The following is a 114526-nucleotide window of genomic DNA, read 5'->3' as shown; positions in this document are numbered from 1 at the left end:
GCTGCTATTTTTGCCGCCGGGCAGGCGATGGAAACTGTAGGAGTTCATGTACCCTTGATGCTCTCTGTGACTGTTTCTGATATTGGAGGGCGTACTCTGTCGGGACAAACTTTGGATGCTTTTCTCGCCTCCGTGCAACATGCCGATATTTTTTCAGTTGGGTTGAACTGCTCCTTTGGCGCCCGCCAGCTGAAACCTTTCCTGGAGCAGCTTGCTGCCCGTGCACCTTATTATATCAGTGCTTATCCCAACGCCGGACTGCCCAACAGTTTGGGCACATACGACCAGACTCCTGCCGATATGGCACATGAAGTAAAAGAGTATATCCATGAGGGATTGGTGAATATTATCGGTGGTTGTTGCGGAACGACAGATGCCTACATTGCCGAGTACTCCTCGCTGATTGCCGGTGCAACGCCCCATCAGCCGGTTCCCAGACCGGAAAATCTTTGTCTCTCCGGGCTTGAACTTCTGGAAGTGAAGCCGGAAAATAACTTCGTGAATGTGGGTGAACGCTGTAATGTTGCGGGTTCGCGCAAATTCTTGCGTCTGATTAATGAAAAGAAATATGACGAGGCGCTCAGCATTGCCCGCCAGCAGGTGGAAGACGGTGCGCAGGTCATCGATATAAATATGGACGACGGACTGCTGGATGCTCAAGTGGAGATGACGACTTTCCTCCATCTGATAGCTTCGGAACCGGAGATTGCCCGTGTTCCCGTCATGATAGACTCCTCTAAGTGGGAAGTGATTGTGGCCGGATTGAAATGCTTGCAAGGCAAGTCCATCGTCAACTCCATCTCCTTGAAGGAGGGGGAAGATAAATTCCTGGAGCATGCGCGTACCATAAAGCAATATGGTGCGGCAGCCGTGGTGATGGCTTTTGATGAAAAAGGGCAGGCAGACACGTACGAACGTAAGATTGAGGTCTGCGAACGGGCATACCGTCTTTTGGTGGACAAGATAGGTTTCAATCCCCATGATATAATTTTCGACCCGAATGTACTTGCCGTGGCAACCGGTATGGACGAGCACAACAATTATGCTGTAGACTTTATCCGTGCCGCCGGATGGATACGGAAGAATCTGCCCGGTGCGCATGTCAGTGGAGGAGTGAGTAACCTTTCCTTCTCTTTCCGCGGCAATAATTACATTCGCGAGGCGATGCATGCCGTATTCCTTTACTATGCCATCCGCGAGGGCATGGATATGGGTATCGTCAATCCGGCTGCCTCCGTTCTTTACACCGATATTCCCGCTGATATATTGGAGCGCATAGAGGATGTGGTCTTGAACCGTCGTCCCGATGCTGCCGAGCGCCTGATAGAAACTGCCGAACGCTTGAAAGCGGAAGCAGAGGCGGCAAAAACTTCTGGAGGAGAGCGGCAGGCTGCCGCCCATTCCCAACTTGCCTGGAGAGAGGGGACTCCTGTGGAAGAACGGTTGAAGTACGCCTTGACAAAGGGTATCGGCGATTATCTGGAAGAAGACCTTGCCGAAGCGCTGAAGCTGTATCCCAAGGCTGTTTCCATCATTGAAGGTCCGTTGATGGCAGGCATGAATCATGTCGGCGACTTGTTTGGGGCAGGCAAGATGTTCCTGCCGCAAGTAGTGAAGACGGCGCGCACCATGAAGAGGGCGGTTGCCATCCTCCAGCCCGTAATCGAGTCGGAGAAAGAAGAAGGTGCGACTGCTGCCGGGAAGGTACTGCTGGCTACAGTGAAAGGTGATGTGCACGACATTGGCAAAAATATAGTCTCGGTAGTAATGGCCTGCAACGGGTACGATATAGTGGACCTTGGCGTCATGGTGCCTGCCGAAACCATTGTACAGCATGCCATAGAGGAAAAGGTAGACATGATAGGATTGAGTGGCTTGATAACCCCTTCGCTGGATGAAATGGTGCATGTAGCCATTGAGCTGGAAAAGGCAGGTCTGGACGTTCCTCTGCTGATAGGTGGTGCCACGACTTCACCGCTTCACACAGCTCTGAAAATTGCTCCGGTCTATCATGCTCCCGTAATCCATCTGAAGGACGCTTCACAGAATGCTACAGTAGCAGCCAAGCTGATGAATCCTAAGACAAAGGAGGAGCTGGAAGAAGAACTGCATGAGAAGTATCGGCAGTTGTGCGAAAAGAACCGGGAGAAACAAGTGACAACCGTTTCCCTGGAAGAAGCGAGAAAGAACAAACTGAATCTGTTTTAAATAGGAAGGAAAATAAGGATTAGGGATTAATCCTTAATCCCTATTTTTTTATCTTCTTCTTGTATTGCTCGAAGCGTGACGTAATATCCCTTACGAAGTTATAAGTTTCAATGCCACGGAAATAGCCGTTTTTGCAGACGGGGTCGGTGAAGTATTCCTCATTGCTTTTTAGCAGAATGAAGTTTTCTACATTATCACGCCAGACATATTTGTTTTTGCCGTATTTTTCGGCCAGTGCCATGGCATCCAGCACATGGCCGATACCGGAATTATAAGATGCCAGCACAAAGTTGATGCGTTCTTCCTGGGGTATCTTGGAAAAACTTTTGGCTGTGGCGCCTATGTATTTCACGGCAGCCTTTATGCTCTCTTCAGGGTTCTGTTCCTTTCCTTCGGGTAGCCCCATAGCCCTGGCTGTGGCAGGCATCAGTTGCATCAGCCCCCTGGCACCCGCCCAAGATACGGCAGTGGAGTCGAAGTTGGATTCTGTATACGCCAGAGACGCCAGCAGACGCCAGTCCCAGTCTATTTCGGGAGCATATTTCTTGAACAAATCATCGTAATGGGAAATTTTTCCTTCGCGCAGGGAGAGGATAGGAGAGTGGGGAATGGCCTTGCCGATTTCAAAATATCGTTTCATACTTGCCGTATAGGCAGGTGAAGTCATATTCTCCTCGTGCCATTTGTTGGCGGCGGCTGCCAGTTGCGGACAGTCTTTCCGGACTGCCCACGATGCACGCTGGTCAAAGCTGATGGAGAGTCCGATATTTAGGTTGGGGTAATAGGTGGTATTAAGCTGTGCCACATCATTGTCTGCTACGGTATAGGGGATTTTTCCTTGTGCCACCTGGGTGATGAGGTCTTCTGCACTGATACTGTCGTTGGTCACTTTATGGATGTGGATACCTCCTCCGAGCTCTTCGTCCAGATTGACCAGCCGTTCATAATATTTTCCGGGCTTCACATATACATCTTTCCCGATGAGTTCCGTCACGTCTTTCAGTGGTTTGGTGCGTCCGCCGTTACGTTGCACGATGACTTGGTGCGTGATGACCTCCTCACCGCAATATATCAGGCTGTCTTTCCATTCTTTAGTGATAGGCAGGTTGTAGGCAATGAGGTCTCCCTTGCCTGCCAATAACTTCTCTATGAGTTCGTGCACGTTCCGGGCTACCTCTATTCTTAGCTTTACTCCCAGGCTCTTGGCAAACTGTTCGCTTAGCTCATACTGGAATCCCATGTCCTGGCCACGGTAGATGAAGTAGGAAGTGGAACTGTACAGTGTCAATACGACCAGTTCTCCGCTGTCCTTTATCTGTTGCAGGTCATCCGCTTCTTCTTTTTCGGCAGGATGTCCTCCACGGCATCCTGCGATGCAGCACAACAACAACAGCAAGATAATTGGGACGGGAGAATTGATAATGGATGATTTATGTCTGGCGAAAGAAAACAGGCTGTTCATATCTCATAGGGTTTAGTGCGTTCTTAATCCTCCATTATCAATTCTCCATTACAAATTAACTCCCCAAGTGCTTCTTGATGTACATGGTCAATATATCAATGGCCACCTGGTTGTTTCCGCCTTCCGGCACAATGAGGTCGGCGTATCGTTTGCAGGGCTCTATGAATTGCTGGTGCATGGGTTTCAGTATACGTGTATAGCGTTCCATAACGGCTTCGGCCGTACGTCCGCGTTCCACTACATCGCGCTGGATTACACGAATTAGGCGTTCGTCGGGGTCAGCGTCTACAAATATCTTGAGGTCCATCATGCTTCGCAGTTTCTTGTCGCACAAGGCAAGGATACCTTCTATGATGATGACTTCCCGGGGCTCGATATGGATGGTTTCGGGCTGCCGGGTACACGTCAGGTATGAGTAGGTGGGCTGTTCTATGCTTCTTCCTTCGCGCAGCATGGCGACATGCCTGGAAAGAAGGCTCCACTCGAAAGCGTCGGGGTGGTCGAAGTTGATGTTCTGCCGTTCTTCCACGGGCACATGGCTGCTGTCCTTGTAGTAAGAGTCTTGTGGCAACAATACCACTTCACCAGCCGGTAGGCTTTCGATAATTTTACGTACGACGGTGGTCTTTCCCGAGCCGGTTCCGCCTGCAATTCCTATTATTAACATCCGTTTAAGTGTATATTTGAAACAAAACCAGTATTTTTGCAGTTGTTAAAACAGCCGCTTAGGCTGACAAATATAGTGATAAATCATTTAAATGGCAAAGTTATGGTAAAGCACATTGTATTATTTAAGTTAAAAGATGAGGCACCGGCTGACGAAAAGTTGGCTGCGATGAACAGTTTCAAGGCAGCTATCGAAGCGCTTCCGGCTAAAATATCCGTTATCCGCAAGATTGAAGTCGGATTGAACATCAATCCTGCCGAGGCTTGGAACATCGCTCTTTACAGTGAGTTCGATACGTTGGATGACGTGAAATACTATGCTACCCATCCCGACCATGTAGCTGCCGGCAAGCTTATCGCTGCTGTGAAAGAGAGCCGTGCCTGCGTGGACTACGAGATAATTGAAAATTAAAAATTAAATCAGAGAACATGAAGAAATTATTGTTCCCTCTATTTCTGTTGCTTTTCACGGTGGCGATGCGGGCACAGATACAAGATCCCGTCAAGTTCAAGTCCGAACTGAAGACTGTGGCTGCTGATGAAGCGGAGGTCGTTTTTACGGCTGCTATTGACAAGGGCTGGCATGTCTATTCCACTGACCTGGACGATGGCGGTCCTATCTCGGCGACTTTCAATGTGGAGAAAATATCCGGAGCGGAAGTGGTTGGTAAACTGAAGCCCGTAGGCAAGGAAATCTCTACTTTCGACAAGTTGTTCGAAATGAAGGTGCGCTATTTTGAAAATACGGCTCAATTTGTGCAGAAGCTGAAATTGACGGGTGGTGCCTATCAGTTGGAAGGGTATCTGGAATATGGTGCTTGCAACGATGAAAATTGTCTGCCGCCCACACAAGTGCCTTTCCAATTCTCCGGTAAGGCAGAAGGGGCTGCAAAAGAAACTACTGCCGCTACGGCTGAAACGAAAGCCGAAGAGCAGCCGGCAAAGCAGGAGGCTGTCTCCGGCACGGCTCCCGTGGCTGCCATCGGCGGTGCGGACGGGCCGACGGAAATCAATGTGGCGGACAAGGCGGACCTCTGGAAACCGGTCATCAGTGAACTGCAATCTTTGGGCGAAACCACTTCGCAGGAAGACATGTCCTGGATTTATATCTTCATTACGGGATTTGCCGGCGGACTGCTGGCACTCTTCACCCCCTGTGTATGGCCCATCATCCCGATGACGGTCAGCTTCTTCCTGAAACGCAGCAAGGACAAGAAGAAGGGCATCCGCGATGCGTGGACGTATGGCGCTTCCATCGTGGTGATTTATGTGACGCTCGGACTGGCAATCACGCTTGTTTTCGGAGCCAGCGCACTGAACGCACTCTCTACGAATGCAGTATTCAATATCCTTTTCTGCCTGATGCTGGTGGTGTTTGCGGCTTCCTTCTTCGGAGCGTTCGAGATAACGTTGCCCTCCAAGTGGAGTACGGCTGTAGACAGCAAGGCCGAGGCGACAAGCGGTTTGCTCAGCATCTTCCTGATGGCGTTTACCTTGTCGCTGGTATCTTTCTCCTGCACGGGACCCATTATCGGATTCCTGTTGGTGCAGGTTTCCACGACGGGCAGCGTGGTGGCTCCTGCCATCGGCATGCTGGGCTTTGCCATAGCCTTGGCATTGCCTTTCACGCTGTTTGCCCTGTTCCCGTCCTGGCTGAAGTCCATGCCCAAGTCCGGCGGATGGATGAACATCATCAAGGTGACGCTCGGCTTCCTGGAGCTGGCCTTTGCCCTGAAATTCCTTTCGGTGGCCGATTTGGCTTACGGCTGGCGCATCCTCGACCGTGAGACGTTCCTCGCCTTGTGGATTGTGCTTTTTGCGCTGCTGGGCTTCTACCTGCTGGGCAAAATCAAGTTCCCGCACGATGATGACGATACGAAGGTCAGCGTGCCCCGTTTCTTCATGGCGTTGGCCTCGCTGGCGTTTGCGGTGTATATGGTTCCCGGTTTGTGGGGAGCGCCGTTGAAGGCGGTCAGTGCCTTTGCGCCGCCCATGCAGACGCAGGATTTCAACCTTTACAATAATGAGGTGCATGCCAGGTTCGACGATTACGACCTCGGTATGGAGTATGCCCGCCAGCATGGCAAGCCCGTGATGCTCGACTTCACCGGCTACGGCTGCGTGAACTGCCGTAAGATGGAGCTTGCCGTATGGACCAACCCGAAGGTGAGTGACATTATCAACAACGACTATGTACTTATCACGCTCTACGTCGACAACAAGACGCCGCTTCCTTCTCCCGTGAAGATTGTGGAGAACGGTACGGAACGTACGCTGCGTACCGTAGGCGACAAGTGGAGTTATCTGCAGCGCGTCAAGTTCGGCGCCAATGCGCAGCCCTTCTATGTGCTGATTGACAACGAAGGCAAGCCGCTCAACAAGTCCTACTCCTACGACGAGGATATACCTAAGTATATCGAGTTCCTGCAGACAGGACTGGAGAATTATAAGAAAGAGAAATAAATAGAATTGGAAAAAGGATGCTTGTAAAAAGGCATCCTTTTTTCACTAAATCCCCTTTTTGTATGAAACACATTATAGACATTGATGCTTGGGAACGCCGGGATAACTACGGCTTTTTCCGCAATTTTGTAAATTCCTGGTATTCCGTCACCACAGAGATTGACTGCACGGAAGCCAGTGCTGCAGCCCGGGCTGCAAAGCGCTCCTTTTTCCTTTATTATCTGTATGCTGTGGTGCGTTCGGCCAATGAAGTCGATGAACTCCGTTACCGTACCGACAAGGAAGGCCGGGTTGTTTTTCACGACCGGGTGGACATCATTTCTCCGATAGCCGTTCCTGGGAAAACATTCTATACCATGCGCATTCCCTATTACGAAGACTTTGAACGTTTCTATGCCGAAGCCTACGCCTTGATAACAAACATGCCCGAGGACGGTGACCCTTATGGAGCCGAAAAGATTCTTGCCGAGCAAGGCGATTACGATGTGGTCCATCTGAGTGCGGTTCCCAAAATGTATTTCACCTCGATAACCTATACACTTGCCGAAGCAGGCAACGGTTGCAGTTATCCGTTGATGACTGCCGGCAAGGCCGTATCTCGTGAAGGCCGTCTGGTATTTCCTCTTTCCATTTATGTGAACCATGCTTTTGTCGACGGTTCTCATTTGACCTCCTTCTTCGGAAAGGTGGAGGAGTATTTGAAAGAGATTTCACATAAATGAATCACCCCAAATAAATAATCTATGAAACGCTTATAAGGGTGTTTTTTCATGCTACAAATATATATATATGATGCCATACATATATGGCAACTTTGAGTTGTTTTTTGTATCTCGGTTTCTGTTTTTTAAGTATCATTGAAAAATCGGAAATGTGCAGACAAGATTTGTAGTATTACAGAATTGTTACAGAATTTATCCTTACCTTTGACACTTTAACAGAATAAGCGTATGGTAAGTAATATATCTTCATGCACGAAAGTACTTGTTTTGCCGATAGTTCTATGGGTTGTTTCGTCTTTTTCCCTGCGGGCGCAGGAGAAGGATTTTGCCACTTGGGCGAATGCCGGTTTCGAATATAAGTTGAAGCCGGCATTTACTGTTTCCGGTGGGCTGGAGTGGCGTACAAAGGATGATTTGGGAAAGACAGACCGGTGGGGGCTGAAGGTGGGGGGAAGCTATAAGCTGTTGCCTTTCCTGAAGCTTGGAGCTGGGTATGAGACGCATTACCGCAATCGGGGGGCAGATGGCTGGAAGTTCCGGCACCGCTACCGTTTGGAAGGCACTCTGTCTGCCCGTGTGCAAAGGGTGAAACTGTCCTTGCGTGAGCGCTTTCAGCATACGTTCGATGGGCATAGAGATGAGTTCCGCTTGCGCTCGCGTGCGAAGTTTGCCTATGACATTCCGAAGTGCAAGCTGGAACCGTATGCTTCGGCCGAGATGTATAATGGTTTGAATAAGACAGAGCACTTCGGAGTAAAGCGGATGCGCTATCGTGGGGGTATTACGTTGCCCTTGTCCGAGCGCTGGGAGGCGGACATCTTCTATTGCAGGCAATGGGAGAAGGATAAGCGGAAGGATATAGTAGGGGTGGAGTGTGTTTATAGCTTTTGAGGGGAGATGAGGGCTGAAAGCCTTTTTTTACTTTTTGTTCTTCCGGTACTCCTTTTTCAGATAAAAGTTGAATCCGGCATATATTTGGAGGGTGCCGAACCCGTTGTTCAGGGAGAAACTGTTTTTGTAGTAGTCGTATGTCCGTCCTACGAATGAGGTACCCACGAAGTATTTGCTGTTGTTGTATACCACACCTGCACGCAGAATGAAGTCGATATTGAAATTCTTGTACCAGTCGTCCGCTTCCCGCTCTTCTGTCTTCTCTATGCGTGATGTCTTGTAGGCGACAGCCGGATTGAACGACAGGCATGCGAGGCAGTTGCGGGCAAACACCCAATTGTAGGCATAGCCGGCGTTGAGGCTGATGTTCGTGTATTTGATATGTTTCACCTTCATACCCGGGTTCATGGTTTCCTGAATGATTTCGGGCAGCTTGGTATAGTCGAAGTTCAGATTGTGGGTGGATACGGAGAATCCGGCAATGAAAGAACCTGCATTGCAGCGCTGGTTGGTGGACTGGCTGAAGGCGGCTGGATAGGAGAAACGTCGATTGTTGAAAATGTAATACAGATTTAATCCCTTCATCTTTACTTTCAATCCGTTGAAATCTTCGGAATAATTGGAGGGAATCTCGTCGGAAAAGCCGGATACCTTGTGTATCTTATAGTCGTTTCCGGTGCTGCGATAGAAAATGTCGACTCCCAGTTTGGAACTGTAAAGACTGAGATCAAACTCCGTACCGCGCTTTTTCTTGCTTTTCTTTCCGTAGAGCCAGTCCGTATCGACAGCCCATCCCAGGAATATCCAACGCCATCCGAAGTAAGCGCCTATCTTGTTGTGAGGGTTAGGCGAGAAACGGAGCCGCTGGTCGTTATTGCCCACGGAGTAATACTCGTAATTGGTGAAATGGTCGAGCATCAGGGCGTAGTTGTATCGGTTGGGACTGATATAGGTAGTGTCGAAGTCGCTGAAGTTGAGGAATTTCTTCAATGCTTTTCTGAAGGTATTTTTATATACGATGCTGTCGCATGCGACAGAACCGTTCTCCTTGTTTTGCGCAAACAATGAGAATGTAAATAATATCCATAAGCAGAAAAAGGCCCCTCTTTGCATCTTGTTGTTCTCTCTCATTTATACAAAGCTAAATAAAATAACCGGTTTTTGAACAGTATCCCGCTAATTTTTCTCTGAAAAAGGCATCAATAATTTGTAGTTCTCAATCGGAATGACTAATATTGAACGTCTTATTGAGAGACTTTATGAATCAAAACCAGATAAAGAAGAATACGATATGAAGAAGATTATCAATCCGTGGAAAGATATGGAGGGCTACAACTGTTTCGGTTGCTCTCCTGACAATGAAGCCGGTGTGAGAATGGAGTTTTATGAGGACGGTGACGAGGTGGTGAGCATCTGGAAGCCGCGTCCGGAGTATCAAGGGTGGCTGAATACGTTGCATGGAGGCATCCAGTCCGTATTGCTGGATGAAATCTGCGGCTGGGTCGTGTTCCGCAAGCTGCAGACCGGCGGGGTGACATCGAAAATGGAAACCCGCTTCCGCAAATCCATATCGACCAACGACACGCATGTGGTGCTGCGGGCTTCGCTTCGCGAGCAGAAGCGGAATATTGCTATCATAGAAGCACGCCTGTATAATAGCATGGGCGAACTTTGCACAGAAGCCACTTGCACCTACTTTACCTTTCCGAAGGAGAAGGCGGAAGCGGAAATGCATTTCCATAGCTGCGAAGTAGAGCAGGAGGAAATATTGCCGTTGATTTAATTGTTTCACCACAGATTACACAGATTTGCATAGATTGGAATAAAAATAATCTGTGCAAATCTGTGTAATTTGTGGTGAACTAAGATGAATTTGAAAGAAAAAATAAACTTTTTGTGATAAATCTTTTGGAGTTTCAAACTTTTAGTTTACTTTTGTCGCATTAAAATCCAAAAAATATGAAGAATATCGTTGCACATCATCACCATCATCATCCTAACGAATAACTCGGTGGGCGTATGAGTGTATATGTACAACAGATGACATAACAGACGAGGCTTGCCGAATATTGGTAAGCCTCGTTTTGTTTTCTGTCATCTCATTCAAAATAGTAAATAGTAAATCGTAAAATAGTAAATAACCTTATGTTAAGAATTGCAGTACAAGCTAAGGGTCGTCTGTATGACGAGACCATGTCGTTTTTGGGAGAATCGGATATAAAGTTGAGTGCCATGAAGCGCTCGTTGTTGGTGCAGTCGTCAAACTTTCCTCTTGAAGTGTTGTTTCTGAGGGATGACGACATTCCGCAGTCTGTGGCTACCGGAGTGGCTGATATAGGAATTGTGGGTGAGAATGAATTTGTTGAGAAGAATGAGGATGCAGAGATAATCAAGCGTCTGGGATTCAGCAAATGCCGTCTGTCTCTTGCCATGCCGAAGGATATTGAGTATCCGGGGGTGAAGTGGTTTCACGGAAAGAAGATTGCGACATCTTATCCGGGTATCCTTTCCGGCTTTTTGAAAGAGAATGGGGTGAATGCGGAGATACACGTCATTACGGGGTCGGTAGAAGTGGCGCCGGGCATCGGTCTGGCAGATGCCATTTTCGATATTGTAAGTTCCGGTTCTACGCTGGTGAGCAACCGCCTGAAGGAAGTGGAGGTTGTGATGAAGTCCGAAGCCCTGCTGATTGGTAACAGGAACCTGAGCGAGGAAAAGCAAGGGATATTGAGGGAGCTGTTGTTCCGTATGGATGCTGTGAAGACAGCCGAAGATAAGAAGTATGTGCTGATGAATGCCCCGAAAGAGAAACTGGATGAGATTGTCTCTGTACTTCCGGGCATGAAGAGCCCCACGGTGATGCCTTTGGCACAAGAAGGCTGGTGCTCAGTACATACCGTACTCGACGAGAAGTGTTTCTGGGAGATTATCGGAAAGTTGAAGGCATTGGGGGCGGAAGGCATTCTGGTGCTGCCGATTGAGAAAATGATAATTTAAAGCCTCGAGGATGTGTCAAAAGTATATAAACGCTTTCTTTATGTTACGACATTAGGTGCGAATTACGCGAAATAGCGCGGATTCGGTAAAATAAATCCGTGAAATCCGCGTAATCAGCGCCTAAAAGAAAGTCTTCAGAGAGTTTTGACACACCTCCAATAATATCATGGTTTATGCATAAATCTTTAAAAACATGTCATTATGATATTGATTAGTAATCCCGATAAATCCCAGTGGCAAGAGATTCTGAAACGTCCGGTGATGAATACGGAGAATCTGTTTGATACGGTGCGGAGTGTTATTGACCGTGTGAAGGAGGAGGGAGACCGTGCTGTGCTGGATTATGAAGAAAAATTTGATAAAGTGGTGTTGGCCTCGCTGGCAGTGTCGGAAGAGGAACAGCAGGAAGCGGAAAACCTGGTGAGTGAAGACTTGAAAGCAGCTATTCGCCTGGCAAAGCAGAACATCGAGACTTTCCACGCCGCACAACGCTTTGAGGGCAAGAAAGTGCAGACTCAGCCGGGGGTGACCTGCTGGCAGAAAGCGGTTGCCATAGAAAAGGTGGGATTGTATATCCCCGGAGGAACGGCTCCGCTGTTTTCTACGGTACTGATGCTGGCCGTTCCCGCCAGGATTGCCGGATGCAAGGAGATTGTTCTCTGCACCCCTCCGGGACGTGACGGAAAGGTACATCCCGCTGTGTTGTTTGCCGCAAAAGTGGCAGGTGTCAACCGGATTTTCAAAGCTGGCGGCATACAAGCCATTGCCGCTATGGCATACGGAACGGAAAGTGTGCCTAAGGTTTACAAGATATTCGGTCCGGGAAATCAGTATGTCACGGCTGCCAAACAGCTTGTGAGCTTGCGTGATGTGGCGATAGATATGCCGGCAGGACCTTCGGAAGTAGAAGTTTTGGCTGACGAAACAGCTAATCCGATTTTTGTCGCCGCCGACTTGTTGAGCCAGGCAGAACACGGAGTGGACAGTCAGGCTATATTAATTACGACCTCTGTCGAATTGCAACAAGCTGTAAAGGTGGAAGTGGAACGCCAACTGGCCTTACTGCCACGTAAAGAGATTGCCGAAAAGTCTCTTGCCAATAGCAAACTGATTGTAGTGGACAGCATGACAGAAGCCATTGAATTGACCAACGCGTATGCTCCCGAACATCTTATCATAGAAACCGAGGATTATCTTTCCGTGGCAGAACGTATCGTGAATGCCGGTTCCGTATTCCTGGGTTCTCTTACTCCGGAGAGTGCGGGAGATTATGCTTCGGGCACAAACCATACCCTGCCGACAAACGGCTATGCCAAAGCATACAGCGGTGTCAGCCTCGACAGCTTTATCCGCAAGATAACTTTTCAGGAGATAAAGCCGGAAGGATTAAATATCATCGGCCCTGCCATCGAGCTGATGGCTGCCAATGAACAGCTGGATGCGCATAAGAATGCCGTGAGTGTGAGACTGGGGCAGTTGGAGAATGAAAATTGAAAGTTGAAAATTGAGAGCTGATGGCTTAAAGTAATTTTAATCGTAAATTGTCAAATCATAAATAACATGGTGAAAACATTACAAGAACTTACCCGTCCGAATATCTGGCGTCTGAAGCCTTATTCTTCAGCACGTGATGAATATAATGGTGCTGCGGCATCCGTTTTTCTCGATGCAAACGAGAATCCTTATAACATGCCCCACAACCGTTATCCCGACCCCATGCAGCGGGAGCTAAAGACAGAATTGTCTAGAATTAAAAAGGTGAGTCCCGATTCCATCTTCTTAGGGAATGGCAGTGACGAAGCTATCGATTTGGTGTTCCGTGCTTTTTGTGAACCCCGTGTGGACAATGTAGTGGCTATCGACCCTACCTACGGCATGTATCAAGTCTGTGCCGACGTTAATGATGTGGAGTACCGCAAGGTGCTGCTCGATGAGGATTTCCAGTTCTCTGCCGACAAGCTTTTGGCTGCTGCGGATGAGCATACCAAACTGATTTTTATCTGCTCTCCCAACAATCCTACCGGCAATGACCTGCTCCGTAGCGAGATTGAAACGCTGATTCGCCAGTTTGATGGGTTGGTGATACTGGATGAGGCATACAATGACTTCTCCGAAGCACCTTCCTTCCTCGAAAATTTGAATCGGTATCCGAATCTCATTGTACTGCAAACCTTCTCCAAAGCATGGGGATGTGCTGCCATCCGTCTGGGCATGGCATTTGCCTCACCGGAGATTATCGGCATCCTCAGTAAGATAAAATATCCCTATAACGTGAACCAGCTGACACAGAAGCAGGCAGTGGAAATGCTTCACCGCTATTATGAAATAGAACGTTGGGTGAAGACCTTGAAAGAAGAACGGGAGAATCTGGAAGCCGAGTTCGCCGCACTGCCATGTACGGTGAAGATGTTCCCTTCCCATGCCAATTTCTTCCTGGCCCGTGTGACGGATGCCGTGAAGATTTACAATTATCTGGTAGGCAAGGGTATCATTGTCCGCAACCGTAACTCCGTGTCACTCTGCGGAAATTGCCTGCGGGTGACGGTGGGAACGAGAGGAGAGAATGAAAAATTGATTGAAGCGCTGAAGGAATATATGTAGAAGGAGTTAAAGGGAGTAAAAGGGGGGTAAAGGGATTAAAAGGGAGTTAAAGGCCGATACTGCTGTTCTATACAAGTAATGCTTATGCAAGCAGAACTACTGGCCTCTAACTCCTCTAACTCCTTCTACCTCCTTCTAACTCCCGATAACTCCCTTTATTCCCTCAAAAAAAATATCCTTTAAAATGAAGAAACTACTTTTTATAGACCGTGACGGGACTTTAGTCATTGAGCCGCCCATTGATTATCAGCTGGACTCCCTGGAGAAGCTGGAGTTCTATCCGAAAGTGATGCGCAATCTTGGCTTCATCCGCAGCAAGCTGGATTTTGATTTTGTAATGGTGACCAATCAGGACGGTCTCGGCACCGCCTCCTTTCCGGAAGAGACCTTCTGGCCGGCACACAACCTGATGATGAAGACATTGGAAGGCGAAGGCATCACCTTCGACGACATCTGCATAGACCGCAGCATGCCCGACGACAATGCACCGACCCGCAAGCCGCGTACCGGAATGCTTGCCAAATACCTCGATAACCCGGACTACGATTTGTCCCACAGTTTCGTCATTGGCGACCGGCCTACGGATGTGGAACTGGCAAAGAATCTGGGCTGCCGTGCCATTCTTCTGCAAGATGACACGGCATTATTGAAACCCGTTTCCGAAGGTGGCGGTGCCGCTTGTGACGGACTTGAAGATTACTGCGCCCTCGCCACCAGGGATTGGGATAAGGTTGCCGAATTCCTCTTTGCCGGTGAGCGTACGGCGGAAGTACGTCGTACTACCAAGGAGACAGATATATACGTATCCTTGAATCTGGATGGTAACGGGCATTGTGACATCGCGACCGGACTGGGCTTCTTCGACCACATGCTGGAGCAGATAGGCAAGCACGGCGGCATGGACCTCACCATCCGTGTGAAAGGCGACCTCGAAGTGGACGAGCACCACACCATCGAGGATACCGCTCTTGCTCTGGGCGACTGCCTTTATCAGGCCTTAGGAAGCAAGCGCGGCATCGAACGCTACGGCTATGCCCTTCCTATGGACGATTGTCTCTGCCAGGTGTGCCTCGACTTCGGCGGTCGCCCGTGGTTGGTATGGGATGCCGGGTTCAAGCGCGAGAAGATAGGCGACATGCCTACGGAAATGTTCCTGCACTTCTTCAAGTCCTTGAGTGATGCCGCCCGGATGAATCTTAATGTAAAAGCCGAAGGGCAGAACGAACATCATAAGATAGAAGGCATCTTCAAGGCGCTGGCACGTGCGCTGAAGATGGCGGTGAAAAGGGATATTTATCACTTTGAACTGCCAAGCTCGAAAGGAGTGTTGTAGAATCGTACAGACAACTGCTGCAAAGTTACTGCATACCTTTTGCAGAGCCACTGCAGATGTATTGCAGAGCTACTGCAGATGTATTGCAGAGTTTTGCAGTTGTATATCTCTGATTAATAGATAAGTAGTGTTATGTCACATTTAGCCCCTTTGATAGCTGATTTAGCTCTGATATTGATTTGTGCGGGGATTATGACCCTGCTTTTTAAGAAATTGAAGCAACCGCTGGTGTTAGGATATGTAGTTGCAGGATTCCTTGCCAGCCCTCACATGGCCTATACACCGTCGGTGATGGACACGGCTAATATACAGACCTGGGCGGATATAGGCGTTATCTTCCTGCTGTTTGCACTGGGATTGGAATTCAGCTTCAAGAAGATTGTGAAGGTGGGAGGCGTGGCGATTATTGCTGCGTGTACCATCATCTTTTGTATGATATTGTTGGGAGTGGCGGTAGGTACCGGGTTCGGCTGGCAACGGATGGACTGTATCTTCCTGGGCGGTATGATTGCCATGTCGTCCACTACCATTATCTATAAGGCGTTTGATGATTTGGGGATGCGCAAGAAACAGTTCACGGGGCTGGTGCTCAGTGTGCTTATCCTGGAGGATATTCTTGCCATCGTATTGATGGTGATGCTCTCCACGATGGCAGTCAGCCATAACTTCGAGGGTACGGAGATGCTGGGGAGCATTGCCAAACTGCTGTTCTTCCTGATACTTTGGTTCGTCGTAGGGATATACCTCATCCCCGGATTGCTGAAGCGGTGCCGGAAGCTGATGAGCGAGGAAACCTTGCTGATAGTCTCTCTCGGACTCTGTTTCGGTATGGTGGTGATGGCCGCGCACACGGGTTTCTCGGCTGCTTTCGGCGCGTTCATCATGGGCTCCATTCTTGCCGAGACGGTAGAGGCGGAGAGCATAGAGCGCCTGGTGAAGCCGGTCAAGGACTTGTTCGGCGCCATCTTCTTCGTATCGGTCGGCATGATGGTAGACCCGGCCATGATTGTGGAGTATGCGGGACCTATTGTCGTGATTACTCTGGCGGTCATCCTCGGGCAATCCCTCTTCGGGACGCTGGGTGTGCTGCTGGCAGGGCAACCGCTGAAGACGGCTATGCAATGCGGTTTCAGTCTGACGCAAATCGGTGAGTTTGCCTTTATTATAGCTTCGCTGGGCGTGTCACTGCATGTCACCAGCCATTTCTTGTATCCTATTGTGGTGGCGGTGTCTGTCATCACCACTTTCCTCACTCCTTATATGATTCGTTTGGCAGAACCGGCTTCCAATCTTGTGGATACGCATTTGCCGGAAAAATGGAGAAAGTTCTTGACCCGCTATGCTTCAGGTTCGCAGACCATGAACCACGAGAGTCTGTGGAAGAAACTGATATTTGCGCTGGTCAGGATTACGGTGGTGTATTCCATCATTTGCGTGGCGGTGATAGCTTTGGCGTTCCGTTTTCTGGTGCCTTTCGTGCACGACAGTCTGCCCGGGGTATGGGGCTCTCTGTTGGCTGCCTTTATCATCATTCTGTGTATAGCTCCGTTCCTGCGTGCCATCATGATTAAAAAGAACCACTCGGAAGAGTTCGTGACTTTATGGAAGGATAACCGTGGAAACCGGGCACCGTTGGTGGCCACCATTGTACTGCGTCTGCTGCTGGGCGTTTCGTTCGTCATGTTCGTAATAGCCGGTTTGTTCAAGATGTCCGTCGGTCTGGTGTTTGGAGTGGCGGTGCTGCTGGTGACCCTGATGATACTCTCCCGCCAGTTGAAGAAGCAGTCCATCATGATAGAGAGGACATTCTTCCAGAATCTGCGGTACCGCGACATGCGTGCCGAGTATATGGGAGAGAAGAAACCGGAGTATGCGGGACGTCTGCTGTCGCGCGACCTGCACCTGACGGATTTTGAAATCCCCGGCGAGTCGGCATGGGTGGGCAGGACATTGGCGGAGCTGAATTTTGGAAAGAAATACGGTATCCATGTGGTCTCTATCCTTCGGGGCAAGAAACGGATTAATATTCCCGGAGCGTCTGTCCGCCTTTTCCCGCAGGACAAGATACAAGTAATTGCCACGGATGAGGAATTGAACATCTTCGGCCAGGAGATGGATAAGGTGTCTGCCATGAATGCGGATGTGATAGAGAAGAGTGAGATGATTCTACGCCAGTTCTGTGTGGACGGGCAGTCCCCTTTCCTGAACAAGACCCTGAAAGAAGCAGGGATACGCGAGAAATATCACTGCCTGATTGCCGGTGTGGAGCGGGGAGGGGAGACCTTGCATGCTCCCGACCCGCATGAACCTTTTGTGGAGGGAGATGTGGTATGGATTGTAGGCGAGAGTGCCGATGTGTACAAGCTGGTCGGCTGGAAATGTGAAGGTTTCGACATGGGGTAAGGTCTACCCCATGAACGCTAATCAGAGCTTGTTCAGTATTTTGTCCATCACCCAGTTTGTGAGAGTGGCGCTTTCGCCGTCACAGCTGCAGACGGACTTGCCCAGCAGGTGGTCTACCACTGCCTGTATAAGCGGTTGCTGGACGTAGGTGGGGTTTTCGACGATGATTTCTTCACGTCCTCTTTCCGTATGCAGCGCAATGGGGTCATAGGTGAATACGGAGAAACAAATCATGCCTTTGTCTCCAATGATTTCTATACGGTCTTCGCGGGCGGATTCGTGGGCAACAAAGCACCAGGAGCCGCTGCCCACCAGTCCGCTGTCAAACTGGAAACATGCGCTTAGAGTGTCCTCGGCAGGATATAGTCCGCCACGGTTGCTCTTGTAGCCGCTGGCTTCGAGGATACATCCGAAGATTTCCTGCAGCAAGTCTATCTGGTGGGGCGCAAGGTCATAGAAGTATCCTCCGCCGGCAATGTCCGGTTGCACGCGCCACGGCAGGTTTTCCTTGTTATGGTCGAGGTCGCGGGGAGGCTGGGCGAAGCGGATTTGAATGTTGATGACATTGCCAATATGTCCCTCCTCTACCAGTGACTTTACCTTCAGGAAGTAGGGCAGATAGCGGCGGTAATACGCGACAAAACATGGAACACCCGTTTCCTTGGAAATCCGGTTGATGCGGCAGCACTCTTCGTAGGTAACGGCCATCGGCTTCTCTATGTAGACCGGTTTGCCTGCCTTCATGGACATGATGGCGTATGTAGCATGTGAAGAAGGAGGAGTGGCAATGTACACGGCGTTCACCTCTTCGTCGTCAATCAGTTCCTGGGCATCGTCGTACCATTTGGGAATCCCTCTTTCCTTGGCGTAGGTCTTAGCCTTGTCGCCATTTCGGCTCATGACGGCCACTACTTCGGAGTTCTCTATTTTCTGAAATGCCGGTCCGCTTTTGTATTTGGTCACTTCTCCGCAACCGATGAATCCCCATTTAATTATTCTCTCGCTCATAATCTTTCCCTTATTTTACTCTTCCTCAAAATCGAATTCAAAGTCGAAATCATCCAGAAATTCCGGTTCTGTAAATTCTTCCAGACTCCGGCGGTCTTTTTTCGTCGGCCGTCCGGTACCCTTGGCACGGTTGACGAAACCGCTGACACGGCTCATCTCCAGCAGTTCATACTGTTCCGGAGTCGTTACATTCTCCATCATTTCGGCAACAAGCTTTGCGCCGACACGCTTTTCGATGGTTTGCAGCACTTTGAAGGAATAGGTGACGGGAGGCTTGCGCACCTGTATGACATCTCCCGGCTTCACCGTACGGGCAGCCTTTGCCAGTGCGCCATTGATGCTGATGCGTCCTTTTTTGCAGGCTTCGGCGGCTATGGTACGTGTCTTGAAGATGCGTACGGCCCACATCCATTTGTCAATTCTGGCTTCGTTCATTTCTTGTTATATTGATTCATGGTGATATCTATTCCCGCCAGACAGAAACTTTTGATGATTTCTCCGGCTGTTTCCAATCTCTCGCCCATTGTTTTCCAATCTTCATCGGTAAAATGTCCCAGCACATAGTCAATCTGCCCACCACGGGGAAAGTCATTACCGATGCCGAAACGCAGGCGTGCATAATTCTGGGTGCCCAGCGTTGATGCAATATGCTTAAGGCCGTTATGTCCCGCATCGCTTCCCTTACCTTTCAGGCGCAGTGTGCCGAAAGGCAGTGCCAGGTCATCTACCACTACCAACACATTCTCCAATGGAATGTTTTCCTTTTGCATCCAGTAGCGTACGGCGTTGCCGCTGAGGTTCATAAAGGTGGAAGGCTTCAGCAGTAACAGTTGGCGTCCCTTGACTGACAGTGTTGTGGTGAAACCATAACGTCCGTCGGTAAAAGTGGCACCCGCTGCTTTGGCCAGAGCATCTACTGCCATGAATCCGATGTTATGGCGGGTTTCGTGATATTCGGGGCCGATATTGCCCAATCCTACAATTAAATATTTCATAGTCAGTGCTTCCTGTTTATGAGGGTGTTAAAACTAGTATTCACCACAGATTACACAGATTAACACAGAATGAATTTAATGTACCGATAATCAAAGATGTCTATCTGTGCAAATCTGTGTAATCTGTGGTGAATTATACACTCTCGTGAGCCGTAAAAAGAACGCGGATTATCGCAACTTTCCGCGGAAATCAGTATGAAATCTGCGTTGGCTGCGTTAATCCGCGTTCCCGAATATTTAGTCTTTCTTGAAAAGAATCGATTAGTTGCCTGCAGCAGCAGCGGCACCTCTTGCAGCACGAGTCAGCTTAACGGCGCATACAACAGCTTCTTTGGCATTCAGCAATTCCAATCCTTCATATTGCAATTCGCCAACTTTAACAGTCTTACCAAGTCCCAAGTGGGCAACGTTGATAATCAGTCTTTCAGGAATTACGTTATACAAAGCTCTTACTTTCAGCTTACGCATCTGGAGTACCAGCTTACCACCGGCCTTAACACCTTCTGCCAAACCTTCCATCTGTACCGGAACTTCCATAACGATAGGCTTAGCCTCGTCAATTTGATAGAAGTCAACGTGCAGGATAGTATCCTTTACGGGGTGGAATTGGATATCTTTCATGATAGCGTTTACTTTCTTGCCATCAATCACCAAGTCAACTACGTAGATGTGCGGAGTGTAAACCAAGTTACGCAGACCCTCTGCAGGTACAGTGAAGTGAACATTTTCACCTGCACCATAAAGTACGCAAGGTACACCGTTGTTTTTACGAATAGCTTTCAAAGCTCTTGCTTGTTCCGAAGAACGTTCTGCAATAGTTCTTGCAGTTCCTTTTACTTCAATTGATTTCATTTTAAAAATTTTTGTGTTACTCTAAATTAAGTAAATTTTTTGCTTAATTCACCATCACACGATGTGGCTTGCCACACGATGTTGCAAAAAAGCGGTGCAAAAGTACAGCTTCTTTTTGAATTATCAAAAGGTTATAACTTAAAATTCAATGTCTATCTTGATTTCTCCTTCCAATGAAGACGCTTTTTCCTCTTTCGGCAGTTCTTCTTTTCCCGTTTCGGGACTTTCAGCCTCTTCGTCAGTGGTATGTCTTGTATAGCAGCCTTGCTGTTCCTGGATGAAGCCGATGGCTTGCTGAAGTCCGTTCATGAACTTTTCAAAATCCTCTTTGTATAGAAAGATTTTGTGCTTTTCGAAACTTACCTGCGAGTCGTCTCCTTCGCCCATCACAATCTTCTTGCTTTCCGTGATGGCGAGAAACATTTCGTCTTTTCTGTTTTTCTTGACGTCTAAATAGTAGATGCGCTTACCTGCTTTGATGGATTGGGAGAATACAATCTCCTTGTCATTCATGTCCGCTGCGTTTTTCTTCTTAAAGTCTTCCATATTATAATAGGTCTCAATTTTGATATTATCACCTTAAAACTTGTATCTCGTAGCTTTTAGCTCTTTATCGGGCTCAAAATTGACGATTTTTTTTAAACTGTCAAAAGAAAAAGACCGGATAATCAATATCTGCATTAAAAAATGTGATTTATTTATGTAAACTCATTAAAAATGCCTACTTTTGCGCCTTGTTAAAACACTAGTATTTACTTTAGAATTATGATCAACAGAGTTCTTATTCGTCTTAAGATTATACAGATTGTATATGCTTATTATCAGAATGGCAGTAAAAATTTAGACTCAGCGGAGAAAGAATTGTTCTTTAGCCTTTCAAAGGCATACGACCTCTACAACTACCTGCTGATGCTGATGATAGCTTTGACGAACTACGCACAAAAACGTATTGATGCGGCAAAAGCTAAGCTGGCTCCCACTGCCGAGGAGCTGTATCCCAACATGAAATTTGTGGAAAACAAGTTCATAGCCCAGTTGGAAGTGAACAAACAATTGACGGAATTCATTGCCAACCAAAAGCGCACGTGGGCCAATGATGAAGACTTTGTCAAGGGATTGTATGAGAAAATTGTGGAATCAGATATATATAAGGAATATATGGCTTCTTCGGACAATTCTTACGAATACGACCGTGAATTGTGGAGAAAGCTGTATAAGACTTTTGTCTTCAACAACGAAGCCTTGGACAATGTGCTCGAAGACCAGAGCCTCTACTGGAATGACGACAAGGAGATTGTGGATACTTTCGTACTGAAAACCATCAAGCGCTTTGAAGAGAAGAATGGTGCCAATCAGGAACTTCTACCAGAGTTCAAGGATGAGGAAGACCAGGAATTTGCACGCCGTTTGTTCCGCCGTGCCATCTTGAACTGTGACTATTACCGTCACCTCATCAGCGAGAATACGCGTAATTGGGACTTGGACCGTGTAGCCTTTATGGACGTTGTTATCATGCAGTGTGCCTTGGCCGAAATATTAAGTTTCCCGAACATTCCGGTGAGTGTTTCGTTGAACGAATATGTCGATATTGCCAAAGTTTACAGCACGGCCAAAAGTGGCAGCTTCGTGAACGGTACATTGGATGGAATAGTTAATCAATTAAAAAAAGAAGGTAAGTTAACGAAAAACTAATACCTTTGTTTAATAATAGAAACCAAAACTGAGTATTTATGAACTTAATGACTGTATTCTTCCTGCAGGCTCCCGCTGCAGGCCCTGCCGGTGGTGGTAGCATGATGTGGATTATGCTGATAGCCATGTTCGTTATTATGTATTTCTTTATGATTCGTCCTCAAAACAAGAAGCAAAAGGAAATAGCAAACTTCCGTAAATCGCTTCAAGTGAATCAGAAAGTAATCACAGCTGGTGGTATCCATGGTGTTATCAAGGAAATCAACGACAATGATGTGGTGCTTGAAATCGCTTCTAACGTTAAGATTCGTATAGACAAGAATTCTATTTTTGCTGCAGCTGCTGATGCGAACAGCAGTCAGGCATCTAAATAATAGAAATGTGAGCCTATGTTTGAACGTAGGAACATACAACGTACATATCTGAAGATATCAAGAGAAGTGAAGGACTTTCTGCTTAGCGATAAAAGCAGGGAGTTCTTCATTTTTTTGTTTTTTTTCTTTGTAGCCGGTGGCTTCTGGCTCTTGCAGACCTTGAACAACGACTATGAGGCGGACTTTTCTATACCGGTGCGGCTGAAGGGAGTGCCCAATAATGTGGTGATTACCTCTGAACCTGCTTCAGAACTCCGTATCAAGGTAAAGGATAAGGGAACGGTACTGCTCAACTATATGTTGGGAAAGAGCTTTTATCCCGTTATTCTCGATTATGCCGATTATAAGGGCGTGGATAATCAAGTAAGGATATATCCCTCGCAGTTTGAAAAGAAAGTGCTGAACCAGCTGAATGCCTCTACCCGCCTGCTTTCCATGAAGCCGGATACATTGGAGTACATCTATTCGACGGGAGCCTCCAAACTGGTGCCGGTGAAGCTGCGCGGCACGCTGAGTGCCGGACGTGAGTATTATCTTTCGGATACGATATTCAGTCCCGATTCCGTATTGGTGTATGCGCCGCAAGGCGTGCTGGATACGATTGCTGTTGCCTATACGCAACCGGTGAAGCTGGAAGATATATCGGATACCTTGAGGCAGCAAGTCCCCCTGCGTATCCAGAAAGGTGTGAAGTTTGTGCCTTCTTCCATTGAGATGATGCTTCCGGTGGATATTTATACGGAAAAGACAGTGGAGGTGCCGTTGCGTGGCGTTAACTTTCCTGCCGACAAGGTGCTGCGCGCTTTCCCTTCCAAGGTGCAGGTCACGTTTCAGGTTGGTCTGAGTCATTTCAGGCAGATTAACGCTGATGATTTTCATATTTACGTGTCCTATGAGGAACTGCTCCGTCTGGGTTCCGACAAGTATACGGTAAAGATTAAGAATCTGCCGAAAGGGGTGAGCCAGGTACGCTTCAATCCGGCACAAGTGGATTTTCTGATAGAGCAAGTTTCTCCTGATTATGGCGATTAAGATAGGTATAACCGGTGGTATCGGTAGCGGAAAGAGTATGGTATCCCGGCTGTTGGAAGTGCTGGGTGTTCCCGTCTATATCTCGGACTTGGAAACGAAAAGGCTGATGGCATCCGATTCATTGATCCGCGAGGAATTGTCAGCTTTGCTTGGTGCGGAAGTGTATGCCGGTGGCACGCTGAACAAGCCTTTGTTGGCGTCTTATCTTTTCGGTAGTCCGGAGCATGCCAAAGAAATCAACTGTATTGTGCATCCTCGTGTAAAGGAGGATTTCAGGCGGTGGACACAATGCCGCACCGCTTTTCCCATTGTCGGTATAGAATCGGCCATTCTGGTCGAAGCGGGGTTTGCGGGTGAAGTGGATGCTATTGTTATGGTCTATGCGCCCGAAGAGGTGCGCATTTTACGTGCCGTCCGGCGGGATGCTTCCTCGCGCGAATTGATAGAAAAGCGTATCCGTAGCCAGATGAATGACGAAGAAAAGCGTAAATATGCAGATTTTGTCATTGTAAATGATGGCGAAACCCCATTGATTCCGCAAGTTTTAGAGCTAATCGGTTCGCTATCTGAAAAAATGCACTATCTGTTACGCAAATAGGCATCTCCTTAACAATAAAAATAAGCAAGCTTATTTTGTATTGTCTTCGGCTTACATTATCTTTGCCCCCCGAAAAAAATAACTACTAATCATCAAAACAGAATATATTATGTTGAAGACTATTTTGTCCATTTCCGGTAAACCGGGATTGTATAAGCTTGTTTCTCAGGGAAAAAATATGTTGATTGTAGAGTCGCTTGCAGACAAGAAGCGTTTCCCTGCCTATGGTAATGAGAAGATTATTTCTTTGGGCGATATCGCCATGTATACAGATACGGAAGATGTTCCTTTGAAGGAAGTGTTTCTTTCCATGAAGAAAAAGGAAAATGGTGCTGCCGTAGTGTTGGATTTGAAGAAAGCTACTGCTGATGACTTGCGTGCTTACCTGGCAGAGGTATTGCCTACCTTCGATCGCGACCGCGTATATCCGTCCGACATCAAGAAATTGATTGTTTGGTATAATTTGCTGGTGGCAAGCGGTATGACGGATTTTGAAGAAACTCCTGCGGCAGAAACGAAGGAGGAAAGCAAGGCCGAGTAATCGGAGAAGGATTGAAATACAAAATAAAAGAGGCGATTCTCAATAGTCGGGAATCGCCTCTTTTATTGGGGGATACGGATTGCTTTTAATTTCTGAAAACCAGTCCGTCGTCAGTGGTACTGGCATCCACTGTAATAGGCTTGCTGCGGTCTACTTCTTGGGACAGCAGCTTCTTCGACAAGTCGTTCAGCAAATAGTGCTGTATGGCACGTTTCACCGGACGGGCGCCGAATTCAGGGTCATAACCTGCATTGGCAAGGAAGTCTATGGCAGCATTTGTCAGAACAAGTTCCACGCCGTTACCGGAAAGCATCTTCTGCACACTCTTGATTTGGAGCACCACAATCTGCTTGATTTCGGGCTCTGTCAGCGGCAGGAACATGATGGTCTCGTCGATACGGTTCAGGAATTCCGGACGGATGGTCTTTTTCAGCATATTCATCACTTCCTTCTTGGTTTCCTCTACGATTTGCTCCTTATTGCTACTGTTTAGTTTCTCCATCTGGCTTTGGATATAGCCACTGCCCATGTTGGAGGTCATGATGATAATCGTATTCTTGAAGTTGACCGTACGCCCTTTGTTGTCCGTCAGACGTCCGTCATCCAGCACTTGCAGCAAGATGTTGAATACGTCCGGATGCGCTTTCTCGATTTCGTCGAACAGGACGACAGAATACGGTTTCCGCCTTACGGCTTCTGTCAGTTGTCCACCTTCATCGTAGCCCACATATCCCGGAGGCGCTCCAACCAGACGGGAAACGCTGTGTTTCTCCTGATACTCGCTCATGTCGATACGGGTCATCATTGTCTCGTCGTCAAAGAGGAACTCTGCCAGTGCCTTTGCCAATTCCGTCTTACCTACACCGGTGGTTCCCAGGAAAAGGAATGAGCCGATAGGACGTTTCGGGTCTTGCAGTCCGGCACGGCTGCGTCGTACGGCATCGGATACGGCCTCGATGGCTTCGTCCTGCCCGATAACCCGCTGGTGCAGTTCCGCCTCCAGATGCAACAGTTTGTCCTTTTCGCTTTGCAGCATCTTGCTTACCGGTATGCCGGTCCAGCGGGATACTACGTCGGCGATGTCTTCAGCGTCCACTTCCTCTTTAATCATGGCCTTGTCACCCTGCATTTCGTGCAGTTTTTGCTGCGTTTCTTCAATCTCCTGGTTCAGCGCTTGCAGTTTGCCGTAACGGATTTCGGCCACCCGGCCATAGTCGCCTTCCCGTTCTGCTTTGTCGGCCTCGAACTTCAGGTTCTCTATTTCCACCTTATTCTGCTGGATTTTGTTGACAAGGGTCTTTTCACTTTGCCATTTCGCTTTGTACGAGTTTTCCTGCTCCTTCAGCTCGGCAAGTTCTTTGCCGATTTGTTCCAGTTTGGGCTTGTCGTTTTCGCGCTTGATGGCTTCGCGTTCAATCTCCAGCTGCTTTATCTTACGCGAGATTTCGTCCAGTTCTTCCGGAACGGAATCGACTTCCATACGTAGCTTGGCAGCGGCTTCGTCCATCAGGTCGATAGCCTTGTCCGGCAAGAAACGGTCGGTGATGTAGCGGTTGCTCAACTCTACGGCGGCGATGATGGCATCGTCCTTAATCCGTACGTGGTGATGGTTCTCATAACGTTCCTTCAGACCACGCAGAATGGAGATGGTGCTCAGTGTATCCGGTTCGTTCACCATGACAATCTGGAAGCGGCGTTCCAACGCTTTGTCCTTTTCGAAATACTTCTGATATTCATCGAGGGTAGTGGCCCCGATGCTCCTCAGTTCACCGCGTGCCAGGGCGGGTTTCAGGATGTTGGCGGCATCCATGGCGCCTTCCCCCTTGCCGGCACCCACCAGGGTATGGATTTCATCAATGAAGAGGATAATGTCTCCTTCCGACTTCTTAACTTCGTTGATAACGGCCTTCAGACGTTCTTCAAATTCGCCTTTGTACTTGGCGCCGGCCACCAGTGCACCCATATCCAGGGAGTAGACTTGTTTGTTCTTCAAGTTCTCGGGGACGTCTCCACGCAAGATACGGTGGGCAAGTCCCTCTACGATAGCTGTTTTACCGGTACCCGGTTCACCGATAAGAATCGGGTTGTTCTTGGTACGTCGGCTCAGAATCTGCAGGACACGCCGTATCTCTTCGTCACGGCCGATGACGGGGTCCAGTTTGCCGCTGCGGGCTGCTTCGTTCAGATTGATGGCATACTTTTCCAATGACTGGTAAGTGTCTTCGCTGGATTGTGAAGTTACTTTTTCTCCTTTTCGCAGTTCGTTGATGGCTTCCCGCAGTTCGCGTTCCGTCATCCCGGCATCTTTCAGAATGGTGGATGCAGTGCTTTTCACATTCAGCAAAGCCAGCAGTACCGGTTCCAGGGAGACGAATTCATCACCCATTTCCTTGGAATATTGGGTGGCCTTCTGGAACACTTCGTTCGTTTCACGGCTCAGGTATGGCTCTCCGCCGGATACCTTGGGCAGAGAATCAATTTGCTTGTCCAGTACAAGTGCTATCTGCTGACCGTTCATGCCCAGCTTCTGGAAGATGAAGTTGGTGACATTTTCACCTACTTTCATCACGCTTTGAAGTACATGCACGGGCTCGATGGCCTGCTGTCCACGGCTTTGTACCAGGTTCACAGCCTCCTGCACTGCTTCTTGCGCTTTAATGGTAAAGTTGTTAAAGTTCATATTTTGTTCTCCTTTCTATTTTATCAGTTTCATAACACTTGGGGAGGCGCAAAAGATTTGCCATTGGCACATTTCGGACAAATTGTCTGCATATAAAATATGTAAAATGACAAATTGTCTGTAAATCAGTCGTTTTGTTTCTTTCTACTTCTTTAGATAAGAAGTTGGAGCAAAGTTCCTTTTCGTATTAAACTCTATTGGTTAAAGAGAAGGGCAAATAAGGATGTCATGCATGAGATGTGCATCTCATGTAGTACGAGGTGTACATCTCATGTAGTACGAGATGCACATCTCATGTAGTGAGGGCCTATATGTTTTAGTAGCTAAGTCTTCGTGTTCCAGCTCCAAGGTTCCCGTGTTGCGGAGGAAGGATATTCTCTTTCCGCTTCGGAGATATAGATTAATTGTTTGGGATGATACAAGTTATTGATAAATTTGTCGTACTTTTACTGCTTCAAAGTTTTGTGCTTTCTGTGTGGTAGGTTTTCGGAGCTCCGCTTGCAGAGGAGCATTATGTATAATCACGTATTAAAATAGAAGATAATGGAGGATAAGATAAAGTTTCCGGCAAATGTGATATTGATAGATGTTGCATTTCTGAATGAAGTGGTATATGGTGCAAAGAACTTTTTGGAAGGTAAGTTGGGACGGAAGCTACCCGATGTTGACCTGCCGGCATGGTTGAGCTATCTGGCATTGGACGCCGGCTTGAGAGAACAAGAAAATGAGGTGGAAGTGTTGCTGGTGCATACTCCGGCAGCGGACGTGCTGAAGTGTTGTGAACCATCCGATGTGAATAAACTGAATCACCAGGCATGCCGTACGCCGCTGGGCGAATTTGCATTTTCTTCCGTCACCTCTTCCGGTTTAGTCTCTACCGAAGAGTTGTTTCTTGACCTGATGAACCTGGCGCTTGATTCTGCGGATGTGAAGTGTTTGATGCTGTTGCCTTTCCATCAGGTATATGGTAATGGAGTGGAGGAGAAGCTGGCGGGTTTCTTCAAAGACAAGAGTGAAGAAGAACGGGGCAAAGTTGTGTACTTCATCACGGAGGAACCTCTGAGCCCGGTGTATTGCCGCCTGGAGCCGGTGTTTTATTCTTTGGCGCATGCATTCGGCATCAAGTCTGACGAGTTATAAGATATAAGAAGTATATGAGTGATTTCCGTTTAAAAGTGTTTCAGTCTGTTGCCAAGAACTTGAGTTTTACAAAGGCTTCGCAAGAGTTGTTTGTAAGTCAGCCGGCTATAACCAAGCATATCCAGGAGCTGGAGGCCACTTACCAGACGAGGCTTTTCGACCGGCAGGGAAGTAAAATCAGTTTGACCGAGTCGGGCCGGCTGCTTTTGGAGCATTGCGAACGGATATTGGAGGACTATAAACGGCTGGAATATGAAATGCACTTGTTACATAACGAATATATTGGCGAACTCAAGTTGGGAGCCAGCACTACCATTGCGCAGTATGTGCTTCCTCCGTTGCTGGGCAGTTTTATCGGCAAGTTTCCGCAGGTCAACTTGTCCTTGCTCAATGGAAATTCCCGGGAAATAGAAGCCGCTTTGCAGGAACACCGCATTGACTTGGGATTGGTGGAAGGGGTTTTCCGCCTTCCCAATCTGAAGTACACTACTTTTCTTGAGGATGAACTGGTAGCGGTAGTCCATTCCAAAAGCCGTTTACAATTGCCCGAAGAGATTACTCCCCAGGATTTGCTCGCTATTCCTTTAGTGCTTCGTGAGCGTGGTTCTGGTACGTTGGATGTGATAGAACGCTCGCTCCAGAAGCACGGCGTCAAGCTTGCCTCACTCCATGTACTGATGTACCTGGGTAGTACCGAAAGCATCAAGCTCTTTCTTGAAAACTCCGATTGCATGGGAATCGTGTCTATCCGTTCCATCTGCAAGGAACTGGCTGCAGGCACTTTCCGCGTGGTCGAGATAAAGGATATGCCCATGCTTCGCGACTTCTGCTTTGTCCAGTTGCAAGGGCAGGAAGGAGGATTGTCACAAGCCTTTATGAACTATATGTTTATGTCCCGATAACAATAAGTTATAGTCTATAAGTAGAAACGATTGGCGGGTGTACTAAAATAGAACTACCTTTGCACCCGGAAAATTAAGGAATAAACATTAGTAATATAGTAAAGTAAACAGTATGGTTTCAAATCGAGTTTTGGCTAAAAGCATTAATATGCCTTTTCTTCAAAGTAATAATAAATTTATTTATGTATCTCTTCTGGTTGTCCTCTCCTTCTTTCTGCTGCTGGATTATGTGCCCGGTATGCATGCCTATTCGGCATGGGTCACTCCGCCGTTGGCGTTGTTCTTGGGGTTGGCCTTTGCGTTGCTGTGTGGGCAGGCACATCCGAAGTTCAATAAGAAGACTTCAAAGTACCTGTTGCAATACTCTGTTGTAGGGTTAGGATTTGGAATGAATCTGCAGGCTTCCCTGGCTTCGGGCAAGGAGGGAATGGAGTTCACGATTATTTCTGTAGTGGGGACATTGCTCATAGGCTGGCTCATAGGACGTAAGTTCCTGAAAGTGGACCGTGACACTTCTTATCTTATCAGCTCCGGTACGGCTATCTGCGGAGGCAGTGCCATTGCGGCTGTGGGTCCGGTATTGAAGGCAAAGGACAGTGAGATGTCTGTGGCATTGGGCACCATCTTTATATTGAATGCCATTGCATTGTTTGTTTTTCCGATGATAGGCCACGCTTTGAACATGAGCCAGCATGAGTTCGGCACATGGGCGGCCATTGCCATACATGATACGAGTTCGGTAGTGGGAGCAGGTGCCGCATATGGCGAGGAGGCCCTGAAGGTGGCAACGACTATAAAGCTGACACGTGCCTTATGGATTATTCCTTTGGCTCTGGTAACTTCGTTCATCTTTAAGAGTAAGGGACAGAAAATCAGTATTCCCTGGTTCATCTTCTTCTTTGTGCTGGCTATGATTTTCAATACTTATGTGCTGGGGACTACCGAAACGGGTGCCATGATTGGGGAGGGAATCAATTCTTTGGCCCGCAAGACGCTGACTATCACTCTGTTCTTTATCGGTGCCTCTCTGTCACGTGATGTACTGAAGGCAGTAGGCATCAAGCCCTTGATACAAGGCACCTTGTTGTGGATAGTGATTAGTGTGAGCACGTTGGCATATATCTACTTGTTCTGATTGCATCGGTCCGGCAGTTCTTGAAGTATAACTTCCGGTTGAAGAAGTCGGTAGGATTTTTGCAACGTATTTCTTTCCTCATTGGATATATAGACGAATACACATCTCGGGATAACCGGGGTGTGTATTTCTTTTAATATCCTTCCCCATTGACGCCGGACCGGAGCAAGTGGAAGCCAAGTTATGATACCTTTTGCTTCCAGCATTGCTTTTGTCCTCGGTTCGGCGTGCTGACCAGTTAATACAATGTTCCAGAAATGTGGTTCTTTCAGCTGTTTTTTTATATCTTGAGAAGTCATAGTTAGTTCACTTTTTTGATGATAAAGTCGAAAGAGGTGAAGAATTGAGGGTGCTTACCGATAGATATGGGAAGGATAATGGTAATGGAGGAATTCCTTCCTTTCCGAATATCTTTCTTGTTGTATATTTGAGAGTTATTTGCCGTATAAGTTGTCACACCAATCTTTTGGCTTGTTTCTGCCTGGCTTTTTATTATTGCAAAGGGAGTTTCCGCTTCTGCCAGTATGGGGTATTTGACTTCTGAGGTTCTTCCGTCCACAATGAATTGCATATTTTCCCAGTTTATTCGGATATCTTCTGAAGAGTTGTTGCGAATTATAATTTCCCATTGGGAGTCGTTTGGAATAAACTTATAAGTAACCCCATCTTTTGTATACTCTAATTTCCCTTTTTGGTTCTCCAGCCATTTAAAGGATACTTGGCATCCCGCATCAACGTATTGTGCAGATAAAGTGGTTGGAAATAGGAGAAACAGCAAAATGGCCAGCTTATTTTTCTTCTTATATTTCCGGTAGTCATTGTATATCCATAGCATAATAAAAATAATGCCGATAGGGATGGCTATGAGAATACATGTCAGTAAATTCATGATAGCAGATATTATTTGTTTGTTTATATGAATATGTTGCAAAAGTATCATAAAATATTTGATAAAACAAACGAATTATGAATAAAAAGAACGATACATACAGACAAATTGGTATTGGTGTTCCTTATAATATGAATGATTAATTTGTACCTTCATATAAATGGAAAAAAGTAATATATACATCGGAGAGATAATCAAGAACGTGATGCTTGAACAGCAGGTTACCAAGGCGGAACTTGCACGAAGACTGAAAGTTAAGCCTCAAAGTGTAGACTATATGCTTACGAGAAAAAGTGTTGATACGGATACGTTGTATAATGTCTCACGTGCCTTGAACTACGATTTTGCTTTGTTGTATTCCATTCATAAGGAACAGATAAATTATGATACGTTAGAGCAGGAATACAGACTCTCCACAGCGAAGGTGTTGGTGGAGCTTGAGCTGAAGCCTGAAGACATTGCAAAATTGAATCTTAAAAAGCGGATTGCTGATGTCTTGAAATAAACGCACTCTTGGGCTGGTGCTATTGGTGTTTTCATTTTTTTTCCATTTTTTCTTCCTGGTCGTGTAACAAAATCCTTTCCCCCTACGTCTGAAGGGTATAAACAGGAATCTACTATTGATAAATAGCCCATGGACGCTGAAAGTTTTAAAAAAGAGTTTCTGCCATATCATCGCAAATTGTACTGCATAGCTTATAGGCTGTTGGAGAATGCTGCCGATGCTGAAGATTTGGTGCAGGAAGCTTATCTGAAGTTGTGGGACAAGCGGGAAGGACTGGCCATTATCAGTAATCCGGAAGCATTCAGCGTTACTCTGGTGAAAAATATGTGCTTTGATTTGCTTCGTTCGGGAAAGTATACTTTGAGCAGACAGAGTGTGGAGTTGGCCGAAGTGCATAATATGTCTCAAGCAGATAACTTTGAAGTGAGGGATGAAGTGCAGCAGGTAAGGCACATCATTGCCCATCTGCCGGTGCAACAGCAGAAAATAGTAACGTTGCGTGATGTCAAGGGATGTTCTTATGAAGAGATAGAGCAGGTCACGGGATTGAATGCTACCAATGTCCGTGTACTGTTGTCCCGGGCAAGAAAAAAGATACGTGAGGAATTTAATAAATGGAGTAACTATGAAAGTCGAGGAAATTGAAAGGCTGCTCGCCGAATTTTATGAAGGGAATACCAACGAGCAGGAAGAAGAGTTGTTGAAGGAAGCTTTCAGAACCGAAGAAGTGCCCGAGCACTTGCAGAAGGACAAGAAACTCTTTCTCAGCTTTTTTCCCGGGGAAGTGGTGGATAATGTTCCCGCCGGATTGGAGGATAAACTGAGCCGGATGATTGATGAAAAGGCTGAAGAGGAACAACGTTTTTTCCACCGGAACAAGGCCAAACGTAATTGGCGCTGGATAGGAGGTATTGCTGCCACCATTCTGGTTCTTGTAGGTGTAGGTTATGGCATTACGAACATGGGAGAGGATATGCGTCCTCCTACACCTCAGGACACTTTCTCTGATCCGGAAGCTGCTTATAAGGCATTGCAGGCCACTTTAATCGAGGTGTCTGCGAATCTGAACAAGGGAATTGAACAGATAGAGGAAACGCGGATAGACGTAACGAAGGTGAACCAGGAAGTAAGAAAAGAAATTCAACAATAATCTGATATGAAAACAATGAAAATGATTTTGGCAGGTGTACTGCTGATGTTGCCTTTGCTTTGCCAGGCACAGAAGAACCTATTCAACAAGTATGGAGATATGAAAGGCGTGTCGTCCGTCTACATATCCAAGGCAATGATAGAAACGAATCCCAACTTGTTTACTAAAGATGTTTATATTGGGAAAGTGTCCGGACAGTTGAACTCTGTGCAGGTACTTTCTACAATGGATAATAATGTAAAGAAAGAAATGCGTAAGGATCTTCGTTCTTTGGTGCAGTCTTCCAGATATGAATTGCTGATGAAGCAGAAGGGAACAGTCTCCAGTTCTGAATTCTACATGAGCCGTAAAGGGGAAAAGGTGAAGGAGCTGATTATGATTGTAGATGGTGCAGCCACTCTGAAATTTGTTTATTTGGAAGGTGATATGACTTTGAAGGATATACAGAATATCATGATGTATCAGAATACCAGCTGGAATGGTAACAATGTGAATATACAGCTTCCGGATATAAACTGGGCTGAGATAGAGAAGCTGAAGAACCGCGATTGGCTTGGAGAATTGAAGCATTCGCAAGAACTGGCATTGAAAGGGCTGGAAAATGTAGCTAAACTGAAAGACAACAAGTATCTGAAAGAACAAATGGATACCGATACATGGAAACGTTTTGAAAAAAGCATGGAGACTTTGGAAGAACGTTTGGAAAAGATGGAATAGGAAGCGGTAACCTTTTAGGGAAACTTGCCAATAGAATGTTTTGTTTTTCTATTGGCAAGTTTTTTTGTTATTTGTCTTTTCTCAATTCTGCAAAGATAAGCCCTTCAAGCTCTTCTGCCAGTTCCGGATTGTCAAGGATGACCTGCTTGGCGGCGTCGCGTCCCTGGGCAATTTTCGTCTCGTTATAGCTGAACCATGAGCCGCTTTTCTTGATGATGCCAAGCTCTGCACCCAAGTCAATGATTTCGCCTGCACGGGAGATGCCTTCACCGAACATGATGTCGAATTCCGCTCTACGGAAAGGAGGAGCTACCTTGTTCTTCACAACTTTCACTTTGGTCTGCTTGCCGATTACTTCATCGCCGTTCTTGATGGCTTGGCTTCCACGGATGTCAAGACGTACGGAGGCATAGAACTTCAGTGCATTACCGCCGGTAGTTGTTTCGGGATTGCCGAACATGACACCGATTTTTTCGCGCAACTGGTTGATGAAGATGCAGGTGGTGCGTGTTTTGCTGACAGCTGCCGTCAGTTTACGCAAGGCTTGTGACATGAGCCGGGCTTGCAGACCTACTTTGTTGTCACCCATATCGCCTTCAATTTCAGCTTTCGGGGTTAAGGCAGCCACAGAGTCCACTACAATGATGTCAATAGCGGAGGAACGGATCAGTTGCTCTGCGATTTCCAGTGCTTGTTCGCCATTGTCCGGCTGTGATATCAGCAGATTGTCCACATCCACACCCAGTTTTGCTGCATAGAAGCGGTCGAAAGCATGTTCTGCATCAATGAATGCGGCAATGCCTCCTGCCTTTTGCGCTTCGGCGATGGCATGAATGGCAAGGGTTGTCTTACCGGAAGATTCCGGGCCGTAAATCTCGATGATACGTCCGCGGGGATATCCTCCCACACCAAGAGCCACATTGAGGCCGATGGAACCTGTGGGAATAACTTCTACTTGTTCGACGCTTTCGTCGCCCATTTTCATGATAGAGCCTTTACCAAAGCTCTTTTCTATCTTGTCCATGGCAGCCTGCAAGGCTTTCAGTTTTTCGCCCGATGCCAGATTGCTGCCATTTTCAAAATTCAGTTCGTCTTTTTTTGCCACGTTGTTAATGTTTAATGATTATAAAATTTGTGCCGCATGGTCTTTGGTCTTCACTTCTTTCGGAGTGATGATGCGCTCTACAATACCTTCTTCATTAATGATGAAAGTTGTGCGGAACGTTCCCATATATTTGCGGCCATACATGCTTTTTTCGCCCCATACTCCGAATTGTTCTACCAGCTTCTTGTCGGTGTCTGCAATCAGGGTAAAAGGCAGATTGTTTTTCTCAATAAATTTCTGGTGTGACTTTTCGCTGTCCACACTGACGCCGATGACTTCATAACCGGCTTTGCGCAGGTCGGCATAATTATCCCGCAGGTTGCAGGCTTGTGCCGTGCAGCCGGATGTCATGTCTTTGGGGTAGAAGTAAAGTACAATCTTCTTTCCCTTATAGTCGCTCAAGCGGATTTCTTCACCTTTTTCGTTGATACCCAATACTTCGGGTGCTTTATCTCCTATATTCACTTTATTAATGTTTAATGATTAGTGGATAATGATTAATGTTTAATCATTAATTTCAAACTTCCAAGTCTCCGTCGATAATCTCATGCCAAGGCAGGCCTTGTTTGTTGAGCTGTTCCATGAACGGGTCCGGATTGAATTCTTCAACATTCCATACACCCGGTTTTTTCCACAATCCCTTGAGGAACATCATGGCACCAATCATGGCGGGCACACCGGTGGTATAGCTTACGCCCTGCATACCGGTTTCCTTGTAGGCCTCCTGGTGGCTACAGTTGTTATATACATAGTAGGTACGCTCTTTGCCATCCTTTAGTCCGCGGATGCGGCAACCGATGGATGTTTCGCCTTCGTAGTTTTCGCCCAGGTCTTGCGGGTTGGGGAGGACGGCTTTCAGGAATTGCAGCGGAACAATCTTCATGCCGTTATATTCCACTTCGTCTATGCGTGCCATGCCGATGTTCTGGATAACGCGCAGGTGGGTTAGATACTCTTGTCCAAACGTCATCCAGAAGCGTGCACGCTTGATGGTGGGGAAATTCTTCACCAGAGACTCCAGTTCTTCGTGATAAAGCAGGTAGGAGTCGCGCGGACCGATGTTCGGATAAGTCAGGTCTTTGTGGATTTCCAGCGGCTTGGTTGTCACCCATTCTCCGTTTTCATAATAGCGGCCGTTCTGTGTAATCTCACGGATATTGATTTCCGGATTGAAGTTGGTGGCGAATGCTTTATGATGATTTCCGGCATTGCAGTCTACGATGTCCAGATATTGTATTTCGTCAAAATGATGTTTGGCGGCGTATGCAGTATAGATGCCGCTCACTCCCGGGTCGAAACCGCAACCGAGGATGGCGGTCAGTCCGGCATCTTCGAAGCGTTTCTTATAGGCCCATTGCCAACTGTATTCAAAGTGGGCAACATCTTTCGGCTCATAATTGGCGGTATCCAGATAGTTGACTCCACTTTGCAGACAAGCCTCCATGATGGTGAGGTCTTGGTAGGGGAGGGCTACGTTGATGACGATTTCGGGTTTGAAACTATTGAAGAGTGCTACCAGTTCGTCCACGCTGTCGGCATCTACCTGGGCGGTTTTGATGTTCGGGTTACCGATTGCCTTGACAACAGCGTCACATTTGGACTTGGTGCGGCTGGCTATCATGATTTCTGTAAACACATCAGGATTTTGAGCCACTTTGTGCGCAACAACGGTACCTACACCGCCTGCACCGATAATAAGAACTTTACCCATTTCTTTGTACTATATTATTATATTAGGTTTATAAAAAATACGGAGAGCAAATATAAGGGTTAATTCTTAGATAAACATTAAAATCCTGCTAAATACTTTGAGGTAAATGCTTCAAATATTAAACAAATTACTTGCATTTGGGTTATTTTCTATATATTTGCCCCTTGAATAAATTAACTTAAACAACGAATAACAATGAAAAAAGTATTTGTTTCCCTATGCATGGCAAGCGTGTTGATGGGCTTGTCTTCTTGTGCATCAACCAAAAATGCCGCAACTCTTTCTTCCATCAGCGGTGAGTGGAATATTATTGAAGTGAATGGTACTGCCGTAGTCCCTGCTCCGGGTCAGGAATTTCCCTATATCGGTTTTGACACAAAGACTGGAAAAGTATTTGGCAACAGTGGTTGCAACCGTATGATGGGTTCGTTTGACGTGAATGCCAAACCCGGCACGATTGACCTTGGCGCTTTGGCAAGTACCCGTATGGCTTGTCCGGATATGACTGTAGAAAATAATGTGTTGTCGGCTTTGAACAAAGTGAAAAAGTATAAGAAGCTGGGAAAGGAAAATATAGCTTTATGCGGTGCTTCCAATCGTCCCATAGTCGTGTTGCAGAAGAAAGAGTCCGTTTCCAAGTTGTCTGATTTGGAAGGTAAGTGGATGATTAGTGAGGCTGCGGGCGAGGCTATTCCCGACGGAATGGAGAAGCAGCCGTTCATTGAATTTAATATTGCAGAAAAGCGCTTGCACGGCAATGCGGGTTGCAATCTGATTAACGGCGCTTTCCAGGTTGATGATGAAAATCCGTCGGCAATCTCTTTCCCGCAAGTTATCAGTACCATGATGGCATGCCCTGATATGGAGGTGGAAAGCCGTGTGCTGAAAGCCTTGAATTCCGTTCAGTCTTTTGGCAAGCTGGCAGGCGGAGGCATCGGGCTGTACGATGCTGACAATAACCTGGTGATGGTGTTGGTGAAGAACTGACAAGATAGGTTGAAATAATAAAGGCTCTTACAGAAATAATCTGCTAAGAGCCTTTTTTGCATCTTGACATAAAAAGGTCTTTTACTTTTTCTTTAATCCTGCGCGTATCCGGCTCAGGGATTGCGGAGTGATGTAGAGATAAGAAGCCAGATACTTGAGCGGTACATCCTGCAGCAGTTCCGGATTCTCTTCCATCAGTGTCATGTACCTTTCTTTGGCAGTGGGAGGGGTGCCGTAGGCTACTGTGGAACTGTCTACCGACAGAATTTCCCGTTCAAAGATTCTTCTGCCGAGGTTGGCCATGTCTATGGAATGCGAAAAAAGGGCTTCCAGCTCAGGCTTACTGATACAATAGGCGATGCTTTCATTCACTGATTCGATGTTGATGAGGGAAACCTCGCTGTCCACATATCCCCACGATGAGAAAGCTGTGTCGCCCGGTGCGGCGAACCAAAGGGAGTTTTCCGTGCCGTCTGTCAGGTAGTAGGCGCGCCAGATGCCTTTCTTCAAAAGATAGAAGTTGCTGTTCCTTTCCCCTTCGCTGATAATGAGTTCTCCCTTGCTGAAACGAACTTCTGCCATGTGTGACAGAAGTTCGTGCAAAGTGTTTTCCGGTAGTTTATACTTCTTGCAGAATTTCTTTATCATAGTTTCCATGCTGCAAAGATAGTGTAAACCGAAGACAGGACTTTTATGCTTGCATGAAAAAGTTATGTTGGGGTGCAGCCCATCTTGTCTAAAGATACGGATTTTTCTTTATGTTCCTTTTTCCCGGATATGTAAATCACGAGGATAAATAGGGTTGTCAGCATTTCTGCAAGAGGAGTGGCAAGCCAGATTCCCCGGTCTCCCAATAGCAGGGGCAGTCCGAAAAAGCAGGCTGTCAGCAGGATAAAACCACGCAGCAGGGTGATAACTGTGGCATACTTGGCACGCTCCACACTCTGGAAATAGCCGATGGATACGATGTTGACGGCAAAGAACACGAAGCCGGTGGCATACAAAGGCAACCCTTTTACCGCTATGTCATAAGCCGGATAACTGCGGTCTATGAACATGCCGACAATTTCAGGGCTGCAGAATATTGTGGCCAGGGCAAAACATACCCCGCAGCCTATGGCCGTTTTCAGTGCCAGCAAGTAGGCGCGGCGGACACGTTGGCTCTCGTTCAGGCCGTAGTTATAACTGATAATCGGCTGCGCCGACTGCGCAATGGCATTATATACCATAAATATAATAGGAAAGAAATAGCAGGCAATGCTGAATGCCGCCACTCCGTCTTCCTTCAAATAATGGATGAACACCTGGTTGCCGACAAACATCATGCAGGCAATCGCCACCTCGCACAAGAAGGCGGAGGAACCCAATCGGCACATATAGCCAATGTTGCGGCGCATCAGTTGCATGCTTTTCCGGCTCATCTTAATGGGGTGGAAGCGCAGTGCGCACCGGCGGCGCATCAGATAGAATACTATCATCAATGCACCTACCGTGGTACCTATGGCACTTGCCAGTGCGGCACCGAACATTCCCCAGCCAAAGGGGAAGATGAACAGATAATCCAATAGGATGTTCAGAACGGCAGCCGCCACATTGCACATCATGGCGAAGTTGGGCGAACCGTCCAGCCTCAGAAAAAACATACCCGAATTGAGCAATGCCGTGAACAGAGAGAAAGGCACAAACCAAAGCATGTATTCCACAGCCAATGGCGTGAGCCGTTCAGACCCTCCGAGCAGCTTTACCACCTGCGGGGCAAATGAACAGAATAGGGTGGAGGTGCACATCAGCAACAAGGAAGATATGACTACCGACTGCGTGATATTGATGCGTGCCACCTTGACCTTTCCGTGTGACAGATGAATGGAGGCTACCACAGAGGCGCCGACGCCGAACATAAGTCCCACACCCGTAGAAAACAACCATAGCGGTGCCACAATGTTGACCGCCGCCAAAGCATCACTGCCGATTCCTTTTCCGACAAAGATGCCGTCGGTGATAACGAATAGTGCGGAGAAAATCATCCCCAGTACAGTAGGGAGCAATAGTTTGCGGAACAATGTCTTGATGTCCGTGTTCTTGAAGTCGATACTGTCTCTCATTTTTTCCATACTCATCTTATTTATTTCTTTAATATGTGAAAACCAATCATTTCCGTTGCTACGATTAAGCCCAATGTTAACTAATCCTTAATCGTTCCACCATGGTGGAACGATATTTCCCTCGTGGTGGAATGATATTTTCTCCACGGTGGAACAATATTTTCTCCATGGAGGAACGGTTAAAGGTATGCAAGGGAAATGATTAATGTTGTTCATGTTTTATCATCTCTGATTCGGGCGACAAAAGTAGAGCTTTTGAATGGAATGGAAATTAACAAATGGTAATTTCCGACAGAAAAAATGATTTTAATTCTGCCAAACTGACAGACAAACTGCCACAAGTATAAATCTGCGGCTGCTCTGAACAATTTGGCACAACGTTTGTCTTTTTATTGGCGTCTGCCACTGAGGCGGACGTCGAAACAGAATAATAACAAATAAAAAAATAACGATCATGGGAAAAATTATTGGTATTGACTTAGGAACAACAAACTCTTGCGTTGCAGTATTCGAAGGTAACGAACCTGTAGTAATTGCAAACAGTGAAGGCAAGCGCACCACTCCTTCAGTAGTAGCATTTGTTGATGGTGGCGAACGTAAAATCGGTGATCCTGCCAAGCGTCAGGCTATCACGAACCCCACCCGTACGGTTTTCTCCATCAAACGTTTCATGGGCGAAAACTGGGACCAGGTACAGAAAGAAATCGGCCGTATGCCTTATAAAGTAGTAAAGGGTGACAACAATACTCCGCGTGTAGACATCGACGGACGTCTCTATACCCCGCAGGAAATCTCTGCAATGATTCTGCAGAAGATGAAAAAGACTGCCGAGGATTATCTGGGACAAGAAGTGACAGAAGCTGTAATTACCGTCCCCGCATACTTCTCAGACTCCCAACGCCAGGCTACGAAGGAAGCCGGTCAGATTGCAGGTCTTGAAGTGAAGCGTATTGTGAACGAGCCGACTGCCGCAGCTCTTGCTTACGGTATTGACAAGTCTCACAAGGACATGAAGGTTGCCGTATTCGACCTTGGTGGTGGTACATTCGATATCTCTATCCTCGAATTCGGTGGCGGTGTGTTCGAAGTATTGTCAACCAACGGTGACACTCACCTGGGTGGTGATGATTTCGACCAGGTAATCATCGACTGGCTGGTTCAGGAGTTCAAGAACGACGAAGGTGCCGACCTGACTCAAGACCCGATGGCTATGCAACGTCTGAAGGAAGCTGCTGAAAAGGCTAAGATTGAACTGTCCTCTTCTACAAGCACTGAAATCAACTTGCCGTACATCATGCCGGTAGGCGGTGTGCCCAAGCACTTGGTGAAGACGTTGACCCGTGCCAAGTTCGAGGCTCTGGCTCACAACTTGATTCAAGCTTGTTTGGAACCTTGTAAGAAGGCTATGAGCGATGCTGGTCTGAACAATGCGGACATCGATGAAGTAATCCTTGTAGGTGGTTCTTCACGTATCCCGGCTGTACAGAAGTTGGTAGAAGACTTCTTCGGTAAAGTTCCTTCCAAGGGTGTGAATCCGGATGAGGTAGTAGCCGTAGGTGCTGCCGTGCAGGGTGCCGTTTTGACGGACGAAATTAAGGGCGTTGTGTTGCTGGATGTTACTCCGCTGTCTATGGGTATCGAGACTATGGGTGGTGTGATGACGAAGCTGATTGATGCCAACACTACCATCCCCTGCAAGAAGAGCGAGACATTCTCTACTGCTGCCGACAACCAGACGGAGGTTACCATCCATGTATTGCAGGGTGAGCGTCCGATGGCTGCACAGAACAAGTCAATCGGCCAGTTCAACCTGACAGGTATTGCTCCGGCACGTCGCGGTATTCCTCAGATTGAGGTGACATTCGATATCGACGCCAACGGTATCTTGAAGGTGTCTGCCAAAGATAAGGCTACCGGTAAGGAACAGGCTATCCGTATCGAAGCTTCCAGCGGTTTGAGCAAGGAAGAAATCGAAAAGATGAAAGCCGAAGCCGAAGCCAATGCCGAAGCAGATAAGAAAGAGCGTGAGAAAGTAGACAAGTTGAACCAGGCCGACTCTATGATTTTCCAAACCGAAAATCAGTTGAAGGAACTCGGCGACAAGCTCCCTGCCGACAAGAAGGCTCCGATTGAAGCTGCTTTGCAGAAGCTGAAAGATGCCCATAAGGCTCAAGACCTGGCTACCGTAGATTCTGCCATGGCCGAACTGAATACGGCATTCCAGGCTGCAAGTGCTGAAATGTATGCCCAGAGCGGTGCTCAGGGTGGTGCACAGGCTGGTCCTGATATGAATGCAGGTCAACAAGGCGGTGCTCAGGATAATACAAAGCATGGCGATAATGTGCAGGATGCTGATTTTGAGGAAGTCAAATGATTCCGATAAGGATACAGATAATAAACAATAAGCAAAAGCGTGCAGCTCAATGAGTTGCACGCTTTTTGCGTTTATGGAGTTCATGGTTGCTATGTGTTTTCTATGGGCTTTTTTATCTCTTATTTGCGACATGTTTGCGACAAGACAAAAAAGTAGATAATGTGGTACTTAATCACACTTATACATACTAATACATACTTAAAAGTAGATAACATGCCAACAATCGGATTTGAAATCAAACGGAAGTGTAAGGTCTGCGGCAAAGTGTTTGTCGCAAAAACACTTGACAGTCACTATTGTTCCCCTAAATGTGGTAAAGTGGCTTGGAAACGCAAAAAGGATGCAAAGGATAGAAACGCGAAGTTAGAAGCCATTGCTAAACAAGTATCAGACATCAGAGAGTACATTTCTGTAAAGGAAGCCGTCGCTATGTTCGGGGTGGAACGTAGCACTCTGTATCGCCTGATTAAATTGGGACGTATTCCAACTATCAATATGGGTACAAGGCTCACACGTATCAAACGCTCTGAAATGGAATGGCTTTTTCTAAACAGACCGGAAAGTATTGCGGAGAAAGAAAAGCCTGTTCCTAAAACATACAGCTTAGAGCCGGAGGATTGCTATACCATTACTGAGATTTGTGAGAAGTACCATATTAATGACAGTTCAGTATGGGCGCACGTTAGAAAATACTCTATTCCCTCAAGACAAATAGGAAACTATGTGTATGTACCCAAGCAAGAAATTGATAATCTATATAAATCAGAAGTAAAATGAAGAAAGCATTACCTAATACCAAAGTGACCGTCAAACTCAGAAGGTCGAACTACAAAGAAGAGTGGTATCTGATTATAGAGTCGTACCCAGTGTACAAACGAGGTTCAACCCGTGCAAGCCGTGTGGTGGAATCCATTAACCGGACTATATCCACGCCTGTTTGGGACAAATCGTCCATTGCACGCATCCTGCCGGATGGAACATTCAACTATAAGCCTAAACGTGATTTGAATGGGATTATCCAATGCCGTTCAACGATAGACCAAGAGGCTTGTATCTATGCCGACAATGTGCGGAAGTTACGCCAACACGAATACGATAGTGCCATCCTTTACACTGATAAGGAAAACGAAATAGCTGCACAGAATGAACGGAGCGAACAGGATTTTATCAAGTATTTCAATCGTATTATAAGCACACGTCATCCCAATAGTTCCGATTCGATTATAGTCAACTGGAGGCGTGTAGGCGAATTATTGAAAATGTATTCACAAGGGCAGCCAATTCCATTCAAGACGATTTCCGTTAAACTGCTTGAAGATATAAAGATGTTCCTTCTCCGTGCTCCAATGGGAGGGAATAAGAAAGGTACTATCTCACAAAACACGGCATCGACTTATTTCTCTATACTCAAAGCCGGATTGAAACAGGCATTCATTGATGAATATCTGACCGTTGATATAAGCGCGAAAGTAAAGGGGATAACAAACATAGAGAAACCTCGTGTTGCGCTTACCATGAATGAAGTACAGATGTTGGTTGATACTCCTTGCAAGGATGATGTTTTGAAACGTGCGTTCTTGTTCTCTATTCTCACTGGATTGCGGCATAGCGATATTCAAACTTTGAGATGGAAACAAATTCAGCAAACAAGCAAGGGTACATGGCAAGCAGTCGTAATTCAGCAAAAGACAAAAAGACCCGATTACAAGCCAGTCATTCAACAGGCACTTCAACTATGCGGCATACGTCCAGACGATGATGAAGCACTTGTTTTTGAAGGGTTGACTGATGCCTCTTGGATTTCTCGCCCGTTGAAAGTCTGGATAGAAGCATCCGGTATCAAGAAGCACATCACCTTCCATTGTGGCCGTCATAGCTATGCTTCATTGTTGCTGGAAAATGGCGTTGACATATACACTATCAAGTCTTTGATGGGACATACTAACGTCAAAACCACGCAGATTTATACGCACATCGTAAATGAACAAAAAGAGAAAGCCGCCAATACACTACATATAGAGAATTTGGATTTATAGGTTGTGGTGGTTTTATCCACCATTGAGCACCAATGACTTATGTAATACCAATCATATACTTACCACCGTTTACCCCTCATGAAGCATCGGCTTTTTGAGGGGTATTTTGTAGATTGAAGCTTTCGATAAGGAATGTGTTAGTCCCAATAGTGGTTTATTCCCCTTTTATTATGTCTTCCAATAAATTCTCGTATTAATGAAACTTAAATCTGTCAGTGGTAAATGAGCGGTTGATTGGTGGCGGTCAAGCACCTATTTAGCACCTATAAGCATCCCTATACTTTTGCGGCATAAACTTTAATACGAAGAAAAAATGGCCTATAAAGTAAATTCATTGGAGGAAATGCCGAATGCGTTGTCCTACCTGATTGAGTCCGTAGAAGTACTGCAATCCAAAGTAAATGCCTTGCAACATAAGCAGGCAAGTAACTCACCTAAGTGGATGGATATAGACGAACTTTGCGCTTATCTTCCATCACATCCAGCCAAACAAACGGTTTATGGATGGGTATCAACCAAACAGATTCCCGTACATAAAATAAATAAAGCGTTGGCTTTCCTGCAATCAGAGATTGATGATTGGTTGAAGAACAAATCACATAAGACACAAGATGACTTAATGGAAGAAGCCAGACGATTTGTCGAATCTAAAAAGATTATCAGATGATGGAAACGACAGACTATTGTTTTTCATTCTTTCGCAAGCCCATTCAAAACATCGAACCGATAAGGGCGGTAGGTATTGTGGATGTGTATCGTTATATCATCGGGCATTATGCCCAACCACAAACCGAAGCCCTGCGTTTGATGCTATCTTCTTCCGAAGCCAAAAGATACAAAGCCACTCATTTTGACTATTGTACTTTTTCGGGATTATTTCGCAAGCGTAATGAGAAGGAACTGATTATGCACTCAGGATTGATGTGTTTGGATTTCGATCATGTGGATAACATAGGGGAGTTAAAACAGCAACTGCTCAACCATGAGTATTTTGATACGGAACTGTTATTTGTCAGTCCATCTGGTAATGGATTGAAGTGGATAATACCTGTTGACTTGAAAGGCTGGGAACATTCCCGGTACTTTAAGGCTGTTGCCAACTGCATCAAAGCAACAGGTTTGCCATTAGTGGATATGTCCGGCAGTGATGTGGCTCGTTCATGCTTCTTATCCTACGACCCACAAGCATATATTAACCATAAATACAAAGATGATGTCGAAGAAAATATTTTCCGCCCAAGATTGGGAGAATGTCCCTTCTGAAATACAACAGGCACATACACCAAGTATTGTCCCTATATATAATAAGGTGGAGGAAGATGTGGAAAGTGTTGTTCGGGAGATAGAACAACGTTCCATTGATATAGCCCCTAATTATAAAGATTGGGTGGAGTTGGGCTTTGCGCTTGTGGATGGATTGGGAGAGAATGGACGGGAGTATTATCACCGTATCAGCAGGTTTTACCCTATCTATCAAAGGGAAGAAACGGATCAACAATATACGCATTGCCTGCACTCTAAAGGGCAAGGCATTACTATCCGTTCTTTCTTCCATTTGGCAAATCAAGCCGGAATCCCATTGGCTCCGTTCAGTAAAGAGCATTTATCCATTTTACCAAATATCCAAAATGGTAAAACGGGTAAATGGATAAAATCAGAAGAAGAACTTCCTGTATTTCCTGAATGTGTGTTTGAGCATCTTCCTCCTTTTCTAAATGAGGTTGTCAATAATTCCATTTCAGTAGATGACCGTGATACGATACTGATTGGGGCTATTGTGTGTTTGTCGGTCTGCTTTCATAATGTTTGTGGTGTTTACGATGAGCGCATTGTTTATCCGAATCTCTATCTGTTCGTTGTGGCAGATGCAGGTATGGGAAAAGGAGCATTGACCTTATGCCGGGAATTGGTAGCTCCCATCAATCGTAATTTGCATGAACTTTCCAAACGATTAGAGCAGGAATACAAAGAAGCGATGAGCGCTTATATCAAAGGTAAGAAAACTGATGAAATGACTATGCCAACAGAACCGCCCATGCGTATGCTCGTCATTCCTGCCAATAGTAGCGCAAGTTCTTTCTTGAAGATATTGGGGGATAATGACGGAATCGGGCTGTTGTTTGAATCGGAAGGAGACACATTAAGCCAGACTTTGAAGTCTGACTATGGTAACTATTCCGATGTGTTACGAAAGGCATTTCACCATGAGTTGGTAAGTTTGAGTCGGCGCAAGGACAGGGAGTATTGCGAAGTAGCTAATCCGAGAGTTTCGGTAGCTTTGGCTGGAACTCCAGAGCAAGTAAGAAAATTGATACCTGATGCGGAAAATGGATTGATGAGTCGCTTTTGTTTCTATATTATCCGCTTCAAACGAGGTATAAGAAATGTGTTTGCCACAAGCGACATTTCTCAATCCAAGAATGCCATGTTCAAACTGTTGGGAGATAAATTCTGTCATCTGCATAAAGAATTTGTGAGGCGGGGTAATTATTCCTTTTCTCTTCCCTCTGATTTGCAGGAACAGTTTATTGAATATCTCAGTCGTGTGAATGAGGAATGTTGTGACGAAGTGGATAACAAGATGCAAGGAGTAGTCAGACGGATGGGACTAATTGCTTATCGTATAATGATGATGTTAACCGCTGTCCGACATTTGGATAATGTGATTCACAAATCTTCTTCTGACGAGACTGTACAATTGGTTTGCCATGAGTTTGACTATTCCATAGCCATGAGTATTTGCGACACCCTGCTTTATCATGCCGTATTCATTTATCAGAATTTGTCAGGAAATCAGTCTAAACGATTCAATACCGTTTCGCAAGAGACAGGCGTTTATGCACGAAGGAACACCCTTTATAATATGTTGCCTGACACTTTCACAAAGAAAGATTATGATGCGGTGGTTTTAACTTTGGGCGAGAATGGAAGTACAGCAAATAAGTGGATAGAAGCCTTTATTAAAGATGGCAAGCTATGCCGGATAGAGCAGGGGAAATATAGGAAGATTTTTTGAGTGGCAAGTTTGTGTTTTAGTGTCACTAAAACCTATGCGGCAAGCGATAGAACTGCCACTCTCAAAAAAATAATTTATCAATATCGAGAATCAATATGAGTATAAAGGAAAAGAAACTTGGTGGTCGCCCAAAGTTGGCGAGCTATCAGAAACGTACCAAATGTTTTCGGGTAATGTTTACCGAGAACGACTACATTTATATCCAATCCAAAGCGGAACAGGCAGGATTGTCAGTCAATGAATTTTGCCATCAGGCAGCAATGGATTGTCAGGTCTGTCAACGTATCAGTCCGGAAATAGTATCGGCAATTCGTGACCTTTCCGGTATCGCCAATAACGTCAATCAGATTGCCCATCAGATGCACATCTATGGATTGGAAACAGTCAAACAACAGTGTTTTTCGATTATCTCGGAAGTTAGTAGAATTATCACCCAAGTAAAGAATACCTGTCATGATAGCGAAGATTAAAACAAGAGTTGATTTCGGAGGTATTGTAAACTATGCCAACGACCAAAAGAGCAAGAAGAAATGCGCTACACTTTTGGCGCACGAAGGAGTATGTGCCATTAGCAATAAGTTGATTGCCGATTCTTTTTACCTTCAAGCATCCATGCGCCCGAAAGTAAAGAGTCCTGTGAAGCACGTATCACTTGCTTTCTCTTTGCAAGATATTAGCCGTTTTCCAGATAATGAAGAAGGGGATGCGCTTATGGTGGAAATTGCCAAGAAATGGATGGAGCAAATGGGGATTCGCAATACTCAATATATCATAGCCCGGCATCACGACACGAAACATCCTCATTGTCATTTGGTATTCAATCGGATAAACAATGAAGGCAATCTCATTTCTGACAGTAATGAAAGAATACGCAATGCAAAAGTTTGTCGCGTTTTAACTAAAGTGTATGGACTTTACTTTGCCCCTAAAAATAGTAAAGCCAGAAATAAGAGTCGTTTGCGTCCTCATCAACTACGGAAGTATAATCTTCGTTCCTCTGTGCTTGACGCACGAGCAAATTCCCGTTCTTGGAATAGCTTTTTTAGTATTCTCAAAGGTTTGGGTATAGATATGCGTTTTAATCACGCTGAGAACTCGGATAAAATTTGTGGTATATCCTTCTGTCAGGATGAATATAGCATGGCTGGTTCTAAACTTGACCGTGATTTGAGTTTTAACAGTCTTTGTGCTACATTGGGTAATGTGGCAGCGGAACTGATTATTCAACCCCATCAAGCCATAATTCCCAGTGGAGGAGGTGGAGGAACCAACAATGAACAAGGATGGCGAAACGATAAAGATAAGGATAACCAAAGAAACGAACCTTTTTATAAAACCTCAAAACGTAGAAGATAATGAAAGAAGATGTAGTAGCTGCAAATCTTGCGAATTTGCGCCAAAGTATCAACGAGCTAAAAGAGTGTATTGAAAAACAGAATACTACAGTTCCTAAACCAGAACAATCTGTAAAAGTGGACTTTGACGAAAAGACCATTTATGATGGAATCGCCAAAAGTTTCTGTTCCTGTTGGAATGATGCGTTATCAGTGGTGAAGAAACATATCTGGAAGCAGCAACCTGATACATTGCCGTTTTCGCTATGGTTCCCGAAGCTTATTGAACTATTCAAACAGAAGTCTAAATTTCTAGAATATCTTTATAGACACGTTTGCGATTACAATCTCAATCGTATGACTATTGAAGCAAATACCGATTGCATATTAAAGCGGCAGGACGAGATACTTGTGAGAATCAATGAATTGAAAAGCCCTGTAACCATTATTCCACCAAATATCAATGGGATGTTTATACGGGGGCATCATATCAAACTTCGATATGTCGTAGTGTTTGTTATCATTATAGTTACATGGGCTGTTGCTGCATCAGTTAGTAGCATGAGGCATAGAGAAGAAGCCTTTGCGTATTATTCGATGTATCGGGTGGTGAATGAGCAGCATAAGAACTTGATAAAAAAGCAGATAGCAATAAAAAGGAAAAATTAGTATATGTTTTTACGTATATACTGTTTACTCCAATTTATCCTTTTACATCTCAATTAATTGTGAAGGGATTTTTTATATTGGTGTGTGTTAATATAAATTTTAGCGTTATGATTTACGGATACATTAGAGTAAGCAGTGATAAACAAACTGTAGAGAATCAGCGTTTTGAAATTAATAATTTCTGTGAGCGCAATAAACTAGTGATAGATGGTTGGATAGAGGAAACCATCAGTGGTACAAAATCTTATAGTAAGCGAGAACTTGGTAAACTTTTGAAACGTGTAAACAAGGATGACCTTATTATATGTGCCGAGTTGTCACGGCTTGGTAGGAATCTGTTCATGATCATGGAAATATTGAATATTTGCATGACTAAGGAATGTAAGGTTTGGACAATAAAAGACAACTATCGCTTAGGCGAAGACATCCAAAGTAAGGTGTTAGCTTTCGCCTTCGGTTTATCTGCGGAGATTGAGCGGAATCTTATTAGCCAGCGCACAAAAGAAGCCTTAGCAAGATTAAAGTCTGAGGGAAAGCCAATAGGGCGTGCTACTGGGCGTAGAAACAATCGCCCAAATTCGAAATGCGAAGCTAAACATCTCTTTATTGTAAAGCAGTTATCAGAAGGAGTAAGTATTCCAATAATAGCCAAAAAAATAAAAGTTGCGAGAGGAACTCTATATCGGTATTTGGCATATACTGGTATTCGTTTACCTACTAAATCTGTTAATGGCAGATGGGAAAGAGGAATCTATTAATATCGTCCAGTTTTTGAAGACAAATTCAGGAAAGAAAGGTGAAGGAATGCCAGTTGTCCGCAATCCTCAATTCTACTTTAGGGAGGGATTTTGTTGGATAGATGTAAATTCTACTTATCTTAAAGCAAGACTGAAAGGTAATGGCGTATTTGATGTTTTAAGTATGAGTTTATTCTCTATGAACCAAATACCTGATTGGTATTACGTTAGCCTTATTAATTCGGAGCTTATTAGTCTCTATGTAGATAATTTTGTGAACAATACATCTCATTTCCAAATAAATGATGCGAGGCAGTTACCAATCGTAATACCAAATTTAAAAATTTTGAATAAAATAGAACAGTTATGTAAAGAGGCGATTTGTTTAAAGAAAGATAGTTTTTCTTCCTTGGTTGATAGAACAACTGCGGAAGAAAAACTATTAGCATTGCAACGAGATTTGGATTATTATGTACAAGCAGAACTATATGGAATATAAGCATGCTATTAAATTGTCATTTTCCTCTTCTATTATTTCCAACTCTGATTGAATTGATATGTCTGTTGTTATACCTTTAGCAACAGACTTTTTTAACTCAAAAGCACTGGTAAATAATCTGTTACACGATTTTAATATCTCATTATCTGGAATTAATACAGGAATTAATTTAGCATCTCCTGTTGTACAATGAGAAGTCGAATTAATAAAATTATCAACGTATATAGCTGCAAATCTAGAGTTCATTAAAGAAATCAGATAGAACTCTGGAACCTGGTTGACACAAGAAAAGAAACTCATGCTTTCTGTGCTTTGTACAGTCTTTTCTTTCTTTTTGCATTTCATATATGTTGTCAAAACATTATTCCAACAAAATCCCTCTGTGTTTAGAGATTATAAATTTTCTCAACATAAGAATCCACTTCTTTCTGGATGACATCAAGAGCATTGTTCGTTGTGTGTCCTTTCTTTATTTTAATTGCATTTGAGACAAATGATTTTGCCTGCTCATCATCTGTCGATGTAGGAATGATGATGGGTAACTGACGTGCATCATTAATCTGAAATGTCTGAGTATTATTGACGAAGTTGTCAACATAATGACTAATCAAGGTTGAGTTTATCATTGTGATGATGTAGTCTTCTGAAAGCAAATTAGAAACTCCAAAAATGCTCATACTTTTGACGTCATGTATGCTTTTTTCTTTCTTACGGCACTTCAGAAACATTGTGTTTATATCACTCCAACACAATCCCTCCCTAAAGTAGAACGTATAACCTTGGTATCGCGCCCTTGGATCTGTCTTCAAAAACTGGACGTTCTCCTTAGACCAAGCAATGGCAAATGGGGTTTCAAGATACCAGCGATTACCGTCTTTGTCTCCCTTGTCGTAAGGCACATAGAAGTTTTTTGAGGTATCAATGCCGTTCTCCTTCTCATCTTTGGTCAGCTCATCAACGTTTGCCAGTTCACTATCATCAATGATTTTATAGATATAGCCCTGTCCGAAAATGTCACGGCCATACTTCTCTTTGAGATTGTCGAAGAGGTTTGCTATTTCTTTTTCCGAGAGGGATGCCAAGAATTCCTTTTCGTTGGCATAGGCGTCCAATCCTTCCACCTTAATTTTCTTTTTCTTAATGGCTTCTACCAGTTTCTTGGGTCGTGACTCTATGATATTCTTCGCCCATTTTGTGGAACGGCGCACAGCAATGTACTTACCGTTGTTGGCCGTTGCAAGTCCTTGTCCTCCCTCTGTAAGACAGCCCAATAAAGCAATATCGCCTGGTTTTAGGCTGGCACGATAGGCTTCCAACTCCTTATGGTTTTGAGAAATCTTCTTTGATGTCTCAATCTTGCTCCACCATTTGTCATATAGTTCTTTCACTTTCTTCCCATAGAGTTCATAGATGCGCAAATTCAGTGGCGTAGGTTTGAATATTACGGAGTTCTGCGCATTTATGAACATGCTTTGTTGAATAGGAGTGAACACAATGGGATGAGACAAATCTGCAGTACCATCATAGAAATCAACAATGTGCTCATCTACCATCGGCTGCTTAACAGTCTGTGTGATGCAGGTGTCAACCATTGCTGCTTCAAAAGGATTGGCTGTATCAAAAATATAGCGAATGGTATTTGACAACAATAAATCTCTCATATTGCGCTTGGTCTGTGTCGTCCAAAACGTCTTTGGTGTGATATAAGTTAGTGTTCCACCATCTTTACAGAGAGCCAATCCTTTGAATGTAAAAAGATTGTATGTGTCATCAGAAAAGCCAAACTCCTTTTCATACTTCACTTTGTCTTCTTCCTTTACTCCTTTAGTAGAAATATATGGCGGATTACCAATCACTATGTCAAACTTCTCTTTAAGACAGAACATCCATTCGGGGTCAAAGAAGGAAGACACTGAATTTTGGTCATATGGATTCCATTCCGTTATCTGCTTGACTGCGGCTTCAAATCCTGTGATTTCGCCTTTGTTCTGCTCTTTGGCAATTTCTGCTTTTGTCGCTTTTATGCGTACTGTCAGTTCCTTGCGCTTCTTCTTGTTGATGTCCTCACGAAACAAAGAGTCAGGATGCTCTACTACACCGAACAGTGTTTGCTCTACGGGATGAGTTTTGTCTACCCACACTTCATCCTTGTACAATTCCCATTCATCAGAGAGTTGCTGCAAGAGTCGTTCATGTGCTGCAATTTTTTCAAGGTCAGGCTTTTGGGCATGGCTGACTATATAGTCGAGCAGCTGTTGGCGGGTGGCATTGTCTTGACGCTCACTTCGTTTCTTGGCTACACGACCTTTCGCAAGGAAGTGGTCGTTGCGGATACAGAGCAGTTTTTCTTTCATGCTATCCAGTTTCTCGTCGTTCGTCCAATCGTCCTCGTAGTTGCGTATATTGGCACTGATGAGCGTGTTGGCTGCAACGAACTTTGTTTCCAGGTTAGGAAGAGTGTTGATGCCAAAGTTCGTTTCGGGAGAACTAAAGTCGATGTCATTCTGCTCGCAGATAAGCGAGATGAAGAAACGCAGTTTACATATAAGCATGGCGATTGGCTGGATATCAACGCCATAGACACAATTCTCAATGATAGTGAGTTTGAGTTGGTAGCGGTCGACCGTATCTCCCTTGAGCAACTCTATGATGTCAACAATACGCAAGAGACACCCCATGGGGAACGCTCCCGAGCCGCAGGCTGGGTCGAGTATCTTGACTTGTTTGAGCGCGTTGGCGATAGCATCCTTGTTGCTATCTGTCCAATCTGTAGAAACGGTTCTCTCTTTAAATAGTGCATTCAATTTTTCTTCGCTTATTCGGTCGAGTCGTTTGCCAAGGAGATAACTCTTTATGGCCTCGTCCACCATATAGTCGACGATGGGACGCGGCGTATAGAATGAGCCAGTGGATTTGCGTGCCGATTCCTGTGTTTCGGGATTGTATGCCGCTAAAAGGTTCTCGAACACACGACCGAGCAATTCGGGGTCAAGCGATATGACGGCATCCGTAGGCGAGTTCTCTTCGATGGTGAAGTTGTATTGCTTCAACAAATTAATGAGTCCAGGTTGGTCTTCATCATCATTAAAGAAAAGAATGTTGGGAACAAACGCCCGATACTTGAAGTTACCATTAGATGATTTGGTAGCATTGCGGCTAAAGCCGTCATAAAAAATGTCATATTCTTGGTTGAGATACAAATCTTTGGGTTTGTCGAGACACTCAAAGAGTCCACCGTTCAGAAACGGAACGTGGGCAAAGAGAGTCAGTATCTCCTCTTCTTTCTGTTGGAACATTTCCTTGTAGCGGTAAAGGTTCCGTGTATCACGTCCAGACTTGGAGGCAGCAAAACAGCGAGGATTGCCCTCCTCATCGATAATGGCACAGTTGAGCGTGGCAAAAAAGAGGTTTTGCAGGATGGCATTATAGTAGTTGCCATCAATGTGCGATGTTTCATCAAAGTCAACAAGAATGGACTTTAACTGTTTCGGGTTAAAGATACTGTCAGGCACCAGTCCTTTCTGTTTAATGAACCACACGAAGAGCAGACGTGTTATCATGCGTATCAACTTGACATTGATGTTCTCTCGGTCATCCTTCTCGGTGTTGGGATTGTTGGGGAAGGTGACGTTTATATCCTCAGACAAAGCCCACAAATACCAATTGTAGAGCTTGTTATAAAAATCTTTCGATAGTGCTTCCACGGAGAACGCTTCCTTGATGTTGGTAAAAGAAAGACCTTTCTGTTGCAAGTCGATGAAACGGGCTACTGGTGTGTTATAATGACTTCCTTTGTCACCCAGTACAAAAGTGTAACGTTTAGGCGATGTTGCCTCACCATTAATATCACAAATGAATGACAAACGCCAATGGTCGCCACTATCAAATACCACCAATGCCGCATCAAATTCGCCCCAAGTAGGGTTGATAAATGATTTTACGAGATTGCGAAGTCCTACACGTTTATTTGCGACAGAGCCTTGACGGATATTATAATGAAACAAACCTATACGGTAACTATCAGTAGTATTTATGTTACCTAAATAGTAGCCTTCATCCGAAGTGTTCTCAATAATTCTTTCAGGCTTCTCTTTCAATTCACTTGCATTGAAAAAGTGTTGCGAAAAGCTATACCATTGTGTCAAGTTGAATGACGATTGGAATATGTTTCTTAAACTATCTGAGGTATATATAGTTGCCATAGTAATATTGGTTTATAGTGAGTGATTTATTTGAAACTCTCTGAAATAATGATTTGTGGATTGGAAATATCTTGGGCATCGTGGCGTTGCTCCTTGTTCATCGTCTGATACTCGCTAAGTAGTTCCGAAATTTTGTTTTGTAAACTATACTCGTTTTGTTTCATCTTTGCACGGTCGTTCTTGTATTCACGAGACAAAGTTTTCAAGTAACGAGGTAGTTGGGCATAGATACCTTCATTGATATATCCCATCAACACATCGCATTGTGATTTCAATTCATTATCGGTTGTTATCTGCTTGATAGTACGCAAGAACTTGTTGGCTTCAAGCGAAGTCTTGTCAAGGTCAGTGCGGTTGATGGATGATGTATCGGCAGCCTCCACATATTCGGTCGTATATTGAGCTAATGCACTATTTACATGTTTGTAGTGTTGCTCTTCTTTAGAAAATGGCACAGGCTGTTCTTCTGGCTTCGCTTTGAGATATTTTACTGCTTCAAGGAAGTCAATAACCTCCACACTAGTTGCTGATGCCAAATAGAACTCTGTTTTAACATTGGAAGAAACAAATATTATAGACTTACCGCTATGCTTTCCTGTATCACGCATTACACGGCTCTTCATTGGCAGTGCCTTGATTTTGTGATACAGTTTGCGGTCGCTATTATAGAGTTCACGTACCTCACGCAATAGGGCAATTTTCTTGTCAATGCTATCCTTTACATTGCTATCGAACATCTGGAACTCCTTTACAATCTCCTCTTTGGAGTAGATTTGTGCATCTTCGCCAAATGCCGAATGGAAACCTTGCAACTTGACAAGGGCATTCTTATATAACTGAATTTCTTTATCTCCCTGTTGAGATGGGTAGAACATATAGTTGTAGATGTTGGTAGCAACTGATCCGATACGGTTTACACGACCGATGCGCTGCATCAATCGGGTAGCGTTCCAAGGTGAATCATAATTGACAATCACATTAGAACGATGCAAGTTCACACCTTCCGCTAACACATCAGAGGTAATGATAATGTTGTACCTCATAGAATCGCTGTCAAAGTTTGCATCAAAATTTTCCTTGATGGTCTGCCCCAAACGATTGCGGTTGGCTGCTGTAACCATTAAGACATCGGAACGACCAATTTCCTTTGTAAGTCTATCGTACAAATAGTTCAGTGTATCTACACTTTCGGAGAACAATACCAATTTGCCCGATGGATTTCTCTCTTTATCGAAGAAGTTATGAGTAAGGTTTTCTTGGAACTTATCGAATTTTGGGTCATCATTTTCTTTCTCCCAATCTGCATTGAGTTGTTCCAATATCTCACGGTCGTGATGGAGCATTTCAACAAAGTCGGAACTGAAAGCATCTGCGGTAAAGAGTATATCTTCTGTGGCATATCCTTTTGTAATAGCATACTCTATAATCTCGTCAAGTTCCATATTCTTTGCTTGAAGATCTTTTACTTTCAAGTCAGGAGCAATGATAACCTTGTCCTCTTCAAACATCTTAATCATATCGGTTGTGATACGAAGAAGTGTGCGGAGCGACTTCTTGAAAGCATAGAAACTACTCTCCAATCGCTTTACCATATGGACACGATAGATAGCTGCCAATGTCTGACCGATATGTACAGCATTCTTGTACTTGTTACGATATTCAGGCTTCAAAAACTCTACTGCACGATAACGAGCATAAGTTAGTCCCTTGCCCTCTGGATTCTCATCTGTTTTCCCATCGGTTAATTGTTTCAATGTTTCGTAGAAACGATTACTTGTGTCGGAGTCCATCACGTACTCCAATTCGTTAGGTGGCAGAATATTGGGGAATATGATGCCCTGAGACTTGATGTCTGCTCTATAATCAGGGTCATTTAGAATGTTGTTGCGTGTACGACGAACTGTTACTTTGTCGATAACCTTACTACGGATTTGCTCATATATTTTATCCACTTCGGATGTAACATCACGCTGGTCACGTTCACGCATCAATCGCTTGTAGTCCAATATGTATTCTGAGAAGAAACCTTTGAGGTTTGGAACTCCATCAATGGTACAACTCTGACTGTTTTGGAACAGCAATAATTGATTCTGCAAATCATCGGGACGGTTGTTGAGCGGAGTTGCTGAAAGAAGCATCACTTTCTTCTGTGAACTCTTCAATAAGCCCATATTTATGCAAGGAGACTTGCATATCTTCTGCAACTCGTCATACTTGCCCGAACTATCGCTACGGAAACCGTGTGCTTCATCGACAATGATTAGATCAAACTCCTCTTTATCCTTGTAGTTGTCTTTACCGTCAAGAACTTTGGATAGGCTACCATTAGTGATAAACTGAGCTTTTTTGTAGATGCCGAACAACTTGAATGTATTTCTCCAGTTGTCTTCCAGAGCAGGAGGATAAACAACAAGGATATTGGTGTTTTTACCGTTAGCCTCTACAAATCGCTTGGCTATCATTGTAGCAATCATAGTCTTTCCCAAACCTACAACATCAGCAAGAAACAAGCCGTTATGCTGCATCAGCATCTGATAGCCTTGAATAACGGCATCTTTCTGATATTTCAAATCCTTGACACCATCGGGCAACTGAATAGAAAAATCATCTTCCACTTGGTCGCCAAAAGTATCGATAAGCACTTTTATGTATAGTTCGTATGGCGTTGGCTGATAACCCAAATATGTTTTCTTCTTGTACTCTTCAATATCTTCTACAGTCAATGGCACAGCTTCATTCCACAAAGCCCAAAACTCATCAGAGCAATACTTCACATCGTCAAAGTCTTTCATCGCTACATTAAGTTCGTATTGTGGTGGTTGCTTAATGCCTAAACCCGAATCAGAGATATTTGACGATCCCATAATAACCCAACCATCGCTATGTTCGCTATGATTTTGTGGCAAACAGAGATAGAATTTAGCGTGCAAGTTTTTAGTAGCGTGGATACGCATTTGTAAGCGTCCTGAAACAAGGTCTTCACACATCTGTAAAATACCCTCTTCTACTTCAGGAGAATATTGGGCATTAATAATGTCCTCTTTGAAGCCGTTGTGATAGATTTCTTTCGCTTTATCTTCGTCTGCTAACATCAATAGAGCTTTATTGTGTTTGCGAAAAATATCATCAATATTAATACCTACCAATATTTTAATTTCTGATACATTACCCAACTCTTTTCGTAATTTAAAATAACCAGATGAGCGAAAAAATCCAACAACTGCTAAAAAACTATCGAAATTTATCATATCAGCAGCAATACCTTTGAATTTATCAAACAAGGTGTTTCCTGTGCTGTTTGTGAAAAATTTTGTACTCATTATTATTCGTATTAAAATTTAATTAGAAATAAGTGACGCTAATAATACTAATTGTTATTGAGCATTTTCTTTTTCTCTCCTTTCCTTAACTTTCTCCAATCCCGGCATCTTTTTAGCCAATGCACTTTCTCCAGCAGGAAAATAGAGAGGAAAAACTTTATATAAGAAACCCACAACTTCACTACGGCTTTTATCCATATTGTAAAAAGCAGAGCAGACAAAGTACATTAGTTCTTGCTGACTACATGTTTCTTTGGGCTGTATGCTTATTGAGGGAGCAACTATCAAGTCATGTTCAGCAAATGATAGAGCACTGGCAAGAATAGCTTCCTGTTCTTCTTCGGTAAACATCTTTATTTTCCCAGCTAACCATTCAAGCTCTCTTTGCCGGAGTGCTTGTTGTTTTTCGTTTTGATGCTCCAATAGGATTGCTACATTTTCTTGTTGCTTTTCTGTCAAGGCGTTTTCTAATGCTTGGTTCTTTCGTTTAAGAACGTTGAATTTTAGCAAAGCAGCAATGTACATACAGAAATATCCTACTGCAATATCGAATATTAGGACAAGCAGATAATTGTTACTTGAGTTTTGTATGCCACCAGCCATATATTCACTAATAGGGATAACAGCTAATAGCATGATAATGGCTATTGCATAAAGCACTCGGTATCGCGTTTTATGGTTTACCTGTGGCAAAGAGGCAAACAAAAAGGCGATAATCAAAACGGCTATGATTGCAAAGAATGGTATGAAAGAGGTCTCCATAGGTTTGTTGTTCTGTTTATGGTTTAACAATAATGCGCCAATAACCAGCCTTGTCTGAACCTTCGTGAACCAAAATTCCCATACCCCTAAGGCTCTTGATATTTTTCTCTATAGCGCGTTTAGTTACACCAATCTTGTTGGCCATATTATCAGCTGTGATTGAAGGATCTGAAATAACGAGGTCGATTATCTTTTGTGCAGTTTTACTGACTTTCTTCTGTGTTTCCGATGTATCTCCGAACTTATCCGCATTTACACCGAACTTTTCGACCGAACTTTCTTCATTTACACCGAACTCTTTTGTGTTTACACCGAACTTTTCGACCGAACTTTCTTCGTTTACCGGGTACTTTTCGAGGGTACTATTTACTCTGTTGGCTACTTCTTCAACAGGCATTCTTCCGTTGTCACCCCAGTTCAAATTATAGAATGTGGTGTAGAAAGAAGTCGCTTCCGTTTGATATTGCGGCTCTTTACCTTGCAGGAAATTGGGTAGCTTCTCTGTAAGCTCTCGCATTTTGCGTAAGCCGGAACCACGTTTTTCCATATAATCCAACTGTGTGAACACATCCGCAATGACGGGGTTGCGGCGCATGGACGGCACTTTGTATATGTCACGGTCTTGAATCTGTGTTCCGTCAAGCATTGCGCCCGGTGATACCAGTTCTACACGGTCATCGTAAATATCGATATGTACTTCACCGCCCATCACGGTATAATCCCGATGGATAAGATGGTTTACCAATCCTTCGAAGATAGCACGGTCGGAATAGTCGGGGAGGTTAAGGCGATAGTTTGGCATCTTCACCCAGCCGCTCATGGTATAGTTTTTGATGAAATCCATACCATATTTTAAGAGCAGCACAAGGTTAGCCCGATGTTCTACGGAACTGATGGCATCATCCTTATAGAGTCCAGTCCAACGGGTGCAGAAAATACGCGATTGAAATACCGTGCAATTATCCACAAACAGCAATCCTGCATTGGTCAGTTTGCCGTCAGGAGTTACCAGCCCGAATGATTCCAGATACTTATCGTTCCATTCCTGATGGGTTTGCTCACGGAAAGTATTGGCAAGGATGATGAAAGAATGTTTGCTGGCATCCACTTGGGTAGGCAGTGAATCCCAAGTCATGTGCGTGCCTTTTAATACCAACGAAAGTAATTGTTGGGAGTTGCATTCTACACTTTCATTCCCAACTCGTACATATGCGGTACGTGTCCCATCCTGATAATAGTAATAAGGTGTAAGCGTTCCTGCCTTTACTTTCACTTCAAGCAGGGTATGTCCTTCATGTTCTATCGGAATAAGTTGAACTTCCGGTACAGGGTCAAGTCGTGCCTTTATCATTTCACTGATAAAATCAGCATCGGCTTGTGGATTCTCCAACCCTACAATTACGCCGTCATCATTCACTCCATAGAACAAACTGCCACCGTCCGTATTGGCAAATGCCGACACGGATTTAAGCCATGACTTTACTTTCTTACGCTCCAACATTTCCTTGAAATCGTAAGCCGAGCATTCCGCTATCAATGTATTGTTATGTATCTGCATCGTTTTCTTATTGTTGTTTGGGTATAACATCCCAATATCATACACAAAGGTAAGGATAAAACCGAAGAATCTGTTAAAAACATCGCTTTCTTTTGATTTTTATGCGTTTACATCTCTTTATTTATGAATAAAAATCGTAATTTTGCAAGCAAGAGCTGTGGTTGCTTATGGATGCTTATTTTCGGGTTTGCGTTATATTTGCAACACATGTACGCAAGTCGCTGATAGATATATCACGTTGATTTTGAGGAAGTGAAGTAAGTTGCAATAGGTGATTTTATAGAAAAAAGAGGCGTGTAATCCATTAAGTTGCACGCCTCTTGTGTTTTTGAATTTCAAGTCAATCTTATATACTTATTTTTCAGTTTGAGGATTAATGACAATGCGCCAATAGCCACCAAAGTCCGCACCTTCACGAGATAAGATACCCATAGACCGCAATTTTGCAATTTGTTTTTCTACGGCACGAGAACTTATACCAATCTTGTAAGCCATAGTTTCGGCTGACATAGGAGGATCGGAAATGACGAAATCGATAATCTTCTGTGCTGTCTTTCCTATGTTTTTAGGGGCATCTGTGCTCTCTCCGAACCTTGTCTCCGAACTTTTGTCGTTTACACCGAACATTTTCGCATTTACACCGAACTTTTCGACCGAACTTTCTTCGTTTGCAGGATACTTTTTGAGGGGACTGTTTACCCTTTCGGCCACTTCTTCTACGGGTATTCTTTCGTTCTTTCCCCAATTCAGATTATAGAATGTAGTGAAGAAAGAAGATGCTTCCGTATTGGCAAAAGCCGACACGGATTTAAGCCATGACTTCACTTTCTTACGTTCCAACATTTCCTTGAAATCATAAGCTGAACATTCCGTTATCAATGTATTGTTGCGTATCTGCATCGTTTTCTTTTTGTTGTTCGGGATAACTCTCTAATATAGTTTACAAAAGTAAGGATAAAACCGAGGAATTGGTTAACCCCCTCGTTCCCTTTTGATTTTCATGCATTTACATTACGTAGTTTATAACAGTTATTTTATCTTTTCTTTATAACACTATTCACTACCCGTATAGAGGAAACCAGTTTATTGGTGGAAGTAAATACGTCCACATTCCACACATGGGATGAACGCCCTTTATGAACGATGGTTGCCACTGCCCTTACGGTATCTCCTTCGTGTGCAGAAGAAATATGATTTCCGCTGACTTGCATTCCCACGACAATCTCATCAGGTTCGCAGATAATCATGGAGCCGAGCCCGGCAACGGTTTCTGCCAAGGCAAGGGTGGCACCGCCATGCAGAATGCCGAAGGGTTGGCGGGTACGGTAGTCGACCGGCATGGTTGCTTCTACGCGCTCATCCGAAGCGTATGTGTATTGAATGCCCAAGTTTCCCATCAATGCGTGTCGTGCCCGTTCGTTCAGTAAATCAAGAGGCACCTCTGCTGCACGCACTTCTGCCAATATTAGTTTTTCTACGGCCAGGGCCACTCCATCTTCTTCATTCGATGCGGTCACATAGTCTGCACAGACCTTTACAGAATCTTGTGAATGTCCCATAGCTACCCCCATGCCGGCCAATTGGAGCATGGTCACATCGCATACGCCATCTCCAACGGCAATGACTTCTTCCCGTGTTACTCCCAAATGCTCTAATAGGGCGCCTAACGTATTCGCTTTATTGACTCCGCAGGGCACCACCTCTAAAAAGTAAGGCTCGGAACGGAAAGCATCCAGAGTACCTGCCAGGCGTTTTTCCCAATGTTGTTCCAGCCCTATCAGAGCTTTTTCCTTGTCACTCACCAGCATGCACTTGCAAGGTGCGAAGTCTATGGCAGTAGAGAATTCATCTTCCTTGATTATCTTCAAATTGTTTAGCAGGGCTTCATTCTTTATATATTCATTGTCCGGACTATCCGTAATGAGGGTATCATCGTGGTAGGTGAAGATGGCAAAGCCGTTCTTGCGGGCTTTCTTTTCCAGATAAGGCAGCATTTCCGGATTGATGCGTCGTTCAAACAATATTTCTCCGTTCTGTGCTTTTATTATCTGGCAACCGTTATAGGAGAGAACAAACCCTCCATAATTGCCGAGTTCGAGGGTTTTGGCCAGTGGCATCAATCCATAAGTCGGCCTACCGGATGCCAAAACTATGCGCACTCCCATTTGCTGGACCTTTAGCAGAGCAGCTAATGTCCTTTTACTAATTTCTCTTTCATCATTGAGTAGCGTTCCATCTACATCAAGAACCAATAACTTATATTTCATGGCAACTCGATTTTGGGGTTATTATGTTACAAAGTTAAAAAAATGACTGTTAAAACGGTAATATTCGTTTTATTGTTTACTGAAACTTCTTTTATTTATCCTATCTTTGTCCACGTTTTGTTCCGCGTTCTCTATCCGGAGAAGCGGATGAAAAGGGAATCGGGTGAAAGTCCCGAACAGTCCCGCTGCTGTGAGTTCCATGCTCGGTGTATCATACTTGTGCCACTGTTCTTCGGGAAGAACGGGAAGGCGATGTACCGGGAACGAGTCAGAAGACCTGCAAAACAAAGTCGAAAAATTGTCCATTCGAGGAAAGTGGGCAGTGCGCAAATGGTTTAAGATAATCTTCATTTATTCTATGTCAGGAAGGACTAAGGTATTACTGGTCTGTGCTGTTTCATTGGGTGCAAGTATACTCCGGCTCTCTGCCCAGGAGGTGGGGGGAGATACGATTACGGGGAAAGTGCATCAGATAGAGAAAGTGACAGTGACAGCACGCAGGTCGCCCAATAAAGTGACTTCTGCCGTACCCATACAGACGATGTCACGGCAGGATATCAGCCAGCTGGGAATACAGAATATGGCAGATGCTGTACGCCGTTTTGCCGGAGCCAATGTAAAGGACTATGGAGGCATTGGAGGACTGAAAACGGTTTCCATACGCAATATGGGAGCAGCCCATACAGCTGTCAGTTATGACGGGGTGGCGGTGAGTAATTGTCAGGCAGGGCAGATAGATATCGGGCGTTTTTCGCTGGACAATGTTTCCATGCTTTCGCTCGCCATCGGGCAGTCGGAGGACTTGTTGCAGTCCGCCCGCTTGTATGCGTCGGCCGGTGTGCTGGGCATAGAGACGGAAAAACCTCATTTTGATGACGGGCGCAATGCCGCTTTTCAGGCACGGGTGCGCGGAGGGTCGTTCGGCATGGTCAGCCCCTCGCTGCGCTGGTGGCAGAAACTGGGCTGCCGTACACGCGTGGCGGTAGATGCCGGTTATATGAGGGCAGACGGTAATTACCCTTTCACGCTGGTCAATGGGAAATACGTGACGGAAGAGAAACGTAACAACTCCGGCATCTATTCCTGGCAGGGCGAAGCTACCTTTTATCATACTTTCAAGGATGACAGCGAACTGGATGTGAAGGGTTATTACTTCTATTCCCGCCGGGGACTTCCAGGGGCGGTTACGCTCTATAATCCCCTTTCCGATGAAACGCTTTGGGATGAGAATACTTTTGTGCAGGCACGTTATAGGAAGCATTTTTCGCCCCGGTGGAGTTTGCAGGCACAGGCAAAGTATAATCATGGCTGGAACCAATATAAGGATGAGGGCAAGGAATATGCCGACGGATATTATCGGGAAAATCACCGGCAAGACGAATATTATATTTCCGCGACCGTTCTCTACCGTCCTTTGGAAGCTTTGACCCTTTCGTTGGCGCAGGATGGGGTGATAAACAAGTTGCGCAACAGTTTGCCGGAATGTCCTTTCCCTACAAGATATACTTCCATCAGTGCCTTCAATGCACGCTACCGGCAAGGATGGCTCACGGCCACGGCTTCGCTGGTGCATACTGCCACTTCGGAGCATGCCGAGAAAGGTACGGTCCCCGATGACTTCCATCGCTTTGCCCCCTCTTTATCAGTCAGTATGCAGCCTTGGCAGGACGAGTCGCTGTATTTCCGGTTGATGTATAAGAGTACGTTCCGTCTGCCCACTTTCAACGACCTCTATTACTACCGGCTGGGCAACCGTAATCTGCGACCCGAGAAGGCAGACGAATATAATGTCGGTATCACATGGAGCAAATCCGGATTGTCTGTGTTCGACTATATCTCCGTTACGCTCGACGGTTACTATAATGATGTGACGGATAAGATTGTGGCTTTTCCCACCACCTATGCGTGGAAGATGGCGAACTACGGCAAGGTGCATGCCGCAGGTGTGGATGCCACTTTGGCGGCAACCGTTCCATTGACGGAGAAAATAAGACTGATTATGTCGGGCGGATATACATGGCAAAAGGCCATTGACCTGACCGATTCCGACGCGAAGAACTATAAGGACCAATTGCCTTATACTCCTCTTCATAGCGGAAACGCGTCCGCCATTGTAGAAACGCCGTGGGTGAATGTGGGCTACTCGGCGGTAGGAGTGGGAAAGCGTTACTATTTGTCGCAGAACATTCCGGAGAATGAGATTGAGGGCTATCTGGAGCATACGATGAGCCTCTCTCATGAGTTTGCTTTGGGCGGTTGCCGGCTTCTGTTGCAGGCCGAGATTATAAATCTGACCGATGAACAGTATGACGTGATAAAATATTATCCTATGCCGGGTCGTTCGTGGCGGTTGACGGGTACTTTCAAGTTTTGAATAATCTATTTATGAACAACAAAAACTAATTATAAACAATAACAACTGTGATTATGAAAGTAAGAAGTTTATTATTCGGTATGCTCTGCATGCTTGCTTTGGGTGCCTCTTTGGCATCTTGTAGTGACGACGATGACGATTCTCTGGATGACGGCGGGTCGAAGGTGACACTGCCGCAGACGCGTGTTTATATTCTGAATGAGGGTGGTTGGGGAGCTAATAACGCAAGACTTGCCTTTTATGCACCCAATAAGGATGCGGATTTCATCAGTGATATTTACCAGACTCAAAACAACGCCAAGTTGGGTGACCTTGGTCAGAGTATGATTGAGTATGAAGATGAAATATATATAGCTGTAAGTGGTTCCAATTATCTGACTAAGCTGAATGCTGCGGGTGTGGAGTTGAAACGTGTTTCGTTTGTAGACGACAACGACCTCAGTGCAGGCATTCGTTATATCGATGCTGAGGATGGATATATCTATGCTTCCTTCTACGGAGGAGCTGTAGCTAAAATCAATGCGAAAACGTTGGAGGTAGTGGATAAATTGACCGGACTTGGCGACAATCTGGAAGGTGTGGCAATCTGCGAGGATATGCTTTATGTGGCGAATAGCTGTACTGCTGATTGGAGCACTTATCACAATGACGTAAAGGTGATAGATTTGCGTACTTTCAAGTTGAAAGAGACGTTGACGGTAGGTTTGAACCCCAATGCTTTGGTTGAAGAGGATGATAAGGTTTTTTTGATTTCATGGGGTAATTATGTTGATATTGGCTATTCATTACAGATGATAGACCCTGCTGCCAACAATAAGGTGACGGAATTAGGCAGTGCCACCCGTATGTGTGCTACTGATGATATTCTCTATTTGACTTATTCAAATTACACCAATCCTACCGCTTCTTTTTTTACTTATAATATAAAGACTGGAAAGATGGATGAAGCTTCTTTCTTGAAGGATATACCGGAAAAGTTGAAAACTTCTACGATTTATATGTTGGAAGTAAATGATAATAACGGTGATTTCTATATTGGTACTTCTGAATATACCACGAACGGCACCATTTATCGTTTCAAGAAAGACGGTACCTTTATAGAGCAGTTCGATGCAGGAGGTATGAATCCTAATTCTGCTATCTTCTTCAATTAATATCAATGAAAAGAAATAGTTTACTTATCTGTCTGTTCGCAGTCCTGTTTCTTTCCTCCTGCGGGGGAAGGAGCAAGACTGCCTCTGCTTTGGCCAACGGTGACACCATTCCCTTACGTTATGCAGAGAATCTTACCTTAATGTCCTATCCCGGCTATACCCTTGCCACCTTGCGCAATCCTTGGGATACGTTGCACACGCTACATACCTATATACTGGTCCCGAAAGACCGCGAACTCCCGGCACATCTTCCGGCAGGTACTGTGGTACGTACCCCACTCTCCAAATCAGTCATCTACTCTTCCGTCCACTGCGGACTGATGGATAATCTGGGTGTGTTTGGTAGCATCGGCGGTGTCTGTGACTTGAAGTACATCAAACTACCCGCCGTGCACGAAGCCTGCCGCCGGGGTGCCATCGCCGATTGTGGCGACGGTATGAATCCCGATATGGAGCGCATCATCGACCTGCATCCCGATGCCATCCTTCTGTCTCCGTTCGAGAACAGTGGCGGTTATGGCCGTATCGAGAAACTGGATATTCCCATCATCGAATGTGCCGACTACATGGAAACCTCCGCTTTGGGACGTGCCGAGTGGATGCGTTTCTACGGACTGCTCTTCGGGGTTGCGCCACAAGCCGACAGCCTTTTTGCTGAAGTGGACAGTTGTTACCAACGCCTCAAGATGCGTGCGCAACTTTCATCCACCTCGTTCTCCGTTGTCAGTGAGTTGAAAAGTGGCTCGGCATGGTACGTACCGGGAGGGCGTAGCACCATAGGAAGGCTTTTTCAGGATGCTTGCGGGCGTTACGCCTTTGCCGACGATACCCACAGCGGCTCTGTTCCTCTGGCTTTCGAGACCGTTTTCGACAAGGCGGGCGATGCCGACGTCTGGCTGGTGAAGTTCAACCGCGACCGCGACATGAGCTATGCTGATTTGGAGGCGGATTATATCGGCTACACCGGTTTTAAGGCTTTCAAGGCCCGGAATGTCTATGGTTGTAATACGGCAAAAGTTCCTTTCTATGAGGAGACTCCGTTCCGTCCCGATTATTTGTTATCCGATCTGATACAGATTCTGCATCCCGAAATAGGAGATTTGGGAGGCTTGCGCTATTTTTGCAGACTGAAAGAGTGATGAACACAGAGATACGGAACTTTTGTGAAAGTAATAGAAAACTCTGTGCCTCCGTGTCTCTGTGTGCTAAATAATGTAACTATGAGTAAAGGCTGGAAATATGGTATCGGGTTGGGAGTAGTAATCTTATTGCTTTTTGCGGGCAATCTGCTGGTGGGGTCGGTTTCGATTCCGCCTGCCGATGTTTTCCGTATCCTGCTCGGTGGAGAGGGGGAGAAGGCAGGCTGGAGCTTCATTCTTTGGGAATCCCGTTTGCCCCAAGCGCTGACGGCGCTGCTTTGCGGTGGCGCATTGGCTGTCTGCGGACTGATGTTGCAGACGGCTTTCAAGAATCCGCTGGCAGGACCATCCATTCTGGGCATCAACGCCGGGGCAAGTCTGGGAGTGGCCTTCGTCATGCTGCTGTTTGGCGGCAGCATCACGGCAGGGGCGTTCAGTCTGTCCGGCTTCTTCTCCGTACTGCTTGGCGCATTTATCGGAGCCATGCTGATTATGGCACTTATCCTTTTCTTTTCCACGCTGATAAAGAGCAATATCATGCTGCTGATAACGGGTATCATGATAGGCTACATCGCTTCTTCGGCCATTGCCCTGCTGAACTTCTTTGCTACGGCAGAGGGGGTGCAGTCCTATATGATATGGGGGCTGGGCAACTTCGGTGGAGTTTCCCTACAGCAGATGCCGGCCTTTGCGCTGGTCACCATTGTGGGACTGTTCGGCTCATTATTGTTGATAAAGCCCCTGAACGCCTTGTTGCTGGGAGAGCGCTATGCCGAAAATCTAGGTGTAAATATCTGCCGTGTGCGCAACTGGCTTTTGATTATCACCGGGCTCTTGACGGCTGTCACCACCGCCTTCTGTGGCCCAGTCGCTTTTATCGGTCTGGCCGTGCCGCATGTGGCCCGCATGATATTGGGGACAGCCAATCACAATTCCCTATTGCCGGTCACCATCCTGAGTGGCGGTGCAGTGGCACTGCTTTGCAACCTGATTTGCGTCATGCCCGGCGAAGCGGGTATTATCCCCTTGAATGCCGTCACGCCCATTATCGGTGCGCCGGTCATCATCTACGTTATTCTGAGCCAGCGGAAGCCTCAGCAATTCAACTAAGCTATTGCCAACAGCTTGACAAGGTTTTGCCTTACTATTGGCAAGACTTTGCCACCGCGTTGGCAAACTTTTGCCATAGGCATGGCAAAGTTTTGCCAAACCTATGGCAATGTCTTGGCAAAATTTCTCTCTGATTATCAACGTACTACTTTTTTGGTGTTTTTCTCTCCATTCCATAGGGTTTTATCTTTCTTACCGCTCTTATTAATAGAAACCCCTTAAAAACATGCCTTATGAAAAACTTTGTAGGATTTACACTTGGGTGTTTGTTTGTATTCTTATCTTCGGGTATCACCCCGTTGATGGCGCAGGACGCGGCAGTGAACGAGCTCGTCATCACTGGTACGGTCAAGAACAAGGACAGCAGGAAGAAACTCGAAAACGTGAACGTCTCTGTTGTCGGCAACAATATCGGAACGGTGACCAATGCCGACGGCACATTCTCCTTGAAAGTAGCGGAAGCGGAAGCTTTCCGTGGACTGGAAGTCTCCCATATCGGCTATCTCACTACACACCTCTCTCTGGAAGAACTTGAAAAAACGGGCGAGCTGACCATCTGGATGATACCGGCTCCCAATCTTTTGAGCGAGATTGTGGTCTATGGCAATAACCCCCGCGTCATAGTGGAAGAGGCCATCAAGAAAATTCCAGTAAACTATTCTGGCAATGACAACATGTTGACCGCCTTCTATCGGGAAACCGTGCAGAAGCGCCGTCGCTATATCAGCGTATCCGAGGCAGTGATGGATGTCTATAAGACGGATTATAACTCCCGCGATGTAGACCGCGACAAGGTGCAGCTGCTGAAGGGCCGCCGCCTGCTGAGCCAAAAGCAGAGTGACACGCTGGCTGTGAAAGTGGTGGGAGGCCCCAATCTGTCCCTTTATCTGGACATTGTGAAGAATGGCGATGCACTGTTGAGCACGGACAATCTGGACTATTATGAATTCCGTATGGAGGACCCCGTCAATCTGGATAACCGCATGCAGTATGTGGTCAGCTTCCGTCCGCGGGTCAGCCTGATGTATGCCTTGTTCATCGGGAAACTGTATATAGACTACGAACGGCTTTCCTTTACACGTGCCGAGTTTGGCCTGGACATGGCAAACCGGGTGAAGGCAGTGGAGGCCATTCTGCATAAGAAGCCCGTCGGCTTACGGTTCCGCCCGCAGGAAGTCACCTATCTGGTGACCTACAAGCAGCAGGGGGCCAAGACTTACCTGAACTATATACGGAATGTCATCCGCTTTAAATGCGACTGGAAAAAAAGGCTGTTCTCCTCCAGCTACACCGCTTTTTCCGAAATGGTGGTGACCGACAGGACGGAAAGCCCTCTCTCCGGTATCTCCAACAAGAATACCTTCAAACGGAAGCAGGTATTCTACGACCTGGTGGATGAGTATTGGAACGAAGACTTCTGGAGGAATTACAATATCATAGAACCTACGGAATCCCTGGAGAATGCAGTCAGTAAATTGCGGAAGCAATCCAATTGATTATCTGATAGTTTTCTTTATCTTTGTAGAAGATAAGCTGTACCTCAACATAGTATGCTGAATGAACTGATGATACTGGCCAGAATAAAGGAGGGCGATATAAAGGCGTTCGAAGGAATCTTCCGCCGGTATTATTCCCCCCTTTGCTGGTATGCTGCGGGCATCACGGGTGATACGGCGTCCGCCGAGGAAATTGTGGAGGAGCTGTTCTACGTGCTGTGGAAGAATCGGGAGCGGTTACAAGTATTCCAGTCCGTGAAAAGCTATCTCTACCGTTCTGTGAGGAATGAAGCCGTGCAGTTTTGTGAGCATCAGGAGGTCAAGGAGCGCTATCGGGCATCTGTCCGTACGGAGTCCGGGCCGGGCTATTCGTCCGACCCCCACGCGCATTTGGAGTACGAGGAACTACGGACTCTCATCCGGCATACGCTCGACAAGCAGCCCCGGCGCCGGCAGCAGATTTTCAGGATGCACCGCATGGAGGGGAAGAAATATGCAGAGATTGCCTTGTCGCTTTCGTTGTCCGTCAAGACGGTGGAAGCGGAAATGACCAAGGTACTCCGAACCTTACGAAATGAAATTGATAATTATATCCGGACACAATGATGGAAGTAGATAAAAAGAAGACAAGGACCGACGAGGCATGGGTACGGCTTTATGCCCGCTTCGAAACGGACTGCCTGCTGCCGGCAGATGCGGAACACGCTTCGGCAACGCACCGCAGGCTTTACCTCAAGTGGGGGAGCGTTTCGGCAGCCGTGATTGCCGGAATCGTATGTTTTGCCGCATGGTGGGCCGTACCGGAACAAGGTGGGGACAGTCGTAGCTTGCTGACGGAGGAGAACCGGGAGAAGCCCACACTGGTCAAGACCCTTGAAGACGGTTCGGTGGTATATCTGGCGCAGGAAAGCACGCTGAAGTATCCTGAACATTTTGCGGAAGACAAGCGGGAAGTGAACCTGCAGGGCGAAGCCTTCTTTGATGTGGCAAAGAAACCCGAGCAGGCTTTTACGATTGAGACGGCAAGGGTGCGTGTGGAGGTACTGGGCACGGCTTTCAATGTCAGGAGCAATGAAGGGGTCCCCTTCAGCTTGTCCGTGAAGCGCGGGAAGGTGAAGGTGCTGCTGAAACAAGAGGAACAGACGGTCTTTGTAGAGGCGGGAGAAACGGTTATCTTGCAGGGGGGCAGTCTGCTCGTCAGCGAGACGGAGAATCCGGAGCTCTTTGACCGCTACACCAGCAACATCCGTTTCAAGGACGAGTGCCTGGAGGATGTGCTGCGTGCCATCAATAAGGAGTCTGCCGGCTGGCAGATAGAAGCCGCGTCGCCAACCCTGGGCAAACGGCGGCTGACGGTCGAATTTTCGAATAACTCCCCGGAGTCTGTGGCCGAGCTGATATGCTGGACGTTCGACTTGAAGTGTACACGTCAGGGCAATAGACTGATATTGTCGGAACAATGAATTCAATGAAATGCTTCATTCTCCATTTGCCACTCTTCATTTTCTTCCTGGCAGGCAGTGCAAGAGCGGACGGAGGCGATGTGCTGGACCGCATCGTCCGGCTGCCTGGAATGAAGGGAACGGTTTATGCGCTGTTGGGGAAAGTCTCGGAGCAGTCCGGCTATCTGTTTATCTATGATAGTAAGGTCATCCATAACGACTCAGTGGTGAGGGTCAGGAAGCAGGAGTGTTCCGTGAGGCAGGCCATTCATAGGATAACCGGCAGCCGGAACCTCGAATTGAAGGTATTAGGCAACCATATATTGATAACACGGGCGGCAGAAAGGAAGAGTATGGAAGAAACGGTACCCCTGCCGCCCCGACCGGCATATTCCACCATTGCCGGAATCCTGCTGGACAAGGAGACGGGAGAGCCCGTCGTCAGTGCGTCGGTCATCGCACAAGGAACCTCACTGGGTAACATTACCAACCAGAACGGTGAATTCCGGCTCAACCTGCCCGACTCGTTGAGGCGCTGCATGCTCTCCTTCTCCCATCTGGGTTATGTGGGGCAAACGGTGGAAGCCTCTGCTTTGGAAGGACGCAGCAATGTCCTGAGCCTTGAGCCGAAAGTCATTTCCTTGCAAGAAGTGCTTATCCGCTTGGTGGAGCCTAAAAAGCTGCTTCGCGAGATGATAGAGCACCGGGATAGGAACTGCTCCACTTCTCCGGTCTATCTGACCACCTTCTACCGGGAAGGTGTACAACTGAAGAACAAGTTCCAGAGCCTGACGGAGGCCGTTTTCAAGGTCTACAAATCACCGACGATGGAACCCGGACAGAAAGACCAGGTGAAACTGCTCAAGATGAGCAAGATAGATAACCGGGAGCAGACGGACAGTGTGCTTGCCAAAATCAGCTCCGGGGTGGAGGCATGTCTGCAGTTGGACATCATGAAGAATCTTCCAGACTTCCTCTTGCTGGAATCCGGCGAGGAACTTTATACCTATACTTCGGGCGACATCGTATCGGTGGACGACCGTACTGCCAACGTCGTCTATTTTGAGCAGAAACGTGGGGTAAAGGAGCCTTTGTTCTGCGGAGAACTCTATATAGACTCGGAGAACAGCGCCTTGCTGCGTGCCCGCTTCGAGATTCATCCCCGGTATGTGAAGGCCGCCACACGGCTTTTCGTGATACGCCAGGCTCCGAAAATCAGGCTGACAACGGAGAAACTTGTCTATACCGTCTCATACAAACCCTGGAACGGTACCTATTATGTCCACCACATCCGTGGCGACCTTTACTTCAAGATGAAGAGAAAACGCATGCTCTTCAGTAATCCCACTCTGTATACCTGGTTCGAGATGGTGACCTGCCGGATTGACGGGGAGAACGTGACGCGCTTCCCGCGTGCGGAACGGCTGCCGGTGCATACCGTCTTCTCTGAAACCGACTTCAAGTATGATGCCGATTTCTGGGGCGACTTTAATGTGATTCCGCTGGAAGAGGAGCTTGGCAAGATTATCGAGAAGGTCTCCCTGAAGATAGAGCAGACGGAAGCTCCGTAAACATGGCCCTCAATCGTTTGCGGCGGGTAGGTTGTATATTCCACACTAAAATTATCTCTATTTTGTTTTTTTATTGTAATTTTGTCCCCGGTATTAGTTTAAATTTAAAGATTGTAACTATGAGATTACCTGAGGACCCGGTGATGCTGTACAGCTTCATCAACATGAAACTGCGTGATTTCTATCCTTCGCTGGACGCGCTCTGCGAGGATATGAACGTAGAGAAAGAGGACATTGTACGAAAATTGAAGCTCGTGGGATTTGAGTATAATCCTGCAAAGAACAGATTTTGGTAAATAATGTTTCTGTATAAAACAACTCCCGTTGCTTGTTGTTGTAAAGCGCAAGTTAACGGGAGTTGTTTTGTTATGGAACTATGGGATAAGGCAGAACGTCTTTGGACGAGGGTCAAGAACTGGAAAACAGTACGCGGCTGGCACATCTGGAAGTTGAAGCTGGTGGATGCCCGGCTGTATTTCGTCAGCATGTTCGTCGGTTTGCTGACGGGACTGGTCGCTGTACCCTATCACTATCTTCTCTATTATCTGTTCCACCTCCGCAGTGGTTTCTTCGCTTCGCATCCGGCCTGGTACTGGCACATTCCACTCTTTCTGTTTTCTTGGGGCATTCTCGTCTTCGTCATGTGGCTCGTGGGGAAAATGCCGCTTATCGGTGGGGGAGGTATTCCGCAGACACGCGGCGTGATTAACGGGCGCATCACTTACCGGCATCCTTTCATCGAGATGGTATCCAAGTTTGTAGGGGGCATTCTGTCCTTCTCGGCGGGGCTGTCTTTGGGACGCGAAGGGCCTTCCGTGCAGATAGGCTCTTATGTGGGTAGCCTGGTATCTCGCTGGACCCATATCCTGAAAGGCGAACAGAAACAGTTGCTGGCAGCCGGGGCGGGAGCGGGGCTCGCTGCGGCTTTTGCAGCGCCACTGGCTTCCTCGCTCATTGTAATAGAATCCATTGAACGCTTCGATGCCCCTAAGACGGCCATCACTACCTTGCTGGCGGGTGTTGTGGCAGGAGCCGTGGCAAGCATGGTCTTTCCCGTGAATCCTTACCATCTGATAGAAGTAACGGAACCGGTTTTCGCCTTCTTTGTCCAGATGAAGTATTTCTTGATATTGGCGGTGATTGTCTCCGTATGCGGGAAGTTCTACTCCTCCACCATGAATGCTTTCAGGCATGTGTATGCCAAAGTCAATTCTCCGGCGTATGTCAAGATGTTCTATCTGGTGCTGGTGGCCTACATCATTTCGCTGATGCAGGTCAATCTGACTGGAGGCGGGGAGCAGTTTCTGCTGGCCCAGGCACAGAACGGCAGTACGCAGATTATGTGGGTGACGGCTGTCATGTTGCTGCATTTCGTCTTTTCCGTTTTCTCTGTCTCTTCCGGATTGCCGGGCGGCAGTTTCATTCCGACGCTGGTTACGGGAGGGTTGTTGGGACAGATTGTCGGTCTGGTAGGAGTGAGGTACGGTGTCATCGGGCAAGAGAATGTCAGTTATATCATGCTTGTTTCCATGTCGGCTTTTCTGGTGGCCGTGGTCCGTACACCGCTCACGGCCATTGTGCTGATTACGGAGATTACGGGGCATTTTGAGGTCTTTTACCCTTCGGTGGTTGTTGGTGGGTTGACCTACTATTTTACGGAACTTCTGCAAATGAAGCCTTCCAACGTCTCCCTCTATGAAGATATGATTCATGCTCCCGATTTTAAAGAAGAGAAACGCTATACGCTTTCAGTGGAGATTATGACGGATTCTTATCTGGACGGGAAACTGGTGGACGAACTGTCCCTGCCGGAGCGTTGCGTCATTATCAATGTACATCGGGATGGAAAAAATCTGGTCCCCGCAGGAACTCGTTTGATTCCGGGGGACCAGGTACAGATTGAGATGGACTCGCAGGACATAGAGAAACTCTATGAACCGCTTGTCAGTATGGCGAATATCTATTAAGCCAGATTGCCTATCTCGTCCAGATTCTTCTGGATGTCGGCATCCGTCAGCTCGTAATTCACTAAATCGCCGGACAAATACTTGTCGTAGGATGCCATGTCGATAAGTCCGTGACCGGAAAGGTTGAACAGAATCACCTTCTCTTCACCCGTTTCCTTGCATTTGTTTGCTTCGCGGATGGTGGCGGCAATGGCATGGCAGGACTCGGGGGCGGGGATGATGCCCTCTGCTTGCGCAAACAGACAACCGGCGTCGAATGATTCGAGCTGCTTGATGTCCACCGCTTCCATATAACCGTCTTTCAGCAGTTGTGATACGATGACACCTGCACCGTGATAGCGTAGGCCGCCGGCATGGATATTGGCAGGGGCAAAGTTGTGTCCCAGTGTAAACATGGGCAGCAACGGAGTGTATCCGGCCTCGTCGCCGAAGTCGTATTGGAATTTGCCGCGTGTCAGCTTCGGACATGAGGCAGGTTCGGCGGCGACAAAGCGTGTTTTCTTTCCTTCGAGGATGTTGTGGCGCATGAAGGGGAAGGCGATACCGCCAAAGTTGGAACCTCCTCCGAAGCAGGCGATGACGGTGTCGGGATATTCACCCGCCATTTCCATCTGCTTTTCGGCTTCCAGTCCGATGACGGTCTGGTGCAGGGCCACGTGGCTCAATACGGAGCCGAGGGTATATTTGCAGTTGGGAGTGGTCTGTGCCAGCTCTATGGCTTCGGAAATGGCTGTTCCCAGCGAGCCCTGATAGTTGGGATGGGCGGTCAGTATATCTTTTCCGGCGCGGGTAGACATGGAGGGAGACGGGGTAACCTGCGCACCGAATGTCTGCATGATGCTGCGGCGGTAGGGCTTTTGCTCGTAACTGATTTTTACCTGATAGACAGCGGCTTCCAGTCCGAAGAGGCGGGCGGCATATGCCAGGGAAGCTCCCCATTGTCCGGCACCGGTTTCGGTGGTCACGTTAGTCACTCCCTCCTGCTTGCAATAGTATGCCTGTGGGATGGCGGAGTTCAGCTTGTGCGAGCCCATCGGGCTGACGCTCTCGTTCTTGAAGTAGATATGTGCCGGTGTGCCGAGCGCTTTCTCCAATCCATAAGCGCGCACTAGCGGAGTGCTGCGGTAGTATTTGTACATTTCGCGGACCTCTTCGGGGATTTCAATCCACGTGTCAGTCTGATTCAGTTCCTGGCGGCAGAGTTCCTCGGCAAAGATGGGATACAAGTCTTCTGCTTTCAGCGGTTGCTTGGTGCCGGGGTGAAGCGGTGGCATGGGCTTGTTCACCATATCGGCTTGTATGTTATACCAGTACTGTGGGATTTCCTCTTCCGGGAGAATGAATCTTTTCTTTTTGTTGCTCATAGTGGTTAAAATTATTAATAATTCAATGCCCAAATGTAGCTATTATTTTTGAACCAATTTCTTTTTCCTTTTGTTTTTTGTATATCAAGGTATATTTGTCTAAGTTTGCCGCGTTTCATTAATCGATGCATTTATGAAGATTTATCATAAATTCCTTTTGTATCAAAATAAATGGATTCACCCTTACGTACGGATGACAGTGGGAGTAATGACTTCCATCACTTATTTGGCCTCCATCCTGCTGATTGTCGGCGTGGTCTATGAGCATGGCTTTACGATTTCAGAGGTCGAGGCGCATCAGCTCCAACGCTTGTACCATGGGGTGTGGATTGTTTTTCTGGTAGATGTCACCCTTCGCATTTTGCTGGAATACAAGGATACCCGGCGCACCTTCAGTAAGCTCACCTGGATACTGACCATTCTGCTCTATCTGACTCTTATCCCGGTCATTTTCCATCGTCCGGAGGAGGAGGGCGCCATCTTGCAGTTCTGGGAATTTCTGCATGGCAAGGCCTATCATCTTGTCCTGCTGCTGGTGTTTTCCTTTTTCAGCCTTTCCAACGGGCTGGTACGGTTGCTGGGGCGGCGTACGAACCCTTCGCTTATTCTGGCTGCAAGTTTCCTGATAATCATAATGATAGGCACGGGGCTGTTGATGTTGCCGCGCTGCACGGTGAACGGCATATCGTGGGTCGACTCGCTGTTCATATCCACCAGTGCGGTGTGCGTCACGGGGCTGACGTCTGTCGATGTGGCGTCCACTTTTACCCCGACCGGTTTTGTGGTAATCATTCTGCTGATTCAGATAGGCGGTCTGGGAGTGATGACACTGACGAGCTTCTTTGCCATGTTCTTCATGGGTAATACCTCGTTGTACAATCAGTTGGTGGTGCGCGACATGGTGAGTTCCAATTCCTTAAATTCCCTGCTCTCCACCCTGGTCTATATTCTGGCCTTTACGCTGGTGATTGAAGGAATAGGGATGCTTGCTATCTGGGGAGACATCCACGGGACGATGGGGATGGACCTTCAGGAAGAGCTGGCCTTTTCCGCTTTTCATGCCATTTCCGCTTTCTGCAATGCGGGATTCTCCACGTTGCCCGGAAATCTGGGTAATCCGTTGGTGATGACGGGGCACAACCCGTTCTTCATCTATATATCTCTGCTGATTATTCTGGGGGGTATCGGTTTCCCCATACTGGTGAATTTCAAGGATATTATTCTTTACCATCTGCGTCGTCTGTGGCACTTTCTGCGTACGTGGCATTGGGACGGCAAGCGTTTTTACCATCTGTACAACCTGAATACAAAGATTGTACTGATAGTCACCTTCCTGCTGCTGGTACTGGGCACGGTGGGCATTGCTGTCTTTGAGTGGAATGCCGCCTTCGCCGGCATGTCGGTGGCCGACAAGTGGACGCAGGCGTTTTTCAATGCCACGTGTCCCCGTACGGCAGGCTTTACCAGTGTGGACTTGGCAGGCTTGGGGGTACAGACATTGCTTATATATCTGTTTCTGATGTGGGTGGGAGGCGGTTCACAGTCTACGGCAGGCGGTATCAAGGTAAATGCCTTTGCGGTAGTGGTGCTGAATCTGGTGGCTGTGTTGCGCGGCACGGAACGGGTAGAGGTGTTTGGCCGTGAGCTGTCACATGATTCCATCCGTCGTTCCAATGCCACGGTGGTGATGTCGTTCGGCGTCTTGTTGCTGTTTGTTTTCATCATCAGTATGCTGGAGCCGGGTACGTCGCTTTTGGCCATTACCTTCGAGTGTGTGTCGGCATTGAGCACGGTGGGGTCCAGTTTGAACCTTACCCCACGGTTGGGAGACGACAGCAAGCTGCTGGTGGCACTGCTGATGTTTGTGGGGCGTGTGGGACTAATTACGCTGATGCTTGGCATCATCAAGCAGAAGAAGCATACGAAGTATCAGTATCCGAGTGGTCAGATTATAATCAATTAAATAAGATGAAGTATATTATTATCGGTTTAGGGAATTATGGTCACGTGCTGGCAGAAGAGCTTTCTGCACTGGGGCACGAAGTGATAGGTGCGGACGTGAGCGTCGGCCGGGTGGATAGTCTGAAGGAAAAGATTGCCACAGCCTTTGTCATCGACGCTACGGACGAGCAGGCCTTGTCCGTGTTGCCGCTGAACAGTGTGGATGTGGTGATTGTTGCCATCGGCGAGAATTTCGGTGCATCCATCCGTGTAGTGGCTTTGCTGAAGCAGAAGAAGGTGCAGCATATCTATGCCCGCGCCATTGACGCTGTCCACCGTTCCGTACTCGAGGCTTTTGAGCTGGAACGCATTCTTACTCCCGAGGAGGATGCCGCACGCGGACTGGTACAGTTGCTGGAATTCGGTGCCGATATGGAGACCTTCCGCGTGGCACCGGATTATTATGTAGTCAAGTTCACCGTTCCGGACAGGTTCATTGGCTATTATGCCAATGAATTGAATCTCGATAAGGAGTTTGGCCTGAAGATGCTCGCCTTGAAACGTGCCGAGACTTTGAAGAATTGCCTGGGCGTCTCGTATGTGCAACACAATGTACTGAACGAACTGCCGGAAAATGACCAGATACAAGCCGGCGACCAGTTAGTGTGCTACGGACGGTATAAGGATTTCCAGAAGTTCTGGAAAGCACTATGATAATTGGTAGTTGGAAATGTGTCAAAAGTGGTATTCACCCCCCATTTTCAACTAATCAAAGTCTTTCTCCCGACACCGATAATGGAAATAATCAGTCAGGAAGTGTGCATTCTTGCGTATGAACTCTTGCCCGTATTCTTTTCTTTGCAAACTGTTCAGATAAGCATCCGGAAGCATGCCTTCGTCTTGCAGGATGCAACTCAATTGGTAGGGGATAATGTCTGGGTTGACGATGAACATAATGGCGTTTTTCTCTGCTTCCTCCTTATTATAATTAGGGTTGTCCGGAGATTTGATGCATTCGCACAGCTTGAATTGGATATGTAGGCCGGTGTGCGGGTTGGCCATCAGCATGGCTCCGTTTTCCGTATTTATGCGTGGTATGTCCAGGCCTTCTTTCAAATTGTAGTCCATCTTGTTCAGCAGAAAATCAGAAATCTCCTCTTGCGATTGGCAGAATACAAAAGATTTCCCGCCGGATGCTTTTATGAAATCATGGAATGCAGCCTTTTCATTCGTCTTTTCTTTCTGTTTCGTCAAGTCGTCCACATATTCCGCCATTTTCTGGTTGTACTTGTTCTCGAGAAGCATGCCGCACTGCCACCATGCGTTGCCAAAATAAATCAGTTCGCAGATAAGGGTGCTTTTCCCTACCTCTCGGCTACGGATGGCCGAAAGGTTCAAGGACTTCTTGGTTATCTTGAATTCGCCTTCGTCCTCACTGCACAAATCTTTGACGTACAGATACCTGTCATCTTCTTTCTCCAGCAGATAACAACTGTTTTCCCGTACCTTCACCTTGCCCCAAAGCTGATGTTCGGGATGGGCATTGCCGATGAGAGCCAGCCATTCCGGTGAGGTCAGCGACAGCAGGTTGCGGCGGCCTTTGAACGTCAGTGAGGTGCGTGTGGCATATATGAGGGTCTCTGCCATTTCGGGAGTAATCTTTTCATCATCCAGCAACCGTTCAGCTTCATCCCGGCATTGGGCGACATTTTCGATGTTGAAGTAGCATTGGTAGTGAAACCAATCCAGTATCTCCCGGTAGTGGAAGAAGTCTTCTTCTCCCATGGCAGAGTGGTATAGAAATTCCTGCATCCTTTCATTTTCGGGAGCGGTTTCGTATTCCTCTGCAAGCAGTCCGTATATCTCTTGTGCAGTCTGCTCTATTCCGGGATTCTCGGGGTTGATGGCGCTTATTCCCCGGCACAGATATTGTATATGGTGCCAAAGCAGAAAGCGTATGTCCTCCAGATTGATTTCATCCGGAAAATAATCGCCTTTGATGGGGTAGAAGGGCAGATAGGCTCCGTATCGCTTCCGGCACTCGGCAGTGAATGCCTGCCAGATGCCGGTCTGGGAGATGACGTCCTCAAACCATGCGGCGAGGCAGAGGCTTGTATAGCGTATGTTTTCCTCTTCTTCGAAGGCGTCGGCTATCGTTGAAGAGTAAAGTCTTTTGTGGATTTCGTTTGCAATGCCGACGTAGTACTGGTCAACGCTGTTTGTCTGCTTGTACGGATGCAGTTCCAACCATTTTTTGGGATATATTTTCTTCATGACTCTAAAGTGAGTTTGGTGTGTATTTTTTATATGTTTCATTTCCAGCGTAAAGATATGTTTTTTATGGGAATTTTCTTGTTTTTCCTCCTTTCGATTAGTATATTTGTATGCTACTATTAAATCGTTCCATCGTGTGGAAAAAATCGTTCCACCATGGTGGAACGATTTTTCTTCCGTGGTGGAATGATATTTTCTCCATGGTGGAATGATTAAAGAATAGCATTTCTTCTCCTTAATGCCGTGGAAGAAGAAATGACGGAATTGCAGGACCATTTAAAAACAGAATATATATGAGTGCGTATTACGACCTTTTCGAGAAACCCGACGTCCGCCAGACCGGCGAGCAACAATCCCTTTATGCCCGCTTTGTCCCCAAGGGCACCATCGACCGCAAGGAATTTATCGAGCGTGTACATCTTTTCACCGGCCTCAGCCGCAGCCTGCTGGAAGGAGCGATGGCAGGCTTTATGGACGAGTTGCGCGACTGCCTTGCCAATGGCTGGACGGTGGAGCTGGGCGAACTGGGTTACTTCACCCCCTCTTTGAGTTGTACCCGCCAGGCGACGGACAAGAAAGAGCTTCGTGCTGCCTCCATCGCTTTGCGCGGGTTGAATTTCCGTCTGGGCAGGGAGTTCTATAAGGATTTGAAAGGTAAGATGCAGTTGGAGCGTTGTCCGCAATCGGCATCGGTGCCTGCTTCGTCTGCCGATGAGGCGTTGGGCGTGGAGCAGCGCTGGCAGTTGCTGGATGAGTATTTGCAGCAGTATCCCTGCATCAATCGCTCCCAGTATGCACGGCTGGCAGGACGTAGTTATAAGCAGGCGGTTGTCGATTTGAATAGGTTTATAGAAGAAGGGGTGCTGATGAGGCATGGGATGGGGCCGAGTGTGGTGTATGCCAGAAAGAGGTAAAATTCAAGATGTGTATTTGCATCCGAATCGAAATGCAAAGGACATATCCCGTGAGCTCAATATGGATAAAGGGCTGTTATTCCGCATATTGAAAAAGCTGGAGGCAAATCATTCTCGACACCCCCAAGAATACGGACAGAGCACATCTGTTTTATGAGAAAGCCGGATTCAAGAAAATAGAGAAAGAAGAACTCCCCATCGAATACGATTATCCGTATGATGACAGTGACTTCTTCTGCCTGACCTTGAACGGATACCAATAAATTTACGGTTATTAGAAATTTAATCGGATAAATTAAGATTTATGGAGATACATAAAGTCCATTCTGTTTTTTTCAGTGCTACATTTACTACCAAAGCCATCGTGCAGGGTATCGTCAAGCAGCTGCACGCCGATAATATCCAACATGACATTACGAGTAATGTTTTAATCCCCCGGTTTGAGATTGGGACGCGATGAATTGTTGGTCGTAGGCGTGCCGTCCTATTCAGGAAGAGTGCCCGACACGTGCCATTGCGTCGGAGAACCCCATAAAGACAGATGAAGGTCAATGTATTTCATGTGGAAGGTGCATTGCCCTATGTCCTGTCGGCTCACGAAACTACCACTATCCATTTTTTGGAAAAAAGAGTTTGGAGTTTGCAAGCGCAAATTCAGAGAGAAAAGAACTTGAACTTTTTTACGCTGTCAATTAAAGATGCCGTAAAGGATAAAAACAATGTATGATTAAGGAATAAAATTTCTTAGTCATTGTCTATCAGTTCCTTTCTTTTTCTCCAATATCCTTTTTTATCCTACGAAAACCTCCTTAAACCTCCGTTAAAGCACCACCCCGTTTTCTGCCCGTTGTATCTTTGCATCGTGGTCACAAAGAAACTGGTTTTGCAGACTGACGAGCGAACAAGACCGACTTTTATTAATCAATTTAAAATTAAAAAACTATGGCTTTGAATTATGAAGTAAAAAAGAGAGTATTCGGTTTTGACGAGACAAAAACGGAAAAGTACGTGGCGCAGATGAAAACTTTGGGTGTGGTAGGTTTTAAGGATTTATGCGACGAGGTTTCCAAGATAGGCATGGCGCCTCGCGGTGTGGTGAAGTTGGTGCTGGACGGATTGATCGACACCTTGAATATGGATATCAACAAGGGATTTTCGGTACAGCTGGGTGAGTTCGGCTGTTTCCGTCCCGGCATCAACGCCAAGAGCCAGGACAAGCTGGAAGATGTGAAGGCAAGCACGATTTATCGCCGCAAGATTATCTTCACCCCGGGCTTCTACTTTAAGGATATGCTGACCCGCGCCAGCGTAGAGAAGATGGATTGGTCGGGCAACGGCACCGTTTCTGGCGGGGGTAGCTCCAAACCAAATCCGGATGGCGGCGGTTCCGATGGCGACCAGGGAGAAAATCCGTTAGGATAAACATTCTGTAAATAAGGAGAATATGAACTTTCTCAGAAAAAGGTTCATATTCTCCTTGAAATACTTGACTTCGCCTTTTGAATATCGTATCTTTACATCAATCATTTAAAAATCAGACAAACTGCTATGGAAACAGAAAATGGCTTTCGTATCACGACTTATAAAAAGAAAGATTTGGCATGCCTCTATTGCCCCAATGCTACTGCACGTTGCGCCATCCGCACCCTGACGCGGTGGATAAAACGGAATCACGAACTGTATGAAGCCTTGGCGCATACCGGGTACAATGTAAGGACACGGACATTCATGCCGAAGCAGGTGAGTCTTATCGTACAGTATCTGGACGAACCTTAATATTCTTTTCAACCTCATTTATTATGTTAAAGCGGGAAGTTGCGGTTAAACTTCCCGCTTTTGTTTTTGTCATAGATACGTTGCAACACAATAGGTATAACTAACATAAGGTATTAATTAAAAAAAGAGAAAAATGATGAAAAGAATAGTTCTGATATGGATGGCCGCCTTCCTGATGGGTGGCATGGCAATGGCACAACATGCCCGCCACAGTGATAAAATGCCCGAACCGAAAGTCCGTGCCGAGCGCATGACGGAACGGATGGTGAAAGAGTACTCCTTGAACGATATGCAGAAACAACAACTGCTGGAGGCAAATCTGGCATTGGTTGAGAAAATGGGAGATATGCCGATGCATCGTGCCAAAGCACACAAGCATCATAAGAGAGATGGTAAGCGCCATCAATTGACGGATGAGCAACGCGCGCAGAAAAAAGCGGAGATGGAAAAGAAGCGTGAAGAGATGAAGACTGCCCGTATTGCTTATGATTCACAACTCCGGAAGATTATGACGGAAGAACAATATGCTGCATACAGCAAGAAAGTGCAGGATAGAAAAGCAAAAATGGAATCTAAAAGAAAATAAATTTTCTATTGCATTCAATTTGTACTATTTTTGTCCGGTCAACTACTAAAAAACAGAACGATGAAGAATATAGTCTATATTTTAGTGTGTGCATCGGTCATTTTCTTCACTGCTTGTTCGTCGCAAGACAAGAATAAGAAAGACGGTACGCAGGTATTGATGCAGGATAGTACAGAAATTGCCGGCCCACAGCGCATGCAGGTGTCCGATGTAAAAACATCCTTTACGTATAAGGGAAAAGAGTATCAGTCTTCTGTAGTGCGCCGGCCGGATGAATCTCTGCCGATAGTGAAAAACGAGCAGGGGGAGAAATTTGTGGATAACCGTATCACCTTGCGCATCACGTGCGGCGGGAAGCAGGTGGTGGATAAAGTGTTCACCAAAGATAATTTTGCTTCGTTGGTGGATGCCAAGTTCATGAAGTACTCTATTCTTGAGGGGCTGGTCTATGACAAGACCACTCCGCAAGGAATCATATACGCGGCCAGCGTCTGCTATCCGCAATCCGACCTTTATGTTCCCATCAGACTGACCATTACGGCTGACGGGAAAATCTCCATGGCAAAAGAAGAACTGATGGAGGACTATCAGACAGACAGCATTGATTAGTGGATAGTTTTCCAGATTGTTTCCAGTTTTGTAGACCATCTTTGCCGGTATGAAAATCCTGATTGTAGAAGATGAGCAAGATTTGCGGGAAACCATCCGCACTTCGCTCTTGAAAGAAAAGTTTGTTGTAGAGACCGCTGCCGACTATTTTTCGGCATTGGATAAAATCAATGACTACGATTACGACTGCATTCTGCTGGATATCATGTTGCCTGGCGGGAGCGGTCTGGACTTGCTGCGTGAGCTGAAACGGCTGCACCGCAGTGACAGTGTGCTTATTATCTCGGCCAAAGACTCGCTGGACGACAAGGTGGACGGGCTGGAACTGGGAGCCGACGATTACCTTACAAAGCCTTTCCATCTGGCAGAACTCAATGCACGTGTCAAGTCATTGATACGTCGGCGGCAGGCGAAGGGAGATGTGACCGTCACCCTTGGAAATCTTTTGCTCTACCCCGACAAACGGCAGGTAGAGATAAACGGAAAACCCTTGCAGCTGAACCGCAAGGAGTTCGACCTGCTTTATTATTTTGTAGTCAACCCCGGCCGGGTCATCAATAAAATGAGCCTTGCCGAGTCGGTGTGGGGAGACAATATAGACCAGGCGGATTCGTTGGATTTTATCTACTCGCAAGTGAAGAATCTGCGTAAGAAATTGAAACAAGCTGAGGCTACCATAGAATTAAAGGCTGTCTATGGATTCGGCTACAAACTCTCCGAACGATGAAGCTGCTGAGCTACACCTACCGCAAACTTGCATTGCTGCTGTTTCTGTTGATGGCAGTGTGGGGTGTGCTGTTCTATTACGCAATCATTGACGAGGTGGTGGATGAGACGGACGATACGTTGGAGAATTACGGTGAGATATTGATGGAGAGTGCGCTTCACGACCCCTCGATACTCGAAACGGAAGGCTCGTTGATGTCTTTCTATAAGTTCACCCCTATATCCGAAGAGGAAGGGCGGCATTACAGACAAGTGTTCTATGATGCTACGGTTTATATCGAACTGGAGGATGAAGACGAACCGGTACGTGTCATGTGTACCGCTTTCCGTATGCCCGACGGGCAATATTATGAGTTGAAACTGATGATTTCCATTTTGGAGCGGGATGACATGGTGGAGGCTATGCTTTGGTATCTGGGAGCGCTGTTCCTGTTGTTTCTCATCTGTACTTCCATCGGCATCCAGTTGGTGCTGAAGGGAGTGTTCCGTCCGTTACATAGGTTGCTTGACTGGCTGCACTGCATTCAGCCCGGCAAGGAGGCGCCTCCATTGGACAACCCGACGAAGATACGGGAGTTCCGCCAGTTGAGCGATGCTGCATTGGATATGGGCAACCGCAGCTACAAGGCATACGAGGAGCAGAAGCAGTTCATCGAGAATGCCTCGCATGAGTTGCAGACACCGCTTGCCATCGTGAGGGGAAAAGTGGAACTGCTGGCTGAGAGTGAAGGGATGACGGAACAGCAAATGGAGCAGCTGGACGAGATATATGCCACGCTGGGGCGTGCCGTAAAACTGAACAAGTCCCTGCTGTTGCTTTCCCGTATAGAGAACGGGCAGTATACCGAGATGGAAGATGTTTCGGTGGATGAGATATTGGATGAACTCTTGCCCGACCTGATGGATATCTATGAACATAAGCAGGTGAGACTGATACGAAAACGGGAGGAGCAGCCTTTTATCATCCGTTGCAACCATTCGCTGGCGCAAATACTGGTTTCCAATCTGGTGAAGAACTCGTTGCTGCACAATAGGGAAGGGGGAGAGTTGCAGGTGTTTACTACTCCCGCTTCTCTGGTCATCAGGAATACGGGGGATGCCCCTTTGGATGGAGAGAAGTTGTTCCGGCGTTTCTATCATGGCATGGATGGCAAGAAGGACTCCACCGGACTGGGGCTTGCCATAGCGCGTTCCATTGCGTTGTCGTCTTCATTGAGGCTCACGTATGAATGGCAGGACGGTATGCATACCTTCCGTCTGGTTAAAGAAAGTAAAATTTATCGTTAACTGCGGTTATTCCCAAATCTTTCCTAATTCTCTACCGTTATTTGCAGTGTGAATGATATGAAATTTATTAGTAACATTAAAAAATAACGATTATGAAGAAAGTATTGTCTATTCTTGTGTTGGCTCTTGTAGCTGTTCAGTTTGCCTTTGCCGGTGATGTTATCACTCAGGATGCCAAGCAGCTTCCGCTGACGGCACGCAATTTTATCAACCAGTATTTCTCGAAACCGCACATTTCACACATCAAGATTGAAAGTGAAATATTGCAGACTAAAAAATATGAAGTGCTGTTGACAGACCGTACGGAAATAGACTTCGACAAGAAAGGAAATTGGTTGGAAGTGGATTGCAAGAAGTCCGCTGTTCCCGAAGCATTGATTCCGGTTCCGGTAAAGGAGTATGTGAAGGCTAACTTCCCGAGAGAGATTATTACTAAAATCGAACGCGGACGTACCGGTGTGGAAATTGAATTGGGTAATGACTACTCTTTGAAGTTCAACAAAAAGGGAAAGTTCGTCAGCATGGACGATTGATTCTCCAGTAACTATTAACCTAAACTTTATAGAGAAATGATGAGAATAAAGATTCAAATGTTGGCGATGATGTTCATCGCCGCCTTGGCACTTGGTGCATGCAGTGATGATGACGACAAGGATGATGTCAAAGTGCCCGAAGCAATGTCACAAGCATTGAAGTCCAAATACCCTTCCGCAATCCATGTGGAATGGGAACAGAAAGGGGGCTATTTCGTTGCAGATTGTAAAGTGGATGGGCAGGAAAAGGATGTATGGTTCAATAATCAGGCGGAATGGCAACTGACGGAAACCGAATTGCTTTGGAATAATCTTCCGGGAACAGTACAGACCTCTTTCAGCGCCAGTGAGTATGCCGGTTGGAAGATAGAGGAGATTGTTCTTTTGGAGTATCCGGTAGTGCCTATGCAGTTTGTCATTGAAGTTGAAAAGGGAAATGCAGAGTATCAATTGTTCTATTCGGAAGAAGGCGGCTTGCTACAGACAAAAGATGTGAGCGGTAATAGGGATGATACGCATTGGCCGGTAAAACTTGATTAGGGATGAGGGGTTAGGGATTACGGATTAAGGATGAAGGATTAAGGTTCAATATGATTGCACACCCCTAATCCTTCATCCTTAATCCGTAATCCGTAATCTCTAACTACATCGGCTTATAATCCTTCGCCAGTCCTCCTTCGCTGGTTTCTTTGTAGAGGGAGGGCAGGTCGTTTCCGGTTTCTTTCATGACTTCCACCACCTTGTCGAATGATACGCGGTGCATGCCATCGGTGAAGGAGGAGTAAAGGTTGGCATCCAGGGCACGTGCGGCGGCGTAGGCATTACGTTCGATGCACGGGATTTGTACCAACCCACAAACCGGGTCGCAGGTCATTCCCAAATGATGCTCCAATCCCATTTCAGCGGCATATTCTATTTGTGCCGGACTGCCTCCAAACAATTGGTTGGCTGCGGCTGATGCCATGGAACATGCTACGCCTACCTCTGCCTGGCATCCGGCTTCCGCTCCCGAAATGGAAGCGTTGGTCTTCACGATGTTTCCTATCAGTCCGGCTGTGGCAAGGGCACGGAGTATGCGTGTGTCGCTGAACTCCCGGCTTTTTTGCAGATGATAGAGCACTGCCGGTACAATGCCACACGAACCGCAGGTAGGTGCAGTGACAATGACCCCACCTGACGCATTTTCTTCACTTACTGCCAAGGCATAGGCAAATACTAGTCCGCGCGACTGGAGGGAAGCCTTGTAGCCACTGGCACGTATATAATAGGTAGAAGCCTTTCGGCGCAGATTCAGAGGGCCAGGCAAGACTCCTTCACTATCCAATCCCCGTTTTACGGCAGCCTGCATGGTTTTCCATACCTCCTGCAGGTAATCCCAAATGTCGCTTTCCTCGCATTCCTTGACGTACTCCCAGTAACTTTTTCCGGTACGTTCACACCATTGTAGTATTTCGGTCATACTGTTCATTTCGTATACATCCGGGGTGTTTACGGATGATGCTCCGTCATTCTCTTCTGCCAGGGCACCGCCGCCGACACTGAATACAGTCCATTGGTCGGTCTCCTTGCCTTCGCTGTCCAAAGAAACGAATTTCATGCCGTTGGGATGGAAGGGCAGGAATATTTTGGGTTCCCAGATTATTTCTACCGGTGCTGCGGGTTGCAGTGTCTCGGTGATGGCAACATTGGTCATGTGTCCCTTGCCGGTAGCGGCGAGGCTTCCGTATAGGGTTACTTGGAATGCGGCTGCTTCGGGATGCCTTTCCAGGAATATCTGAGCTGCCTTGCGCGGTCCCATGGTGTGGCTGCTGGATGGACCGGTACCGATACGGTAGAGTTCTTTGATTGATTTCATATATTTCAGATTTATGATTTAGCTTTAACTATCAATTATCAACTGTCAATTATCCATTAACTCAAGTCCACAACGGTGATGCCTGCTCCGCCGAACTGTATATGTTCGTCGGCAAAGTGGCGCACTCCGGGGACAGTTTCCAGATATTGACGGATAAGCATGCGCAGGATGCCTGTTCCCGTTCCGTGAAGGATACGCACGCGTGACATGCCGACAAGGATGGCGTCATCAATGAAATAGGTAACGGCTTGCAAGGCTTCGTCGCCACGCATGCCGCGGACATCAATGTCTTGTTTGAAATGCAGTTTCTTCTCGTACATGCTGTCCTGGGTCTGGGCGCTGATGAAAGTGCTTTTGGTGGACACATCAGCTTGTTTAGGCTGCGCGTTGGTACGTTCCAGCCTGTCCAGCTTTACGGTAGTCTTGATGCTGCCGAACGCGATGACCGCATTCTTGCCATTCACTTCCATTACTTCGCCCACAGAGGTTTGGCCCTTTATTCTGACGTTGCAGCCGGGGGTGATGGCTGCAAGGCGTTCTGCCTCTTTCCGCGCCTGCTGTTCTGCCAAAGCCTGGGCAGACAGTCCGTTCTCTTTTCCTTTGCCCGCTTTCTTTTCCTTTTTCCGGTTCTGCTTCTCTTTCAGCTTTTCCATTTTGCGGGCGATTTTTTCTTCCAGTTCCTTGTTGGCAAGCGCTTCCATTGATTCACGGAAGTTCGTCAACTCCTGGCGGGCCTGGCGTGTTTTTTCTTTTTCTGCTTGGGCTTCTTTGATGGAGCGTATGGTGTTCTCGATGCGTGCATTGGCTTCCTGCATCAGTTGCTCCACTTCTTCCTTCGCTTTGCGCAGAATCTCCTTCCGGGATTTCTGCAAATCTTCGATTTCGGTTTGATAGCGCTCGATAGTCTCTTCCATGTGCTTTTCACGCTGGCGTATTGTCTGGCGTTTGCCTTCCCAATAGCGTTTGTCGCGCACAATGTCTTGCAGGTACTTATCGGCATTGATGTATTCACTGCCCACAATTTCCGAGGCATCGGCGATGACATCTTCCGGCAGACCTATTTTGCGGGCAATCTCTACAGCGAACGAACTGCCCGGATTGCCTATCTGCAACTGGAACAGTGCTTGCATCAGATGGCGGTCATAGAGCATGGCGCCGTTTACTACACCTTCATGGTCTTCGGCAAAATGCTTCAGGTTCTGATAGTGTGTGGTGATGACACCGAACGTCTGTTTTTGGTTGAAGCGTTTCAATACGGCTTCGGCGATGGCGCCTCCTATCTGGGGCTCCGTTCCACCACCGAATTCATCAATCAGGATGAGGCTCCGTTCATTGCAGCTTTTCATCATGATTTTCATGTTCATAAGGTGGGAGGAGTAGGTACTCAAATCATCTTCAATGGACTGCTCGTCACCGATGTCGATGAATATACTGCTGAATATTCCGGCATGACTGCGTTCGTGCATCGGGATGAGTAGTCCGGATTGCAGCATGTATTGTAATAAGCCTACTGTCTTTAGGCAGACGGACTTGCCGCCTGCGTTCGGACCGGAGATAATGAGGATACGTTGCTTTTCATTCAGTTCGATGTCAAGCGGTACGACTTTTTTGCCATGTTTGGCGAGAGAAAGTTGCAAGAGTGGGTGTACCGCCATTGTCCAGTCCAGTAGTTGCTTGTTTTCGAGAGCCGGTTTGAGTCCGGATATTTGCTCGGCAAACAATGCTTTGGCACGTATGAAGTCTATTTCGGCAAGGAACTCGTATGATAGCAGTACGTCGGAGATGGAGGGGCGCAGCTGGTTGGAGAAGTCCGTCAGGATGCGGATAATTTCTCTGCGTTCGTCACCTTCAAGTTCTCGTATGCGATTGTTGGCTTCCACTACTTCGGCAGGCTCGATGAATACGGTTTTACCACTGGCCGACTCGTCGTGTACAATACCGCGTATTTTCCGTTTCAGTGCCGGTGCAACGGGAATGACCAGACGGCCGTCACGCATGGTGGGCGTTACGTCTTTGTCCACAACGCCCTCGGACTGGGCATTTCGTAGAATACTGTTCAGTGAGCGGGAGATACTTCCCATAGTACTTGCCAGTTCCCGGCGGATGCGTGCCAACTCTGTAGAGGCATTGTCCTTGATTTTTCCGTAAGGAGAGAGGATGCCGTTTATTTTTGCTATGAGCTGTGGGAAAACGGTGATGTCTCCTGCCAGTCTTTTCAGACAAGGGTAGGGGGAAGCGCCCTCTTCCTCATCATCGTCGCTTTTCTGTAGGAAGCGTACAATATCACGTATGGTTTCTAGTGAACGGCGTAGGTCAAAGAGTTCTTGTTCATCTAGATACATGCCTTCCACACGTATGCGTTTCAGTGACGGGCGTACATCAAAAAAGTATTGTGCCGGGAAGTTGTCTTCTTCTTGGAGTATGCGTACAAATTCAGTGACTTGGTCCAAACGCTCCTCTACCTCTCCAAAGTGGTCGGAGAATGCCATGTCCATCACCCGTTCTTCGCCAAGTGTACTGAGGCATTTTTCTTTCAGCAATTGGCGTATTTGGTCGAAACCTATTTTCTGTTCAAAGTTCTGCGGATATATCATGGTGCAAAAGTACTATTAATTCATGAAAAAAGAGAAAGGAAGTTTGCAGAATTAAAAATGATTTGTACCTTTGCACCGCTTTAAAGAGGAAAGCACTTCCCGAAAAGGAAGTTTTAGGAGAGGTGGCAGAGTGGTCGATTGCGGCGGTCTTGAAAACCGTTGTGCTGCGAGGCACCCGGGGTTCGAATCCCTGTCTCTCCGCAATAAAGGGTGTAAATCAAGCATTTGCGAGATTTACACCCTTTTTTACACCCAAGAATGTAAAATTGGGTGTTTTTGTATTTTTTAAGATTCTTCAAAAGAATGTCAATTACAAAGCGATTGGTATTTCTATGGACTGGCAGAATGAACCTTTATGACGAAAAATATAGTTATTCAAAAAAATAAATATCTTAAATATGGAATTCATTTGCCAAATATGAAATTTCTATTCATATATTCCTCTTTTGTAATTCATTAGATATTGGGTAAAAGTCTTGCCTGTTTCTTTTTTGAAAAAACGCATGAGGTGACTGGGGTCGGAAAAGTGGAACTCGTCTGCCAGTTGGCTCACATTCAGATTGGAGAACAGTAGCTCATTTTTCAGCTCTTCCAAAAGACGTTGCTTGAGTAAGTGAATGGCTGATACACCAAATTGCGCCATGACAGAATTATTCAAGGTGATACGACTTACCCGAAGCATATCAGCATATTCTTGAACGCGCTGTGTCGTTCGGATATGTTTTTCGAGTAAGTCCTTGAATTTGAATGCGTAATTGTTTTTTGGCACTTCGACAGGTAGACGATAAGTTTGAGCGTATGCCCGGTTGATAATTACCAGTAGATAATAAAGCACTGACACAATGAGGTTGTAAGTGTCTACCACAGGATGTTGTAGTTCTTGTTTTATCTTTTTTAAGAGGCGCATATATTCCGTCAGCTCCTCCGGCTCGGCAAACAAGTAGGGCGGTGTATCAGTCTGATAATAATACAACAGCCGATATACGAAGAACTTGTCAGCAATGAACGTGCGCATAAAGTCTTCGCGGAAAATAAGAAAAGTGTAATCTAGTTCTACCTCGTTCACGTGCCATTCCTGTTGCTGGTGCGGCGACAAAAGCAGCACCATACCATCCCGTAACTCCACTTTTCGGAAGTTCAGCAACAAATATCCATTGGCACGACGAAAGAAATAGAAGCTGAAAAAATCTGTCTTAAACGCCTTATGCTCGGTCAAGACACCACAGATGTCCTTGCTTTCGCCTGTGTTAATGTAGAAGTCTACGCCACATTGCGTTTTATTGAACGGAACGCTTACAAGTCTTTCGGGATTGATTATAGCTTTCATCACTCTTGTTTTTTGCTTTCTGCAAATATACATCATTCTTTTATCAAAATGGCATATATTCCTGTTTTTAAGGCATAGAGACATTGGGATATCCTTTCGAACTTTGTACCCGAAAAATAATACAAAACATAACATCATGAACGAAAAAGCAATTATTCGGTTGGTACGCAGTGCCACCTTGAAAATCAACTATGCAGGACATACCATTCTTATTGACCCCGTATTTGCCGACAAAGGAACCCTGCAATCAGCTCTCGGTGTATATAAGAATCCGAGGGTACATCTCGTAATGCCTATTAGCGACATTACTGAAGGTGTTGATATGGTACTGCTCACCCACAACCACATCGACCATTACGAACCAAGTGTAAAGCAGCATTTGCCGAAAGACATTCCTTTCTACACCCAGCCACAAGATAAGGCCGCCATCCTGAAAGATGGTTTCTCAAATGTAGAAGCGATTGAAGAGAGCATAACCTTAGGTCATCTGACCATCCACCGTGCTATTGGCCATCACGGTTTCGGTCAGATAGGCCAGATGATGGGACCTGTTTCGGGCTATGTGCTGATGTCCGAAGGGCTTCCGACTATTTATATCATGGGCGATTGCAAATGGGAAGAATGTACTCTTGCTACCGTGGAAAAGTATCGTCCTAATTATATTGTGGTGAACAGTGGCGGTGCGGTATTCCCCGAATTCTCTAAGACGGACGGTTGTATCATCCCCAATGAACAGGAAGTAATGGCGATGCTTGACACACTCCCCCCACACATCAAGCTGATTACCGTACACATGGATGCCATCGATCATTGCCAGACCACCCGTGCCATCCTTCGCAACGAAGCTCGCCATCACGGGACGGATATGAGCCGACTGATTATACCGGAAGACGGAGAAAGCATAACACTTAAATAACTGTATAAACAATCATTTCAAAATATTAGAAAGATGAAAAAGATTAGGAAAATCGCGGTAGAACAGAATTTCGCCGCGATCAGTGTCGGTAAGTTGAATGAACTGAATGAATACGAACTTCAGCTTGGCCCGGATGTGAAAATTCCCGGAAAAGTATTCTGCAGCACCGCTCTCGGAACTACGGGAAGCGAGTTTTCTTTCCAGTCATTCGCCCCGGGTACAGAAACCGGATTTCTGCATAGTCACAAGAGTCATGAGGAACTTTATTTTTTCCTCTCCGGTAAAGGTGAATTTCAAGTAGACGGAACAGTGTTCCCAGTGGAAGAAGGTAGCGTTGTCAGGGTATCTCCTGCAGGAAAACGAAGTGTCCGTAACAACGGAACGACTCCGCTCCTCATGCTCTGCATACAATATTGCAGCAATACATTCTCACAGGAGGATGCCACTGACGGAATCATACTGAAAGAACCGGTAAAATGGAAAGTCTCTCCGAAATGATTCTAAAAAGGAACTCTAAGCAGATGACTATCTGTATAAAATCCCTGATAAAGAATATGAACATAGTGGTAGGCTGCTCCATCGGGTGCAGCTACTGCTATGCCCGTAACAACTGCCGCCGTTTCCATATTACGGACGACTTCTCCGTACCGGAATATATGGTGCGAAAGCTGCGTATCATCGACACGCCCAAGCCTCACGTATGGCTGATGACCGGAATGAGCGATTTCTCCGATTGGAAGCCTGAATGGAATGCGGAAATATTCAGACGAATGAAAAGCAATCCGCAACACGCTTATATATTCCTTACGAAATGTCCGGACAAGATCAGTTTCTCTACAGATGACGAGAATGTATGGATGGGCGTGACCGTCACGCGCAATTCCGAAAAAAAGCGGCTAGACGATTTGAAAAGAAATATCAAGGCCAAGCACTACCATGTCACTTTCGAACCTATTTTCGATGAAATCGGCGATATAGATTTCGAGGGTATCGACTGGATTGTCATAGGTACGGAGACCGGACATCGGAAAGGCAAAGTGGATTCCCGTCCCGAATGGGTGCTTCACATTGCCGACCAAGCCCAAACACAGGGCGTCCCCGTGTTTATGAAAGAGGATTTGCTGCCTATAATGGGCGAAGAAAGGATGATTCAGGAACTGCCGGAACAATTTACAAAACGCTTACAATGAATACCGAAATAATCAAAGAAATAGACGTACAGAGCGTTATGACCAAATCCTCACTGCCGGTCGGAGGATATTCGGTCAACCCTTACGTGGGCTGTCCCCACGCCTGTAAGTATTGCTACGCATCGTTTATGAAACGATTCACCGGGCATACAGAACCGTGGGGTGCATTTCTGGACGTGAAGAACTGGAAACCGATAGCCAATCCGCACAAATATGACGGAGAGCGCATTGTGATAGGTTCCGTGACGGATGGTTACAACCCGTATGAGGAGCAATTTTGCCGTACCCACAGGCTGCTCGAAGAGCTGCGTGGGAGCAACGCCGAGATTATGATATGCACTAAGTCCGACCTTGTCCTGCGCGACCTCGACCTGTTGAAGCGTTTTCCCAAAGTAACGGTGTCATGGTCGGTCAATACGCTTGACGAGCGTTTTCGTACGGATATGGACAATGCCGTGAGCATAGAACGTCGTCTGAACGCAATGCGTCAGGTCTATGAGGCGGGCATCCGTACCGTGTGTTTTGTATCGCCCATATTCCCCGGAATAACCGATATGAAGGCGATTATCGAGAAAGTGAAAGGATATGCCGATTTGATATGGCTCGAAAACCTGAATCTGCGCGGGCAGTTCAAGGGAGGGATAATGACGTATATCCGTGAGAAGCATCCCGACCTCTTTCCGTTATACGAAGAAATATACAACAAAAAGAGGCTTGATTACTGGCAGGCATTGGAACAGGACATTTCCCAATACGCCAAGGCACAGGGGTTTCCATATAGAATAAATGATTTGCCTTACGGGCGCTCGGAAAAAGGCAAGCCGGTTATCGTAAATTATTTCTACCACGAAAAGATACGATTGACTAAATGAGGGAAAGATATTGACAATATGGTATATTAATAGTGAATAAGATATTCTTTTATTGCTTATTTTACTTTAGAATAGTTAGACAACTTAGATTTTGTACTATATATTACGATAGAAGTACAATCCATGATGAATTGTACTTCTCTATATTACATCCTGAATCCTCTGGATTTTTGTTCTTTCTGCACTGAGTTACGCAGATGCTGCTGTAACTTCTCCCATTGTTCTTTGAACCATTCGCTGATTGGCTGTTGGTTTATAGTCAGCATCAATTTATTCTTATCGATCGGGCTTCGTTCAATTTTGAAAATTACATTTTTTGTTTCAAATCTCTGTCTATATTCTTCGGAATAGATTTTTCCACTACATCTGAGAGCTTCCTTTTTGTATAAAAGAGAATCAACCATCCCCTTGGTAAAACCAGTGACATAGCATAATTTTTCCATTCTCAGCATTTCTTTGAGTAATGGGAACCAGCATAATGCCTTTTCAAGCAGGGTGTTTAGCCGTGATATTTCTTTGTCTTTAGCTTCAATCTCTTTATTATGTATTCCTTGAAGATTGCGTATTTGTCTGCCGTGCTGTTCCTGCATTTGTTGCATCTGAATTTTTAATTCATCAGTAGCTTTGTCCCGGTTGGCAATCTCCTGATGTAGCTGCTCGATGTTATGTTCCAGTTCTTTCAACTTACCGCTTCCGAAAAGAGAACCTACGCTGCTGGTTATGGCAGTGGCTACATCGGTAGCTGCACTTTTGAGTTTGTCTGTACGTATCTCAGCTTTTACCTGTTTGAGTTCCTGTTCGGCAAGGCTTACCTGTTGCTCCTTGTGTCGCTTGGTTTCTTCTATACGTTGCAGTTCGGCTTTCTGCTTCTCAATGATGAAATCGTTTCGTTCCAGATGCTCTTTACCTGTGACAGCTTTTGTCTGCCCACGTTCCATTAGCAGAATATCGGAAGCAAGGGTCTGCATGGTTGCCATATCCTCGTCATTGAGCTTTCGGCTCTTCCCGGTTTCGTGGTTCATCCAGTCGAATACGATATGAGCATGATAGTTCGGCTTGAACCATCTGCTTCCTATTTGGAAGCTCTCTTTGTCTTCCGCTTCCGGCTGACCGTTCAGCCAATGCCCTTCGTCTTTATGCAGGAAAATCTGTAGCGGAGTGATGCCCCAGCGTCTTTGGCACTCTTCACCGAATTTGCGTACATCAGCCAGTGTGGTGTCCGGTCTGATAAGCAATACTCCTTCACGGATGGGTGAGCATCCCGCCACCTTGATAATCTTTCCATTCTTTCCCTTGCGTTCCCTTTCCTTTTCCTGCATGGCACGTCCGGTCTTTTCCTTGACCATTTGCTTGATATTGTCATAATGAGTTCGCAGTTCGGGAGTGCTGAAGTCGGGATTTATCCACTGTTCGTTGTTGGTGGAAAGTTCGGGAACGACATAGATTCTGGACTCCCCGATATTACGCATATACTCGGCAGTCCTTCGGTTGTGTGCCTCGCTCGATGCGATGTTGCAAGGCTTGATGTGTATGCTTGATTTTGTTGCCATAGCTTCTTTTCTTTGTTTACAATTAATTTACTTTGCTCGCTTTCGCAGAGGGGTTATTTTATGAATCTCGGCTGCATTCGGCATAGGTCAAGCAAGTTTGCCTCTGCTCTCATTTGCACGAGATTTCTTAGGGGTAACCCATAAGCGGAGATTGCAAAGAGAGGGTCACTCTTTGCTCGGGGTTCTCAGGGGTGAAACGCCCTGAGTGGGTCATTAGGGCAAAGCCCTAATCCCCTCGGGAGAGCCCACAACTACGAAAGCGGAGCGTGTAGTTATAGTGGGCTATAACCGGAAGCCGCTCTTCTTCTCCGGTGATTGGCTGCGCACCCCTTTGGCGGACTGGAGCTGCCTTTTTCTTTCAACCTGTTTCTGTAAGTATTCGTTCAAGTCCTTGCATCCGCTGTAAATCTGCGAAGCGTCCCGGATGTACCGGTCTCTGCCGTATTCCATGCGGATTTGCCGGAGTGCTTCCATTCCTGCATGGTCGTTGTCGAAAAAGCAGTGGATGCGTTCGTAATTGCCCAACGGATAGAGAGCCTTGTTCACATTCGATACGGAGTTCAATACAATATAGTCCTGCCCGTCCAATTCCGGATAATTTGGGCAGCTCTCTTGTCTCAATGTCAGAAAGGAAAGGTAGTCCATGAAACCCTCGAACACATAGCAGGCAGTCCTTGCTTTTCCCGACTGTCTGATGTGGGAGATTTCCTTGGGGGCGATGCAGCCCTTGAAATAGGGGTTACGAACCTCAAACCCACCCGAACCGTTAGGGAATGCGATGGCAAAGTAACGCTTGCCGTTGTGGGTGTAACGGGCTTCACTACATTCTCTTTTTGCCAGTTCCAGATTTATTCCTCTACCTTGTAAATAGGAAAGCAGGGCAGGAGACGATAGCGGTACTATCTCCAGCTGTTGGAAGCTCGGACCGAAAGAGTCCTGCTTGCCAAAAGAGAAAGATACCGGGTGTACATGCGGTGTCTGTTCCGCAATCCGCTCCAGCAGGTAAGGTACATGGTCGGTAGCATACAGGTGTGCAGCCAGTTCAATGATACCGCCCCCTTTCCCTAAACCGAAGTCGTACCACTGGTTGCGTTCGGTGTTCACTTTGAAGGAAGCCTCTGTTTCTTCCCTCAAGGGAGATTTGTACCAAAGGTTGATACCCTGCTGTTTGACGGGTGAATACCCCAGGCTGTGCAGGTAGTCAGCCAGATTGATTTGTTTTGCAGTCTCGATGTTCATAAGGAAATCGTTTTTAGTGAGTGCTTTGATTATTTCTCTTTTTGCCCGCAACTCTTAAAAGTATGCGGTCAGTACAATCACTTCACTAAACTCCTAATATATAGACCCCCGGAATAAAGTGAAGTGATTTGTCTGTTTCTGAAATCACTTCACTAAATTGTCGTATATATAGGATACGGGAATAAAGTGAAGCGATTTTCGGGATTGTCGGCTAATAGTGGTAATCGGGCTTGAAGGAATACTTCCTGCCGTTTTCCTGCACTATCATCCGTTTGTTGCGCAGCATGGTGATAAGCGCCACTGCATTCTGGTGATTCAGTCTAACCCCTTCTGCCAGATAAGTCCTGATTAAGGTGTCTTCCAGCTCCTTGTAGCCGTATTCCTCTTTCAGTGCAAAAGCGGCTTCCAGTGCGGCACGGTGCTGCGGTTCTGAAATATCCTTGTAAGGGTCAAACTTTTCCACCGAGGGTCTTCCCGGCTTCCTTGCTTCCGGCTTGTAGCCTTCCGCAAGTTCGGGCAGGGCTCTGTCGTTGATGCAGAATGCAAAAGGCTCGAAATCCATCGCCCGGATGTGCATGGCGGAAACATGGCTGATGTCGCTGTTCCCCTTGTCCTTTTCCACCAGCAGGACTGTTTCCGCCTTGTTGTTCAGTTCCGTACCAATGTGCCCTCTTGCGTTCTCATCCCCCTTGTTCTGATGCAGTATCGTATGGATATGAATCTGCCTGTCGTCCGTCCACTGCATCAGCTTGGATATGATGCGGGTGGATTCACCGGGGCTGTTGATGTCGTACACCATATCCCGGATGCCGTCTATGATGACCAGCCCAATATCCGGTGAGTGGTAGATAGCCTGTTCTACAATGCTGATGCGCTGTTCCGGGGTGTATTTTCTCAAAGCGAGAAACTCCAGATAACCGCTGTCCCTGTCATCGGGCAATCCTGCCATCCGCAGGATCCGCTTCATCACTTTCAGGCAGTGGTAGGGGCTTTGCTCCGTATCTATATAAAGCACTTTCCGCTTTTCCTCGGGCAGTTCAGCCGCATATCGTAACACGGTACCGTTCTTCAATGCAGCGGCTACGATAGCCGATACATTGAAGGTTTTCTTGCTCTTGGCTTTGCCGATGGATGCGCTGAAATTGCCCAGCGTCCCGATGACAGAGCCGTGTACTTTCAGAATTTCGGGGGCTTTTTCGTAGCATCTTGACAGACTTAGCCGGGATTCCTGCCAGAGGATAACGGCTTGTTCGGGTGATATTTCTTTTATATAGTCCATAATCACCTCCTTTATCTGCGTCCTCCGGTTTTCTTGCCAGCCAGTTCCAGCGCCAGTTCCGCATCCACGATAATCTTGCGTCCAATCTGGGTAATGGCTTTGTCTATCTTTCCGCTTTTCTTGATGCGGTTGGCTGTGGGCAGGCTGCACCCGAAAAGCTTGGCTATGCCGAGTATGCCGTACACGTACTTTCTTTCCGTGTCGGTGGTCGGCTGCGGTTGCGCCTCTGCCTGTACCGAAGCGTGTCTGCTTAGAAAAAGGAACTCTTCGCCTGTCATCTGCCAGACGGGTTTCACTAACAGTTCTTTGAGGTTGTTCATCGTCCGTATGATTACTTGTTTGACAATAGCCCTGCGCACAGGCTGTTTCTTCTGTTCTCGAACGATGCAAAATTAGGTAGGGTTTTGAGTGGTAAGTATGTGGATGATAGATATGGATTGTTCTGTTATATCGCTGAATATCAAGAAATAAAAATACCACTCAAAAATTATTTTGAGTGGTATAAGTGGTCATGTCGTAAAATATATTGGAATATCACGGGTTATCGGAATATTCCGTCCATTTCCTTGGCGAACTTTTGGTTGGGAATACTGGGTAAATCGGAAACGGGTTCCCTGTACTTGGACTTGTAATAGTCTTCATCAATATCCAGGTGTTTCAGGATGGCTTCCTTCCATTTGTCCTTATCCTGCCCCGGCAACTGCTCCCTCATCAGGGAAATCAGATAGCATACCCGTATCTTTTCCCTTGGCTTTATTTTCAGTACGCACTGGCAGGGATGCAGATTCATGCAGGCATAGAAATCCGGTGCGGTAATGTCTTCAAACTGTTCCCCTGCACAAACTTCATGAATTAGGGAAATCAGCTTCATGCTGAAATATTCAGGCAATCCGGCAGTCGTAGCTGTAGTCGATGCGGTTGTAGTTTCAGCTTCCGGCTGGCTGTCTGTACGGCTCTGCCTGTCTGCTTCGTTCGGTTGGCTTTCTTCGTCCGGTACATATTTGGTCAGGATGCCCATGAAGTGTACGCTAAGCAGGTAGATGTCGTCGCAACGGTTTTTCATGTATTGCCGGGCTTCTTTCCAGAGAAGGGTTTGCTGCTCATAAAGATGCTCCAGTTGGGCTTTCTCCCTTTCATATTCAGCCTTGCAACGCTCATATTCTCTTTCCGCCAGCTTTTCTTCTTCGGGTGTATGCTCTCGGTAGCCAATGGAATCATAGCGGTTGTTGGCTTCGTTCATCGGTTTGCGCAGCCTGTTTACCACTTCCATCTCTTCCTTGATGGTTTCCTTGTAGCGGTCTGCGTATTGGTAGCATACACGTATGATCACTTCGTCATGGAGAAGGCGGTAAGATTCATAAAGCCGTATGTATTCTTTGACTTCCTTTTTCAGACTTTTCAGCAGCAGGGTACATGGTTCTGGCGGTGTATGCAGCACCAGTTCAAGGATAGCTTGCTCAAAAGCCTTTATATCGCTCCATTTCGAGTAGAAATCAACGATGAATTTCTGCTTTTCAAAAGAGAAAGTATGGCTTACAATCCAATCTTTGCAGATTCTGTTCAGCTCCCCGTATTGAGGAATGAGGGTTGTTATCGTTTTCTGCATGGCATACTCTTATTATTGGGGATCCTTGTCAAGGAAAGAAGCCAGTTCTTCTTCCACTTCTTCTACGCTGGGCAACGCTGATTTCAATTTCTCGGGAATCGCCTTGCTCAATTGGTAATCGCTGATGCCGATGGGCTGGTCATAGCCGGAAAGGGCATACTGGGCAACCACTTCGTCCTTTCCTCTGCACAACAAAAGACCGATGGTCTTGTTGTCGTGTTCCCCTCTCAACTTATCATCCACCACGTTGATGTAAAAGTTGAGTTGTCCGGCATATTCCGGCTTGAAAGGAGTGGCTTTCAATTCTATGACAATATATGCGTGCAACGGAATGGAATATAGAATCAGGTCGGCAAAGAAATCGCTGTTTCCGACTTGGAAGTGCTTCTGCCGGGCAACGAAGGCAAAACCGTTGCCCATTTCCAACAGGTAGCGGGTAACGTGTTTCACCAGCTGTTCTTCAATATCCCTTTCGTCTGCTTTTTCTTTGGCTCCTGCCAAATCAAAGATGTACGGGTCTTTGAGTAGGTAATTGGCAAGGTCGCTTTGTGGAGCCGGAAGTGTGGTCGTGAAATTGTTTACCTTGTTGTTGCTGATTTGTCGGCTATACAAATCACTGTCAATTTGCATTTTCAATACATTGCTGCTCCATCCCATTTCCACAGACTGCTTCATGTACCAGTAGCTTAGACCTAAAGGTAGCGAACTGTCAAGTATAGTCATTTGGCTTGTCCAGTTTATTTTGGCTATAGGAGAGGTCAAGAAAACTTCTTCTATTTCCCTGATTCCCATCCTGTAAATGGCAGACACGGTTTTTCCCACATCTTCAAATTGCGCAGGAACTTCCTGCGTAATTGCTAATGATTGACAATCAATCGATTGTATTTGCGCAGTAAGTTCCTGCGTAAATTGCTTGTCATTCAGTTTTAATACTTCATTGGTCACACTCTGTATGGTTGGGACAGACAGGCTTGCATCTGTTTCTATGAAACTTTGCAACGCTCTTAAAGGATATGCTTTTGCAAACTGGCACATATAGGTAAGGTTACGTTCCGAATAGCCTTTCTTTTCAGGGTAATGCAGTCGGATAGCCTTTGCCAACTGCTTGATGATTTTGCTTCCCCATCCGTGCAGCTGCTGGTGATAAAGGATGTAATTGCCTATCTTCCAGTAATGGAACAGCATTTGTGCATTGGCTGCAACAATCAGCCTTACTTGTGCCTGTTCTATTTCCGAACCGACCGCTTGTATGAATGCATCAAAATTCGTTTTCTCTATGTTGGATTCCTTGTTGCTCATATTGTGATGATAATTTCTACAAATATAGTCATTGATAACTATCTATGAAACTGTTTGATACTTTTATAGTTGATTAAACTTGTTCATGGCATTTGCCTTAATATCATCCGCTATGTCAATGTAGGGTTTCATAGCTTTGTAGTCGCTGTGTCCCGTCCATTTCATGACCACCTGTGCCGGGATTCCGAGAGCCAGCGCATTGCAGATGAATGTCCTTCTTCCTGCATGGGTACTGAGCAAAGCGTATTTGGGTGTGACTTCATCAATACGTTCATTTCCCTTGTAGTAGGTTTCCCGTACAGGCTCGTTGATTTCTGCCAGTTCGCCCAGCTCTTTCAGGTAATCGTTCATCTTCTGGTTGCTGATGACGGGCAGAGCCATGTAATTCTCGAAATGGATGTCCTTGTATTTGTCCAGTATGGCTTTGCTGTATTTGTTCAGTTCAATCGTCAGGCTGTCGGCAGTCTTGACTGTGGTTATTTCGATGTGGTCGGACTTCACATCGCTTCTTTTCAGATTGCGAACATCCGAATACCGCAAACTCGTAAAGCAGCAGAACAGGAAAACATCACGCACACGTTCCAGGTATTGCTTATCCTTGGGTATCTGGTAGTCTTTCAGCTTGTTCAGTTCATCCCAAGTCAGGAAGATTACTTTTTTCGAGGTGGTTTTCAGTTTCGGTTTGAATGTATCGTATGCAATGTTCTGATGATGTCCTTTCTTGAAGCTCCAGCGCAGGAACCATTTGAGGAATCCCATTTGCTTGCCGATGGTGCTGTTTCTCATATCCTTGGTATCACGCAGGAAGTTGACGTATTCGTTCAATCCAAACTCGTCGAAATAGTTGAACGTTGCATCCTCCTTGAACTCTTTGAGGTGGTTCCTCACTGCTGCAAATTTTTCATAGGTGGATGCCGTCCAGTTATTCTGGTTACCGCACTCTTTTACAAACTCATCGAATACCTCCCAAAAGCTGACAGGGGCTTCTTCCGGCTGTTCTTCGCTGGTGTCTTTCATTCTCATGTTGAAAGCTTCCTTCAACTGTTGGGTCGTTGGCATGACCTCCTGCACCTCAAATTCCTTGAAAATATTCTGGATTTCGGCATAGTATTTCAGCAAGTCCGTATTGATTTCGGCTGCACTCTGCTTTAGCTTGTTGGTACATCCGTTCTTTACCCGCTGCTTGTCTGCATCCCATTTGGCTACGTCAATCCGGTAGCCCGTTGTAAACTCGATGCGTTGGCTGGCAAAGATGACACGCATACGGATGGGTACGTTCTCTACGATTGGCACACCGTTCTTTTTCCGGCTCTCCAATGCAAAAATGATGTTGCGCTTGATATTCATAATTGGGTGCGTTTGAAATTCTACACCCAAATATACACCCAATTATTGAGATAGCAAAAGACATTTAGAAACATTTAGTTTTACTCTATGTTGTAATTTGCACTTGATTATCAGTTGTTTGCGGTTTTATGAGATTCTGTGAAAGTATAAGTTCGAGAGCCTGTCTCTCCGCTGAACGTGCTGGACAGAAATGGTCAGCAAACGGACAAAAAGCTACAAATCAATGATTTGTGGCTTTTTTTATTGCCCGAAAGTCCTGCTTCCAAGACTTCAAAAGTACGGTAAAAGACAAAGTTTCGTTACTAAATCGTTACCTATTCCCTGCCGGACAAAAACGGTAACGAATTGTCCATAAATGACCTGATAATGACTATATTAGTCCATAGTCTGCATAACTCGAAAACGAGAGGTAAAAACTAATTTTGCAACTAAAAATTTTGAGTTATGAAATCGACATTCAAGGTTCTTTTTTATTTGAAGAAAGGTTCTGAAAAGAAAAACGGCGAGGTTATGATTATGGCACGCATCACCATAGACGGCAAACTTTGCCAGTTCAGTACGAAACAGAGCATCCAGCCCGACAACTGGAACACGGCTGCGGGCAAAGCCAAAGGCAGGGATGCCGGGAGGATAAACGCCCTTTTGGACGACATACGTTCTTCCCTGAATACCATTTACCACGAAATGCAGCGGCGTGACAACTACGTAACCGCCGAGAAAGTGAAAAACGAGTTCTTGGGACACAGCGAGAGCCACGAAACAATCCTTTCATTGTTCCAAAAGCACAATGACGATGTGAAGCAGCTTGTGGGCATATCCAAGACGATAGCGACCTACCGCAAGTATGAAGTGACCCGCCGCCACCTCGCTGAATTTATCCAAAGCAAGTACAATGTATCGGACATATCCATAAAGGAGATAAGCCCGATGTTCATTACCGATTTTGAGTTGTATTTGCGTACCGCCTGCAAGTGCGGCTACAACACCACCGCCAAGTTCATGCAGTTCTTCAAGCGTATCATCATCATTGCCCGCAACAACGGCATACTGGTGGGCGACCCGTTCGCCAGCTATAAAATCCGGCTGGAGAAAGTGGACAGGGGTTATCTGACAGAGGACGAGATAAAAATCATCCTTAAAAAGAAAATGGTTTCCGAACGGCTGGAACACGTCAGGGACTTGTTCGTCTTTTCCTGTTTCTGCGGTTTGGCATACAGCGATGTCGCCAACTTGCGGCAGGAGAATATCCAAAAGTCCTTTGACGGCAACCTTTGGATAATCACCAAGCGGCAAAAGACGAATACGGACGTGAATGTCCCCCTGCTGGATATTCCCAAGATGATTTTGAAGAAGTACAAGGGCAAGTTGCCGGACGGGAAGATACTTCCCGTAATCAGCAATCAGAAGCTAAACGCCTACTTGAAAGAGATTGCCGATATATGCGGTATTAAAAAGAACCTGACGTTCCACCTTGCCCGGCACACGTTCGCCACGACCACCACGCTGTCAAAGGGCGTACCCATTGAAACGGTGTCCAAGATGCTGGGACACACAAACATAGAAACTACGCAAATCTACGCCCGCATCACCAACAGCAAGATAGGCAGCGATATGCAGGGGCTTGACAAGAAGTTTATCGGCATCGAGAAGATTTACAAGGAAGTCGCCATGTAATCTTGATTATTGGGAACTGGTCACAATTTGTGACCAGTCCTTACTATTATTCCAACATTGCTAAATCTCCTAAAATATACGATTATGGATTTGCAGATTATCCAAAACAAGATTTTTGAGGTCAGAGGTTGCCGGGTGATGCTCGATTATCATTTGGCAGAACTCTACCAAGTGGAAACACGAGCCTTGAAGCAGGCGGTCAAGCGCAATATCGAGCGTTTTCCGGGTGATTTTATGTTTGTACTCACCCAAGAGGAAGCTAACTTGCTGTTATCCATAGGGGTATCACAAAATGTGATACCCCCTGCTTACAACTTCGGCGTTGCTATGCCTATGGCTTTCACCGAGCAGGGCGTAGCCATGCTTTCTTCGGTTCTCCGCTCCAAAGTAGCCATAGAAGTAAACATTTCAATCATGCGGGCTTTTGTCCTCATGCGCCAAATGGCAATCGGTTACGAGGAACTGTCAAGGCGCATCGAGGAACTGGAGGTAAGCACCGATGCGCAGTTCAACGAACTGTACCAAGCCCTTACCCAGCTTTTGAGCCAGTCGAAACAACAGAAAGAACGCCGCCCGGTAGGTTTCGTTACCTATAACCGTGACAAAAACGAATAGGTAACGATTTCGGTAACGAAATTCCGCCTAACAAACTATATCCCAATGAAGTACATTCTTCCACCTTGCGGGCAGTCCACCGACTACCCGCATTTTTTATATCCTTTTCCAACTGGCACATTCCCCGAAACGCCAGCCGTGCGTGGCATGGCTGACTGTATTCCGTGAAAAGAGCCGTTGGAAACCCGCACAAGCGTATTGCAAGCAAGCTCACAACACCCTTGCCTTTCCCGCCCGCATGGAGTGTTCCCTAAAAGATGAAAGAGAACAGGCACTTTTCCCCGGTTTCCCTATCTGTAAATCTTCCTCTTACGCAGTCCCCCAGCCGGGACAGTCGTTTTAATCATTTCAATAGGCAAAGGTAGTTACGTGTTCTTCACGATTTTGCAAGGTCGAGCCGTTCCGGTTTGGCGAAAAAATCTTCCCTGCCTTGCGAGGTATTTTTTGCCCAAAACCTTGCAAACTCTAAACACTACCCTTTTACGCCTATGTGAAACGAAAACGACCGACCCGACCGGAAGACGCATAAAAAAAAAGTCGGATTTACGGGAAACAGGAAAAAAGTTCAGTGAAACTTCAACTCCCTCACCTCTCAAATCCGCATAAAATTAAAAACTTAAAAATTACAGCAATATGGAAGCAAAGGTATTATCGGAAGCAAAAGTTTATGTAGGCACTTATGCCAAGTACAACAACGGTTCATTGTCCGGCGCATGGCTCGACCTTTCGGACTATTCGGACAAGGAAGAATTTTATGAAGCCTGCCGGGAACTTCACAAGGACGAGGAAGATGCGGAATACATGTTTCAGGACTGGGAGAACGTGCCGGAGGGCTTAATCGACGAAAGCTGGATTTCTGAAAACTTCTTCGCCCTGCGTGATGCGGTGGAGGATTTGAGCGACACCGAGCAGGAAGCCTTTTTCGTGTGGTGCAACTATAAAAGCCATGATTTGGGCGAGGAAGATGCGGACGACCTTGTACGTGATTTCCGGGATGAATATCAAGGGGAATATGACGATGAAGAAGATTTCGCCTATGAAATTGTAGAGGAATGTTACGACCTGCCGGAGTTCGCAAAGACCTATTTCGATTACAAACAGTTTGCCCGTGACCTGTTCATGTGCGATTACTGGTTTGATGACGGCTTTGTGTTCCGGGCGGCATAACAACCAATCCGGGCGGGGTGTCAAAGCCCTGCCCGCTTAAAACAACCAAGTTTATAACCATAAAAAAATAAGACATCATGCAGTCACTTAACAAAAACGGGGTAAGCATCACCCAAACACCGGGAGAAGAAAAGTTCGTGAAATGCCGTTTAGGGGCTTTCAGGGGACAAATTTATTATCAATATGACTACCGCCACACGGACGGCGAACTTTTCAGCACGGTAGCCAAAACGCTGGACGAGTGCCGCCGCAGGCGTGACGAATGGGTAGTGAAGAAGAACGGAGTAATAAACAAGTAAATTTCAGGGACATGAAAACAACAGAAGTAAACAAGAAGCTTATCGGCAGGCGTTGCGAGTGTATTTTTACGGGCTTAATGGTAACGGGCGTTATCGAGGACACAGAAGAAAACGAACACACCATAGAGGTAAAAGTCCGTTTCGACCACCCGCACCAGTGGGGCGATGATTTGTATAATGATGTGTGGGCGTGGGGGCGCAAAATAGACGAGTTCGGCACGCTGCACCATTTGCAACTGTTGGAGGACAAACCGGACTTTCAGATAATGACGGTAGTTTTCGGCGAGCCAATCAGCCGGATAGACCGCAGTGTTTTTGAAGATGTGGAAACGTGGGGCGTCTGTTCCCTGCAAGGCTGGGTAAACAGCTATGAAAGTGTCCGGTTTGTAGCCATAGACGACCATACGGCAATCATCACGGGCGAATATAACATGGAGCAGGTAAAGGTGTGGTTAGAGAAATACACGTCCATAAAGAGCCTTAAAACCAGTTGATAGAGGACGGCGGCTGCTTGCCGCCGTTACTTTCTTCCGTGAGCCTGCCAGCGGGTGAAGAAAGTAACAAAGAAGCCTTTCGTTTTCCCTATCATGGAAACAGCCCGCCGATGCTTCCCGGCGGGCTGTCTGCCCGATATTTACGCTTTGCGTATCATTCCATACCCGGTTTCCCAAGAGGATGATAAAAACGGATGTCGCAACTATAAATCCTCATAGTGAATAAATTTTACACCAAGTATGCACACGGTTTCTTCTTCCTCGATGTCATATTTCCATGTCCGTTTAGTGACAAGCATTTCCGTTTCGCAATCGAACCATACCATTACGGGCGCATCATCTTCTTCGTCCGCCCATTTGAAAACCTGATTGGACGGCGTTTTCCATAATTCAGCACTGTCACGTTCGGAAATACAGTCCTTGTCCACAATGATGATGTCACCTACTGCCGGAACTGTATCTGTTTCCAACGTGGTTTCTATGTACCACGAGATACCTTCTATATCCAATTCTATTTTTACCATGTCGTTTTGTTATTAGGGGGTTATTGTTTCCGTTCCTTCTTCGCTGTTGTCATTATTGAATGATAGTGTAAGTTGCTGCATCTGCCCGAAGCTGTCGATGATATAAATGTCAATCGTCTGCTGGTCGGTTGATGCCGAGGTGTAGTAGAGCCTGAACGTTTCTTTCTCCAGCGGGTAAAGGTCGTTGGGCAGGAACACCGTGCCGTTATCCATTTCCAGCTTTCCTTTGCCGTCCGGCTGGAAATACCTTATCTGATAGGTAGTCGGCTGGTAATAGCCGCCACGCACCAGTCGGCAGCGTATTTCGGCGGTTTCCCCGACTTTCAGCCTTTTGGGTACTGGCAGTGTTTCGATGCTGAACGGGTACGCCTGCTGAATATCCAAGTTGTCATTACAGGCGGTGACAAGCACGAGGGCGGCCACGATGTAGCAGCCCATGATGATTTTATACATTACATTCTTCATATACATTATTATATAGCGGTCAGTTGATAATGAATTTCAGTCCCAAAGATACCTGCGTGTGGAACTTGCCTATGTCCGAGCCGAACAACGCCCGTTCCCTTGCACTGACAAGCAAGGCTATCCGGTCGGTCAGGTAGGTTTCCAGTTCCAGCGTCAGCGCACCGCCGTAAATGAAGCAGTCCTTATCCAGCAAGGTAGAGCCGTCCGGCAGCAGCTTTTCGCTTCGGTTGCTTGTTTCGTACCCGGCGAGAGCCGACAAGCCCAATGAAAGGAAAAAGGTCTTTCGTCTGTCCGATAGGAATTTCAGGTAATAGCCGCCCTCTGCGGTGAACTGTTCTACGGGTATCTGCATATCCTTGTAGTCATACTTCTTGTGCAGGTATTCGCCGCCAATCACCCAGCGGTTGGCGTTCTTGGTGTAAACGCTGTACGCCGCCCCGATGTGGTAGGCGAAATCACTGCCAGCGTTCCAATGCACCCCGTCCGTCATGCCCGCCGTGACCTGCAAGCCTTTCATGCCCGGCAGGTATCTTTGTGCGTGTGCCTGAAACGAGGTCAGGCACAGCGCAAAGAGCATCATTATAAAGATGTGTCTTTTCATTCCCTATTTGATTTTTAGTTCGTCAATCACTTCTGCGTTCACGATGTCGGCGTTTTCCACCCGTATGGTCTGATGCCGCCCGCCGTTCTTCTCGTAGAGTTCCACGACCAGCAGCTTGTCGTCAGGAATGGTAAACTTCGGCAGGGCGTACACCGTGCGCACGGTCGATTTCCCGGCAATCTCTATCACCTCGTTGTAGCTGCGTACCGCATCCAGTACCGTTTCCTGAATAGCCGTGCGTTTGGGCACTTTTTTATCGGTTATCTTAAACCTGATGAAGTCCGTGTCGAAAGGCACGTTGGAACTGTTCTTTGTCTGCGTGTGCACGTAGAGCATCCCGTTATATGTGTAAATCCCCTTGATTAAGAACTGTATGCCGAAACGCTTGCTACCCAAGTGGCGCACTTTCCGGTCATTGTTCTTGTAGATGCTCTGCATTATCAGCTTCACTAATAGCGGGCTTTCACCCGCCAGTTCCCGGAAATGGATGTTCATCCGGGTATGCGAGAAGTCGGACGTATCTTCATTCTCCAAGAAGTCCTTCATTTCGATGTTGAGCATTTCCGGTTCACGGGCGTACTTGGCGTTGAACGAAAAGAAACTGCCGTCCTCGCAGATAACGGAGAAGTTCGTTTCTCCCGGAAAGCCCTCTGTCGTGGCTTTCACCCTGATTACGTTCTCCGCACCGTCCGCCTTGCCCGCTATGATGTGGTTGCTTCCCAAATCGACATAGCGGACGGCGGCGGGGAAGATGATATGCACCGTCTTGGCAAAGGTCACTTCCACGCCGTAGGGCGTAACCATTTGGCGGTACGGGAGTTTCCGGGTAATACCCCGGTACAAGTCGTTGCCAGCCGCATACTTCACGGTGTCAGCGGTTTGTGCGTTTGCCGCACACACGCCCAGCAAGAGGGCGAACAATCCAAAAATCTGTTTCATTGTCAATTGAAATTTTAACGGTTGATAAAATGGTTATTGTTGTTTGGCGTAAAGCATGACTTTATAGCCTGCTTTCAGCTTCACTTTCACGGTTCGGAACTTCTTGGCGAGGTAGCCGGACGTTCCTTGCAGCAATCCCCTTGTCACGTCCATAGCCACCTGCTGCCCGGCACTTTGGGCAAAGGAAATGCTTGTACCCAGCCCGCTTCCGATATTCGCCATAGCTTCGTTGAACGCTTCCTGCTCCATAGAGGACGGGACGGAAAGCCCCTTTTGCCCGTCCGTGTCGAACACGGCGAGTTCCACCGGGATGATGTTGCCAGCGTACTCAATCGAGGACACCAGTATGTCGAGCCGTTCGCCCTGCACTTTTGCCGTTCCCGCCACGAGGGTATTCTTCGGCACAACGATATTTCCCGCCTGCATGGGTTCGAGCAGCCGTAGTTTCACCGCCTGCCCGTCCACCAGCGTTTGGTCTTGGTGTATGCAGGCGGCTACCGTGTTCTTTCCCATAGCGTACCCCGTGCCTACCGCCGTGTTGAAGCCGTAGTTTCGTGGCTGGCTGTAAGCCCGGATGAAGTCGGCATCGCTCATGGGCTGCTGCAATCCCGAAACGGTCGTTTCCCGGATAGCCTGCACCGGAATAGCCGGAGTGCCGATACCGCCGCCGTTCTGCCCGGCTGTCGGTATTTGGGCAATCTGCCCCCTTTGTCCGTCCTGCCCGTTCATGTACTTTGCCGCCAGCTCGTAGGACTTTTCCAAGAGTGCCATTTGGTCGTCAGCCGTAGGCGTGGCGTTCTGCTGCTGTTTCAGTCGGTCGGTCAGTTCCGCCACCTGCCGTTTCAATTCCTCTTTTTCCTCGTCCACAGGGGGCGTTTCGTAGAACGTGCTTAACTGGCGGTTGATGTCCCGGTAAGCCGCCCTTGAAGAAGCACCGCCGCCCCTTTGTGGCTTCGGATCTTCTTCCGGCATCAGATTGATTTCCGCTTGCGGTTCTTCCGTTTCATCGTCCAGCGTGAAACCGAAGTCCTGCAAGGATTGTATCTTGTCCTGCTGTTTGCGGTTTGTCACCGCCTGCTCGTAAGCCTTTTGCTTGTCGGCTATAATCCCGTCCTCTGCGGGCAAGGGTATGTCGGCATTGAAGCCGCCCACGCTTTCCACATTCACGTCCTCTTTGCCGGAGGGTGCGAATATCAGGTACATGCACCCTGCAAAGGCAAGGAACATCAGCGGGAAGACTATCATTTTCCTGCGCTGCTGCACCTGCTGCGGGGTAAGTTCCCGTTTGGGTTTATCTTCCTTTTTCGGCTTCCCGTCCGCCTGCGGTACGGTCGTGCCGTTCTCATTCTTCTGTACTTCTTCCATATTCCGGTCTGTTTAAGGGGTTGATACTGTTGATTGTGTCATTGCCTTGCAATGGCAGTTGTTTGATATGTTCTATTTGCAGCCGCCTGCCGTCCCGTTTCCCGATATTGTAGATTGATGAAACGGTGATGTAGATAGACAAGCCGCCGAAAAAGAAGAACATCACGAGGATAACCGCCAGCCTTTTGCCCGGCGTAATCCGTCCGCACATCCGGCGCAGGCGGTCGTCCGCCCAGTCCCGCACCTTTTCGATGTAATTTCGTTTTCTCTCCATAAGGCTATCTTTTAATGGTCTGCAAATCCTTGTTCTCGGTAATGGTGAACGCTTCGATGATAAAGCCGTGCGGGTTGTTGTCGCTCCGGGTGGCGTTAAGCAACCGGCACGAGGTCACAAGGCTTCGCACCGTCAGGCTGCTTTCCCGGACAATCAACTGGCGGGCATACGTGTTCACCTTGTAGGGGTACTGGTCGAAGTCGCACTTCACGCTGTCAATCTCCACCGTCTGCGTGACGTTTCCGGAAATCACCCGGTTGTAGTAGCCCTTTTCCGCCAAGTCCTTGTAATAGTTGAAAGCGGTCTTGTCGGCGAGAAACAACGAGCGTTTGATGTTGCTTTCGATAGCCCCCTTTTCGGGTGATAAGGTGAAGAAAAGTTCGTGGAAACGCCGCACGTGCGACTTCGCTTCCACGGGTCTGTTCTGTGCCATGTCCTGCGAGAGTGCCAGCATCAGGCTTTTGCCGTTGTCGAGGACGTATATCTTCTGCCGCTGCTTCTCGGCGAAGCTGTACGAGTTCCACACGGCAAAGCCCGTCACCAGTGCGCACAGGCAGATGAATACCAGCGCAAAGAGCCGGATTTGCCGGAAACTCGTTTCGATGTTCGTTAATGACTTAAATTCCATATCCTATAAATTGATGTTGTTTATTTGAGTAGTTTTCCCGAAACCTTTCCGCCAGCCGCACCGACCGCCGCCCCGGCGATTGACCCAGCCCGTGCCACGTTGCGGTTATAGGCAGACGTACCGCCAGCCGACACTATCCAGCTTGCCACCGTTGGAATGGTGAAGTAGCCCACGATGCCGATAATCATGAAGATTATATACACGGTGCTGCTCCCGTCAGGAATGAAATTCGGGTCTGAAAGCTGCTCGATGTCTTTTTGGAGCATCAGGGTTTGTATGCGTGCCAGCACGCTGCTGAACAAGTCCGACACGGGCAGCCACAGGTAAATGGAGATATAGCGTGAAATCCACCGGGTCAGCGTGCTTTGGAAACCGTCATAGACGGAAATCGCAAACGCCAGCGGACCCAGTATGCTTAACACGATTAGGAAGAACGTGCGCAGCGTGTCTATAATCAGCCCCGCCGCCTGAAAGAGCATTTCCAATAACTCCCTGAACCAGTCCCGGACGGACTTCTTTATATTATAAGCCGTCCTGTCCATGTACATGCCCGTCATAGTCACCATGTCGGAGGGCGACCAGCCCAGTTCTTCCAGTTGTCGGTCAAATTCCTCGTCCGATGCGAGGTAAGCCGTTTCGGGGCTTCGCATCAGGGCTTCATATTCCAGTCGGTCTTTCTGCGCCCGGTACTCGTTCATGTCGAAAGTCTGCGTTTCCATAAGCTGGTTGCACCCTTTTACCACTGGCGACAGCACCGTGTTGATAGTCCCCAGCACGAAAGTTGGAAAAAACATGATGCACAGCCCCAACGCAAAAGGGCGCAGGAGCGGGTACACGTCTATGGCTTCCGCCCTTGCGAGCGACTGCCACACTTTGGCGGCTACATAGAACAAAGCTCCCAGCCCGGCTATCCCTTTCGCTACCCCCGTCATGTTGCTGCACAAGGGCATCATTTCATCGTACAGCACCCGCAACACTTGGTGCAGGTTGTCAAAATCCACCGCTGCTAATAACATAGGCATACCGATTTATATGTTACCAGTAGCGTTCATCCGCCGAGCCGTAAAGAGCCAGCACCCGGTCGGTGTCGTTCTTCTTCTTCGCCCGCAGGTAGGACACGGATATGTTCTTTCGGGTGTAGTAGTTCACGAGGTTGCGGTAGTTGAGTAGGCTTTTATAGGCGTTGTTGATTACCGCCAGCCTTTCGGCATCCGTCAGCGACATGCCCGTCACGTTCACTACATTCTTCAAGTCCTGCAACACGTCCGCACTTTCGGAGAGCAGCTTGGCGTACCCGGCTGAAATGGCGGTGAGTTCATCCGGCGTGTAGTTCGGGTCTGCCAGCATGTTCTGATAGTTTCGCACGTAGATTTCGGATATTTCCGCCACCAGCTCAATGGACTTCTTCACCTTGATGCCGCCCTTGACAACATCGTGTACCGCTTTGAGCGGTAGGCTAAGCATCCAACGCCCTGCCGTATTACTACGGTGGGTTTTCGGAAGCTCGCC

At 46.6% G+C, this 114526-nt stretch carries 109 protein-coding genes, 1 tRNA gene, 1 pseudogene and 1 riboswitch (1 of these 112 cut by a window edge); of the genes and pseudogenes, 67 read left to right on the top strand and 44 right to left on the bottom strand.

Features of this window, described 5'->3' with window-relative positions; translation table 11 throughout:
• On the top strand, window positions 1–2208 hold the 3' portion of the coding sequence (gene metH / locus DWX62_RS02730) for a methionine synthase (protein ID WP_120172565.1). Its footprint begins 558 nt before the window's first position; the window shows 2208 of its 2766 coding nt (coding positions 559–2766); its start codon lies beyond the left edge, outside the window; it ends in the stop codon at window positions 2206–2208.
• Between the two features lie 40 nt (window positions 2209–2248).
• Here metH and DWX62_RS02725 read toward each other — a convergent pair whose 3' ends face one another.
• Window positions 2249–3670 carry a transglycosylase SLT domain-containing protein gene (locus DWX62_RS02725; RefSeq protein ID WP_005832767.1) on the bottom strand — a complete coding sequence of 474 codons (1422 nt, stop codon included), beginning with the start codon at window positions 3668–3670 and terminating at the stop codon, window positions 2249–2251.
• Window positions 3671–3725: 55 nt separating this feature from the next.
• Entirely contained in the window at window positions 3726–4337 is a 612-nt protein-coding gene (gene udk, locus DWX62_RS02720; RefSeq protein WP_005831829.1) for a uridine kinase, read from the bottom strand.
• A gap of 102 nt (window positions 4338–4439) precedes the next feature.
• Between udk and DWX62_RS02715 the strand changes: the two genes are divergently transcribed.
• The 4 genes from DWX62_RS02715 (at window position 4440) to DWX62_RS02700 (ending at window position 8412) form a co-directional block, all read left to right on the top strand.
• Window positions 4440–4748 carry a Dabb family protein gene (locus DWX62_RS02715; RefSeq protein WP_005832765.1) on the top strand — a complete coding sequence of 103 codons (309 nt, stop codon included), beginning with the start codon at window positions 4440–4442 and terminating at the stop codon, window positions 4746–4748.
• 17 nt (window positions 4749–4765) lie between these two features.
• Window positions 4766–6799: a cytochrome c biogenesis protein CcdA gene (locus tag DWX62_RS02710; protein ID WP_117689041.1), complete on the top strand. Its 2034-nt coding sequence runs from the start codon at window positions 4766–4768 to the stop codon at window positions 6797–6799.
• A gap of 62 nt (window positions 6800–6861) precedes the next feature.
• On the top strand, window positions 6862–7521 hold the full coding sequence (locus DWX62_RS02705; protein WP_057252311.1) for a CatA-like O-acetyltransferase: 660 nt from the start codon (window positions 6862–6864) through the stop codon (window positions 7519–7521).
• A 228-nt stretch (window positions 7522–7749) separates the two neighbouring features.
• A complete protein-coding gene (locus tag DWX62_RS02700; protein ID WP_005831821.1) occupies window positions 7750–8412 on the top strand; it encodes a DUF2490 domain-containing protein in 663 nt (220 codons plus the stop codon).
• A gap of 27 nt (window positions 8413–8439) precedes the next feature.
• Here DWX62_RS02700 and DWX62_RS02695 read toward each other — a convergent pair whose 3' ends face one another.
• Window positions 8440–9525, bottom strand: coding sequence for a DUF4421 domain-containing protein (locus DWX62_RS02695; RefSeq protein WP_057252396.1), 1086 nt, complete (start codon window positions 9523–9525; stop codon window positions 8440–8442).
• Between the two features lie 178 nt (window positions 9526–9703).
• On the opposite strand from DWX62_RS02695, the gene DWX62_RS02690 reads away from it, so the two are divergent.
• The 6 genes from DWX62_RS02690 (at window position 9704) to DWX62_RS02665 (ending at window position 17746) form a co-directional block, all read left to right on the top strand.
• A complete protein-coding gene (locus DWX62_RS02690; RefSeq protein ID WP_005832726.1) occupies window positions 9704–10195 on the top strand; it encodes a PaaI family thioesterase in 492 nt (163 codons plus the stop codon).
• A gap of 362 nt (window positions 10196–10557) precedes the next feature.
• A complete protein-coding gene (gene hisG, locus DWX62_RS02685; protein ID WP_008665397.1) occupies window positions 10558–11409 on the top strand; it encodes an ATP phosphoribosyltransferase in 852 nt (283 codons plus the stop codon).
• Between the two features lie 201 nt (window positions 11410–11610).
• Window positions 11611–12903, top strand: coding sequence for a histidinol dehydrogenase (gene hisD / locus DWX62_RS02680; RefSeq protein ID WP_005832722.1), 1293 nt, complete (start codon window positions 11611–11613; stop codon window positions 12901–12903).
• Between the two features lie 66 nt (window positions 12904–12969).
• Window positions 12970–14010 (top strand): histidinol-phosphate transaminase, encoded by a 1041-nt coding sequence (hisC, locus tag DWX62_RS02675; RefSeq protein ID WP_005831811.1) that lies wholly within the window; start codon window positions 12970–12972, stop codon window positions 14008–14010.
• A 184-nt stretch (window positions 14011–14194) separates the two neighbouring features.
• On the top strand, window positions 14195–15343 hold the full coding sequence (gene hisB / locus DWX62_RS02670; protein WP_005831809.1) for a bifunctional histidinol-phosphatase/imidazoleglycerol-phosphate dehydratase HisB: 1149 nt from the start codon (window positions 14195–14197) through the stop codon (window positions 15341–15343).
• A 132-nt stretch (window positions 15344–15475) separates the two neighbouring features.
• On the top strand, window positions 15476–17746 hold the full coding sequence (locus DWX62_RS02665) for a cation:proton antiporter (protein ID WP_005831807.1): 2271 nt from the start codon (window positions 15476–15478) through the stop codon (window positions 17744–17746).
• A gap of 21 nt (window positions 17747–17767) precedes the next feature.
• Here DWX62_RS02665 and DWX62_RS02660 read toward each other — a convergent pair whose 3' ends face one another.
• From DWX62_RS02660 to DWX62_RS02640, 5 genes are all read right to left on the bottom strand, one after another.
• Window positions 17768–18754, bottom strand: coding sequence for a Gfo/Idh/MocA family oxidoreductase (locus DWX62_RS02660; protein ID WP_008665408.1), 987 nt, complete (start codon window positions 18752–18754; stop codon window positions 17768–17770).
• Between the two features lie 15 nt (window positions 18755–18769).
• Complete coding sequence (locus DWX62_RS02655) at window positions 18770–19189, bottom strand: RNA-binding S4 domain-containing protein (RefSeq protein ID WP_008665410.1); 420 nt, start codon at window positions 19187–19189, stop codon at window positions 18770–18772.
• A complete protein-coding gene (pth, locus tag DWX62_RS02650; RefSeq protein WP_005831801.1) occupies window positions 19186–19749 on the bottom strand; it encodes an aminoacyl-tRNA hydrolase in 564 nt (187 codons plus the stop codon). The genes DWX62_RS02655 and pth overlap by 4 nt, the downstream gene beginning before the upstream one ends.
• A gap of 261 nt (window positions 19750–20010) precedes the next feature.
• Window positions 20011–20601 carry a 50S ribosomal protein L25/general stress protein Ctc gene (locus DWX62_RS02645; RefSeq protein ID WP_005831799.1) on the bottom strand — a complete coding sequence of 197 codons (591 nt, stop codon included), beginning with the start codon at window positions 20599–20601 and terminating at the stop codon, window positions 20011–20013.
• A gap of 138 nt (window positions 20602–20739) precedes the next feature.
• Window positions 20740–21147 (bottom strand): PUR family DNA/RNA-binding protein, encoded by a 408-nt coding sequence (locus DWX62_RS02640; RefSeq protein WP_005831798.1) that lies wholly within the window; start codon window positions 21145–21147, stop codon window positions 20740–20742.
• 219 nt (window positions 21148–21366) lie between these two features.
• Between DWX62_RS02640 and nusB the strand changes: the two genes are divergently transcribed.
• The 5 genes from nusB (at window position 21367) to DWX62_RS02615 (ending at window position 24838) form a co-directional block, all read left to right on the top strand.
• The gene (gene nusB, locus DWX62_RS02635) at window positions 21367–22293 is read left to right on the top strand and encodes a transcription antitermination factor NusB (protein ID WP_005831796.1); all 927 of its coding nucleotides are present in this window, start codon (window positions 21367–21369) and stop codon (window positions 22291–22293) included.
• A 38-nt stretch (window positions 22294–22331) separates the two neighbouring features.
• On the top strand, window positions 22332–22667 hold the full coding sequence (yajC, locus tag DWX62_RS02630) for a preprotein translocase subunit YajC (RefSeq protein WP_005831794.1): 336 nt from the start codon (window positions 22332–22334) through the stop codon (window positions 22665–22667).
• A gap of 15 nt (window positions 22668–22682) precedes the next feature.
• Window positions 22683–23699, top strand: coding sequence for a YbbR-like domain-containing protein (locus tag DWX62_RS02625; RefSeq protein ID WP_005831792.1), 1017 nt, complete (start codon window positions 22683–22685; stop codon window positions 23697–23699).
• Complete coding sequence (gene coaE, locus DWX62_RS02620; protein WP_044469102.1) at window positions 23689–24297, top strand: dephospho-CoA kinase; 609 nt, start codon at window positions 23689–23691, stop codon at window positions 24295–24297. Before DWX62_RS02625 ends, coaE begins: the two co-directional genes overlap by 11 nt.
• Before the next feature lie 109 nt (window positions 24298–24406).
• Window positions 24407–24838, top strand: a complete 432-nt coding sequence (locus DWX62_RS02615) for a DUF5606 domain-containing protein (protein ID WP_005832700.1) — start codon at window positions 24407–24409, stop codon at window positions 24836–24838.
• An 85-nt stretch (window positions 24839–24923) separates the two neighbouring features.
• Here DWX62_RS02615 and clpB read toward each other — a convergent pair whose 3' ends face one another.
• Window positions 24924–27518 carry an ATP-dependent chaperone ClpB gene (clpB, locus tag DWX62_RS02610; protein ID WP_057281688.1) on the bottom strand — a complete coding sequence of 865 codons (2595 nt, stop codon included), beginning with the start codon at window positions 27516–27518 and terminating at the stop codon, window positions 24924–24926.
• 543 nt (window positions 27519–28061) lie between these two features.
• On the opposite strand from clpB, the gene DWX62_RS02605 reads away from it, so the two are divergent.
• The 3 genes from DWX62_RS02605 (at window position 28062) to DWX62_RS02595 (ending at window position 30695) form a co-directional block, all read left to right on the top strand.
• The gene (locus tag DWX62_RS02605) at window positions 28062–28658 is read left to right on the top strand and encodes a DUF6621 family protein (protein WP_035448957.1); all 597 of its coding nucleotides are present in this window, start codon (window positions 28062–28064) and stop codon (window positions 28656–28658) included.
• Window positions 28659–28672: 14 nt separating this feature from the next.
• Window positions 28673–29560, top strand: coding sequence for a LysR family transcriptional regulator (locus DWX62_RS02600; protein ID WP_057252305.1), 888 nt, complete (start codon window positions 28673–28675; stop codon window positions 29558–29560).
• 112 nt (window positions 29561–29672) lie between these two features.
• Window positions 29673–30695, top strand: a complete 1023-nt coding sequence (locus DWX62_RS02595) for a putative sulfate exporter family transporter (RefSeq protein WP_008665419.1) — start codon at window positions 29673–29675, stop codon at window positions 30693–30695.
• On the opposite strand, the gene DWX62_RS22520 is transcribed toward DWX62_RS02595, so the two are convergent.
• Both DWX62_RS22520 and DWX62_RS02585 read right to left on the bottom strand, forming a co-directional pair.
• Window positions 30683–30994: a transcription termination/antitermination NusG family protein gene (locus tag DWX62_RS22520; protein ID WP_034532981.1), complete on the bottom strand. Its 312-nt coding sequence runs from the start codon at window positions 30992–30994 to the stop codon at window positions 30683–30685. The two genes, DWX62_RS02595 and DWX62_RS22520, sit on opposite strands and share 13 nt — an antisense overlap.
• A gap of 2 nt (window positions 30995–30996) precedes the next feature.
• Window positions 30997–31584, bottom strand: a complete 588-nt coding sequence (locus tag DWX62_RS02585) for a hypothetical protein (RefSeq protein WP_008665422.1) — start codon at window positions 31582–31584, stop codon at window positions 30997–30999.
• 160 nt (window positions 31585–31744) lie between these two features.
• Between DWX62_RS02585 and DWX62_RS02580 the strand changes: the two genes are divergently transcribed.
• The 4 genes from DWX62_RS02580 (at window position 31745) to DWX62_RS02565 (ending at window position 33956) form a co-directional block, all read left to right on the top strand.
• Window positions 31745–32089: a helix-turn-helix domain-containing protein gene (locus DWX62_RS02580; RefSeq protein ID WP_005832695.1), complete on the top strand. Its 345-nt coding sequence runs from the start codon at window positions 31745–31747 to the stop codon at window positions 32087–32089.
• A gap of 129 nt (window positions 32090–32218) precedes the next feature.
• A complete protein-coding gene (locus DWX62_RS02575) occupies window positions 32219–32734 on the top strand; it encodes an RNA polymerase sigma factor (RefSeq protein ID WP_009038129.1) in 516 nt (171 codons plus the stop codon).
• Complete coding sequence (locus DWX62_RS02570; RefSeq protein ID WP_005832693.1) at window positions 32715–33239, top strand: hypothetical protein; 525 nt, start codon at window positions 32715–32717, stop codon at window positions 33237–33239. The genes DWX62_RS02575 and DWX62_RS02570 overlap by 20 nt, the downstream gene beginning before the upstream one ends.
• 6 nt (window positions 33240–33245) lie before the next feature.
• Window positions 33246–33956 carry a DUF4252 domain-containing protein gene (locus DWX62_RS02565; protein WP_057258657.1) on the top strand — a complete coding sequence of 237 codons (711 nt, stop codon included), beginning with the start codon at window positions 33246–33248 and terminating at the stop codon, window positions 33954–33956.
• A 67-nt stretch (window positions 33957–34023) separates the two neighbouring features.
• Here the strand turns inward: DWX62_RS02565 and recA are convergent, their stop codons facing one another.
• The 3 genes from recA to DWX62_RS02550 are packed head-to-tail and all read right to left on the bottom strand — an operon-like array spanning window position 34024 to window position 36772.
• Window positions 34024–35061: a recombinase RecA gene (gene recA / locus DWX62_RS02560; protein WP_005831765.1), complete on the bottom strand. Its 1038-nt coding sequence runs from the start codon at window positions 35059–35061 to the stop codon at window positions 34024–34026.
• An 18-nt stretch (window positions 35062–35079) separates the two neighbouring features.
• A complete protein-coding gene (gene bcp, locus DWX62_RS02555; RefSeq protein ID WP_057258658.1) occupies window positions 35080–35526 on the bottom strand; it encodes a thioredoxin-dependent thiol peroxidase in 447 nt (148 codons plus the stop codon).
• Between the two features lie 52 nt (window positions 35527–35578).
• Window positions 35579–36772 (bottom strand): saccharopine dehydrogenase family protein, encoded by a 1194-nt coding sequence (locus tag DWX62_RS02550; protein WP_005831761.1) that lies wholly within the window; start codon window positions 36770–36772, stop codon window positions 35579–35581.
• Window positions 36773–36967: 195 nt separating this feature from the next.
• On the opposite strand from DWX62_RS02550, the gene DWX62_RS02545 reads away from it, so the two are divergent.
• On the top strand, window positions 36968–37759 hold the full coding sequence (locus DWX62_RS02545; protein ID WP_120172564.1) for an META domain-containing protein: 792 nt from the start codon (window positions 36968–36970) through the stop codon (window positions 37757–37759).
• 81 nt (window positions 37760–37840) lie between these two features.
• On the opposite strand, the gene DWX62_RS02540 is transcribed toward DWX62_RS02545, so the two are convergent.
• Both DWX62_RS02540 and DWX62_RS02535 read right to left on the bottom strand, forming a co-directional pair.
• Window positions 37841–38416: a Crp/Fnr family transcriptional regulator gene (locus DWX62_RS02540; protein WP_120172563.1), complete on the bottom strand. Its 576-nt coding sequence runs from the start codon at window positions 38414–38416 to the stop codon at window positions 37841–37843.
• Between the two features lie 53 nt (window positions 38417–38469).
• Complete coding sequence (locus tag DWX62_RS02535) at window positions 38470–39870, bottom strand: MATE family efflux transporter (protein ID WP_117680914.1); 1401 nt, start codon at window positions 39868–39870, stop codon at window positions 38470–38472.
• Between the two features lie 445 nt (window positions 39871–40315).
• Here DWX62_RS02535 and dnaK point away from each other — a divergent pair, with 445 nt between their 5' ends.
• The 11 genes from dnaK to DWX62_RS22210 all read left to right on the top strand — a co-directional run bounded on the left by dnaK (window position 40316) and on the right by DWX62_RS22210 (window position 50526).
• On the top strand, window positions 40316–42235 hold the full coding sequence (gene dnaK, locus DWX62_RS02530; RefSeq protein ID WP_005831748.1) for a molecular chaperone DnaK: 1920 nt from the start codon (window positions 40316–40318) through the stop codon (window positions 42233–42235).
• Window positions 42236–42448: 213 nt separating this feature from the next.
• Window positions 42449–43012: a helix-turn-helix domain-containing protein gene (locus tag DWX62_RS02520; protein WP_009276701.1), complete on the top strand. Its 564-nt coding sequence runs from the start codon at window positions 42449–42451 to the stop codon at window positions 43010–43012.
• Window positions 43009–44271 (top strand): site-specific integrase, encoded by a 1263-nt coding sequence (locus tag DWX62_RS02515; protein WP_009276700.1) that lies wholly within the window; start codon window positions 43009–43011, stop codon window positions 44269–44271. Before DWX62_RS02520 ends, DWX62_RS02515 begins: the two co-directional genes overlap by 4 nt.
• 313 nt (window positions 44272–44584) lie before the next feature.
• On the top strand, window positions 44585–44938 hold the full coding sequence (locus DWX62_RS02510) for a helix-turn-helix domain-containing protein (RefSeq protein WP_004313943.1): 354 nt from the start codon (window positions 44585–44587) through the stop codon (window positions 44936–44938).
• The gene (locus tag DWX62_RS02505; RefSeq protein WP_010185565.1) at window positions 44935–45534 is read left to right on the top strand and encodes a BT4734/BF3469 family protein; all 600 of its coding nucleotides are present in this window, start codon (window positions 44935–44937) and stop codon (window positions 45532–45534) included. Before DWX62_RS02510 ends, DWX62_RS02505 begins: the two co-directional genes overlap by 4 nt.
• A complete protein-coding gene (locus DWX62_RS02500) occupies window positions 45485–47287 on the top strand; it encodes a DUF3987 domain-containing protein (RefSeq protein ID WP_009276698.1) in 1803 nt (600 codons plus the stop codon). The genes DWX62_RS02505 and DWX62_RS02500 overlap by 50 nt, the downstream gene beginning before the upstream one ends.
• A gap of 95 nt (window positions 47288–47382) precedes the next feature.
• On the top strand, window positions 47383–47757 hold the full coding sequence (locus DWX62_RS02495) for a MobC family plasmid mobilization relaxosome protein (protein ID WP_009276697.1): 375 nt from the start codon (window positions 47383–47385) through the stop codon (window positions 47755–47757).
• Complete coding sequence (locus tag DWX62_RS02490; protein WP_009276696.1) at window positions 47741–48643, top strand: relaxase/mobilization nuclease domain-containing protein; 903 nt, start codon at window positions 47741–47743, stop codon at window positions 48641–48643. Before DWX62_RS02495 ends, DWX62_RS02490 begins: the two co-directional genes overlap by 17 nt.
• Window positions 48643–49290, top strand: coding sequence for a hypothetical protein (locus DWX62_RS02485; RefSeq protein WP_009276695.1), 648 nt, complete (start codon window positions 48643–48645; stop codon window positions 49288–49290). Before DWX62_RS02490 ends, DWX62_RS02485 begins: the two co-directional genes overlap by 1 nt.
• A gap of 107 nt (window positions 49291–49397) precedes the next feature.
• Window positions 49398–50048: a master DNA invertase Mpi family serine-type recombinase gene (locus DWX62_RS02480; RefSeq protein ID WP_009276694.1), complete on the top strand. Its 651-nt coding sequence runs from the start codon at window positions 49398–49400 to the stop codon at window positions 50046–50048.
• Entirely contained in the window at window positions 50020–50526 is a 507-nt protein-coding gene (locus DWX62_RS22210) for a BREX-1 system adenine-specific DNA-methyltransferase PglX (protein ID WP_243636240.1), read from the top strand. The genes DWX62_RS02480 and DWX62_RS22210 overlap by 29 nt, the downstream gene beginning before the upstream one ends.
• Here the strand turns inward: DWX62_RS22210 and DWX62_RS02470 are convergent.
• The 7 genes and pseudogenes from DWX62_RS02470 to DWX62_RS02440 form a co-directional block, all read right to left on the bottom strand.
• On the bottom strand, window positions 50512–50871 hold the full coding sequence (locus DWX62_RS02470; RefSeq protein WP_050551128.1) for a hypothetical protein: 360 nt from the start codon (window positions 50869–50871) through the stop codon (window positions 50512–50514). The two genes, DWX62_RS22210 and DWX62_RS02470, sit on opposite strands and share 15 nt — an antisense overlap.
• Window positions 50872–50912: 41 nt before the next feature.
• Entirely contained in the window at window positions 50913–54728 is a 3816-nt protein-coding gene (locus DWX62_RS02465; protein ID WP_120172562.1) for an Eco57I restriction-modification methylase domain-containing protein, read from the bottom strand.
• A 26-nt stretch (window positions 54729–54754) separates the two neighbouring features.
• On the bottom strand, window positions 54755–57820 hold the full coding sequence (locus DWX62_RS02460) for a helicase-related protein (RefSeq protein WP_234076018.1): 3066 nt from the start codon (window positions 57818–57820) through the stop codon (window positions 54755–54757).
• Between the two features lie 282 nt (window positions 57821–58102).
• Window positions 58103–58810, bottom strand: coding sequence for a hypothetical protein (locus DWX62_RS02455; protein WP_008771007.1), 708 nt, complete (start codon window positions 58808–58810; stop codon window positions 58103–58105).
• 16 nt (window positions 58811–58826) lie between these two features.
• On the bottom strand, window positions 58827–60368 hold the full coding sequence (locus DWX62_RS02450) for an RNA-binding domain-containing protein (RefSeq protein ID WP_008771006.1): 1542 nt from the start codon (window positions 60366–60368) through the stop codon (window positions 58827–58829).
• Between the two features lie 354 nt (window positions 60369–60722).
• A pseudogene (locus DWX62_RS02445) lies at window positions 60723–61154 on the bottom strand (HTH domain-containing protein); the annotation flags it as partial.
• Between the two features lie 248 nt (window positions 61155–61402).
• Window positions 61403–62635, bottom strand: coding sequence for a Cof-type HAD-IIB family hydrolase (locus DWX62_RS02440; protein ID WP_005831746.1), 1233 nt, complete (start codon window positions 62633–62635; stop codon window positions 61403–61405).
• A 100-nt stretch (window positions 62636–62735) separates the two neighbouring features.
• Window positions 62736–62935, top strand: a riboswitch (cobalamin riboswitch).
• 58 nt (window positions 62936–62993) lie between these two features.
• Between DWX62_RS02440 and DWX62_RS02435 the strand changes: the two genes are divergently transcribed.
• The 10 genes from DWX62_RS02435 (at window position 62994) to DWX62_RS02390 (ending at window position 74888) form a co-directional block, all read left to right on the top strand.
• The gene (locus tag DWX62_RS02435) at window positions 62994–65009 is read left to right on the top strand and encodes a TonB-dependent receptor (RefSeq protein ID WP_034526139.1); all 2016 of its coding nucleotides are present in this window, start codon (window positions 62994–62996) and stop codon (window positions 65007–65009) included.
• Window positions 65010–65062: 53 nt separating this feature from the next.
• A complete protein-coding gene (locus DWX62_RS02430) occupies window positions 65063–66163 on the top strand; it encodes a DUF5074 domain-containing protein (protein ID WP_005831744.1) in 1101 nt (366 codons plus the stop codon).
• Window positions 66164–66168: 5 nt separating this feature from the next.
• Window positions 66169–67302 (top strand): ABC transporter substrate-binding protein, encoded by a 1134-nt coding sequence (locus tag DWX62_RS02425; protein WP_120172561.1) that lies wholly within the window; start codon window positions 66169–66171, stop codon window positions 67300–67302.
• Window positions 67303–67383: 81 nt separating this feature from the next.
• Entirely contained in the window at window positions 67384–68412 is a 1029-nt protein-coding gene (locus tag DWX62_RS02420) for an iron ABC transporter permease (protein WP_117680888.1), read from the top strand.
• Between the two features lie 233 nt (window positions 68413–68645).
• The gene (locus tag DWX62_RS02415; RefSeq protein WP_117680887.1) at window positions 68646–69908 is read left to right on the top strand and encodes a carboxypeptidase-like regulatory domain-containing protein; all 1263 of its coding nucleotides are present in this window, start codon (window positions 68646–68648) and stop codon (window positions 69906–69908) included.
• Window positions 69909–69962: 54 nt separating this feature from the next.
• On the top strand, window positions 69963–70514 hold the full coding sequence (locus DWX62_RS02410) for an RNA polymerase sigma-70 factor (RefSeq protein WP_120172560.1): 552 nt from the start codon (window positions 69963–69965) through the stop codon (window positions 70512–70514).
• Window positions 70511–71371, top strand: a complete 861-nt coding sequence (locus tag DWX62_RS02405; protein WP_005831732.1) for a FecR domain-containing protein — start codon at window positions 70511–70513, stop codon at window positions 71369–71371. The genes DWX62_RS02410 and DWX62_RS02405 overlap by 4 nt, the downstream gene beginning before the upstream one ends.
• Window positions 71368–72921 carry a carboxypeptidase-like regulatory domain-containing protein gene (locus DWX62_RS02400; protein ID WP_005831730.1) on the top strand — a complete coding sequence of 518 codons (1554 nt, stop codon included), beginning with the start codon at window positions 71368–71370 and terminating at the stop codon, window positions 72919–72921. The genes DWX62_RS02405 and DWX62_RS02400 overlap by 4 nt, the downstream gene beginning before the upstream one ends.
• Window positions 72922–73040: 119 nt before the next feature.
• Complete coding sequence (locus tag DWX62_RS02395; protein ID WP_005832662.1) at window positions 73041–73217, top strand: DUF4250 domain-containing protein; 177 nt, start codon at window positions 73041–73043, stop codon at window positions 73215–73217.
• Between the two features lie 72 nt (window positions 73218–73289).
• Entirely contained in the window at window positions 73290–74888 is a 1599-nt protein-coding gene (locus tag DWX62_RS02390; protein WP_008665015.1) for a ClC family H(+)/Cl(-) exchange transporter, read from the top strand.
• On the opposite strand, the gene DWX62_RS02385 is transcribed toward DWX62_RS02390, so the two are convergent.
• Window positions 74885–76252, bottom strand: coding sequence for a TrpB-like pyridoxal phosphate-dependent enzyme (locus tag DWX62_RS02385; protein WP_005831725.1), 1368 nt, complete (start codon window positions 76250–76252; stop codon window positions 74885–74887). The genes DWX62_RS02390 and DWX62_RS02385 overlap by 4 nt on opposite strands.
• Window positions 76253–76385: 133 nt before the next feature.
• Between DWX62_RS02385 and DWX62_RS02380 the strand changes: the two genes are divergently transcribed.
• On the top strand, window positions 76386–78215 hold the full coding sequence (locus DWX62_RS02380) for a potassium transporter TrkG (protein WP_022401997.1): 1830 nt from the start codon (window positions 76386–76388) through the stop codon (window positions 78213–78215).
• A gap of 5 nt (window positions 78216–78220) precedes the next feature.
• A complete protein-coding gene (locus tag DWX62_RS02375; RefSeq protein WP_005832653.1) occupies window positions 78221–78907 on the top strand; it encodes a TrkA family potassium uptake protein in 687 nt (228 codons plus the stop codon).
• A gap of 51 nt (window positions 78908–78958) precedes the next feature.
• Here the strand turns inward: DWX62_RS02375 and DWX62_RS02370 are convergent, their stop codons facing one another.
• Window positions 78959–80467: a DUF3843 family protein gene (locus DWX62_RS02370; protein WP_232058979.1), complete on the bottom strand. Its 1509-nt coding sequence runs from the start codon at window positions 80465–80467 to the stop codon at window positions 78959–78961.
• 293 nt (window positions 80468–80760) lie between these two features.
• Here DWX62_RS02370 and DWX62_RS02365 point away from each other — a divergent pair, with 293 nt between their 5' ends.
• The 9 genes from DWX62_RS02365 to DWX62_RS02310 all read left to right on the top strand — a co-directional run bounded on the left by DWX62_RS02365 (window position 80761) and on the right by DWX62_RS02310 (window position 87438).
• On the top strand, window positions 80761–81381 hold the full coding sequence (locus DWX62_RS02365; RefSeq protein WP_057255663.1) for a DsbA family protein: 621 nt from the start codon (window positions 80761–80763) through the stop codon (window positions 81379–81381).
• Between the two features lie 942 nt (window positions 81382–82323).
• Complete coding sequence (locus DWX62_RS02345; RefSeq protein ID WP_009038158.1) at window positions 82324–82803, top strand: HU family DNA-binding protein; 480 nt, start codon at window positions 82324–82326, stop codon at window positions 82801–82803.
• Window positions 82804–82929: 126 nt separating this feature from the next.
• A complete protein-coding gene (locus tag DWX62_RS02340; protein WP_005831704.1) occupies window positions 82930–83157 on the top strand; it encodes a DUF4248 domain-containing protein in 228 nt (75 codons plus the stop codon).
• A 136-nt stretch (window positions 83158–83293) separates the two neighbouring features.
• Window positions 83294–83743, top strand: coding sequence for a DUF4890 domain-containing protein (locus DWX62_RS02335; protein ID WP_165852451.1), 450 nt, complete (start codon window positions 83294–83296; stop codon window positions 83741–83743).
• A 60-nt stretch (window positions 83744–83803) separates the two neighbouring features.
• Window positions 83804–84352, top strand: a complete 549-nt coding sequence (locus tag DWX62_RS02330) for a DUF4738 domain-containing protein (protein ID WP_005831701.1) — start codon at window positions 83804–83806, stop codon at window positions 84350–84352.
• Between the two features lie 49 nt (window positions 84353–84401).
• The gene (locus DWX62_RS02325) at window positions 84402–85079 is read left to right on the top strand and encodes a response regulator transcription factor (RefSeq protein ID WP_016272776.1); all 678 of its coding nucleotides are present in this window, start codon (window positions 84402–84404) and stop codon (window positions 85077–85079) included.
• A complete protein-coding gene (locus tag DWX62_RS02320) occupies window positions 85076–86365 on the top strand; it encodes a HAMP domain-containing sensor histidine kinase (protein WP_120137950.1) in 1290 nt (429 codons plus the stop codon). The genes DWX62_RS02325 and DWX62_RS02320 overlap by 4 nt, the downstream gene beginning before the upstream one ends.
• Window positions 86366–86457: 92 nt before the next feature.
• Window positions 86458–86898: a PepSY-like domain-containing protein gene (locus DWX62_RS02315; protein ID WP_005832634.1), complete on the top strand. Its 441-nt coding sequence runs from the start codon at window positions 86458–86460 to the stop codon at window positions 86896–86898.
• Between the two features lie 36 nt (window positions 86899–86934).
• Window positions 86935–87438, top strand: coding sequence for a PepSY-like domain-containing protein (locus tag DWX62_RS02310; protein ID WP_009038162.1), 504 nt, complete (start codon window positions 86935–86937; stop codon window positions 87436–87438).
• Window positions 87439–87541: 103 nt separating this feature from the next.
• Here the strand turns inward: DWX62_RS02310 and DWX62_RS02305 are convergent, their stop codons facing one another.
• Together DWX62_RS02305 and DWX62_RS02300 are read right to left on the bottom strand one after the other, a co-directional pair.
• On the bottom strand, window positions 87542–88753 hold the full coding sequence (locus DWX62_RS02305) for an L-serine ammonia-lyase (protein ID WP_005831694.1): 1212 nt from the start codon (window positions 88751–88753) through the stop codon (window positions 87542–87544).
• Window positions 88754–88809: 56 nt separating this feature from the next.
• Window positions 88810–91347 carry an endonuclease MutS2 gene (locus DWX62_RS02300; protein WP_005831691.1) on the bottom strand — a complete coding sequence of 846 codons (2538 nt, stop codon included), beginning with the start codon at window positions 91345–91347 and terminating at the stop codon, window positions 88810–88812.
• A 116-nt stretch (window positions 91348–91463) separates the two neighbouring features.
• On the opposite strand from DWX62_RS02300, the gene DWX62_RS02295 reads away from it, so the two are divergent.
• Window positions 91464–91548, top strand: a tRNA-Ser gene (locus tag DWX62_RS02295).
• 226 nt (window positions 91549–91774) lie between these two features.
• On the opposite strand, the gene DWX62_RS02290 is transcribed toward DWX62_RS02295, so the two are convergent.
• Window positions 91775–92674: an AraC family transcriptional regulator gene (locus DWX62_RS02290; protein ID WP_025819263.1), complete on the bottom strand. Its 900-nt coding sequence runs from the start codon at window positions 92672–92674 to the stop codon at window positions 91775–91777.
• Between the two features lie 136 nt (window positions 92675–92810).
• On the opposite strand from DWX62_RS02290, the gene DWX62_RS02285 reads away from it, so the two are divergent.
• From DWX62_RS02285 to DWX62_RS02270, 4 genes are read left to right on the top strand one after another with little or no spacing between them, the layout of a single operon-like run.
• Window positions 92811–93590 (top strand): MBL fold metallo-hydrolase, encoded by a 780-nt coding sequence (locus DWX62_RS02285; protein WP_005924041.1) that lies wholly within the window; start codon window positions 92811–92813, stop codon window positions 93588–93590.
• 33 nt (window positions 93591–93623) lie between these two features.
• Window positions 93624–94088 carry a cupin domain-containing protein gene (locus tag DWX62_RS02280; protein WP_005924039.1) on the top strand — a complete coding sequence of 155 codons (465 nt, stop codon included), beginning with the start codon at window positions 93624–93626 and terminating at the stop codon, window positions 94086–94088.
• A 23-nt stretch (window positions 94089–94111) separates the two neighbouring features.
• Entirely contained in the window at window positions 94112–94780 is a 669-nt protein-coding gene (locus DWX62_RS02275) for a radical SAM mobile pair protein A (RefSeq protein ID WP_005924036.1), read from the top strand.
• On the top strand, window positions 94777–95652 hold the full coding sequence (locus DWX62_RS02270) for a radical SAM mobile pair protein B (protein WP_005924033.1): 876 nt from the start codon (window positions 94777–94779) through the stop codon (window positions 95650–95652). The genes DWX62_RS02275 and DWX62_RS02270 overlap by 4 nt, the downstream gene beginning before the upstream one ends.
• 146 nt (window positions 95653–95798) lie before the next feature.
• Here the strand turns inward: DWX62_RS02270 and DWX62_RS02265 are convergent, their stop codons facing one another.
• The 7 genes from DWX62_RS02265 to DWX62_RS02235 all read right to left on the bottom strand — a co-directional run bounded on the left by DWX62_RS02265 (window position 95799) and on the right by DWX62_RS02235 (window position 103972).
• Window positions 95799–97202: a mobilization protein gene (locus DWX62_RS02265; protein ID WP_120172558.1), complete on the bottom strand. Its 1404-nt coding sequence runs from the start codon at window positions 97200–97202 to the stop codon at window positions 95799–95801.
• A 282-nt stretch (window positions 97203–97484) separates the two neighbouring features.
• Window positions 97485–98441 (bottom strand): toprim domain-containing protein, encoded by a 957-nt coding sequence (locus DWX62_RS02260; protein WP_032839816.1) that lies wholly within the window; start codon window positions 98439–98441, stop codon window positions 97485–97487.
• A 211-nt stretch (window positions 98442–98652) separates the two neighbouring features.
• The gene (locus DWX62_RS02255) at window positions 98653–99720 is read right to left on the bottom strand and encodes an AAA family ATPase (RefSeq protein ID WP_117463820.1); all 1068 of its coding nucleotides are present in this window, start codon (window positions 99718–99720) and stop codon (window positions 98653–98655) included.
• An 11-nt stretch (window positions 99721–99731) separates the two neighbouring features.
• A complete protein-coding gene (locus DWX62_RS02250; protein WP_005654521.1) occupies window positions 99732–100040 on the bottom strand; it encodes a DUF3853 family protein in 309 nt (102 codons plus the stop codon).
• Window positions 100041–100261: 221 nt separating this feature from the next.
• The gene (locus DWX62_RS02245; protein ID WP_115485124.1) at window positions 100262–101326 is read right to left on the bottom strand and encodes a hypothetical protein; all 1065 of its coding nucleotides are present in this window, start codon (window positions 101324–101326) and stop codon (window positions 100262–100264) included.
• A gap of 12 nt (window positions 101327–101338) precedes the next feature.
• The gene (locus DWX62_RS02240) at window positions 101339–102625 is read right to left on the bottom strand and encodes a PDDEXK nuclease domain-containing protein (protein WP_007756662.1); all 1287 of its coding nucleotides are present in this window, start codon (window positions 102623–102625) and stop codon (window positions 101339–101341) included.
• A 63-nt stretch (window positions 102626–102688) separates the two neighbouring features.
• Complete coding sequence (locus DWX62_RS02235; RefSeq protein ID WP_007756660.1) at window positions 102689–103972, bottom strand: site-specific integrase; 1284 nt, start codon at window positions 103970–103972, stop codon at window positions 102689–102691.
• Between the two features lie 444 nt (window positions 103973–104416).
• Between DWX62_RS02235 and DWX62_RS02230 the strand changes: the two genes are divergently transcribed.
• The 6 genes from DWX62_RS02230 (at window position 104417) to DWX62_RS02200 (ending at window position 108221) form a co-directional block, all read left to right on the top strand.
• Entirely contained in the window at window positions 104417–105646 is a 1230-nt protein-coding gene (locus DWX62_RS02230) for a site-specific integrase (RefSeq protein ID WP_117543231.1), read from the top strand.
• An 84-nt stretch (window positions 105647–105730) separates the two neighbouring features.
• Window positions 105731–106261 carry an ORF6N domain-containing protein gene (locus DWX62_RS02225; RefSeq protein ID WP_070751237.1) on the top strand — a complete coding sequence of 177 codons (531 nt, stop codon included), beginning with the start codon at window positions 105731–105733 and terminating at the stop codon, window positions 106259–106261.
• A gap of 142 nt (window positions 106262–106403) precedes the next feature.
• Window positions 106404–106604, top strand: a complete 201-nt coding sequence (locus tag DWX62_RS02220) for a hypothetical protein (protein ID WP_081443384.1) — start codon at window positions 106404–106406, stop codon at window positions 106602–106604.
• 290 nt (window positions 106605–106894) lie between these two features.
• Window positions 106895–107428, top strand: a complete 534-nt coding sequence (locus tag DWX62_RS02210) for an antirestriction protein ArdA (RefSeq protein WP_004329650.1) — start codon at window positions 106895–106897, stop codon at window positions 107426–107428.
• A 77-nt stretch (window positions 107429–107505) separates the two neighbouring features.
• Window positions 107506–107727, top strand: a complete 222-nt coding sequence (locus DWX62_RS02205; protein WP_117543233.1) for a DUF3873 domain-containing protein — start codon at window positions 107506–107508, stop codon at window positions 107725–107727.
• 11 nt (window positions 107728–107738) lie between these two features.
• On the top strand, window positions 107739–108221 hold the full coding sequence (locus DWX62_RS02200) for a hypothetical protein (RefSeq protein WP_032852536.1): 483 nt from the start codon (window positions 107739–107741) through the stop codon (window positions 108219–108221).
• Between the two features lie 203 nt (window positions 108222–108424).
• Here the strand turns inward: DWX62_RS02200 and DWX62_RS02195 are convergent, their stop codons facing one another.
• The 9 genes from DWX62_RS02195 to DWX62_RS02155 all read right to left on the bottom strand — a co-directional run.
• The gene (locus tag DWX62_RS02195) at window positions 108425–108745 is read right to left on the bottom strand and encodes a hypothetical protein (RefSeq protein WP_004327301.1); all 321 of its coding nucleotides are present in this window, start codon (window positions 108743–108745) and stop codon (window positions 108425–108427) included.
• Window positions 108746–108757: 12 nt separating this feature from the next.
• Window positions 108758–109216 (bottom strand): DUF3872 domain-containing protein, encoded by a 459-nt coding sequence (locus DWX62_RS02190; protein WP_004329653.1) that lies wholly within the window; start codon window positions 109214–109216, stop codon window positions 108758–108760.
• 13 nt (window positions 109217–109229) lie between these two features.
• On the bottom strand, window positions 109230–109811 hold the full coding sequence (locus DWX62_RS02185) for a conjugal transfer protein TraO (protein ID WP_117543235.1): 582 nt from the start codon (window positions 109809–109811) through the stop codon (window positions 109230–109232).
• A gap of 3 nt (window positions 109812–109814) precedes the next feature.
• On the bottom strand, window positions 109815–110750 hold the full coding sequence (gene traN, locus DWX62_RS02180; RefSeq protein WP_007845745.1) for a conjugative transposon protein TraN: 936 nt from the start codon (window positions 110748–110750) through the stop codon (window positions 109815–109817).
• Between the two features lie 33 nt (window positions 110751–110783).
• A complete protein-coding gene (gene traM, locus DWX62_RS02175) occupies window positions 110784–112115 on the bottom strand; it encodes a conjugative transposon protein TraM (protein WP_118936791.1) in 1332 nt (443 codons plus the stop codon).
• On the bottom strand, window positions 112093–112389 hold the full coding sequence (locus DWX62_RS02170) for a TraL conjugative transposon family protein (protein ID WP_117543237.1): 297 nt from the start codon (window positions 112387–112389) through the stop codon (window positions 112093–112095). The genes traM and DWX62_RS02170 overlap by 23 nt, the downstream gene beginning before the upstream one ends.
• A gap of 4 nt (window positions 112390–112393) precedes the next feature.
• Window positions 112394–113017, bottom strand: coding sequence for a conjugative transposon protein TraK (gene traK, locus DWX62_RS02165; RefSeq protein WP_004308760.1), 624 nt, complete (start codon window positions 113015–113017; stop codon window positions 112394–112396).
• A 20-nt stretch (window positions 113018–113037) separates the two neighbouring features.
• The gene (traJ, locus tag DWX62_RS02160; protein ID WP_117543239.1) at window positions 113038–114033 is read right to left on the bottom strand and encodes a conjugative transposon protein TraJ; all 996 of its coding nucleotides are present in this window, start codon (window positions 114031–114033) and stop codon (window positions 113038–113040) included.
• Between the two features lie 19 nt (window positions 114034–114052).
• Window positions 114053–114526, bottom strand: a 474-nt coding sequence (locus DWX62_RS02155; protein WP_243636239.1) for a conjugal transfer protein TraI, incomplete at its 5' end; no start/stop codon positions are given.

This window comes from Bacteroides sp. AF20-13LB, from assembly GCF_003603065.1.
Classification (GTDB): domain Bacteria; phylum Bacteroidota; class Bacteroidia; order Bacteroidales; family Bacteroidaceae; genus Bacteroides; species Bacteroides uniformis.
The sequence above is the reverse complement of the archived record's forward strand: the minus strand, read 5'-3'. Positions and strand labels throughout refer to the sequence as shown.

What these genes read in the sequence shown, in the direction of transcription:
- clpB (WP_057281688.1), bottom strand. Translation starts at nt 27,518, where the DNA reads ATGAACTTTAACAACTTTACCATTAAAGCGCAAGAAGCAGTGCAGGAG.
- DWX62_RS02540 (WP_120172563.1), bottom strand. Translation starts at nt 38,416, where the DNA reads ATGGAAACTATGATAAAGAAATTCTGCAAGAAGTATAAACTACCGGAA.
- DWX62_RS22520 (WP_034532981.1), bottom strand. Translation starts at nt 30,994, where the DNA reads ATGACTTCTCAAGATATAAAAAAACAGCTGAAAGAACCACATTTCTGG.
- DWX62_RS02235 (WP_007756660.1), bottom strand. Translation starts at nt 103,972, where the DNA reads ATGAATATCAAGCGCAACATCATTTTTGCATTGGAGAGCCGGAAAAAG.
- DWX62_RS02665 (WP_005831807.1), top strand. Translation starts at nt 15,476, where the DNA reads ATGTCACATTTAGCCCCTTTGATAGCTGATTTAGCTCTGATATTGATT.
- DWX62_RS02505 (WP_010185565.1), top strand. Translation starts at nt 44,935, where the DNA reads ATGATGGAAACGACAGACTATTGTTTTTCATTCTTTCGCAAGCCCATT.
- nusB (WP_005831796.1), top strand. Translation starts at nt 21,367, where the DNA reads ATGATCAACAGAGTTCTTATTCGTCTTAAGATTATACAGATTGTATAT.
- traJ (WP_117543239.1), bottom strand. Translation starts at nt 114,033, where the DNA reads ATGTTATTAGCAGCGGTGGATTTTGACAACCTGCACCAAGTGTTGCGG.
- DWX62_RS02585 (WP_008665422.1), bottom strand. Translation starts at nt 31,584, where the DNA reads ATGAATTTACTGACATGTATTCTCATAGCCATCCCTATCGGCATTATT.
- DWX62_RS02575 (WP_009038129.1), top strand. Translation starts at nt 32,219, where the DNA reads ATGGACGCTGAAAGTTTTAAAAAAGAGTTTCTGCCATATCATCGCAAA.
- DWX62_RS02310 (WP_009038162.1), top strand. Translation starts at nt 86,935, where the DNA reads ATGATGAGAATAAAGATTCAAATGTTGGCGATGATGTTCATCGCCGCC.
- DWX62_RS02565 (WP_057258657.1), top strand. Translation starts at nt 33,246, where the DNA reads ATGAAAACAATGAAAATGATTTTGGCAGGTGTACTGCTGATGTTGCCT.
- DWX62_RS02710 (WP_117689041.1), top strand. Translation starts at nt 4,766, where the DNA reads ATGAAGAAATTATTGTTCCCTCTATTTCTGTTGCTTTTCACGGTGGCG.
- udk (WP_005831829.1), bottom strand. Translation starts at nt 4,337, where the DNA reads ATGTTAATAATAGGAATTGCAGGCGGAACCGGCTCGGGAAAGACCACC.
- traN (WP_007845745.1), bottom strand. Translation starts at nt 110,750, where the DNA reads ATGAAACAGATTTTTGGATTGTTCGCCCTCTTGCTGGGCGTGTGTGCG.
- DWX62_RS02370 (WP_232058979.1), bottom strand. Translation starts at nt 80,467, where the DNA reads ATGAAGAAAATATATCCCAAAAAATGGTTGGAACTGCATCCGTACAAG.
- DWX62_RS02230 (WP_117543231.1), top strand. Translation starts at nt 104,417, where the DNA reads ATGAAATCGACATTCAAGGTTCTTTTTTATTTGAAGAAAGGTTCTGAA.
- DWX62_RS02290 (WP_025819263.1), bottom strand. Translation starts at nt 92,674, where the DNA reads ATGAAAGCTATAATCAATCCCGAAAGACTTGTAAGCGTTCCGTTCAAT.
- DWX62_RS02225 (WP_070751237.1), top strand. Translation starts at nt 105,731, where the DNA reads ATGGATTTGCAGATTATCCAAAACAAGATTTTTGAGGTCAGAGGTTGC.
- DWX62_RS02270 (WP_005924033.1), top strand. Translation starts at nt 94,777, where the DNA reads ATGAATACCGAAATAATCAAAGAAATAGACGTACAGAGCGTTATGACC.
- DWX62_RS02385 (WP_005831725.1), bottom strand. Translation starts at nt 76,252, where the DNA reads ATGAGCAACAAAAAGAAAAGATTCATTCTCCCGGAAGAGGAAATCCCA.
- DWX62_RS02170 (WP_117543237.1), bottom strand. Translation starts at nt 112,389, where the DNA reads ATGGAGAGAAAACGAAATTACATCGAAAAGGTGCGGGACTGGGCGGAC.
- DWX62_RS02205 (WP_117543233.1), top strand. Translation starts at nt 107,506, where the DNA reads ATGCAGTCACTTAACAAAAACGGGGTAAGCATCACCCAAACACCGGGA.
- DWX62_RS02580 (WP_005832695.1), top strand. Translation starts at nt 31,745, where the DNA reads ATGGAAAAAAGTAATATATACATCGGAGAGATAATCAAGAACGTGATG.
- DWX62_RS02420 (WP_117680888.1), top strand. Translation starts at nt 67,384, where the DNA reads ATGAGTAAAGGCTGGAAATATGGTATCGGGTTGGGAGTAGTAATCTTA.
- DWX62_RS02640 (WP_005831798.1), bottom strand. Translation starts at nt 21,147, where the DNA reads ATGGAAGACTTTAAGAAGAAAAACGCAGCGGACATGAATGACAAGGAG.
- DWX62_RS02395 (WP_005832662.1), top strand. Translation starts at nt 73,041, where the DNA reads ATGAGATTACCTGAGGACCCGGTGATGCTGTACAGCTTCATCAACATG.
- DWX62_RS02260 (WP_032839816.1), bottom strand. Translation starts at nt 98,441, where the DNA reads ATGAACATCGAGACTGCAAAACAAATCAATCTGGCTGACTACCTGCAC.
- hisC (WP_005831811.1), top strand. Translation starts at nt 12,970, where the DNA reads ATGGTGAAAACATTACAAGAACTTACCCGTCCGAATATCTGGCGTCTG.
- DWX62_RS02625 (WP_005831792.1), top strand. Translation starts at nt 22,683, where the DNA reads ATGTTTGAACGTAGGAACATACAACGTACATATCTGAAGATATCAAGA.
- yajC (WP_005831794.1), top strand. Translation starts at nt 22,332, where the DNA reads ATGAACTTAATGACTGTATTCTTCCTGCAGGCTCCCGCTGCAGGCCCT.
- DWX62_RS02415 (WP_117680887.1), top strand. Translation starts at nt 68,646, where the DNA reads ATGAAAAACTTTGTAGGATTTACACTTGGGTGTTTGTTTGTATTCTTA.
- DWX62_RS02535 (WP_117680914.1), bottom strand. Translation starts at nt 39,870, where the DNA reads ATGGAAAAAATGAGAGACAGTATCGACTTCAAGAACACGGACATCAAG.
- DWX62_RS02365 (WP_057255663.1), top strand. Translation starts at nt 80,761, where the DNA reads ATGAGTGCGTATTACGACCTTTTCGAGAAACCCGACGTCCGCCAGACC.
- DWX62_RS02570 (WP_005832693.1), top strand. Translation starts at nt 32,715, where the DNA reads ATGAAAGTCGAGGAAATTGAAAGGCTGCTCGCCGAATTTTATGAAGGG.
- DWX62_RS02400 (WP_005831730.1), top strand. Translation starts at nt 71,368, where the DNA reads ATGAATTCAATGAAATGCTTCATTCTCCATTTGCCACTCTTCATTTTC.
- DWX62_RS02275 (WP_005924036.1), top strand. Translation starts at nt 94,112, where the DNA reads ATGACTATCTGTATAAAATCCCTGATAAAGAATATGAACATAGTGGTA.
- DWX62_RS02705 (WP_057252311.1), top strand. Translation starts at nt 6,862, where the DNA reads ATGAAACACATTATAGACATTGATGCTTGGGAACGCCGGGATAACTAC.
- DWX62_RS02240 (WP_007756662.1), bottom strand. Translation starts at nt 102,625, where the DNA reads ATGAGCAACAAGGAATCCAACATAGAGAAAACGAATTTTGATGCATTC.
- DWX62_RS02405 (WP_005831732.1), top strand. Translation starts at nt 70,511, where the DNA reads ATGATGGAAGTAGATAAAAAGAAGACAAGGACCGACGAGGCATGGGTA.
- DWX62_RS02435 (WP_034526139.1), top strand. Translation starts at nt 62,994, where the DNA reads ATGTCAGGAAGGACTAAGGTATTACTGGTCTGTGCTGTTTCATTGGGT.
- hisD (WP_005832722.1), top strand. Translation starts at nt 11,611, where the DNA reads ATGATATTGATTAGTAATCCCGATAAATCCCAGTGGCAAGAGATTCTG.
- DWX62_RS02485 (WP_009276695.1), top strand. Translation starts at nt 48,643, where the DNA reads ATGAAAGAAGATGTAGTAGCTGCAAATCTTGCGAATTTGCGCCAAAGT.
- DWX62_RS02315 (WP_005832634.1), top strand. Translation starts at nt 86,458, where the DNA reads ATGAAGAAAGTATTGTCTATTCTTGTGTTGGCTCTTGTAGCTGTTCAG.
- DWX62_RS02725 (WP_005832767.1), bottom strand. Translation starts at nt 3,670, where the DNA reads ATGAACAGCCTGTTTTCTTTCGCCAGACATAAATCATCCATTATCAAT.
- DWX62_RS02600 (WP_057252305.1), top strand. Translation starts at nt 28,673, where the DNA reads ATGAGTGATTTCCGTTTAAAAGTGTTTCAGTCTGTTGCCAAGAACTTG.
- DWX62_RS02470 (WP_050551128.1), bottom strand. Translation starts at nt 50,871, where the DNA reads ATGAAATGCAAAAAGAAAGAAAAGACTGTACAAAGCACAGAAAGCATG.
- DWX62_RS02410 (WP_120172560.1), top strand. Translation starts at nt 69,963, where the DNA reads ATGCTGAATGAACTGATGATACTGGCCAGAATAAAGGAGGGCGATATA.
- DWX62_RS02460 (WP_234076018.1), bottom strand. Translation starts at nt 57,820, where the DNA reads ATGTTAGCAGACGAAGATAAAGCGAAAGAAATCTATCACAACGGCTTC.
- DWX62_RS02645 (WP_005831799.1), bottom strand. Translation starts at nt 20,601, where the DNA reads ATGAAATCAATTGAAGTAAAAGGAACTGCAAGAACTATTGCAGAACGT.
- DWX62_RS02660 (WP_008665408.1), bottom strand. Translation starts at nt 18,754, where the DNA reads ATGAGCGAGAGAATAATTAAATGGGGATTCATCGGTTGCGGAGAAGTG.
- DWX62_RS02595 (WP_008665419.1), top strand. Translation starts at nt 29,673, where the DNA reads ATGGTTTCAAATCGAGTTTTGGCTAAAAGCATTAATATGCCTTTTCTT.
- DWX62_RS02520 (WP_009276701.1), top strand. Translation starts at nt 42,449, where the DNA reads ATGCCAACAATCGGATTTGAAATCAAACGGAAGTGTAAGGTCTGCGGC.
- DWX62_RS02450 (WP_008771006.1), bottom strand. Translation starts at nt 60,368, where the DNA reads ATGCAGATACATAACAATACATTGATAGCGGAATGCTCGGCTTACGAT.
- DWX62_RS02345 (WP_009038158.1), top strand. Translation starts at nt 82,324, where the DNA reads ATGGCTTTGAATTATGAAGTAAAAAAGAGAGTATTCGGTTTTGACGAG.
- DWX62_RS02700 (WP_005831821.1), top strand. Translation starts at nt 7,750, where the DNA reads ATGGTAAGTAATATATCTTCATGCACGAAAGTACTTGTTTTGCCGATA.
- DWX62_RS02185 (WP_117543235.1), bottom strand. Translation starts at nt 109,811, where the DNA reads ATGAAAAGACACATCTTTATAATGATGCTCTTTGCGCTGTGCCTGACC.
- DWX62_RS02190 (WP_004329653.1), bottom strand. Translation starts at nt 109,216, where the DNA reads ATGTATATGAAGAATGTAATGTATAAAATCATCATGGGCTGCTACATC.
- DWX62_RS02480 (WP_009276694.1), top strand. Translation starts at nt 49,398, where the DNA reads ATGATTTACGGATACATTAGAGTAAGCAGTGATAAACAAACTGTAGAG.
- DWX62_RS02320 (WP_120137950.1), top strand. Translation starts at nt 85,076, where the DNA reads ATGAAGCTGCTGAGCTACACCTACCGCAAACTTGCATTGCTGCTGTTT.
- DWX62_RS02285 (WP_005924041.1), top strand. Translation starts at nt 92,811, where the DNA reads ATGAACGAAAAAGCAATTATTCGGTTGGTACGCAGTGCCACCTTGAAA.
- DWX62_RS02550 (WP_005831761.1), bottom strand. Translation starts at nt 36,772, where the DNA reads ATGGGTAAAGTTCTTATTATCGGTGCAGGCGGTGTAGGTACCGTTGTT.
- DWX62_RS02280 (WP_005924039.1), top strand. Translation starts at nt 93,624, where the DNA reads ATGAAAAAGATTAGGAAAATCGCGGTAGAACAGAATTTCGCCGCGATC.
- DWX62_RS02195 (WP_004327301.1), bottom strand. Translation starts at nt 108,745, where the DNA reads ATGGTAAAAATAGAATTGGATATAGAAGGTATCTCGTGGTACATAGAA.
- DWX62_RS02715 (WP_005832765.1), top strand. Translation starts at nt 4,440, where the DNA reads ATGGTAAAGCACATTGTATTATTTAAGTTAAAAGATGAGGCACCGGCT.
- DWX62_RS02695 (WP_057252396.1), bottom strand. Translation starts at nt 9,525, where the DNA reads ATGCAAAGAGGGGCCTTTTTCTGCTTATGGATATTATTTACATTCTCA.
- DWX62_RS02465 (WP_120172562.1), bottom strand. Translation starts at nt 54,728, where the DNA reads ATGGCAACTATATATACCTCAGATAGTTTAAGAAACATATTCCAATCG.
- DWX62_RS02490 (WP_009276696.1), top strand. Translation starts at nt 47,741, where the DNA reads ATGATAGCGAAGATTAAAACAAGAGTTGATTTCGGAGGTATTGTAAAC.
- DWX62_RS02690 (WP_005832726.1), top strand. Translation starts at nt 9,704, where the DNA reads ATGAAGAAGATTATCAATCCGTGGAAAGATATGGAGGGCTACAACTGT.
- DWX62_RS02265 (WP_120172558.1), bottom strand. Translation starts at nt 97,202, where the DNA reads ATGGCAACAAAATCAAGCATACACATCAAGCCTTGCAACATCGCATCG.
- DWX62_RS02425 (WP_120172561.1), top strand. Translation starts at nt 66,169, where the DNA reads ATGAAAAGAAATAGTTTACTTATCTGTCTGTTCGCAGTCCTGTTTCTT.
- DWX62_RS02615 (WP_005832700.1), top strand. Translation starts at nt 24,407, where the DNA reads ATGTTGAAGACTATTTTGTCCATTTCCGGTAAACCGGGATTGTATAAG.
- DWX62_RS02380 (WP_022401997.1), top strand. Translation starts at nt 76,386, where the DNA reads ATGAAGATTTATCATAAATTCCTTTTGTATCAAAATAAATGGATTCAC.
- DWX62_RS02340 (WP_005831704.1), top strand. Translation starts at nt 82,930, where the DNA reads ATGGAAACAGAAAATGGCTTTCGTATCACGACTTATAAAAAGAAAGAT.
- DWX62_RS02390 (WP_008665015.1), top strand. Translation starts at nt 73,290, where the DNA reads ATGGAACTATGGGATAAGGCAGAACGTCTTTGGACGAGGGTCAAGAAC.
- DWX62_RS02325 (WP_016272776.1), top strand. Translation starts at nt 84,402, where the DNA reads ATGAAAATCCTGATTGTAGAAGATGAGCAAGATTTGCGGGAAACCATC.
- pth (WP_005831801.1), bottom strand. Translation starts at nt 19,749, where the DNA reads ATGAAATATTTAATTGTAGGATTGGGCAATATCGGCCCCGAATATCAC.
- DWX62_RS02200 (WP_032852536.1), top strand. Translation starts at nt 107,739, where the DNA reads ATGAAAACAACAGAAGTAAACAAGAAGCTTATCGGCAGGCGTTGCGAG.
- DWX62_RS02495 (WP_009276697.1), top strand. Translation starts at nt 47,383, where the DNA reads ATGAGTATAAAGGAAAAGAAACTTGGTGGTCGCCCAAAGTTGGCGAGC.
- DWX62_RS02430 (WP_005831744.1), top strand. Translation starts at nt 65,063, where the DNA reads ATGAAAGTAAGAAGTTTATTATTCGGTATGCTCTGCATGCTTGCTTTG.
- hisG (WP_008665397.1), top strand. Translation starts at nt 10,558, where the DNA reads ATGTTAAGAATTGCAGTACAAGCTAAGGGTCGTCTGTATGACGAGACC.
- DWX62_RS02515 (WP_009276700.1), top strand. Translation starts at nt 43,009, where the DNA reads ATGAAGAAAGCATTACCTAATACCAAAGTGACCGTCAAACTCAGAAGG.
- DWX62_RS02510 (WP_004313943.1), top strand. Translation starts at nt 44,585, where the DNA reads ATGGCCTATAAAGTAAATTCATTGGAGGAAATGCCGAATGCGTTGTCC.
- traM (WP_118936791.1), bottom strand. Translation starts at nt 112,115, where the DNA reads ATGGAAGAAGTACAGAAGAATGAGAACGGCACGACCGTACCGCAGGCG.
- hisB (WP_005831809.1), top strand. Translation starts at nt 14,195, where the DNA reads ATGAAGAAACTACTTTTTATAGACCGTGACGGGACTTTAGTCATTGAG.
- DWX62_RS02250 (WP_005654521.1), bottom strand. Translation starts at nt 100,040, where the DNA reads ATGAACAACCTCAAAGAACTGTTAGTGAAACCCGTCTGGCAGATGACA.
- DWX62_RS02335 (WP_165852451.1), top strand. Translation starts at nt 83,294, where the DNA reads ATGAAAAGAATAGTTCTGATATGGATGGCCGCCTTCCTGATGGGTGGC.
- DWX62_RS02605 (WP_035448957.1), top strand. Translation starts at nt 28,062, where the DNA reads ATGGAGGATAAGATAAAGTTTCCGGCAAATGTGATATTGATAGATGTT.
- DWX62_RS22210 (WP_243636240.1), top strand. Translation starts at nt 50,020, where the DNA reads ATGGCAGATGGGAAAGAGGAATCTATTAATATCGTCCAGTTTTTGAAG.
- DWX62_RS02375 (WP_005832653.1), top strand. Translation starts at nt 78,221, where the DNA reads ATGAAGTATATTATTATCGGTTTAGGGAATTATGGTCACGTGCTGGCA.
- dnaK (WP_005831748.1), top strand. Translation starts at nt 40,316, where the DNA reads ATGGGAAAAATTATTGGTATTGACTTAGGAACAACAAACTCTTGCGTT.
- DWX62_RS02545 (WP_120172564.1), top strand. Translation starts at nt 36,968, where the DNA reads ATGAAAAAAGTATTTGTTTCCCTATGCATGGCAAGCGTGTTGATGGGC.
- DWX62_RS02455 (WP_008771007.1), bottom strand. Translation starts at nt 58,810, where the DNA reads ATGGAGACCTCTTTCATACCATTCTTTGCAATCATAGCCGTTTTGATT.
- DWX62_RS02245 (WP_115485124.1), bottom strand. Translation starts at nt 101,326, where the DNA reads ATGCAGAAAACGATAACAACCCTCATTCCTCAATACGGGGAGCTGAAC.
- DWX62_RS02210 (WP_004329650.1), top strand. Translation starts at nt 106,895, where the DNA reads ATGGAAGCAAAGGTATTATCGGAAGCAAAAGTTTATGTAGGCACTTAT.
- DWX62_RS02255 (WP_117463820.1), bottom strand. Translation starts at nt 99,720, where the DNA reads ATGGACTATATAAAAGAAATATCACCCGAACAAGCCGTTATCCTCTGG.
- DWX62_RS02500 (WP_009276698.1), top strand. Translation starts at nt 45,485, where the DNA reads ATGTCGAAGAAAATATTTTCCGCCCAAGATTGGGAGAATGTCCCTTCT.
- traK (WP_004308760.1), bottom strand. Translation starts at nt 113,017, where the DNA reads ATGGAATTTAAGTCATTAACGAACATCGAAACGAGTTTCCGGCAAATC.
- coaE (WP_044469102.1), top strand. Translation starts at nt 23,689, where the DNA reads ATGGCGATTAAGATAGGTATAACCGGTGGTATCGGTAGCGGAAAGAGT.
- DWX62_RS02440 (WP_005831746.1), bottom strand. Translation starts at nt 62,635, where the DNA reads ATGAAATATAAGTTATTGGTTCTTGATGTAGATGGAACGCTACTCAAT.
- DWX62_RS02655 (WP_008665410.1), bottom strand. Translation starts at nt 19,189, where the DNA reads ATGAACGAAGCCAGAATTGACAAATGGATGTGGGCCGTACGCATCTTC.
- DWX62_RS02330 (WP_005831701.1), top strand. Translation starts at nt 83,804, where the DNA reads ATGAAGAATATAGTCTATATTTTAGTGTGTGCATCGGTCATTTTCTTC.
- DWX62_RS02305 (WP_005831694.1), bottom strand. Translation starts at nt 88,753, where the DNA reads ATGAAATCAATCAAAGAACTCTACCGTATCGGTACCGGTCCATCCAGC.
- DWX62_RS02300 (WP_005831691.1), bottom strand. Translation starts at nt 91,347, where the DNA reads ATGATATATCCGCAGAACTTTGAACAGAAAATAGGTTTCGACCAAATA.